This is a genomic window from Klebsiella sp. R390, assembly GCF_051131745.1.
Classification (GTDB): Bacteria; Pseudomonadota; Gammaproteobacteria; order Enterobacterales; family Enterobacteriaceae; genus Klebsiella.
Genome location: NZ_CP180445.1, coordinates 3265595 through 3380067, shown reverse-complemented (window position 1 = coordinate 3380067; position 114473 = coordinate 3265595). Strand labels below are relative to the sequence as shown.

110 protein-coding genes, 2 tRNA genes and 1 other RNA gene (2 of these 113 running past the window's edge) are annotated in these 114473 nt (G+C 55.3%); 57 read left to right on the top strand and 56 right to left on the bottom strand.

The window, feature by feature from the left end:
• A protein-coding gene (gene dhaR / locus ACMYSP_RS15790) for a dihydroxyacetone kinase operon transcriptional regulator DhaR (RefSeq protein ID WP_434583014.1) crosses the window boundary here: on the bottom strand, positions 1 to 420 show its 5' end (the start). It extends 1521 nt beyond the left edge of the window; 420 of the gene's 1941 nt are visible here — the first part of the coding sequence; it begins with the start codon at positions 418 to 420; the stop codon falls past the left edge of the window.
• A gap of 96 nt (positions 421 to 516) precedes the next feature.
• Positions 517 to 1614, bottom strand: a complete 1098-nt coding sequence (locus ACMYSP_RS15785) for a glycerol dehydrogenase (protein ID WP_434583013.1) — start codon at positions 1612 to 1614, stop codon at positions 517 to 519.
• Positions 1615 to 2210: 596 nt separating this feature from the next.
• Between ACMYSP_RS15785 and dhaK the strand changes: the two genes are divergently transcribed.
• The 3 genes from dhaK to dhaM are packed head-to-tail and all read left to right on the top strand — an operon-like array spanning position 2211 to position 5356.
• On the top strand, positions 2211 to 3281 hold the full coding sequence (dhaK, locus tag ACMYSP_RS15780) for a dihydroxyacetone kinase subunit DhaK (RefSeq protein WP_434583012.1): 1071 nt from the start codon (positions 2211 to 2213) through the stop codon (positions 3279 to 3281).
• Between the two features lie 10 nt (positions 3282 to 3291).
• Positions 3292 to 3924: a dihydroxyacetone kinase subunit DhaL gene (gene dhaL, locus ACMYSP_RS15775; RefSeq protein ID WP_434583010.1), complete on the top strand. Its 633-nt coding sequence runs from the start codon at positions 3292 to 3294 to the stop codon at positions 3922 to 3924.
• A gap of 10 nt (positions 3925 to 3934) precedes the next feature.
• The gene (gene dhaM / locus ACMYSP_RS15770) at positions 3935 to 5356 is read left to right on the top strand and encodes a dihydroxyacetone kinase phosphoryl donor subunit DhaM (protein WP_434583009.1); all 1422 of its coding nucleotides are present in this window, start codon (positions 3935 to 3937) and stop codon (positions 5354 to 5356) included.
• A gap of 70 nt (positions 5357 to 5426) precedes the next feature.
• Here dhaM and ACMYSP_RS15765 read toward each other — a convergent pair whose 3' ends face one another.
• Positions 5427 to 6203, bottom strand: a complete 777-nt coding sequence (locus ACMYSP_RS15765) for a siderophore-interacting protein (RefSeq protein ID WP_434583007.1) — start codon at positions 6201 to 6203, stop codon at positions 5427 to 5429.
• Positions 6204 to 6435: 232 nt separating this feature from the next.
• Between ACMYSP_RS15765 and ACMYSP_RS15760 the strand changes: the two genes are divergently transcribed.
• Positions 6436 to 7014, top strand: coding sequence for a PadR family transcriptional regulator (locus ACMYSP_RS15760; RefSeq protein ID WP_434583005.1), 579 nt, complete (start codon positions 6436 to 6438; stop codon positions 7012 to 7014).
• A gap of 246 nt (positions 7015 to 7260) precedes the next feature.
• Positions 7261 to 8640, top strand: coding sequence for a putrescine aminotransferase (gene ygjG, locus ACMYSP_RS15755; RefSeq protein ID WP_434583004.1), 1380 nt, complete (start codon positions 7261 to 7263; stop codon positions 8638 to 8640).
• Positions 8641 to 8722: 82 nt separating this feature from the next.
• On the opposite strand, the gene ACMYSP_RS15750 is transcribed toward ygjG, so the two are convergent.
• A complete protein-coding gene (locus ACMYSP_RS15750; RefSeq protein ID WP_174509524.1) occupies positions 8723 to 9055 on the bottom strand; it encodes a tRNA-binding protein in 333 nt (110 codons plus the stop codon).
• Positions 9056 to 9273: 218 nt separating this feature from the next.
• Between ACMYSP_RS15750 and ebgR the strand changes: the two genes are divergently transcribed.
• From ebgR to ygjK, 7 genes are all read left to right on the top strand, one after another.
• Positions 9274 to 10257 (top strand): transcriptional regulator EbgR, encoded by a 984-nt coding sequence (ebgR, locus tag ACMYSP_RS15745; RefSeq protein ID WP_434583002.1) that lies wholly within the window; start codon positions 9274 to 9276, stop codon positions 10255 to 10257.
• A 238-nt stretch (positions 10258 to 10495) separates the two neighbouring features.
• Positions 10496 to 13588 carry a beta-galactosidase subunit alpha gene (gene ebgA / locus ACMYSP_RS15740; RefSeq protein ID WP_434583000.1) on the top strand — a complete coding sequence of 1031 codons (3093 nt, stop codon included), beginning with the start codon at positions 10496 to 10498 and terminating at the stop codon, positions 13586 to 13588.
• Entirely contained in the window at positions 13585 to 14034 is a 450-nt protein-coding gene (locus tag ACMYSP_RS15735) for a beta-galactosidase subunit beta (protein ID WP_434582999.1), read from the top strand. The genes ebgA and ACMYSP_RS15735 overlap by 4 nt, the downstream gene beginning before the upstream one ends.
• A gap of 94 nt (positions 14035 to 14128) precedes the next feature.
• On the top strand, positions 14129 to 15562 hold the full coding sequence (locus tag ACMYSP_RS15730) for an amino acid permease (protein WP_434582997.1): 1434 nt from the start codon (positions 14129 to 14131) through the stop codon (positions 15560 to 15562).
• Positions 15563 to 15786: 224 nt separating this feature from the next.
• Positions 15787 to 17220, top strand: a complete 1434-nt coding sequence (locus ACMYSP_RS15725; RefSeq protein ID WP_434582996.1) for an amino acid permease — start codon at positions 15787 to 15789, stop codon at positions 17218 to 17220.
• 51 nt (positions 17221 to 17271) lie between these two features.
• Positions 17272 to 18330 (top strand): protein YgjJ, encoded by a 1059-nt coding sequence (gene ygjJ / locus ACMYSP_RS15720; RefSeq protein WP_434582995.1) that lies wholly within the window; start codon positions 17272 to 17274, stop codon positions 18328 to 18330.
• Positions 18331 to 18347: 17 nt separating this feature from the next.
• Positions 18348 to 20699, top strand: coding sequence for an alpha-glucosidase (ygjK, locus tag ACMYSP_RS15715; protein WP_434582994.1), 2352 nt, complete (start codon positions 18348 to 18350; stop codon positions 20697 to 20699).
• A gap of 67 nt (positions 20700 to 20766) precedes the next feature.
• Here the strand turns inward: ygjK and lsrG are convergent, their stop codons facing one another.
• The 6 genes from lsrG to lsrA are packed head-to-tail and all read right to left on the bottom strand — an operon-like array spanning position 20767 to position 26492.
• Complete coding sequence (lsrG, locus tag ACMYSP_RS15710) at positions 20767 to 21063, bottom strand: (4S)-4-hydroxy-5-phosphonooxypentane-2,3-dione isomerase (protein WP_434582992.1); 297 nt, start codon at positions 21061 to 21063, stop codon at positions 20767 to 20769.
• A complete protein-coding gene (gene lsrF / locus ACMYSP_RS15705; protein ID WP_434582991.1) occupies positions 21060 to 21947 on the bottom strand; it encodes a 3-hydroxy-5-phosphonooxypentane-2,4-dione thiolase in 888 nt (295 codons plus the stop codon). Before lsrF ends, lsrG begins: the two co-directional genes overlap by 4 nt.
• Positions 21948 to 21958: 11 nt before the next feature.
• Entirely contained in the window at positions 21959 to 22972 is a 1014-nt protein-coding gene (lsrB, locus tag ACMYSP_RS15700) for an autoinducer 2 ABC transporter substrate-binding protein LsrB (protein WP_434582990.1), read from the bottom strand.
• Positions 22969 to 23973, bottom strand: a complete 1005-nt coding sequence (lsrD, locus tag ACMYSP_RS15695) for an autoinducer 2 ABC transporter permease LsrD (protein WP_434582989.1) — start codon at positions 23971 to 23973, stop codon at positions 22969 to 22971. Before lsrD ends, lsrB begins: the two co-directional genes overlap by 4 nt.
• Positions 23974 to 25008 carry an autoinducer 2 ABC transporter permease LsrC gene (gene lsrC / locus ACMYSP_RS15690; RefSeq protein ID WP_434582988.1) on the bottom strand — a complete coding sequence of 345 codons (1035 nt, stop codon included), beginning with the start codon at positions 25006 to 25008 and terminating at the stop codon, positions 23974 to 23976.
• A complete protein-coding gene (lsrA, locus tag ACMYSP_RS15685; protein ID WP_434582987.1) occupies positions 25005 to 26492 on the bottom strand; it encodes an autoinducer 2 ABC transporter ATP-binding protein LsrA in 1488 nt (495 codons plus the stop codon). Before lsrA ends, lsrC begins: the two co-directional genes overlap by 4 nt.
• A gap of 217 nt (positions 26493 to 26709) precedes the next feature.
• On the opposite strand from lsrA, the gene lsrR reads away from it, so the two are divergent.
• From lsrR to ACMYSP_RS15670, 3 genes are all read left to right on the top strand, one after another.
• Positions 26710 to 27681, top strand: a complete 972-nt coding sequence (gene lsrR / locus ACMYSP_RS15680; protein WP_434582986.1) for a transcriptional regulator LsrR — start codon at positions 26710 to 26712, stop codon at positions 27679 to 27681.
• Between the two features lie 37 nt (positions 27682 to 27718).
• Positions 27719 to 29308 (top strand): autoinducer-2 kinase, encoded by a 1590-nt coding sequence (lsrK, locus tag ACMYSP_RS15675; protein WP_434582984.1) that lies wholly within the window; start codon positions 27719 to 27721, stop codon positions 29306 to 29308.
• Positions 29309 to 29709: 401 nt separating this feature from the next.
• On the top strand, positions 29710 to 31731 hold the full coding sequence (locus tag ACMYSP_RS15670) for an FAD-dependent oxidoreductase (protein WP_434582983.1): 2022 nt from the start codon (positions 29710 to 29712) through the stop codon (positions 31729 to 31731).
• 93 nt (positions 31732 to 31824) lie between these two features.
• Here the strand turns inward: ACMYSP_RS15670 and rlmG are convergent, their stop codons facing one another.
• On the bottom strand, positions 31825 to 32961 hold the full coding sequence (gene rlmG, locus ACMYSP_RS15665; protein WP_123756388.1) for a 23S rRNA (guanine(1835)-N(2))-methyltransferase RlmG: 1137 nt from the start codon (positions 32959 to 32961) through the stop codon (positions 31825 to 31827).
• Between the two features lie 136 nt (positions 32962 to 33097).
• On the opposite strand from rlmG, the gene ACMYSP_RS15660 reads away from it, so the two are divergent.
• The 4 genes from ACMYSP_RS15660 (at position 33098) to sstT (ending at position 37412) form a co-directional block, all read left to right on the top strand.
• Entirely contained in the window at positions 33098 to 33598 is a 501-nt protein-coding gene (locus ACMYSP_RS15660) for a M48 metallopeptidase family protein (protein WP_434582982.1), read from the top strand.
• 73 nt (positions 33599 to 33671) lie between these two features.
• Entirely contained in the window at positions 33672 to 34661 is a 990-nt protein-coding gene (locus ACMYSP_RS15655) for a Gfo/Idh/MocA family protein (RefSeq protein WP_434582981.1), read from the top strand.
• Between the two features lie 280 nt (positions 34662 to 34941).
• Positions 34942 to 35910, top strand: a complete 969-nt coding sequence (locus ACMYSP_RS15650; RefSeq protein ID WP_434582979.1) for a TerC family protein — start codon at positions 34942 to 34944, stop codon at positions 35908 to 35910.
• Positions 35911 to 36164: 254 nt separating this feature from the next.
• Entirely contained in the window at positions 36165 to 37412 is a 1248-nt protein-coding gene (gene sstT, locus ACMYSP_RS15645) for a serine/threonine transporter SstT (protein ID WP_434582977.1), read from the top strand.
• A gap of 18 nt (positions 37413 to 37430) precedes the next feature.
• Here sstT and ACMYSP_RS15640 read toward each other — a convergent pair whose 3' ends face one another.
• From ACMYSP_RS15640 to uxaC, 3 genes are all read right to left on the bottom strand, one after another.
• Positions 37431 to 37985 (bottom strand): YgjV family protein, encoded by a 555-nt coding sequence (locus ACMYSP_RS15640; RefSeq protein ID WP_434582976.1) that lies wholly within the window; start codon positions 37983 to 37985, stop codon positions 37431 to 37433.
• Between the two features lie 93 nt (positions 37986 to 38078).
• Positions 38079 to 39566 (bottom strand): UxaA family hydrolase, encoded by a 1488-nt coding sequence (locus ACMYSP_RS15635; protein WP_434582975.1) that lies wholly within the window; start codon positions 39564 to 39566, stop codon positions 38079 to 38081.
• Positions 39567 to 39584: 18 nt separating this feature from the next.
• Positions 39585 to 40997: a glucuronate isomerase gene (uxaC, locus tag ACMYSP_RS15630; protein ID WP_434582974.1), complete on the bottom strand. Its 1413-nt coding sequence runs from the start codon at positions 40995 to 40997 to the stop codon at positions 39585 to 39587.
• A 483-nt stretch (positions 40998 to 41480) separates the two neighbouring features.
• On the opposite strand from uxaC, the gene ACMYSP_RS15625 reads away from it, so the two are divergent.
• The 11 genes from ACMYSP_RS15625 to ACMYSP_RS15575 all read left to right on the top strand — a co-directional run bounded on the left by ACMYSP_RS15625 (position 41481) and on the right by ACMYSP_RS15575 (position 48838).
• Positions 41481 to 42782 carry an MFS transporter gene (locus ACMYSP_RS15625; RefSeq protein WP_434582972.1) on the top strand — a complete coding sequence of 434 codons (1302 nt, stop codon included), beginning with the start codon at positions 41481 to 41483 and terminating at the stop codon, positions 42780 to 42782.
• Between the two features lie 129 nt (positions 42783 to 42911).
• Complete coding sequence (gene exuR, locus ACMYSP_RS15620; protein ID WP_434582971.1) at positions 42912 to 43688, top strand: transcriptional regulator ExuR; 777 nt, start codon at positions 42912 to 42914, stop codon at positions 43686 to 43688.
• Positions 43689 to 44020: 332 nt separating this feature from the next.
• Positions 44021 to 44683, top strand: coding sequence for a DedA family general envelope maintenance protein YqjA (yqjA, locus tag ACMYSP_RS15615; RefSeq protein ID WP_123756378.1), 663 nt, complete (start codon positions 44021 to 44023; stop codon positions 44681 to 44683).
• A 2-nt stretch (positions 44684 to 44685) separates the two neighbouring features.
• Positions 44686 to 45069 carry an EnvZ/OmpR regulon moderator MzrA gene (mzrA, locus tag ACMYSP_RS15610; RefSeq protein WP_434587111.1) on the top strand — a complete coding sequence of 128 codons (384 nt, stop codon included), beginning with the start codon at positions 44686 to 44688 and terminating at the stop codon, positions 45067 to 45069.
• Between the two features lie 149 nt (positions 45070 to 45218).
• A complete protein-coding gene (locus ACMYSP_RS15605) occupies positions 45219 to 45587 on the top strand; it encodes a DUF1090 domain-containing protein (protein WP_434582969.1) in 369 nt (122 codons plus the stop codon).
• A gap of 45 nt (positions 45588 to 45632) precedes the next feature.
• Positions 45633 to 45938, top strand: coding sequence for a DUF883 family protein (locus ACMYSP_RS15600; protein ID WP_123756376.1), 306 nt, complete (start codon positions 45633 to 45635; stop codon positions 45936 to 45938).
• A 2-nt stretch (positions 45939 to 45940) separates the two neighbouring features.
• Positions 45941 to 46339, top strand: coding sequence for a phage holin family protein (locus ACMYSP_RS15595; RefSeq protein ID WP_434582968.1), 399 nt, complete (start codon positions 45941 to 45943; stop codon positions 46337 to 46339).
• Entirely contained in the window at positions 46336 to 46632 is a 297-nt protein-coding gene (locus tag ACMYSP_RS15590; RefSeq protein WP_434582966.1) for a YqjK-like family protein, read from the top strand. The genes ACMYSP_RS15595 and ACMYSP_RS15590 overlap by 4 nt, the downstream gene beginning before the upstream one ends.
• A 252-nt stretch (positions 46633 to 46884) precedes the next feature.
• Positions 46885 to 47277 (top strand): DoxX family protein, encoded by a 393-nt coding sequence (locus tag ACMYSP_RS15585; protein WP_004867955.1) that lies wholly within the window; start codon positions 46885 to 46887, stop codon positions 47275 to 47277.
• Positions 47278 to 47354: 77 nt separating this feature from the next.
• A complete protein-coding gene (locus tag ACMYSP_RS15580) occupies positions 47355 to 48341 on the top strand; it encodes a glutathione S-transferase family protein (protein ID WP_434582964.1) in 987 nt (328 codons plus the stop codon).
• Between the two features lie 128 nt (positions 48342 to 48469).
• The gene (locus ACMYSP_RS15575) at positions 48470 to 48838 is read left to right on the top strand and encodes a DUF805 domain-containing protein (RefSeq protein ID WP_434582963.1); all 369 of its coding nucleotides are present in this window, start codon (positions 48470 to 48472) and stop codon (positions 48836 to 48838) included.
• A gap of 38 nt (positions 48839 to 48876) precedes the next feature.
• Here the strand turns inward: ACMYSP_RS15575 and ACMYSP_RS15570 are convergent, their stop codons facing one another.
• The gene (locus ACMYSP_RS15570) at positions 48877 to 49773 is read right to left on the bottom strand and encodes a LysR family transcriptional regulator (RefSeq protein WP_434582961.1); all 897 of its coding nucleotides are present in this window, start codon (positions 49771 to 49773) and stop codon (positions 48877 to 48879) included.
• Between the two features lie 104 nt (positions 49774 to 49877).
• Between ACMYSP_RS15570 and ACMYSP_RS15565 the strand changes: the two genes are divergently transcribed.
• Both ACMYSP_RS15565 and ACMYSP_RS15560 read left to right on the top strand, forming a co-directional pair.
• Entirely contained in the window at positions 49878 to 50579 is a 702-nt protein-coding gene (locus tag ACMYSP_RS15565; protein WP_434582960.1) for a pirin family protein, read from the top strand.
• A gap of 18 nt (positions 50580 to 50597) precedes the next feature.
• On the top strand, positions 50598 to 50771 hold the full coding sequence (locus tag ACMYSP_RS15560; RefSeq protein ID WP_434587109.1) for a hypothetical protein: 174 nt from the start codon (positions 50598 to 50600) through the stop codon (positions 50769 to 50771).
• A gap of 44 nt (positions 50772 to 50815) precedes the next feature.
• Here the strand turns inward: ACMYSP_RS15560 and mscS are convergent, their stop codons facing one another.
• The 6 genes from mscS to garP form a co-directional block, all read right to left on the bottom strand.
• The gene (gene mscS, locus ACMYSP_RS15555) at positions 50816 to 51688 is read right to left on the bottom strand and encodes a small-conductance mechanosensitive channel MscS (protein ID WP_434582959.1); all 873 of its coding nucleotides are present in this window, start codon (positions 51686 to 51688) and stop codon (positions 50816 to 50818) included.
• A gap of 918 nt (positions 51689 to 52606) precedes the next feature.
• Positions 52607 to 52985, bottom strand: an RNA gene (rnpB, locus tag ACMYSP_RS15550) — RNase P RNA component class A.
• A 32-nt stretch (positions 52986 to 53017) separates the two neighbouring features.
• Positions 53018 to 54163 carry a glycerate 2-kinase gene (gene garK / locus ACMYSP_RS15545; RefSeq protein WP_434582958.1) on the bottom strand — a complete coding sequence of 382 codons (1146 nt, stop codon included), beginning with the start codon at positions 54161 to 54163 and terminating at the stop codon, positions 53018 to 53020.
• Positions 54164 to 54228: 65 nt separating this feature from the next.
• Positions 54229 to 55119, bottom strand: a complete 891-nt coding sequence (gene garR, locus ACMYSP_RS15540) for a 2-hydroxy-3-oxopropionate reductase (protein WP_434582957.1) — start codon at positions 55117 to 55119, stop codon at positions 54229 to 54231.
• Between the two features lie 28 nt (positions 55120 to 55147).
• Complete coding sequence (gene garL, locus ACMYSP_RS15535) at positions 55148 to 55918, bottom strand: 2-dehydro-3-deoxyglucarate aldolase (RefSeq protein ID WP_434582956.1); 771 nt, start codon at positions 55916 to 55918, stop codon at positions 55148 to 55150.
• A gap of 28 nt (positions 55919 to 55946) precedes the next feature.
• Positions 55947 to 57281, bottom strand: a complete 1335-nt coding sequence (garP, locus tag ACMYSP_RS15530) for a galactarate/glucarate/glycerate transporter GarP (RefSeq protein WP_434582955.1) — start codon at positions 57279 to 57281, stop codon at positions 55947 to 55949.
• A 394-nt stretch (positions 57282 to 57675) separates the two neighbouring features.
• Between garP and garD the strand changes: the two genes are divergently transcribed.
• A complete protein-coding gene (gene garD / locus ACMYSP_RS15525) occupies positions 57676 to 59247 on the top strand; it encodes a galactarate dehydratase (RefSeq protein WP_434582954.1) in 1572 nt (523 codons plus the stop codon).
• A gap of 55 nt (positions 59248 to 59302) precedes the next feature.
• Here garD and ACMYSP_RS15520 read toward each other — a convergent pair whose 3' ends face one another.
• The gene (locus tag ACMYSP_RS15520; RefSeq protein WP_434582953.1) at positions 59303 to 60112 is read right to left on the bottom strand and encodes a DeoR family transcriptional regulator; all 810 of its coding nucleotides are present in this window, start codon (positions 60110 to 60112) and stop codon (positions 59303 to 59305) included.
• Positions 60113 to 60350: 238 nt separating this feature from the next.
• Here ACMYSP_RS15520 and kbaZ point away from each other — a divergent pair, with 238 nt between their 5' ends.
• The 9 genes from kbaZ (at position 60351) to ACMYSP_RS15475 (ending at position 69713) form a co-directional block, all read left to right on the top strand.
• Positions 60351 to 61658, top strand: a complete 1308-nt coding sequence (kbaZ, locus tag ACMYSP_RS15515; protein WP_434582952.1) for a tagatose-bisphosphate aldolase subunit KbaZ — start codon at positions 60351 to 60353, stop codon at positions 61656 to 61658.
• 19 nt (positions 61659 to 61677) lie between these two features.
• Positions 61678 to 62151, top strand: coding sequence for a PTS N-acetylgalactosamine transporter subunit IIB (gene agaV, locus ACMYSP_RS15510; protein ID WP_416872394.1), 474 nt, complete (start codon positions 61678 to 61680; stop codon positions 62149 to 62151).
• Between the two features lie 10 nt (positions 62152 to 62161).
• Positions 62162 to 62941, top strand: coding sequence for a PTS N-acetylgalactosamine transporter subunit IIC (agaW, locus tag ACMYSP_RS15505; RefSeq protein WP_041147363.1), 780 nt, complete (start codon positions 62162 to 62164; stop codon positions 62939 to 62941).
• Positions 62931 to 63809, top strand: coding sequence for a PTS N-acetylgalactosamine transporter subunit IID (agaE, locus tag ACMYSP_RS15500; RefSeq protein WP_434582951.1), 879 nt, complete (start codon positions 62931 to 62933; stop codon positions 63807 to 63809). Before agaW ends, agaE begins: the two co-directional genes overlap by 11 nt.
• Before the next feature lie 17 nt (positions 63810 to 63826).
• Positions 63827 to 64261 carry a PTS galactosamine/N-acetylgalactosamine transporter subunit IIA gene (agaF, locus tag ACMYSP_RS15495; protein ID WP_434582950.1) on the top strand — a complete coding sequence of 145 codons (435 nt, stop codon included), beginning with the start codon at positions 63827 to 63829 and terminating at the stop codon, positions 64259 to 64261.
• Positions 64258 to 65391 (top strand): N-acetylglucosamine-6-phosphate deacetylase, encoded by a 1134-nt coding sequence (gene nagA / locus ACMYSP_RS15490; RefSeq protein WP_434582949.1) that lies wholly within the window; start codon positions 64258 to 64260, stop codon positions 65389 to 65391. Before agaF ends, nagA begins: the two co-directional genes overlap by 4 nt.
• A gap of 299 nt (positions 65392 to 65690) precedes the next feature.
• Entirely contained in the window at positions 65691 to 66845 is a 1155-nt protein-coding gene (locus ACMYSP_RS15485; RefSeq protein WP_434582947.1) for an SIS domain-containing protein, read from the top strand.
• Positions 66846 to 66857: 12 nt separating this feature from the next.
• Positions 66858 to 67730, top strand: coding sequence for a tagatose-bisphosphate aldolase subunit KbaY (gene kbaY / locus ACMYSP_RS15480; protein ID WP_434582946.1), 873 nt, complete (start codon positions 66858 to 66860; stop codon positions 67728 to 67730).
• A gap of 93 nt (positions 67731 to 67823) precedes the next feature.
• Entirely contained in the window at positions 67824 to 69713 is a 1890-nt protein-coding gene (locus tag ACMYSP_RS15475; RefSeq protein WP_434582944.1) for an enterotoxin, read from the top strand.
• 33 nt (positions 69714 to 69746) lie between these two features.
• Here ACMYSP_RS15475 and rsmI read toward each other — a convergent pair whose 3' ends face one another.
• Positions 69747 to 70607 (bottom strand): 16S rRNA (cytidine(1402)-2'-O)-methyltransferase, encoded by an 861-nt coding sequence (rsmI, locus tag ACMYSP_RS15470; RefSeq protein WP_434582943.1) that lies wholly within the window; start codon positions 70605 to 70607, stop codon positions 69747 to 69749.
• A gap of 63 nt (positions 70608 to 70670) precedes the next feature.
• Here rsmI and ACMYSP_RS15465 point away from each other — a divergent pair, with 63 nt between their 5' ends.
• From ACMYSP_RS15465 to dolP, 4 genes are read left to right on the top strand one after another with little or no spacing between them, the layout of a single operon-like run.
• Complete coding sequence (locus ACMYSP_RS15465) at positions 70671 to 72752, top strand: penicillin-binding protein activator (protein ID WP_434582942.1); 2082 nt, start codon at positions 70671 to 70673, stop codon at positions 72750 to 72752.
• Positions 72710 to 73096 (top strand): YraN family protein, encoded by a 387-nt coding sequence (locus tag ACMYSP_RS15460; protein WP_434582941.1) that lies wholly within the window; start codon positions 72710 to 72712, stop codon positions 73094 to 73096. Before ACMYSP_RS15465 ends, ACMYSP_RS15460 begins: the two co-directional genes overlap by 43 nt.
• Before the next feature lie 22 nt (positions 73097 to 73118).
• A complete protein-coding gene (gene diaA / locus ACMYSP_RS15455) occupies positions 73119 to 73709 on the top strand; it encodes a DnaA initiator-associating protein DiaA (RefSeq protein WP_002918211.1) in 591 nt (196 codons plus the stop codon).
• 9 nt (positions 73710 to 73718) lie between these two features.
• Positions 73719 to 74294 carry a division/outer membrane stress-associated lipid-binding lipoprotein gene (dolP, locus tag ACMYSP_RS15450; RefSeq protein ID WP_123756348.1) on the top strand — a complete coding sequence of 192 codons (576 nt, stop codon included), beginning with the start codon at positions 73719 to 73721 and terminating at the stop codon, positions 74292 to 74294.
• Positions 74295 to 74341: 47 nt separating this feature from the next.
• Here dolP and ACMYSP_RS15445 read toward each other — a convergent pair whose 3' ends face one another.
• The 3 genes from ACMYSP_RS15445 to ACMYSP_RS15435 all read right to left on the bottom strand — a co-directional run bounded on the left by ACMYSP_RS15445 (position 74342) and on the right by ACMYSP_RS15435 (position 76597).
• Positions 74342 to 75379: a permease gene (locus ACMYSP_RS15445; protein ID WP_434582938.1), complete on the bottom strand. Its 1038-nt coding sequence runs from the start codon at positions 75377 to 75379 to the stop codon at positions 74342 to 74344.
• A 45-nt stretch (positions 75380 to 75424) separates the two neighbouring features.
• The gene (locus ACMYSP_RS15440) at positions 75425 to 76069 is read right to left on the bottom strand and encodes an NAD(P)H-binding protein (RefSeq protein ID WP_434582937.1); all 645 of its coding nucleotides are present in this window, start codon (positions 76067 to 76069) and stop codon (positions 75425 to 75427) included.
• A 90-nt stretch (positions 76070 to 76159) separates the two neighbouring features.
• Positions 76160 to 76597, bottom strand: coding sequence for a YhbP family protein (locus ACMYSP_RS15435; protein ID WP_434582936.1), 438 nt, complete (start codon positions 76595 to 76597; stop codon positions 76160 to 76162).
• A 55-nt stretch (positions 76598 to 76652) separates the two neighbouring features.
• On the opposite strand from ACMYSP_RS15435, the gene ACMYSP_RS15430 reads away from it, so the two are divergent.
• Positions 76653 to 76937 carry a GIY-YIG nuclease family protein gene (locus ACMYSP_RS15430; RefSeq protein ID WP_434582934.1) on the top strand — a complete coding sequence of 95 codons (285 nt, stop codon included), beginning with the start codon at positions 76653 to 76655 and terminating at the stop codon, positions 76935 to 76937.
• Here ACMYSP_RS15430 and ACMYSP_RS15425 read toward each other — a convergent pair.
• Together ACMYSP_RS15425 and ubiT are read right to left on the bottom strand one after the other, a co-directional pair.
• Complete coding sequence (locus tag ACMYSP_RS15425; protein WP_434582932.1) at positions 76924 to 77427, bottom strand: GNAT family N-acetyltransferase; 504 nt, start codon at positions 77425 to 77427, stop codon at positions 76924 to 76926. The genes ACMYSP_RS15430 and ACMYSP_RS15425 overlap by 14 nt on opposite strands.
• Positions 77421 to 77945: a ubiquinone anaerobic biosynthesis accessory factor UbiT gene (gene ubiT / locus ACMYSP_RS15420; RefSeq protein ID WP_434582930.1), complete on the bottom strand. Its 525-nt coding sequence runs from the start codon at positions 77943 to 77945 to the stop codon at positions 77421 to 77423. Before ubiT ends, ACMYSP_RS15425 begins: the two co-directional genes overlap by 7 nt.
• Before the next feature lie 223 nt (positions 77946 to 78168).
• Between ubiT and ubiU the strand changes: the two genes are divergently transcribed.
• The 3 genes from ubiU to ACMYSP_RS15405 all read left to right on the top strand — a co-directional run bounded on the left by ubiU (position 78169) and on the right by ACMYSP_RS15405 (position 81201).
• Positions 78169 to 79164: a ubiquinone anaerobic biosynthesis protein UbiU gene (gene ubiU / locus ACMYSP_RS15415; RefSeq protein ID WP_434582929.1), complete on the top strand. Its 996-nt coding sequence runs from the start codon at positions 78169 to 78171 to the stop codon at positions 79162 to 79164.
• An 8-nt stretch (positions 79165 to 79172) separates the two neighbouring features.
• Positions 79173 to 80051, top strand: coding sequence for a U32 family peptidase (locus ACMYSP_RS15410; protein WP_434582927.1), 879 nt, complete (start codon positions 79173 to 79175; stop codon positions 80049 to 80051).
• Between the two features lie 142 nt (positions 80052 to 80193).
• Entirely contained in the window at positions 80194 to 81201 is a 1008-nt protein-coding gene (locus ACMYSP_RS15405; protein WP_434582926.1) for a luciferase-like monooxygenase, read from the top strand.
• Between the two features lie 52 nt (positions 81202 to 81253).
• On the opposite strand, the gene mtr is transcribed toward ACMYSP_RS15405, so the two are convergent.
• The 12 genes from mtr to ACMYSP_RS15345 all read right to left on the bottom strand — a co-directional run bounded on the left by mtr (position 81254) and on the right by ACMYSP_RS15345 (position 94963).
• A complete protein-coding gene (gene mtr / locus ACMYSP_RS15400) occupies positions 81254 to 82498 on the bottom strand; it encodes a tryptophan permease (RefSeq protein ID WP_434582924.1) in 1245 nt (414 codons plus the stop codon).
• Positions 82499 to 82640: 142 nt separating this feature from the next.
• Positions 82641 to 84599, bottom strand: a complete 1959-nt coding sequence (locus tag ACMYSP_RS15395; RefSeq protein WP_434582921.1) for a DEAD/DEAH family ATP-dependent RNA helicase — start codon at positions 84597 to 84599, stop codon at positions 82641 to 82643.
• Positions 84592 to 84672, bottom strand: a complete 81-nt coding sequence (yrbN, locus tag ACMYSP_RS15390; protein WP_099001532.1) for a protein YrbN — start codon at positions 84670 to 84672, stop codon at positions 84592 to 84594. The genes ACMYSP_RS15395 and yrbN overlap by 8 nt, the downstream gene beginning before the upstream one ends.
• 103 nt (positions 84673 to 84775) lie before the next feature.
• Positions 84776 to 85660 carry a lipoprotein NlpI gene (gene nlpI, locus ACMYSP_RS15385; protein ID WP_123756336.1) on the bottom strand — a complete coding sequence of 295 codons (885 nt, stop codon included), beginning with the start codon at positions 85658 to 85660 and terminating at the stop codon, positions 84776 to 84778.
• Between the two features lie 108 nt (positions 85661 to 85768).
• Positions 85769 to 87904, bottom strand: a complete 2136-nt coding sequence (pnp, locus tag ACMYSP_RS15380; RefSeq protein ID WP_123756335.1) for a polyribonucleotide nucleotidyltransferase — start codon at positions 87902 to 87904, stop codon at positions 85769 to 85771.
• A gap of 241 nt (positions 87905 to 88145) precedes the next feature.
• A complete protein-coding gene (gene rpsO / locus ACMYSP_RS15375) occupies positions 88146 to 88415 on the bottom strand; it encodes a 30S ribosomal protein S15 (RefSeq protein ID WP_123756334.1) in 270 nt (89 codons plus the stop codon).
• A gap of 147 nt (positions 88416 to 88562) precedes the next feature.
• Positions 88563 to 89507 carry a tRNA pseudouridine(55) synthase TruB gene (gene truB / locus ACMYSP_RS15370; RefSeq protein WP_434582920.1) on the bottom strand — a complete coding sequence of 315 codons (945 nt, stop codon included), beginning with the start codon at positions 89505 to 89507 and terminating at the stop codon, positions 88563 to 88565.
• Positions 89507 to 89908, bottom strand: a complete 402-nt coding sequence (rbfA, locus tag ACMYSP_RS15365) for a 30S ribosome-binding factor RbfA (RefSeq protein WP_004106092.1) — start codon at positions 89906 to 89908, stop codon at positions 89507 to 89509. The genes truB and rbfA overlap by 1 nt, the downstream gene beginning before the upstream one ends.
• Before the next feature lie 95 nt (positions 89909 to 90003).
• A complete protein-coding gene (gene infB, locus ACMYSP_RS15360; protein WP_434582919.1) occupies positions 90004 to 92688 on the bottom strand; it encodes a translation initiation factor IF-2 in 2685 nt (894 codons plus the stop codon).
• Between the two features lie 24 nt (positions 92689 to 92712).
• Positions 92713 to 94200 carry a transcription termination factor NusA gene (nusA, locus tag ACMYSP_RS15355; protein WP_434582918.1) on the bottom strand — a complete coding sequence of 496 codons (1488 nt, stop codon included), beginning with the start codon at positions 94198 to 94200 and terminating at the stop codon, positions 92713 to 92715.
• A gap of 27 nt (positions 94201 to 94227) precedes the next feature.
• Positions 94228 to 94680, bottom strand: coding sequence for a ribosome maturation factor RimP (rimP, locus tag ACMYSP_RS15350; protein ID WP_148060396.1), 453 nt, complete (start codon positions 94678 to 94680; stop codon positions 94228 to 94230).
• Positions 94681 to 94886: 206 nt separating this feature from the next.
• Positions 94887 to 94963 (bottom strand) — tRNA-Met (locus tag ACMYSP_RS15345).
• A gap of 454 nt (positions 94964 to 95417) precedes the next feature.
• Here ACMYSP_RS15345 and argG point away from each other — a divergent pair.
• The 3 genes from argG (at position 95418) to ACMYSP_RS15330 (ending at position 98591) form a co-directional block, all read left to right on the top strand.
• A complete protein-coding gene (argG, locus tag ACMYSP_RS15340) occupies positions 95418 to 96761 on the top strand; it encodes an argininosuccinate synthase (protein WP_123756329.1) in 1344 nt (447 codons plus the stop codon).
• 169 nt (positions 96762 to 96930) lie between these two features.
• Complete coding sequence (locus ACMYSP_RS15335; protein WP_434582917.1) at positions 96931 to 97560, top strand: helix-turn-helix domain-containing protein; 630 nt, start codon at positions 96931 to 96933, stop codon at positions 97558 to 97560.
• A 479-nt stretch (positions 97561 to 98039) separates the two neighbouring features.
• The gene (locus ACMYSP_RS15330; protein WP_123756327.1) at positions 98040 to 98591 is read left to right on the top strand and encodes a YfaZ family outer membrane protein; all 552 of its coding nucleotides are present in this window, start codon (positions 98040 to 98042) and stop codon (positions 98589 to 98591) included.
• 41 nt (positions 98592 to 98632) lie between these two features.
• On the opposite strand, the gene ACMYSP_RS15325 is transcribed toward ACMYSP_RS15330, so the two are convergent.
• The 7 genes from ACMYSP_RS15325 to rlmE form a co-directional block, all read right to left on the bottom strand.
• Complete coding sequence (locus ACMYSP_RS15325; RefSeq protein WP_434582916.1) at positions 98633 to 99034, bottom strand: hypothetical protein; 402 nt, start codon at positions 99032 to 99034, stop codon at positions 98633 to 98635.
• A 147-nt stretch (positions 99035 to 99181) separates the two neighbouring features.
• Positions 99182 to 99268: transfer RNA gene (locus ACMYSP_RS15320), tRNA-Leu, on the bottom strand.
• 9 nt (positions 99269 to 99277) lie between these two features.
• Positions 99278 to 99607 (bottom strand): preprotein translocase subunit SecG, encoded by a 330-nt coding sequence (gene secG, locus ACMYSP_RS15315; protein ID WP_100684841.1) that lies wholly within the window; start codon positions 99605 to 99607, stop codon positions 99278 to 99280.
• Positions 99608 to 99904: 297 nt separating this feature from the next.
• Positions 99905 to 101242, bottom strand: a complete 1338-nt coding sequence (glmM, locus tag ACMYSP_RS15310) for a phosphoglucosamine mutase (protein WP_434582915.1) — start codon at positions 101240 to 101242, stop codon at positions 99905 to 99907.
• A complete protein-coding gene (folP, locus tag ACMYSP_RS15305; protein WP_331851094.1) occupies positions 101235 to 102083 on the bottom strand; it encodes a dihydropteroate synthase in 849 nt (282 codons plus the stop codon). The genes glmM and folP overlap by 8 nt, the downstream gene beginning before the upstream one ends.
• A 101-nt stretch (positions 102084 to 102184) precedes the next feature.
• The gene (ftsH, locus tag ACMYSP_RS15300) at positions 102185 to 104119 is read right to left on the bottom strand and encodes an ATP-dependent zinc metalloprotease FtsH (RefSeq protein ID WP_434582914.1); all 1935 of its coding nucleotides are present in this window, start codon (positions 104117 to 104119) and stop codon (positions 102185 to 102187) included.
• A gap of 99 nt (positions 104120 to 104218) precedes the next feature.
• Positions 104219 to 104848, bottom strand: coding sequence for a 23S rRNA (uridine(2552)-2'-O)-methyltransferase RlmE (gene rlmE / locus ACMYSP_RS15295; protein WP_123756323.1), 630 nt, complete (start codon positions 104846 to 104848; stop codon positions 104219 to 104221).
• A 124-nt stretch (positions 104849 to 104972) separates the two neighbouring features.
• Here rlmE and yhbY point away from each other — a divergent pair, with 124 nt between their 5' ends.
• Positions 104973 to 105266 (top strand): ribosome assembly RNA-binding protein YhbY, encoded by a 294-nt coding sequence (gene yhbY, locus ACMYSP_RS15290; protein WP_004139797.1) that lies wholly within the window; start codon positions 104973 to 104975, stop codon positions 105264 to 105266.
• A gap of 152 nt (positions 105267 to 105418) precedes the next feature.
• Here the strand turns inward: yhbY and greA are convergent, their stop codons facing one another.
• Positions 105419 to 105895 carry a transcription elongation factor GreA gene (gene greA, locus ACMYSP_RS15285; protein ID WP_123756322.1) on the bottom strand — a complete coding sequence of 159 codons (477 nt, stop codon included), beginning with the start codon at positions 105893 to 105895 and terminating at the stop codon, positions 105419 to 105421.
• A 235-nt stretch (positions 105896 to 106130) separates the two neighbouring features.
• Between greA and dacB the strand changes: the two genes are divergently transcribed.
• Positions 106131 to 107564, top strand: a complete 1434-nt coding sequence (gene dacB / locus ACMYSP_RS15280) for a serine-type D-Ala-D-Ala carboxypeptidase (RefSeq protein WP_434582913.1) — start codon at positions 106131 to 106133, stop codon at positions 107562 to 107564.
• A 121-nt stretch (positions 107565 to 107685) separates the two neighbouring features.
• Here the strand turns inward: dacB and cgtA are convergent, their stop codons facing one another.
• From cgtA to rplU, 4 genes are all read right to left on the bottom strand, one after another.
• Entirely contained in the window at positions 107686 to 108864 is a 1179-nt protein-coding gene (cgtA, locus tag ACMYSP_RS15275; RefSeq protein ID WP_123756320.1) for an Obg family GTPase CgtA, read from the bottom strand.
• Between the two features lie 15 nt (positions 108865 to 108879).
• Positions 108880 to 109845: a DMT family transporter gene (locus tag ACMYSP_RS15270; protein WP_434582912.1), complete on the bottom strand. Its 966-nt coding sequence runs from the start codon at positions 109843 to 109845 to the stop codon at positions 108880 to 108882.
• 95 nt (positions 109846 to 109940) lie between these two features.
• Positions 109941 to 110198: a 50S ribosomal protein L27 gene (rpmA, locus tag ACMYSP_RS15265; protein WP_003861831.1), complete on the bottom strand. Its 258-nt coding sequence runs from the start codon at positions 110196 to 110198 to the stop codon at positions 109941 to 109943.
• 19 nt (positions 110199 to 110217) lie between these two features.
• Positions 110218 to 110529, bottom strand: coding sequence for a 50S ribosomal protein L21 (rplU, locus tag ACMYSP_RS15260; protein WP_004106123.1), 312 nt, complete (start codon positions 110527 to 110529; stop codon positions 110218 to 110220).
• Between the two features lie 260 nt (positions 110530 to 110789).
• Between rplU and ispB the strand changes: the two genes are divergently transcribed.
• Positions 110790 to 111761: an octaprenyl diphosphate synthase gene (gene ispB, locus ACMYSP_RS15255; RefSeq protein WP_434582911.1), complete on the top strand. Its 972-nt coding sequence runs from the start codon at positions 110790 to 110792 to the stop codon at positions 111759 to 111761.
• A 197-nt stretch (positions 111762 to 111958) separates the two neighbouring features.
• The gene (gene sfsB / locus ACMYSP_RS15250) at positions 111959 to 112231 is read left to right on the top strand and encodes a DNA-binding transcriptional regulator SfsB (RefSeq protein ID WP_123756317.1); all 273 of its coding nucleotides are present in this window, start codon (positions 111959 to 111961) and stop codon (positions 112229 to 112231) included.
• 63 nt (positions 112232 to 112294) lie between these two features.
• Here the strand turns inward: sfsB and murA are convergent, their stop codons facing one another.
• From murA to mlaC, 4 genes are all read right to left on the bottom strand, one after another.
• The gene (gene murA, locus ACMYSP_RS15245; protein ID WP_174509427.1) at positions 112295 to 113554 is read right to left on the bottom strand and encodes a UDP-N-acetylglucosamine 1-carboxyvinyltransferase; all 1260 of its coding nucleotides are present in this window, start codon (positions 113552 to 113554) and stop codon (positions 112295 to 112297) included.
• A gap of 54 nt (positions 113555 to 113608) precedes the next feature.
• Positions 113609 to 113863, bottom strand: coding sequence for a BolA family iron metabolism protein IbaG (gene ibaG / locus ACMYSP_RS15240; RefSeq protein ID WP_123756315.1), 255 nt, complete (start codon positions 113861 to 113863; stop codon positions 113609 to 113611).
• A 136-nt stretch (positions 113864 to 113999) separates the two neighbouring features.
• Positions 114000 to 114290 carry a lipid asymmetry maintenance protein MlaB gene (gene mlaB, locus ACMYSP_RS15235; protein ID WP_434582910.1) on the bottom strand — a complete coding sequence of 97 codons (291 nt, stop codon included), beginning with the start codon at positions 114288 to 114290 and terminating at the stop codon, positions 114000 to 114002.
• A protein-coding gene (gene mlaC / locus ACMYSP_RS15230) for a phospholipid-binding protein MlaC (protein WP_434582908.1) crosses the window boundary here: on the bottom strand, positions 114290 to 114473 show its 3' end. Its footprint extends 452 nt past the window's final position; 184 of the gene's 636 nt are visible here — the last part of the coding sequence; the start codon falls outside the window, past its right edge; the stop codon is at positions 114290 to 114292. The genes mlaB and mlaC overlap by 1 nt, the downstream gene beginning before the upstream one ends.

Below are 114473 nucleotides of genomic sequence, written 5' to 3'. Positions count from 1 at the left end.
CAGCGCATGTTTAAAATGTTGATCGCCGGAGGTTCTCACCGGCTGCCCCAGCATCGAGGCCAGCGACAGCGCGCAGCTGCCGATAATGCTTTCGGCGCAATAGCTGCCGTCGAGGAACCCTAGCGCCTCCAGCTGCGCCAGCGTCTGAGGTTCACCGCAGCGGCTGAGAATACAGGCGGACTCATCCAGAATAAACAGCGCGCAAGGGCGGCCGTCCATAAATTCCCAGGCATCTTCCAGCGCGGCCTGGCCGATGGTCAGTAGCGCGGTTTTACGCCGACAGATCGACTCAAACGTCAGCCCCTGCGCCTGATGCGGCGCCTGCCAGGTGTCCCGCTGCATAAACCGGCTGCAACGATGCCACGACTGGCCGATTACTGAAGATGCTGTTTGTGAAGAATCCTGAGTCTGCGCCGCCATGTCCCTTTCCACTGTTGACCAATAGACAACCCCTCCGGCAGAGACTGTCGGAGGGGAGAAACGTCCTTCACGTTCAGACGATGCGTCAGCGTAACCTTAACGCGCCAGCCACTGCTGACCGAGCAGGTCAGCCGTCATAATCGCGGCATAGACGTTATCCGGTGCCACGGCAAAAGGCATGTTGTGGATGGTTTCACTTTCCGCACAGGTCGCTTTCGCCACCGCCTGAATTTTCCCTTCAATGCCCTCTTTCACGCCCATCTGCGCCAGCGTCACCGGCAGCCCCACTTTCTGGCAGAAGCCCAGCACCGTCTCAATCTCTTCCATCGGGCTGTTTTGCAGCACCAGTTGAGCCAGGGTACCAAAGGCCACTTTTTCGCCGTGGTACAGATGATGGCACTCTTCCAGAATAGTGAAGCCGTTATGAATGGCATGCGCCGCCGCCAGGCCGCTGCTTTCAAAGCCAATGCCGCTGAGGTAGGTGTTGGCTTCGACAATACGCTCCAGCGCATCCGTCACGACGCCAGCCTGGGCCGCCAGACGCGCTTTTTCGCCTTCAGCCAGCAGCGTATCATAGCACAGGCGGGCCAGGCTCAAGGCTGCCGCCGTGGACTGGCCGCCGGCCATGCTGGTCGCTCTGGCATCAAAACAGGCCTTCGCTTCAAACCAGGTGGAAAGCGCATCGCCCATCCCCGCCACCAGCAGACGCACCGGCGCTTTGGCGATAATCGCCGTGTCCATCACCACCATATCCGGGTTTTTCGGGTAGATCAGATACTCTTCAAACTCACCGGCTTCGGTGTAAATCACCGACAGCGCGCTGGTTGGCGCATCGGTCGAAGCAATGGTCGGGATCACCACCACCGGCAGCTTCTGATAGAAGCCAATGGCTTTGGCAGTATCGAGCGTCTTCCCGCCGCCAATCCCGACCACACCGCGACAGCCGTGCTGTTGCAGAATAGCAATCAGGCGGTTGATTTCCGCATGGCTGCACTCGCCGTTAAAGCGTGCCGCATGGCAGCTGAGCCCGTGGTTATGCAGGCCATTGAGCACCTTCTCCCCCGCCAGCTTCATGACGAAGTCATCGGCAATCACGAAAAAACTATCCGCCAGATTTTTGGCATACTGGCCAAACAGCGTGGATGCATCAGGTCCCTGAAGATATTTGGCCGGAGATTGAATAACGTTTAGCATTCCTTTCACCCTCAAATAAGTGCATGTTTTACATGATGTGCCCTGGCGTCATCCCGTTCAGCCTTCGCTGAAAGGCACAAACGGGAGCATGACCGGAGCGATGCAAACACTGTAGGGCGAGCGACGAACAAAAAAATTTTTGCCGATTTTGTTCTGATCTGAAACGGCGATCGATTTTTAATGTTTCATATTGGAACATGACTCACGAAGAAACGCCGGGATTGCGATCCCGATCGGCCCCTTCAGCCACCAACCGCCATAAAACCAAAGACAAGCGGCGGATGGCGATCCCCTCAGCCGACCAGAAAGCATCGAAAAAGTCGTCCAGGCCGCCATCCACCGCCGTTGAACACGAGGCTAAAAAGTCGCCCTGGCTCGCATTTTTCGCATTTCCTTAGCAGAAACGTTCCATTACGAAACGAAAATTAATAATCATGTTCCGTAATGAAACCCGTTTTCGCGGCATTTTTTTTTCCGTTAACTCAGCCAGAATCATCACATCGCCGGTTGCTCTTCACGCCAGGCGATACCCCTACACGATGACCGCCTCCGTGCGCAGAGAGGCCGCATCGCATCACGTCGACGGAGCATGAATAATGAAAAAACTGATTAACCGTGTCGAAGATGTCCTGAGTGAACAATTACAAGGCCTCGCCAAGGCCCATCCTGAATTAACGCTGCATCAGGACCCGGTCTATGTCACCCGCGCCGATGCGCCGGTGGCCGGAAAAGTCGCGCTGCTCTCCGGCGGCGGGAGCGGACACGAGCCGATGCACTGCGGCTATATCGGCAAAGGGATGCTGTCCGGAGCCTGTCCGGGCGAGATTTTCACCTCACCGACGCCGGACAAAATGTTCGAGTGCGCCATGAATATCGACGGCGGTGAAGGCGTACTGCTGATCATCAAAAACTACACCGGGGATATCCTCAATTTCGAAACCGCGACCGAGTTGCTGCATGAAAGCGGCGTCAAGGTCACCACCGTGGTGATAGATGATGACGTGGCGGTCAAAGACAGCCTCTACACCGCCGGGCGCCGTGGCGTCGCCAACACCGTGCTGATCGAGAAGCTGGTCGGTGCCGCCGCCGAACGCGGCGATTCGCTGGAAGCCTGCGCCGAACTGGGCCGCCGCCTCAACAACCACGGCCACTCCATCGGCATTGCGCTGGGCGCCTGTACCGTGCCGGCCGCCGGGCAGCCGTCGTTTGAGCTCCAGGATAACGAGATGGAGTTCGGGGTCGGCATTCATGGCGAACCGGGCATCGACCGCCGTGCCTTTAGCTCTCTCGATCGCACCGTGGATGAGATGTTCGACACCCTGCTGGAAAACGGGACCTACAGCCGCACCCTGCGTCAATGGGACCACGTTAAAGGCAGCTGGCAGGACGTTCAGCAAAGCAAACAGGCGTTGCAGAAAGGCGACCGCGTCATCGCCCTGGTCAATAACCTCGGCGCGACCCCGCTGTCAGAGCTATATGGCGTATTCAACCGCCTGACAACGCGCTGCGAGGAGCACGGTATCACGATCGCCCGCAGCCTCATCGGCAGCTACTGCACATCGCTGGATATGGTGGGCTTTTCCATCACGCTGCTGAAAGTCGATGACGCGACGCTGGCGTTATGGGACGCCCCCGTACACACCCCCGCACTGAACTGGGGCCACTAAGGAGCACGACATGTCACTGAACAGAACGCAAATCGTTAACTGGCTCTATCGCTGCGGCGATACCTTCACCCGTGAGAAAGATTTTTTGACCGGCCTCGATAAAGAGATTGGCGATGCCGACCATGGTCTGAACATGCATCGTGGCTTCAGCAAAGTCGTGGAGAAGCTGCCGTCCATCGCCGATAAAGACATCGGTTTTATTCTCAAGAATACCGGGATGACGCTGCTCTCCAACGTCGGCGGCGCCAGCGGTCCGCTGTTCGGCACCTTCTTTATTCGCGCAGCCCAGGTGACTCAGGCTCACCAGAGCCTGACCCTCGATGAGCTGTATCAGATGATGCGCGAAGGAGCCGAGGGCGTGGTCAACCGTGGCAAAGCAGAGCCCGGCGACAAAACCATGTGCGATGTCTGGCTGCCGGTGGTCGAATCGCTGCGCCAGTCCGGCGAACAGCACCTGACGGTGCAACAGGCGCTGGACGTCGCGGCACAGCAGGCAGAGGAGGCCGTTCGCTCCACCATCACCATGCAGGCCCGCAAAGGCCGCGCCAGCTATCTCGGTGAGCGCAGCATCGGGCATCAGGATCCGGGGGCAACCTCGGTGATGTTGATGATTCAGGAACTGGCGGCAGCCGCCAAAGCGTAAGGATAAGGCGATGGTAAACCTGGTGATTGTTTCTCATAGCGCCCGGCTGGGCGAAGGCGTCGGGGAACTGGCCCGGCAGATGTTGATTGGCGATGGCTGCAAGCTGGCGATCGCCGCCGGGATTGACGATCCGCAGAACCCGATCGGCACCGATCCGCTGAAGGTGATGGAAGCGATCGAGTCCGTGGCCGATACCGACCACGTGCTGGTGATGATGGATATCGGCAGCGCCCTGCTTAGCGCCGAAACCGCGCTGGATCTCCTCGATCCGGCCATCGCGGCCAAGGTCCGTCTGTGCGCGGCCCCGCTGGTCGAAGGCACGCTGGCGGCCACGGTTAGCGCCGCCACCGGATCGGATATCGATAAAGTGATCGCCGACGCCATGCACGCCCTGGAAGCCAAGCGCGTGCAGCTGGGATTACCATCGTCAGCACCAGAGGTCATTGAGGCAGCGCCCAATGTTGACGATCTGAGTGGACAGTCCGTTTCGGTGGTGATCAAAAATCACAACGGGCTGCACGTTCGCCCGGCATCGCGTCTGGTGGCAGCCTTAGCCGGGTTCCAGGCGGATCTGGTGCTGGAGAAAGGCGGTAAATGCGTGTCGCCGGACAGCATCAACCAGATTGCCCTGCTCCAGGTTCGTTGCAACGATACCTTGCGGCTGCTGGCCCGCGGGCCGGACGCCGAAGCGGCGCTGGCGGCATTTCAGGCGCTGGCGGCAGATAACTTCGGCGAGCAGCCGGACGCCACGCCCGCCCCTTCTGCGCCGACTGTCGTCCGCGTTCAGGGGAGCGCGATGCGCTACCTGCGGCCTCACGCCCGGCCTGAGCGGCAAAACGGCGCAGATATTGCCGATGAGATGCAGCGCCTGAAACAGGCGATCGACCAGACCCTGGCGGATCTCACCGCGCTGACTACCCTGGCGGAAGATCGTTATTCCGCGGATATTGCGGCGATTTTTTCCGGCCATCATACGCTGCTCGACGATCCTGATTTATACGATACCGCCTGTGAAATCATGCGAAATGAGCACTGCGGCGCGGCCTGGGCGTGGTATCAGGTGCTGGTCGATCTTAGCCAGCAATACCGCGATCTGGACGATGCCTATCTGCAGGCACGCTATATCGATATCGACGATCTGCTGCAGCGTACACTGCGCCATCTCGCGGGTCGCAACGAAGAGCCGCTGCGGCTTCAGGGACCGACGCTCCTCATCGCCGACGATATCTTTCCCTCCACAGTCGTACAGATAGATCCCCGACAGGTAAAAGGTATCTGCCTGCAGGAAGGCAGCGAGGTTTCGCATGGGGCAATTATCGCCCGCCAGGCCGGTATCGCCTTTCTGTGCCAGCAAAGTGAGGTACTGACCCGTTTTCATGACGGTGACGCGCTGACACTGGATGTCGCCGGGCAGCGCGTGATGCGCAGCTAAAGATAAGGTAGAAGAGGCCCCGGGCTACGCATCTATGTCGTTACCCGGGGAGCGCTCGCAGGAGCAGCGATTACTTGCTGTGCCAATAGGCCTGGGAGCGCACCAGCTGAGGATCGATCTCATCGTTTTCGAAACGGCCAAGCAATGATTTGACGACCGCGCCCTCGCCGGTGACCCAGATAAAGTAATCCTCTGGCGGCACGTTCACCTGTGCCAGACGCTCCTCCACGACGGAGGGCTGATGACCCACCACCCACTCAATATTAAAGCCCTGCAGGTCCGCCAGATAATCCTGGTAGGAGACATCGCCGATCGTGACCAGCGCCGTCACCTGCGGGCGCACGGGCAGACGGCTGAGGCCCAGCAGACGGCGACGCAATGCCGGCATCCCGGACTCATCACAGACATACAGCTGCCAGGCATAATCTTCCGGCACCACCAGTGAACCGCGCGGCCCGCCAATCACCAGGGTATCGCCCGGTTTGGCCGCCAGCGCCCAGCTGCTGGCAATCCCGCCGTCGTGGATAAAGAAGTCGTATGCCAGCTCATGGCGCTCGGCATCGTACAGCGGCGTATAGTCGCGGGTTGCCGGACGCACGCCCTCACCCCAGTTAATGCCTTCATCAGTGACCTGCGGCGGCGTAAACGCGGCGCCGGCTTCGGGGAAAAACAGTTTGGTATGGTCGTCAAACCCCTGGGAAACAAAGCCATCCAGTGCGTCTCCGCCCAGCACAATGCGCTGAAAAGCCGCGCCGATACGCTCTACGCGCAGGACGGTTAACTGACGGAAACGCAGCTCATTACGAACGCGTTGCGGGTACTGAGTGTTTTTCGTTTTTATCATCATCGATCGCCTTCGTGAAAATAGATATATCTAAACATGACCTAAATGATAATGATTGCCATTAAAAAATAATGCAAGTTATTTTTGATATAGTCGTAATAAAAAGCAAAATAATCCAAAAACACCTTAAAACTCATTTTAAATCATATAATTAAAAAATTATCAGATCTCATTCTTGCTAATCGTTATTTTTTAGATATACATTAGATATATCAAAACTACTGAGGAATAAACGATGCGACATCATCATGAAGAAGGACGCGGGCCACGTGGGCACCGCGGCGAACGTGGGGAACACGGCCACAGAGGCGGTGACCATGGCGAACACGAGCGCAGAGGCGGCGGCGGACGCCGTCAGCGTTTCTTTGGTCACGGCGAACTGCGACTGGTTATCCTCGATATCCTGACTCGCAACGCCAGCCACGGCTACGAGCTGATTAAAGAGATAGAGACCCTGACTCAGGGTAACTATAGCCCTAGCCCAGGCGTGATCTACCCCACCCTCGATCTCCTGCAGGATCAGGGTCTGATCAGCGTTGAAGAGGAAAATGGCCGCAAGAAAATCGCCATTACCGCAGAAGGCAGCCAGCTGCACGCCGAAAATCTCGAGCAACTGGCTCAAATTCAGGAGCGTTTACAGGCGCGGATGGTCGGCTGTGAACTGCGCAAAAACCCGCAGATGAAACGGGCGCTGGAGAACTTTAAAGCCGTACTGGATCTGAAAGTGAATCAGCAAGCCACCAGCGACGCGCAGCTCAAACAGATCGTTGCCGTCATCGACCGCGCGGCCATGGAAATTTCTCAGCTCGATTAAGTCCCTCTTCTGCCCTCAAATTGGGCAACCTGCACCGCCGCGAAGCACGCGGCGGTATAGCAGCCAGCAGGTTATTAGCTCCGTTCAGGAGTAAAACATGCCAAAAATATCGCCGTGAGATTAAATTCCGCACATATGCGCTTTCACGCTGCGTTTATCCCGATTTTCAGCGCCCCCACCGAAGTGGCGTAATCCCTGCAATACTTAATTCAGTATCATGTGATACGCCCGCCCCAGGAGCTCACTTTGAACAGGTTACCTTCCAGCGCATCGGCTCTGGCCTGCAGCGCACACGCACTGAATCTCATCGAGAAGCGAACGCTTGATCATGAGGAGATGAAAGCACTTAACCAGGAGGTCAGGGAATACTTTAAAGAGCATGTGAATCCAGGGTTTTTAGAGTACCGAAAATCGGTCACCGCTGGCGGGGATTACGGAGCCGTAGAGTGGCAGGCGGGAGGGTTAAATACGCTTGTCGACACTCAAGGACAAGAGTTTGTCGATTGTCTGGGTGGTTTTGGGATTTTTAATGTAGGGCACCGTAATCCAGTTGTGATTTCCGCCGTCGAGCATCAGCTCGCTAAACAACCTCTTCATAGTCAGGAACTGCTGGACCCGCTACGGGCCATGCTGGCCAAAACGCTGGCGGCATTAACGCCCGGCAAACTGAAATACAGCTTCTTCAGTAACAGCGGTACGGAATCGGTCGAAGCGGCACTCAAGCTCGCTAAAGCCTACCAATCGCCACGCGGTAAATTTACCTTCGTGGCCACCAGCGGCGCGTTCCATGGAAAATCGCTGGGTGCACTGTCGGCTACCGCCAAATCAACCTTCCGTAAGCCTTTTATGCCGCTGCTGCCGGGCTTCCGTCACGTGCCGTTTGGCGATATCAACGCCATGCGCACGCTGCTCAGCGAGTGCAAGAAAACCGGTGATGACGTCGCGGCGGTGATCCTTGAGCCGATCCAGGGCGAAGGGGGCGTGATCCTGCCACCTCAGGGCTATCTGCCTGCGGTACGTAAGCTGTGTGATGAGTTTGGCGCACTGCTGATCCTCGACGAGGTACAGACCGGCATGGGGCGCACCGGCAAAATGTTTGCCTGTGAGCACGAGAACGTTCAGCCGGACATTCTGTGCCTTGCCAAAGCCCTCGGCGGCGGCGTAATGCCAATCGGCGCGACGGTCGCCACCGAAGAGGTATTCTCGGTACTGTTCGACAATCCGTTCCTGCATACCACCACCTTCGGTGGAAATCCGCTGGCCTGTGCTGCGGCGCTGGCGACGATCAACGTTCTGTTGACGCAAAATCTCCCGGCACAGGCGGAACAGAAAGGCGAACTGCTGCTGGATGGCTTCCGTCAGCTATCCCGCGAGTATCCGGATCTGGTGAATGAAGTGCGTGGTAAAGGGATGCTGATGGCGATTGAGTTCGTGGATAACGAAATCGGCTACAGTTTTTCCAGTGAGATGTTCCGCCAGCGCATTCTGGTGGCGGGGACGCTCAACAATGCCAAAACCATCCGCATTGAACCACCGCTGACGCTGACGATTGAGCAGTGCGAGCAGGTGCTTAAAGCAGCACGTACCGCATTGGCTGCGCTGCGGGTTTCAGTGGAAGAGGCCTGATGCTCTCTGCGCTGTCCTCTCCCCATCGGGGAGAGGCGCTTTTTCTGCGGTTGCGCCGATCACCTCACGAAGAGAACGGAGCTTAAACTACTCGTACGCCAGGCGGCATCAGACGTTCCGGCGTCAGCAGTACGCTTTCGCTGCCATCTTCTGTCTCTGCGCACAGCAGCATGCATTCCGATGTCTCACCCCGCATTTTGGCCTTCGCCAGATTGCACAGCACCACCACCGTTTTTCCCAACAACTCCTGCTCGCTGTAGTAAGGCACCAGGCTCGTTACCGTTTGCAAGATCCGCTCACCAATATCAATCTTCGCGATATACAGTTTATCGGCATTGTCATGCCGCTTAACCTCGACAATCTTTCCGGTACGCATTTCCAGTCTGGCAAAATCATCGTAAGCAACAGTATCCATCATTTACCTCCAGTAAAATTTTAGTAAAATATAGCAAGTTTTATTATTTGTTCAGCATCCTGCTGACAGGAATGTTACTTTCGTCACTCTTTATGGCGGAAAAAAGTCCCCGTTCGCTGCGAATAAAACCCGCAATATTTACTGAAAACAGATGCAGGAACCCAAGCTTGCTTTACAATGGGCGGGCGCAGATGGGGCAACGTCAGATAAGGAATAAGATGGCAACACTCAAAGATATCGCAACCGAAGCGGGTGTCTCACTGGCGACGGTTTCACGGGTATTAAACGACGATCCAACCCTGAATGTGAAAGAAGAGACCAAGCACCGTATCCTGGAAATTGCAGAGAAGCTGGAATATAAAAGCAGCAGCTCTCGTAAGGCACAGGTTCACGCCGTAGGCCATCACCATATTCTGGCGCTCTACAGCTACCAGCAGGATCTGGAGATTAACGATCCTTACTATCTGGCAATCCGCCACGGGATTGAAACCCAGTGCGAAAAGCTGGGGATCGAGCTGACCAACTGCTACCTCAACAACGCACTGCCCGAACTGAAAAAAGCCACCGGCGTACTGATTGTCGGCAAACCTTCTCGCGCCATTCGCGAAGCCGCCACCGCGCTGACCGACAATATCTGCTTTATCGATTTTCATGAGCCAGACAGCAGCTACGATGCGGTGGATATCGATCTTGTGCGCATCGCCAAAGAGGTGATCAACTTCTTTATCGCCCAGGGGGCCTCACGCATTGGCTTTATCGGAGGCCAGGATGAACCCGGCAAAGCCGATATCCGCGAAATGGCATTCGTTGAGTACGGGCAGCTAAAAGGTGTGGTCTCACAGGGTGATATCTGGCGCGGTGGTTTCTCCAGCTCGTCGGGCTATGAGCTGGCGAAAACGATGCTGGCTCAGGAAGACTACCCGACGGCGCTGTTTGTCGCCTCGGACTCTATCGCCATCGGCGTCCTGAGAGCTATTCACGAACGCGGCCTGTCGATACCTGAAGATATCTCTTTAATCAGCGTGAATGATATTCCAACCGCACGCTTCACCTTCCCACCGCTCTCTACCGTGCGCATCCATTCTGAAATGATGGGAAGCCAGGGGGTGAACCTGCTGTACGAAAAAGCCCGCGACGGGCGGGCGTTGCCGCTGAACGTCTTTGTCCCCAGCGTCCTTAAGCTGCGCGGCACCACCCGATAACCCCTCTGCGCACGATACACTTTCCCGGCGGCACCAGGCTTGCCGGGACGACCTTCTCTACGTCCATCCTTGTATCAATACGGTAACATGCCGCTCCCGGTATTTTCTGGTTTGCACACTTACCCTCTGCCAGCGCTCATTTTGTGATCGAGTTAAAGTAAATCATCCCTGCTCATTTTATTTAGTAAAAGTTTTACTAAAATAGCCGTATTACATCAGATCCGTACAGGGAGGCGATATGAATCGCTGGGAAAATCTTCAACTGACTCATGAAAACAGGCTGCCGCCGCGAGCGTATTTCTTCTCTTACGATACGCTGGCTCAGGCGCGCACTTTTGTCCGCGAAACCAGTAGCCGCTTTTTATCGCTTAGCGGGCAATGGAACTTCCGCTTCTTCACGCACCCTCTGCTGGTACCGGAGGCTTTCACCCGCGAATATATCGAGGGCTGGGGCCCGATCACCGTACCGGGAATGTGGCAGATGGAAGGCCACGGGCAGCTTCAGTATACCGATGAAGGTTTTCCCTTCCCGATCGACGTGCCGTACGTACCAACCGACAACCCGACCGGCGCCTATCAGCGCATCTTCACCCTCGGTGACGGCTGGCAGGGTAAGCAGACCCTGATTAAGTTCGACGGTGTCGAAACCTACTTCGAAGTCTACGTCAACGGCCAGTATATTGGCTTCAGTAAAGGCAGCCGTCTGACCGCCGAGTTTGACATCAGCGCGGCAGTGAAAACCGGCGACAACCTGCTGTGCGTGCGGGTGATGCAGTGGGCAGACTCCACCTATATTGAAGACCAGGATATGTGGTGGATGGCGGGGATCTTCCGCGACGTCTACCTGGTGGGTAAAAATCCGCTTCACGTACAGGACTTTACCGTACGCACTGATTTTAATGACGATTATCGCGACGCCACTCTCTCCTGCCAGCTGGTACTGGAAAACCTGAGCGACCAGCCTGCCGATGTCAGCGTGGAATATACCCTGTTCGATGGCGACAATGCACTGTATCAGGGTACCACCGGGCGTCTGACGGTCGGGCAATCACTGGAGAGCGGTTTCGCCATTGATGTGGCTGCCCCGCAGCAGTGGTCGGCGGAGAATCCCTGGCTCTATCATCTGGTGATGACGGTGAAAAACGCCGCCGGTGAAGTGCTTGAAATCATCCCGCAGCGCGTCGGCTTTCGTGACATCAAGGTACGCAATGGCCTGTTCTATATTAACAACCATTACGTGATGCTCCACGGCGTCAACCGTCACGACAACGACCATCTGAAAGGCCGCGCCGTCGGGATGGATCGCGTCGAAAAAGATCTGCTGCTGATGAAGCAGCACAATATCAACTCGGTGCGCACCGCCCACTATCCAAACGATCCGCGCTTTTATGAGCTGTGCGACATTTACGGTCTGTTTGTGATGGCAGAAACCGACGTGGAGTCCCATGGTTTCGCGAACGTCGGCAACCTGAGCCGCATTACCGATGACCCGAGCTGGGAGCACGTGTACGTCGAGCGCATCGTGCGACACGTACACGCGCAGAAAAACCATCCATCAATCATCATCTGGTCTCTGGGGAATGAATCCGGCTACGGCTGTAATATTCGCGCGATGTATCACGCCACCAAAGCGCTGGATGATACCCGCCTGGTGCACTACGAAGAAGACCGCGACGCCGAAGTCGTCGATATCATCTCGACCATGTATACCCGCGTGCCGCTGATGAATGAGTTCGGCGAGCACCCTCACGAGAAGCCGCGCATTATCTGCGAATATGCTCACGCCATGGGCAATGGCCCGGGCGGCCTGACCGAGTACCAGAACGTTTTTTACCAGTACGACAGCATTCAGGGTCACTACGTGTGGGAGTGGTGCGATCACGGCATTCAGGCCACCGATGAGAACGGTGCAGTATGGTACAAATTCGGCGGCGACTATGGCGACTACCCGAACAACTACAACTTCTGCCTTGACGGCCTGATCTTCTCCGACCAGACCCCAGGGCCGGGTTTAAGGGAGTACAAGCAGGTCATTGCGCCGGTCAAGGTGCAGGCGACGGATATCCATCGCGGCGAACTGCGCATTGAGAACAAGCTGTGGTTCTCCACCCTCGACGATTACACCCTGCGCATTGAAGTGCGCGCCGAAGGGGAAACGCTGTCGACCCAGACGATAAAAGTTCGCGATCTACCGCCGAACAGCGGTCGTGATATCACGATCGCGCTGCCCGAACTGGACGCGCGTGAAACATTCGTCAACGTCATCGTCACCAAAGACTCCCGGACCTTGTATAGCGAAGCCAACCACGATATTGCCGTGTATCAGTTCCCGCTAAAGGCTCAGACAGCGGTAAAAACGATACTCGCCAATACCAGTGCAACGCCGCTGCAGATGGCTGACGAACGCCTGAGTTACACCCTCATTGGGCATAATTTCCGCGTCGAATTCTCTAAACTCAGCGGCAAGCTAACCCGTTGGCTGGTTAATGGCTGCGAGCAGGTGACCCGCGAGCCGAAGATTAACTTCTTCAAGCCGATGATTGATAACCATAAACAGGAATATGAAGGGCTGTGGCAGCCGAGCCACCTGCCCATCATGCAGGAGCATCTGCGGGAGTTCAGCGTTGAACAACAGGGTGAGACCGTTATCGTCACCACGCGGACGATTATCGCGCCGCCGGTTTTTGATTTCGGGATGCGCTGTACCTATCGCTGGCAGATCACACCACAGGGCCATATCAACGTTGAGTTGCAGGGCGAGCGCTACGGTGACTACCCGCATATCGTTCCGTGCATCGGCTTTATGATGGGGATTAACGGTCAGTTTGAGCTGGTCAATTATTACGGCCGCGGGCCGGGTGAGAACTACGCCGACAGCCAGCAAAGCAACATCATCGATGTCTGGCGCACCAATGTTGACGACATGTTTGAGAATTACCCGTTCCCACAGAATAACGGCAACCGTCAGCACGTACGTTGGGCATCATTTACCAATCGTCACGGCAGCGGCCTGCTGGTGGTTCCACGTGCGCCGGTGAACGTCAGCGCCTGGCACTACACGGCAGAAAACCTGCACGCAGCCCAGCACTGCAACGAACTCCAGCGCAGCGATGACATTACACTGAACATCGACGCCCGGTTGCTCGGCCTTGGCTCCAACTCCTGGGGCAGCGAAGTACTGGATAGCTGGCGCGTCTGGCTCACCCCCTTCAACTATGGCTTTACGCTGCTGCCGCTGGAAGGCGGATGCAGCTCCTCGCAGGTGCTGGCGAACCATGACTTCGGCGCCGGTTTCTTTTCCCCCGTTTCACACAGCGAGGCTGAAAAATGAGAATTCTTGAGAATTTAGAACAATTTAAGCAGATCTATCACAGCGGACGTAAATGGCAGCGCTGCGTGGAAGCCATCAATAACATCGAAAACATTCGCCCTGGCGTGGCCCATTCGATCGGGGACTCACTCTCCTATCGCGTGGAAAATGACAGCACTACCGATGCCCTATTTGCCGGCCACCGCCGCTACTTCGAGGTGCATTACTACCTGCAGGGACAGCAAAAGATCGAGTTTGCCGCGAAAGCACAGCTGCAAACCGTAGCCTGCTACCGGGATGAGACGGATCGCGAATACCTGAAAGGCCTCGGTAAGACCGTCCAGGTGCATGAAGGACAGATGGTGATTTGTGATAACGATGAGGCCTACCGTTTTATCAGCGAAACACCGGTCAAAAAAGTGGTGCTCAAAGTGACGATTGAAGACGGGTATTTCCTGAATAAATAGTACCGCCTTCAGCAATCCCCAAGGTCAGCGGGACACCCGCTGACCTGACCGTTTCCAGCCCAGAATGCGGGCTAAATGATTTCCCGGAGGACGTATGTCCGAATCAGTTCGCGCCAAAATAGGCAAATTCGCCCTGCTGTCGATGGCCTTCACCGCCGTGTTTAACGTGCGGAACATCGTTAATAACAACATCGAGCTAGGGTTAAGTTCCGCCCCGATATTCCTGTTTGCCACGGTGGTCTATTTCATTCCTTTTGTCTTTATTATTGCCGAATTTGTCTCGGCCAATAAGCATTCCGAATCCGGCATGTATGCCTGGCTGAAACAGCCGTTAGGCTCACGGGCGGCCTATCTCGGCTCGTTCCTGTACTGGTTCGTGAACCTGTTCTTTTTCATCTCGCTACTGCCAAACGTCGTGGCCTATGCCTCATATGCCCTGATGGGGTACGCCATTCCCTTCTCCCCGATGGTTACCTCAATGATCTCCATCGTACTGTTCGCCATGGCGACTCACATCTCAACTAAAGGGGCAACGTGGCTGGGGAAAATTTCCGAGTGCGTGGCCTACGGTGTCTTCGCGCTATTTGCTATCTACGTCGTCGGCGCCTTTACTGCATTGGGCTCTGGCCACGTCCCGGCACAGCCAATTACGCTCTCCGCCATGGAGCCGACCATCAACTGGGCCACGCTGGGCATCATGTGCTGGATTTTCCAGGCCGCAGGCGGCGCAGAAACCGTGGCAGCCTATCTGAACGATACCAAAGGCGGCCAGAAATCCTTTATCAAAGTCATTATCTCCGCTGGCGTATTGATTGGCGGCATGTATGCGCTGGGCTCGCTGCTGGTCAACGTGTTCGTCGCACGTGAAGATTTGACCTACGCCGGTGGAATGGTGGAAATCTTTACCGGACTGGGAGCTTACTTCCATATTCCTGAGCTGCTGATGGGCCGCTTTGTCGGGATTATTTTGTTTATCGCCATCTTCGGCAGCATGATGATGTGGACCGCGGCACCGGTAAAAATCCACTTCTCTGAAATTCCGGCCGGCATCTACGGCGAGAAAACCACCGAACTGAACGCCCATGGCGTACCGGTACGCGCCGCATGGTGGCAGTTCCTGTTCGTCTTCCTGATGCTCATCGTTAATGGCTTTGGCTCCGCCAGCGTTCAGCAGATGATGAATACGGCCATTAACCTGACCGCCGGCACCGCCATGCTGCCGCCGCTGTTTATTATGGTGGCCTACTTTGTCCTGCGCTGGAAACACGATGATACCCCGCGCGACTTCCGCATGGGCTCGCGCAAGGTCGGCATGAGCATCGTCTCCATGCTGATTGTGATCTTTGTGGTCAGCATGGCTGCTTCCGCCTTCCCGGCGGGCGTCGACCTGGTTAACGCCTTCTTTATCAACGTCTTTATGACCGCCGTCTTCTCAGGCCTTGCATGGTGGTGGATCACCCGCTTTGAGAAAAAACAGCAGCAGCGCCAGAAAGCGTCGATTGCGCCGGCGCCGGGTATCACCAAATAACGTATCACGCTCTCCCGTCAGCACTTTTCCTGCTGGCGGGCTTTTTTCTGCCTGTCATTACGTAACGCTCAGCTTTTTCGTGATCGAGTTAAAGCAACCAGGTTTTACTTCTTTTATTTACTAAAATTTTTACTAAAATAAGATTAATTACTTAACTACCTCTATCCTACAAACAACACAACCCCCTTCGGCTTCCTCTGAAGGACAATGTGTGGAGATGTGTTATGTCTGATATCAAACGTAATACCATCGGTAAGTTCGGCCTGCTGTCGCTGACCTTCGCCGCCGTTTACAGTTTTAATAACGTTATCAATAACAATATCGAATTAGGACTGGCATCGGCACCGATGTTTTTCCTCGCCACCTTGTTCTACTTCATCCCGTTTTGCCTGATCATTGCGGAATTCGTGTCGCTGAATAAAACCTCCGAAGCGGGGGTCTATGCCTGGGTCAAAAGCTCGCTGGGAGGCCGCTGGGCGTTTATTACCGCCTATACCTACTGGTTCGTTAACCTGTTCTTTTTTACTTCTCTTCTGCCACGCGTTATCGCCTACGCCTCGTACGCCTTTTTAGGCTACGAGTACATCCTGACTCCAGTAGCCACAACGGTGCTAAGCATGGTGCTGTTCGCCTTTTCCACCTGGGTTTCTACCAACGGCGCGAAAATGCTGGGGCCGATTACTTCCGTTACCTCATCATTAATGCTGCTGCTGACGCTCTCCTATATTTTGCTGGCGGGAACCGCGCTGGTCGGCGGCGTACAGCCGGCGGACCCGATTACCGTCGAAGCGATGATCCCGAACTTTAACTGGGCATTCCTTGGGATAACCACCTGGATCTTTATGGCCGCCGGCGGGGCTGAGTCCGTTGCGGTCTACGTCAATGACGTCAAAGGCGGTTCGAAATCCTTTGTCAAAGTGATCATCCTTGCCGGGATTGTGATTGGCGTACTGTATTCTGTCTCTTCAGTATTGATTAACGTTTTTGTAAGCAGCAAAGAGCTGAAATTTACCGGCGGTTCAGTGCAGGTATTCCACGGGCTGGCAGCGTACTTTGGCCTGCCTGAAATCATGATGAACCGCTTCGTCGGCCTCGTCTCCTTTACCGCCATGTTCGGCTCGCTGCTGATGTGGACCGCGACGCCGGTGAAAATCTTCTTCTCCGAAATTCCCGAAGGCATCTTCGGCAAGAAGACCGTTGAGCTGAACAAAAATGGCGTCCCCGCTCGCGCAGCATGGATTCAGTTCCTGATCGTCATTCCGTTAATGATTATTCCGATGCTGGGTTCCAACACCGTTCAGGAATTAATGAATACCATCATTAATATGACCGCTGCCGCCTCCATGCTGCCACCGCTGTTTATTATGCTGGCGTACCTTAACCTGCGTCGTAAACTGGATCACCTGCCGCGTGATTTCAAAATGGGTTCACGAACGACCGGTATCGTGGTCGTCTCAATGCTGATTGTTATTTTCACTATCGGCTTTATCGCCTCTACCTTCCCGACCGGCGGAAATATCATGACGATTATTTTCTATAACGTCGGCGGAATCGTCATTTTCCTTGGATTTGCATGGTGGAAATACAGCAAATACGTCAAAGAATTAACCCAGAAAGAGCGGGAAACGGAAGCTGCGCCAGCCTCAAATATTTCTTAATACACCTAAAATCATTCTAAAAATATAAACAACAATACCTCTCAAAACGTTATGAAAAATAATAATTCGCTGTACGGGGCACTCGCTGCCCTCGTTTTTTGCTGCCCGGTTATTGCCGCTGAAATAGCTCATCCGGCGGAACATGATGATACAAAAACGCCAGAAATCACCTCTCCGTCATTCCGTTTTTATGGCGAGATGGGCCTCGGCGGATATATAGATTTAGAAGGTGAAAATAAACATAAGTATAGCGACGGGACCTATATTGAAGGTGGTCTGGAAATAAAGTACGGACACTGGTTTGGCTTAATTTACGGCGAAGGCTGGACGGTACAGGCGGACAGCCAGGGCAATGCCTGGGAGCCCGGCCACAGCTGGGGCGGGTTTGAAGGCGGGGTAAACCGGTTTTATGGTGGCTATAAAACCGATGACAGCACCGAAATCATGCTCAGCCTGCGCCAGGACTCTTCGCTGGATGACCTGCAGTGGTGGGCCGATTTTACGCCGGACCTGGGGTACGTTATCCCCAATACCCGCGACATCATGTACGCCCTCAAGGTGCAAAACCTGACTGGAGAATTGCGCTACAGCATCACCGCTACGCCGGCCGGACATCATGACGAGAGCAAAGCCTGGCTGCACTTTGGCAAATATGACCGCTACGACGATAAATATACCTATCCGGCAATGGTCAACGGCTATATCCAGTACGACCTGGCTAAAGCGGTCACCTGGATGAACGGCCTGGAAGTGACCGACGGTACCGGACAGCTGTTTTTAACCGGTATTCTCTCGCCCAACCTCGCCGCCCGCGCCTGGCACCATACCGGACGCGCTAAAGGCCTGAATGTCCCCGGCAGTGAAACCGGGTTTATGGCCAGCGCAATGTATGAAGCATTAAAAGGCTTTTACCTTTCAACCGCATACAGCTACGCCAGACATCGCCCGGATCGTGCCGCCGAAGAGACCACTTCGTTTATGCAATTCGGTATCTGGTACGAATATGGCAGCGGCCGTTTTGCTACCGCCGCCGACAGCCGTTTTTATATGAAAAATGCTTCTGGCGATCCGGCCGATCAGGTCTTCCTGATGCAATATTTTTACTGGTAAGAAGGGATAGAAATACCATGAATATCACCACCCGAATCACGCCGCTGGCCTGTGCGCTGCTACTGAGTTTTTCCGCCCACGCGGTCACCGCCGATGCGTTTAAAAACGTCATCAACCGGACCGGTTCGCCACAGTACATGCATGATTTTGACCACGATGACCACCAGCGTTTTAACCCGTTTTTCGATCTCGGTGCGTGGCACGGGCATCTGCTACCGGACGGCCCGGCAACCATGGGCGGCTTCCCAGGCCCGGCGCTGCTGACCGAAGAGTACATTAACTTTATGGCCACCAGCTTCGATCGCCTGACGGTCTATCAGAACGGTCAAAAAGTGGCCTTCACCCTCCAGGCCTGGAGTCTGCCCGGTGCGCTGGTACAGACGCTAACCGCACCCGGCGTACGCGTAGTCATGACCCTGCGCTTTGCCAGCCCGCACACCTCGCTGCTGGAGACCAAAATCACCAGCAATACGCCGCTCACCCTGGTGTGGGACGGCGCGCTGCTGGAAAAACTGGAAGCCAAAGAGGGAAAACCACTCTCGGATAAGACCATCGACGGCGCATTCCCGGATTATCAGCGCCGCCTGACGGCAACCCACGACGGGCTGACGGTGAGCTTCGGCAAGGTACGCGCCGCTTCTGACCTGATGACCTCCGGTGAGTCGCAGTATCAGATCCATAAGTCCCTGCCGGCCGAAACCAGGATCGACGGTCACCGCTTTACCAGCACGGCCAAAATCAGCGGATCCACGACGATTTACACGACCTATTCACATCTGCTGACGGCGGAGCAGGTGCGAACGGAGAAAGCACAGATCCGCGATATCCTCGCGCGCCCGGCGTTCTACCTGAACGCGTCGCAGCAGCGCTGGGACGGCTATCTGCAAAAAGGGCTGACTAACCCGGATGCCACCGCCGAACAGACCCGGGTGGCGGTTAAAGCTATCGAAACGCTTAACGGTAACTGGCGCGCGCCAGGCGGCGCAGTGCAGCACAATACCGTCACCCCGTCGGTTACCGGCCGCTGGTTTTCCGGCAATCAGACCTGGCCGTGGGATACCTGGAAACAGGCCTATGCCATGGCGCACTTTAACCCCGAGATCGCCAAAGAGAATATTCGCGCGGTCTTCTCCTGGCAGATTCAGGCCAACGACAAGGTACGCCCGCAGGACGTCGGCTTCGTCCCGGATCTCATCGCCTGGAACCTGAGCCCGGAGCGTGGCGGCGATGGCACTAACTGGAATGAGCGCAACACCAAGCCAAGCCTGGCCGCCTGGTCGGTGATGGAGGTCTATCGCGTCACCAAAGATAAAGCGTGGCTACAGGAGATGTATCCGAAGCTGGTGGCCTATCACGACTGGTGGCTACGCAATCGCGATCATAACGGCAATGGCGTGCCAGAGTACGGCGCCACTCGCGATAAAGCCCATAATACCGCCGACGGCGCGATGCTGTTTATGCGCAAAAAAGGCGACAGCGAAGAGACGCTTTCTGGCCTGAAAACCTATGAAGCCGTCACCCGCAAGGGGGACTATGACAGCCTGGAGATCCCGGCGCAGGTCGCCGCGTCCTGGGAGTCAGGGCGCGATGATGCGGCGGTGTTCGGCTTTATCGATAAAGATCAGCTGGATAAGTATGTGGCCAACGGCGGCAAGCGCAGTGACTGGACGGTGAACTTTGCCGAAAACCGCGATAAACAAGGACATCTGCTGGGCTATTCGCTGTTACAGGAGTCGGTTGATCAGGCCAGCTATATGTACAGCGACAACCACTATCTGGCGGAGATGGCGATCCTTCTCGGTAAACCCGATGAGGCGAAACGCTATCAGGTGCTGGCTCAGAAGCTGGCGGACTATATCAACACCTGCATGTTCGACCCACAGACCTCGTTCTATTACGACATTCGGATCGAAGAAAAGCCGCTGGCCAACGGCTGCGCCGGAAAGCCAATTGTTGAACGTGGCAAAGGCCCGGAAGGCTGGTCGCCGCTGTTTAACGGCGCGGCAACCCAGCAGCACGCCGATGGGGTGATTAGCGTGATGCTCGATGCCAAAGAGTTCAATACCTTCGTGCCGCTGGGGACCGCGGCATTAACCAACCCGGCATTCGGCCCGGATATTTACTGGCGCGGCCGGGTGTGGGTGGATCAGTTCTGGTTCGGCCTCAAAGGAATGGCACGCTACGGCCATCGTGAAGAAGCGCTGAAGCTGGCGGATACCTTCTTCAAGCACGCCAAAGGACTCACCTCCGACGGCCCGATTCAGGAGAACTACAATCCGTTGACCGGTGCCCAGCAAGGCGCGCCCAACTTCTCCTGGAGCGCCGCACATTTATATATGTTATATAACGATTTTTTCAGGAAGCCGTAGTCCATTAATGCCCGGTGGCGCTACCCTTGCCGGGCCTACGGGGTTGGACTCGTAGGCCCGGCAATGCTCATACCTCCGGCAATAAACCCACAAAACTGCGCTTCTGCCGCGGCTGCGACATCATCTCTTCCAGTTTTTCCACGCAGGCCAGATAGTGCGGGGTTTGCTTATGCGCCAGCACCGCCGCGTCGTCTTTATAGGCTTCATAGATAAAAAAGCGGGTCTTCACCTCAGGGTCCTGCAACACGTCGAAGCGCAAGTTGCCCGGCTCCAGCAGCGCCCCTTCGTGGTTGGCGCGAAAGACATCGAGAAACTCATCGACCCGCTCCGGCTTGATATTAATCTCCACCAGCGTCACGTTCATTTTCGCTCTCCCTGTTTCTCTTCCTGCCAGAACTGATACGCCTCACGAGCGCTCATATTCTCATGGACCACTTTTTTCACCGCTTGCAGCATGGCGCGCGGCGCGCTGGACTGGAAGATATTGCGTCCCATATCCACGCCGGATGCCCCCTGGTCAATCGCGCGCCAGCACATCTCAAGGGCTTCCAGCTCCGGCAGCTTTTTCCCGCCGGCGATCACGATCGGCACCGGACAGCTGGCGGTGACTTTTTCAAACCCCTCCTCGACGAAATAGGTTTTCACGAACTGCGCCCCCATCTCGGCGGCAATCCTGCTGGCTAACGAGAAGTAGCGGGCGTCACGGGTCATCTCTTTGCCCACGCCGGTGACTGCCAGCACCGGCATGCCGTAGCGGTTCCCGGCGTCCACCAGCTTAATGATGTTGTTGATCGACTGATGCTCGTACGGGCTGCCGATATAAACCTGAGCCGCCACCGCGCAGACGTTTAAGCGTAGAGCGTCCTCCATCGCCACGGCGACGCACTCATTGGAGAGTTCGCTAAGGATAGAGTTGCCGCCGGATGCCCGCAGCACCACCGGCTTGTTGGTCGCCGCCGGGACCTGGCTGCGCAGCACGCCCCGGGTACACATCAGCACATCGGTTTCATCAAACAACGGGGCAATAGAGATGTCGATCCGCTCCAGCCCGGTGGTCGGTCCCTGGAAGTAGCCGTGATCGAAAGCCAGCATCACCGTCCGGTTGCTGTGCGGATTAAAGATACGCGCCAGTCGGGACTGCATCCCCCACTCCAGCGAGCCACAGCCTTTCAACGTATAAAGCGTGTTCTTCTGCGGCCGGTCAAAACCGAAGTCTTTTCCCTCTTTGATATCGTCTAAATCTGCCATCTCATCCTCCCTCAGAAGTCGTAGTTATTGATGTTCTCTTTGGTGAACACCACGCGCTCCGGCAGCAGCACGATCCCGTTGCCTTTCGCTTCATACTGATAGCCCTGCACGCTGTTTGGCTCGACCTTCAGCGCCCCGAGATCTTTCACTTCCACGCTGTCACCAACGTTAAGATCGCCTTTTTTAAGTAAGCGATCGGCGACGTTCACCGCAATTTTTCCCTGCTGCACCACGTCCCACAGGCCGAAGGCTTTCACCGTGCCGCGCTCAACGTACGGGCGCATCACGTTCGGCGTACTGAAGCCAACGATCGCAACCCCCTGACGTTTGAGGTTTTCTGCCGCCTGCGCGGCGGCCGGCAGCGCGTTGGCGTCCGGGGCAATAATGGCGTCAAGATCCGGGTAGGCTTTTAAGATCCCCTCAGCGGTTTGCAGGGAACGGGTGGCATCGTTATAGCCAAACTGGGTGGTGACGATTTGCCACTCCGGGTGCTCTTTTTCGATTTTGGCTTTGGCCTCTTTCACCCACTGGTTCTGGTCGGTGACCGTGGGGCTGGAATAGAAAAACGCCACTTTAGCGGCCGGTTTACTCACCTGCTTCCCGGCCATCTCCACCAGCAGGCCACCGAGCTGCTGCGGTGTACCCTGGTTGATATAAATACTGCGGCACTCTGGTTTGGTGTCGGAATCCCAGGTCAGCACCTTCACGCCGCGCTGCATCGCCCGCTTCAGCGCCGGGCACAGGCCATCCGGCGATACCGCAGAGACGATAATCGCGTTGTAGCCCTGGTTGACGAAGTTATTGATAAGCTGCACCTGGCCCGAGACGCTGGGCTCAGTGGGGCCGTCGTAGGTGACATCCACGCCGAGCGCTTTGCCCGCCTCTTTCGCGCCGTTGCCGCCGCTGGTAAAGAAGCCGACGCCGACCAGCTTAGGAATAAAGGCGATGCGGTCTGCCGCCTGAGCGGTGATAACGCTCATCGCCAGCGCCAGCGCACTGGCCTGCAGGATACGTTTTGCTTTCATTGTTGTGCTCCGATTGTTCTTCGCGAGAAAAGACGCCGCCAGGCCATTCGCACCCATTCACGGTGCAGGCTCAGCGAACGCCCCATCACCACCACAACCAACAGCGCCCCTGACAGCGCGCTCGACACCTGGTTGGGGATGCCGACCATCTGTAAACCCTGTTGCAGATACCCCACCAGCAGTGCTGCCAGTGCCGTACCCAGGACCGAACCGGACCCACCGTAGATATTTGCCCCGCCGAGTACGGCGGCGGTGAGGGCCGGCATCAGCAGGTCGCGGCCGAGGTCCGAGCGCGCCGAGCCGAAGTAGGAGACCAGAATCAGCGCCGCTATCGCCGACGCGACTCCCACCAGGCCATACAGCACATACGGCATGCCGTTCACCGACAACGCGGCGTAGCGCGCGGCCCGGGGGTTTTGTCCCAGCAAAAAGAGATGGCGGCCAAAGCGCCCGCGGTGGGCCAGCAGCCAGAAGAAAAAGCTCAGCACCGCAAACAGCACCAGCGGTAACGGCAGCGGAAGCCCGGGCAGCGTCAGGTTGGCAAAGGCGGTAAAGCTGTCCGGGAAACCGCCAATCCCTTCATAACCGGTCGCCCCCGCCATCCCCGAAAGCAGCAACGCTGCACCGCCGTAGAGGTACAGCGTGCCGAGGGTGATAACCAGCGGGCTGATGCCGGTGTAGTGGATCAGTGCCGCATTCAGCAAGCCGCACAGCAGACCCACCACGAGGGTCAGCGGGATCGCCAGTGCCATCGGCCAGCCCGCCTGCATCATCACCCCGAGCGCAATCGCACACAGGCCAATGGTGGAACCCAGTGAAATATCGATCCCGCCGCTGATGATCACCAGAGTCAACGGCAGCGCGACGATACCGATACAGATAAAATCGCTGGTGCTGAACAGCAGCATGTTGATGTCCAGCATCCGCGGGTTGATCGCGCCAAACAGCAGGATCTCCAGCACCAGTAACAGCAGCAACGCCCACTCCCAGTTGAGCTTCATCTACGCCACCTCTTTGTTTTTACGGTTGGTGAACGGGGTGACGTGCTTTCCCCCTTTGTTACCGGGCTGAAAGCGGCTGTACTTCAGCGCCCGCTGATGACGCGCCAGCGCCTGACGCAACCGCCCGTCGAGCACCAGTACGCCCAGCAGCACCAGGCCGGCGATAAAATCGTTCCACCACGCCGGCAGCCGAAGCAGCACCAGCACGGTATCGATTTGAGTGAGGAAAAAGGCGCCGAGAAAAGCACCCACCAGCGTGCCGGTTCCGCCCAGCAGCGAGATCCCGCCGAGGACGCAGGCGGCGATGGCTTTCATCTCCAGCCCGCTGCCGGTCTGGTTAGGGACAAAACCGATCTGCGCCGCAAAAACGATCCCGGCGCAGGCCGCCAGCATGCCGTTCAGGGTGAACGCCAGCATGCGTGTGCGATTCACCGCTACGCCGAGCTGACGCGCGGCGGCCAGGTTGTCGCCCACTGCGTAGAAATCGCGGCCAAAGGCGGTGCGCGCCAGCAGCCACGCCCCCACCAGCAGGAGCCCCAGCACCAGCCAGCCCAGTGGCGATACGCCGATAAACAGCGGCTCTGACAGCGACTTCAGGCTATCGGGCAGACCCTCGATCCACTTGCCACCGGTCCACAACAGCATCACCCCGCGATACAATCCCAGAGTCCCCAGCGTGGCGACAATCGCCGGAATACGCAGCCCCACCACCAGCAGGCCGTTAAATGCCCCGGCCAGGGCGCCAACCGCCAGCGCAAAACCGATGGCCAGCATCAGGTCATAGCCGGCATTGAGCGCGGCGCCGACCGCAATCGCGCTCAGGCCGACGGTCGAACCGACAGAAACATCAATATTGCGGGTCAGCATCACCAGCGTAGCCCCCAGCGCCAGCAGGCACAGGATTTGCGAACTGGCAAAGATCATCGCCAGAATTTGCAGGCTGAACCAGGCCGGGTTGAGGGCAATCAGCAGCGCAAACAGCGCCAGGATCGCCAGCAATGCGCTGAGCTCGCGGTTCCTGAGTAACGTTTTCATGACTCTCCTCCAAAGGCCAGGGTCATCATGCGATCGACGGTCACCGCCGGCCTGAGCAGTTCCCCGCTTTGCCGGCCCTGGTGCATCACCAGTACCCGGTCGGCCAGCCCGACAAACTCATCGAGGTCGCTCGATATCATCAGCACCGCCACGTTTTGCGCGGCGACGCTCTTCAACAGTTGGTAAATGTCGGCCCTGGCGGAAACGTCAACGCCACGCGTGGGTTCATCGACGATCAGCAGCAGCGGGTTGGCCTCCAGACAGCGGGCCAGCAGCACCTTTTGCTGATTGCCGCCGGAGAGCGTCCGCACGGTCTGCTCGCTATGATTCAGTTTGATGCCCAGCGCCCGGTGGTAGCGCTCCACCACCGCTGCTTCGCGCTGGCGCTGCTGCCACCACGATGGCTGGTTGAACATCACCGTATTCCAGCGCACCGGCGCATCGAGAAACAGCCCGGACACCTGGCGGTCCTCGGGTAAATAGACCAGTCCGCTGGCCAGACGCTGGCGCGTGCTGTCGCGGCTGATATCGCGGTTCTCCAGCCACACGCGCCCGGCCCGCGGCGCGCGCAGGCCGTACAGCGTTTCGGCAAATTCGGTGCGCCCGGATCCGACCAGCCCGGCCAGGCCGACGATCTCGCCGGCGTGGATCTCCAGGCTGAGATCGATAAACCCTTCGCCGGTCAGATCCTCCACCCGCAGCACCGGAAAATCCTGCGCCTGGGTACGGCGGTTGCCCGGCAGCGCCAGCCACAGCTTCTGCGAATCGCTCAGATCGTGCTGCCGGTCGGCCGGCGTCATCGCGCTAATCAACTGGGCGTCGCTGTGTGCCGCCGTTTCGCCGCTCAGCACCACCGCGCCATCCCGCATGACCGAGATATGGCTGGCAATCTGGCGGATCTCCGGCAACTTATGCGAGATAAAGACGATACCGACGCCGAGATCCTGTAGCGCGCGGATCTGACGAAACAGACGATCCGTCTCGCCCGGGGTCAGTGATGCCGTCGGTTCATCGAGGATCAGGATCTGCGCGTCGCGCATCAGGCCGCGCAGGATCTCCACCATTTGTTGATCCGCCACCTCCAGCGTGCCGGCCGCCGCTTCCAGATTGATCTGGCAGTTCAGCTGCTGCAGCTTCTCCTGCAAACGCCCGCCGTTTTCGGGTCGCCTGGGCAGACGGAAAAGAATGTTCTCGCGCACCGTCAGGTTGGGAAACAGCATCGGCTCCTGAGGTACCAGGTAAATCCCCAGTTGATGAGCCAGCGCCGGATTGAGACGCGAAAATGTGCGTCCGCCGAGCGTCAGTTCACCGTCATCAGGCGTTTCGACGCCGGCGATAATCTTCATTAGCGTTGATTTTCCCGCGCCATTGCCGCCCATCAGCGCATGCACCTGGCCGGAAAAGAGCGTGAAATCAATGCCCTTCAGCACGGCGATGCCGGAGAACTGTTTGCGGATCTGGCGGGCTTCAAGCAATGGCTTCATTGTCACGCCTCATATGAACAAATGATTTTTTAATTTAATAATGTTCAAAAGCGTAGACGGTGAACTATATTTACAACCGTGCAAAGATCACAGTTTGGTGCTTTAGATCCTTGGAAAAAATCGCCGAACCATGAAAGATCGGTTTTGCCAGTCGGCTCACACTTTCCGGCTGCGCAAGAGCGAACATATGATCTAAATTTTTATAAGAGTTCACTTTATGAGCGAAAAACGCATTACGGAAGAGAGCCGCTACGCTGGCCTGGCGTTAGCCGAAGAGGAGCTGGTGGCGCGCGTGGCCTGGTGTTACTACCACGATGGATTGACGCAGAACGATATTGGCGAGCGCCTGGGGCTGCCGCGCTTAAAGATCTCCCGCCTGCTGGAGAAAGGCCGCCAGTCCGGGGTGATCCGCGTGCAGATCAACTCCCGCTACGAGGGGTGCCTGGCGCTGGAAACCGAACTGCAACAGCGTTTTGGCCTGAAGATCGCCCGGGTGCTGCCGGCGCTCAACACCCCACCGATGAATACCCGTCTGGGGATTGGCGCGGCGCAATCGCTGATGGGTGTCCTCGAACCGGGGCAGCTGCTGGCGGTGGGTTTTGGTGAGGCGACCATGAGCTGCCTGCAGCACCTCAGCGGGTTTATCAGCTCACAGCAAGTACGCCTGGTCACGCTCTCCGGCGGTGTCGGCCCGTATATGACCGGCATCGGCCAGCTGGACGCCGCCTGTCGCGTCAGCATTATTCCGGCGCCGCTGCGGGTCTCTTCGGCCGATGTAGCAGAAATTTTACGCCGGGAGTCGAGCGTCCGGGACGTGATCCTCGCGGCGACGGCAGCAGATGCGGCGGTCGTCGGCATTGGCGCCATCGACCAGCATCGTGATGCCACGATCCTGCGCTCTGGCTATATCAGCGAAGGCGAGCAGCTGATGTATGCCCGCAAAGGCGCAGTGGGCGACATTTTGGGGTATTTCCTGCAGGCCGACGGTCAGCGGGTTGAGGGACTGGAAATTCACCGGGAATTACTCGGGGTAACCCTCGACGAGCTGGCGCAGCTGCCGACCATTGTCGGCGTTGCCGGTGGGACGGAAAAAGCGCAGGCGATTTATGCCGCCCTGGTGGGCAAACGCATCAATGGCCTGGTAACGGAAGAGACAACAGCACGCGCGGTGCTCATGCTGGCCTCCTGACGGCCTTGCGCCGCGCAACAATCGCGAGGCGCATGTCATGAGTTACCTGTTAGCGTTAGATGCCGGGACCGGCAGTATTCGGGCGGTGATTTTCGATCTCAGCGGCCGCCAGCTGGCAGTTGGCCAGGCGGAATGGAAGCACCTGAGTATCGAAAATGTGCCCGGCTCGATGGAGTTCGACCTCACCACCAACTGGCAGCTGGCCTGCCAGTGCATTCGCCAGGCGCTGGCAAACGCTCATCTCCAGGGAGCCGATATTCAGTCCGTGGCCTGCTGTTCAATGCGTGAAGGCATCGTGCTGTACGATCGTAACGGCGAGGCCATCTGGGCCTGCGCCAACGTCGATGCCCGCGCCAGCCGCGAAGTCGCGGAGCTCAAAGAGATCCACGATTTTCATTTTGAATCCGAAGTGTATGACGTCTCCGGCCAGACCCTGGCACTGAGCGCCATGCCGCGCCTGCTGTGGCTGGCCCACCATCGTCCAGATATCTACCGCAAGGCGGCGACTATCACCATGATTAGCGACTGGCTGGCGGCAAAACTCTCCGCCGAGCTGGCCGTTGACCCGTCAAACGCCGGTACTACCGGCATGCTCGACCTGTTCAGCCGCGACTGGCGCCCGGCGCTGCTCGACATGGCCGGGCTGCGCGCGGATATGCTCTCGCCGGTTAAAGAGACCGGGACGCTGCTTGGCACGGTGACCCACGCGGCGGCGCAGCAGTGCGGCCTGCGGGCCGGCACGCCGGTGGTGATGGGCGGCGGCGATGTTCAGCTCGGCTGCCTGGGTCTTGGGGTAGTGCGCGCCGGGCAAAGCGCCGTGCTGGGCGGGACCTTCTGGCAACAGGTGGTCAACCTGCCGGAAGTGCGGACCGACCCGGACATGAACATCCGCGTGAATCCGCACGTCATTCCCGGCATGGTGCAGGCGGAGTCCATCAGCTTCTTTACCGGCCTGACCATGCGCTGGTTCCGCGATGCGTTTTGCGCCGAAGAGAAGCTGGTTGCCGAGCGCCTCGGGGTGGATGCCTATTCCCTGCTTGAGGAGATGGCCAGCCGCGTACCGGCAGGCTCGCACGGCGTGATGCCGATTTTCTCCGATGCGATGCATTTCAAGCAGTGGTATCACGCCGCGCCGTCGTTTATTAACCTCTCCATCGACCCGGAGAAATGCAACAAGGCCACGCTGTTCCGCGCGCTGGAGGAGAACGCGGCGATTGTCTCCGCCTGCAACCTGGCGCAAATCTCGCGCTTCTCCGGCGTGACATTTGACAGTCTGGTGTTTGCCGGCGGCGGCTCAAAAGGGGCGCTGTGGAGCCAGATCCTCAGCGACGTCACCGGCCTGCCGGTGCGGGTGCCGGTGGTGCGCGAAGCCACCGCGCTGGGCTGCGCCATTGCCGCCGGTACCGGCGCCGGTCTGTACCAGGATATGGCGACCGCCGGGGAAAAACTGGTGAGCTGGCATCGGGTCTTTACACCGAACCCGGCCTACCGCGAGCTGTATCAGGGGATGATGGAGAAATGGCAGTCGGTCTACGCTGACCAGCTGGGGCTGGTGGACAGCGGCCTGACCACCTCGATGTGGCAGGCGCCGGGGCTGGTTCCCCCCGCCCGGGCGCGGATGCCGTAGCCTGTCCTACCCCGACGACATCGACCACATCATCACTGGCGGCGCTGGCTGACTTCCGCGCCGCCATTCAGCAGGTCAGCAGGATCTTTGAATCCCATCACAATCACCGCACTCTCTTTTTCCCTTTTTCCGCGCGACGGCTAAATTAGTAACTCATCCGACCACATAACAATAATGTTACATACCCGAAATAATTCAAGCTGCATTGAAGGCGGCAAGGCCGTAATTTCCCAGGAACTTACATAAGTAAGTGACTGGGGTGACAAATCTGTCTGGAACAGATTTGAACGCTGCGAGCAGCGGCCCTGATAAGGGTGAGGCTCATGGATGAGCCGAATAACGAGCACAGCCAACACATATGCAGCTTGAAGTATGACGGATATAAGAGACTGGAAACCATTATGAGCCACTACCCGTCGTTATTCGCCCCGCTCGACCTGGGTTTCACCCAGCTGAAAAACCGCGTGCTGATGGGTTCCATGCACACCGGGTTGGAAGAACATGCCGACGGCGCAGAGCGGCTGGCGGCCTTTTACGCCGAACGCGCCCGCCACGGCGTGGCGCTGATTGTCACCGGCGGCGTGGCCCCTGCTGCTTCCGGGGTTACGATGGCAGGCGGCGCGGTGCTCGACGATGCCCACCATCTGGCGCACCACCGGCAGATTACCGAAGCGGTACACCGCGAAGGCGGCAAAATCGCCCTGCAGATTCTGCATACCGGGCGCTATAGCTATCAGCCGCAGCTGGTGGCCCCATCGGCGCTACAGGCACCGATTAACCGCTTTACCCCGCACGCGCTGAGCCATCAGGAGATCCTCAAGCTGATCGACGATTTCGCCCGCTGCGCGAAGCTGGCCCGGGAGGCTGGTTACGACGGCGTTGAAGTGATGGGTTCAGAGGGCTATCTGATTAACGAATTCCTCGCCACCCGCACCAACCAGCGTAGCGATGAGTGGGGCGGCGATTATGCCCGGCGCATGCGCTTTGCCGTGGAAGTGGTGCGCGCGGTCCGCGAACGGGCCGGCCACGATTTTATTATTATCTACCGTCTGTCGATGCTCGATCTGGTGACCGACGGCAGCACGCTGGAAGAAGTCACCACGCTGGCGCAGGCCATCGAAGCGGCGGGCGCCACGATTATCAATACCGGTATCGGCTGGCACGAGGCGCGCATTCCCACCATCGCGACTCCGGTTCCGCGCGGCGCCTTCAGTTGGGTGACCCGCAAGCTCAAAGGCGCCGTGTCGATCCCGCTGGTGACCACCAACCGTATCAACGATCCTGACGTTGCGGACGCGATCCTCGCCCGTGGCGATGCCGACATGGTGTCGATGGCCCGCCCCTTCCTCGCCGATGGCGAGTTCCTGAGCAAAGCGCAAAACGGACGGGCAGATGAGATCAACACCTGCATCGGCTGCAATCAGGCCTGCCTGGATCGGATCTTCGTCGGCAAAGTCACCTCCTGCCTGGTGAACCCGCGCGCCTGCCATGAGACCCTGATGCCGGTGACAGCAGCTCCGACACCAAAACGCCTGGCGGTGGTCGGCGCAGGCCCGGCCGGGCTAGCGTTTGCCGTGAATGCTGCCGCGCGCGGCCATTCTGTAACCCTGTTTGACGCGCAGCAGGAGATCGGCGGCCAGTTTAATATTGCCAAACAGATCCCGGGCAAAGAGGAGTTTTACGAAACGCTGCGCTACTACCGCCGGATGCTGGATCGGCACGACGTTAACGTACGCATCGGCGAACGGGTGACGGCGGATCGCCTGACGGCGTTTGATGAAGTGATCCTCGCCACCGGGATCGCCCCACGGATGCCGGAGATCGACGGTATCACCCACCCGAAAGTGCTGAGCTATCTCGATGTCCTGCGCGACAAAGCGCCGGTGGGCGATAACGTGGCGATTATTGGCTGCGGCGGAATTGGTTTTGATACTGCGATGTTCCTGAGCCAACCCGACATCGCCACCAGCCAGAATATCGCCGAATTCTGCAAAGAATGGGGTATCGATACCAGCCTGCAGACCGCCGGCGGCCTGCGCCCGGAAGGGCCACAGCTGGAGAAAAGTCCGCGCAAAATTGTGATGCTCCAGCGCAAGGCCAGCAAGCCTGGCGACGGTTTAGGTAAAACCACCGGCTGGATCCACCGGGCGACCTTGCTGGCCCGCGGCGTTAAGATGATCCCGGCCGTGAGCTACCAGAAGATCGACGATGAGGGGCTGCATGTGACGATCGGCGGAGAGCCGCAGGTGTTGCGCGTCGATCAGGTGGTTATCTGTGCCGGGCAGGAGCCGTGCCGCGAGCTGGCGGATCCGCTGCGTGCGGCAGGGAAAGTGGTGCATCTGATTGGCGGGTGTGATGTGGCGATGGAGCTGGATGCCCGCCGCGCCATCGCCCAGGGGACGAAGCTGGCGCTGGAGATTTAACGGGAGTTCCCGGGGGCGCTGCGCTTGCCCGGGCTACATGCACGGCTACATGCACGGGCTACTGAGAGGAGTAGCCCGGCTGACGGTCGGCGATTAGCGCAGCTTGCGCATTTTCACCGCTTTCAGCACCACGAATTTATTGTTGGTGGCGACGGTGGTGCAGTTGCCGAAAATCTTCTTCAGCTTGTGGAAATAGTCGAGGTGACGGTTCGCCACAATATACAGCTCACCGTTGATCTTCAGGCAGCGGCGTGCGTGGTGGAACATCTCCCACGCGATATTGTCCGTCAGCGCATGTTTCTGGTGGAACGGCGGGTTGCACAGCACGGCGTTAAAGCGGAACGGCTCGACGCCTGACAGGGCGTTGTTGATCATAAACTCGCAGCGATCCAGCGCGTCCGGCATGTTGGTTTCGACATTCAGGCGGCTGGAGGCAACGGCCATCGGTGACTCATCAACAAACACCACGCTGGCCTGCGGGTTTTGCTCCAGCAGCGTCAACCCAACCACCCCGTTGCCGCAGCCCAGATCGACGATTTCGCCTTCAAGGTCTGACGGAAGGTGTTCGATAAAGAAGCGTGCACCGATATCCAGCCCGGTACGTGAAAACACATTCGCGTGGTTGTGGATAGTCCAGTCGGTCCCTTCCAGCTTCCAGCTTAAAGTCTGCGGCGCATCGGCAAGGGCCGGCGCGCTGAAGGTACAGTTGATCAGGCGGGCCTTTTTCCAGGCCAGCGTCGTGGTGGTCGGTCCCAGCACTTTTTCAAACAATTCCAGCGTGGAAGTATGAATATCGCGGGCCTTCGCCCCTGCGATGATGCGGGTTTCCGGCGTCACGACCAAACGCAATGCACGCAGCTGCTGCTCCAGCAGGGCCATGGTTTTCGGCACTTTAATCAGCACGATTCCCGGCGCCTGCGGGTACTCTGCCGTGCTGTCGAGGAACTTGACGCTGGATTCTTCAATCGCGTTATGGCGTAAATTCTCACGGGTGGCGAGTTCGGTTAAATAGGAGTCGCCGATGCTGAACGGGGTATGCTCCGCCAGAGCGCAGCTCAATGCGCCAAAGGTATCATTCAGAATCAGGACCGGGCCGTTAATCTCCGTGTCATCTAACTGCTGCAGCAGATATTCATCCGCCGCTTCCCACGCCTGGAGTGGGTTGACGTCGTCCGTTTCCGGAAAACGTTTCAATGTCAGTGAACGGAAACCGTTGTCTAAGTGGCTCATCGGCCCTCCTGAGTGGTAAAATTTCGGTGTTATCCCTGAAAGGGTGCGTGAGTATACCCTTTTTGCACACAAAATCATTCAGGATGCGCCGAAGCCACCTGAAAGAGGATGTGACGTTCTTCCGTCTGGAGCATTGATGAGCCAACTGACATACCTGCAGGGCTACCCGGAGCATTTGCTTTCTCAGGTCCGCACGCTAATCGCCGAGCAACGTCTGGGCGCGGTGTTGCATAAACGCTATCCCGAAGGCCACGACGTCAATAACGATAAGGCATTGTATCAGTACACCCAGGATCTGAAGTCCCGCTATCTGCGCGGCGCGGCGCCGATCAATAAGGTCATGTACGACAACAAAATCCACGTGCTGAATAACGCGCTCGGCCTGCATACCGCCATTTCGCGGGTTCAGGGCGGCAAACTGAAGGCCAAAGCTGAAATCCGGGTGGCGACGGTATTCCGCGATGCGCCGGAGGCCTTTCTGCGTATGATTGTGGTCCATGAACTGGCGCATCTCAAAGAGAAAGATCACAACAAAGCCTTCTATCAGCTGTGCTGTTATATGGAGCCTCAGTACCACCAGCTGGAGTTCGATACCCGCCTGTGGCTAACGCATCTTTCGTTAAATCGTTCTGCGTAATGGCGCACTGGTTTTGTCATGCTGGCATGGTAGAGTGGCAAAAGGTCCCCTTTAACGGAGTTCGTCAACGTTTATGATACGTTTCGCTGTTGTTGGTACAAACTGGATAACCAAACAGTTTGTCGATGCCGCCCATGAAACTGGCAAGTATAAACTCACCGCAATTTACTCTCGCAGCCTTGAACAAGCCCAGGCCTTTGCGCGCGATTATCCCGTCGACCATCTGTTCACGTCGCTGGAGGATCTGGCGCAGAGCGATGCCGTCGACGCCGTGTATATTGCCAGCCCGAACTCCCTGCACTTCCCGCAAACGCAGCTGTTCCTGAGCCATAAAAAGCATGTGATTTGTGAAAAGCCGCTGGCCTCCAACATTAAGGAAGTTGAAGCCGCCATCCGCTGCGCCCAGGAAAACCAGGTGGTGCTGTTCGAAGCCTTCAAAACCGCCAGCCTGCCGAATTTTCTGCTGCTGCAGCAGTCGCTCAGCAAAGTGGGCAAACTGCATAAAGCCTTTATCAATTACTGCCAGTACTCCTCACGCTATCAGCGCTATCTCGATGGCGAGAACCCGAACACCTTCAACCCGGCGTTCTCCAACGGTTCAATCATGGATATCGGCTTTTACTGCCTGGCCTCGGCCGTCGCGCTGTGGGGTGAACCGCGTGCCGTGCACGCCAGCGCCAGCCTGCTGGACAGCGGCGTTGATGCCCAGGGTACCGTGGTACTGAACTATGCAGATTTTAACGTCACGCTGCACCACTCAAAAGTGAGCGATTCTACGCTGCCAAGCGAAATCCAGGGCGAAGCCGGTGCGCTGGTCATCGAGAAAATCTCGGAGTGCCAGAAGGTCGCGTTCATCCCCCGCGGCGGCAAAGCGCAGGATCTGACGCAACCCCAGCACATCAATACTATGCTGTATGAGGCGGACGTTTTCGCGAATCTGGTCGAGGCCAATCAGGTGAATCACCCGGGCCTGGAAGTCAGCCGGATTACGGCCAAACTGCTCAGTGAAATTCGCCGTCAGACCGGAGTGGTATTCCCGGCGGATAATCCACAGGTGGCGTAAAAGAGTGTAAAGAGGCCGTCATCGACCATTGACGCCTCTTATGACTTGTAATATTTTGTTACGTGCAAAGGGGAGTAACTTCCTTGCCGGTGGATCGTCATTACGATGCGTGCAAAACCGCATCCGGTCGCCGGGCAATAACCAAAGCGTTCGCCTTCAGTGCGCGGTGTTTTGGTTGTTGTAAGTGAGACCTTGCCGGAAGGCGAGGTCTATGCATAAACACGCAACGGCTGCCGTCTTCCGACGTCAGCCGTTTTGTTTTTATGTAAGGAATCGAGTAATGAATACTGTCGGCACACCGTTATTGTGGGGTGGATTCGCCGTGGTCGTTGTGATCATGCTGGCCATCGATCTGTTTCTTCAGGGTCGGCGTGGTGCGCATGGCATGACCATCAAGCAGGCTGCAGGCTGGTCGATGCTTTGGGTTACCCTCTCTCTTCTCTTTAACGCCGCCTTCTGGTGGTACCTGGCGCAAACCCAGGGCCGCGCGGTTGCCGATCCTCAGGCGCTGGCTTTCCTTACCGGCTATCTCATTGAGAAAGCGCTGGCCGTTGATAACGTCTTCGTCTGGCTGATGCTGTTCAGCTACTTCGCGGTCCCACCTGCGCTACAGCGTCGGGTACTGGTTTACGGTGTTCTTGGGGCTATCGTGCTGCGTACGGTGATGATCTTCGCTGGAAGCTGGCTTATTTCCCAGTTCGAGTGGCTGCTCTATATCTTCGGTGCGTTCCTGCTGTTTACCGGCGTGAAAATGGCGCTGGCGAAGGAAGATGATTCCGGCATCGGTGACAAACCGCTGGTACGCTGGATCCGCAGCCACCTGCGCATGACCGATAAAATTGAGAATGAGCGCTTCTTCACGCGGCAGAACGGTGTCCTGTTTGCCACCCCGCTGCTGCTGGTGCTGATCCTGGTGGAGTTAAGCGACGTGATTTTCGCGGTCGATAGCATCCCGGCGATTTTCGCCGTGACCACCGACCCGTTCATCGTGCTGACATCAAACCTGTTCGCGATCCTTGGCCTGCGCGCCATGTACTTCCTGCTGGCGGGCGTGGCGGAGCGCTTCTCGATGCTGAAATATGGCCTGTCGGTGATCCTGGTGTTTATCGGTATCAAGATGCTCATCGTCGATTTCTACCACATCCCGATTGGCGTTTCGCTCGGCGTGGTGGGTGGCATTCTGACCCTGACCCTGTTGATTAACGCCTGGGTCAATATGCAAAACGACAAGAAAAAACTACATCAATAAGCCGCAAGCGGCCGGGTGAAGAGGGTTTTCGCCCGGCCAGCAACAGGCACCACGCATTATCCCTCGTCATGTCACACATTCGTTAATATATAGTTAAAAAATAAGATCTGAACGAAATAAGCAGCATTTTACGCTTCCTACCCGCCGCGCTTTCCGTATACTCGACCAGGCAAACATTTATTTACATCCGGACATAAGCGTAACAAAGAGTACGTACATGAGACGGACAGCGACATCACCACAAGGAATGCATTATGACGACACAAACTCCTTCATCAGGCCTGCTACGGCGTCTTGCTCAGGGCAGCCTGGTTAAACAAATTTTAGTGGGGCTGATTCTTGGCGTGCTGTTAGCGCTGGTATCAAAACCGGCGGCCATTGCCGTTGGCCTGCTCGGCACGCTGTTTGTCGGCGCGCTGAAAGCCGTCGCGCCGGTACTCGTATTGATGCTGGTGATGGCATCAATCGCTAACCACCAGCAGGGGCAGAAAACCAGTATCCGTCCGATTCTGTTCCTTTACCTGCTGGGAACCTTCAGCGCCGCTTTAACCGCCGTGCTGTTCAGCTTTGCCTTCCCTTCCACGCTGCATCTGACCGCCGCCGCCGGCGATATCACCCCGCCATCGGGGATTGTCGAAGTCCTGCGCGGGCTGCTGATGAGCATGGTATCGAACCCTGTTGATGCATTGCTGAACGCCAACTACATCGGGATCCTGGTCTGGGCCGTTGGCCTGGGCTTTGCGCTGCGTCATGGCAATGAGACGACCAAAAACCTGATCAATGATGTGTCCCATGCGGTGACCTTTATTGTGAAAATGGTGATTCGTTTCGCACCGCTGGGGATTTTCGGCCTCGTCTCATCCACCCTGGCGACCACCGGTTTCGCCACGCTGTGGGGTTATGCGCAACTGCTGGTTGTGCTGGTGGGCTGTATGCTGCTGGTGGCGCTGGTGATTAACCCGCTGCTGGTGTTCTGGAAGATCCGTCGCAACCCGTATCCGCTGGTGCTGACCTGCCTGCGCGAAAGTGGCGTGTACGCCTTCTTTACCCGCAGTTCCGCCGCGAACATTCCGGTGAATATGGCGTTGAGCGAAAAACTGAACCTCGATCGCGATACTTATTCCGTCTCCATTCCGCTGGGTGCCACCATCAACATGGCCGGGGCCGCAATTACCATTACGGTGCTGACGCTAGCCGCCGTGCATACCATGGGTATTCCGGTGGATCTACCGACCGCCCTGCTGCTGAGCGTCGTGGCATCGCTGTGCGCCTGTGGCGCTTCCGGCGTCGCCGGTGGCTCTCTGCTGCTGATCCCGCTAGCCTGTAACATGTTCGGCATCCCAAACGATGTTGCCATGCAGGTCGTTGCCGTTGGCTTCATCATCGGCGTACTGCAGGACTCCTGCGAAACGGCACTGAACTCCTCTACCGACGTGCTGTTCACCGCCGCAGCCTGTATGGCTGAAGACGAGCAGCTGGCGAAAAACGCGCTGCGCGATTAATCCTGCCTACCCTCTCCGCTAGCGTGCGGAGGGGGTCTCTTGCATCTCCACGGCTTCCTGTTTAAACGGATCGATCCCCCGCTTTATCATGCGCCGGAAGCGGATAATATTCAGACCGTTGACGATCAAAAAGCTGCCTTCAATCAGCGTTCCGCCAATCGACCCCAGCCACAGGTTATGCGTCACCCAGCAGGCGGTAGAGCACCACATTACGCAGCGAATGGTCAGCCCTTTGCAGCGGAACAGGGCCCAGGTGCTGGCAACGGTGCCCACGACCGGCAGCAGTTCCATCGGATGCTGTAGTTTCCCCAGCCCCAACACCAGAGTCAGAACAATAAAAATCGTCATCACCCACAGGCTACGGGTACGCAATGATATCAAGGTGCGTACGGCATTCAGCCCGGCGCTCATGCCCGCCGGTATCGCCCCCATCAGAATAAAGTGCAGGCCGATGATCCCGCTGTACAGCGCCAGCTGACGTTTAAAACGCCCCTCGTCGCGGTGAACAAAGGTGGTGATACCGATAAAAAAGGCGATGACACCGACGCCCTGGGCAACCCAATACGCAGTCATGAAAGATCCTTTTCAGCAAAAATAAAAAAACGGCGTTCCTGCGAAGGAGCGCCGTTTTCACGTTAACGACAAGGACCGGGATCCCTCTCGTACCTACAAGGTGACGCCGCTCTTGAAGATCGCCAGCTCGCGGAAGTCATTGCGTTCATTGCAGGTCGGTTTGCCATTCACGAACTCAACCAGCGTATCGACAAACTCTTCCAGCAGCTGCGGCATGGCTTTGCCATGAATCAGCTGCCCGGCATCGAAGTCGATCCAGTGTTTCTTCTTCGCCGCCAGTTCGCTGTTGGTGGCAATTTTTACCGTCGGGACAAAACCGCCGTACGGGGTACCGCGACCGGTGCTGAACAGCACCATATGGCAGCCTGCGCCGGCCAGCGCGCTGGTGGCGACCGCATCGTTACCCGGCGCGCTCAGCAAGTTGAGGCCATGCACCTTCAGACGTTCACCGTAGCGCAGGACGTCTACCACCTGGCTGGAACCCGCTTTCTGAGTGCAGCCTAATGATTTATCTTCCAGCGTGGTGATGCCCCCGGCTTTGTTGCCAGGCGATGGGTTCTCGTAGATCGGCTGGTTATGCGCGATGAAGTACTGTTTAAAGTCGTTGACCATGGTGACCAGCTTGCCGAAGGTCTCTTCGTCACGGCAGTGGCTCATCAGGAGCTGTTCGGCACCAAACATTTCCGGCACTTCGGTCAGCACGGTGGTTCCGCCGTTGGCGATCAGATAATCCGAGAAACGCCCCAGCATCGGGTTCGCGGTGATCCCGGACAGACCGTCAGATCCGCCGCACTCCAGGCCAAACTTCAGCTCGCTCAGTTTACCTTGCTCACGCTTATCGTGGCGCATCACTTCATACAGCTGATGCAGATGCTCAAGCCCGGCCTCCACTTCGTCGTCCTGCTTTTGGCAGACCATAAAGTGGACGCGCTCAGGGTCGAAATCACCCAGGGTTTCACGGAAGGCATCCACCTGGTTGTTCTCACAGCCCAGGCCAATCACCAGCACCGCCCCGGCGTTCGGGTGACGCACCATGTTTTGCAGCATGGTGCGGGTGTTCACGTGGTCATCCCCCAGCTGCGAGCAGCCATAGGTGTGACTGAAGAGGAACACGCCATCGGTACCTTCCGCATCCTGGGTCTCTTTCAGGAAGCGGTTCTGGATCTGACGGGCAATACCGTTCACGCAGCCGACGGTCGGCAGGATCCACAGTTCATTGCGCACCCCAACGTCACCATTAGCACGACGATAAAGCTGGACATCGCGGTCTTCCGGCTGTGCCGACGGCTCGATCAGTTCCGGCTGATAGCTATACTCGTCAAGGTCGCTCAGGTTGGTCCGCGTGTTATGGGCATGAATATGCTCACCTGGCGCGATATCTGCCAGTGCATGACCAATGGGCAGACCATACTTAATGACGTTATCTCCCTTCGCAATCGCGCGTAATGCAAACTTATGACCGCGTACAACGTCCTGGCCGAGGGTGACCGTATCACCCTCGATGGTGACCTGAGTCCCCGCAGCCATGTCAGCTAACGCGACAGCAACGTTATCCTGCGAATGGATTTTAATGTATTGCATATCAACCGGCCTCTGGTCTTAGTTCAGTTCAATAGCGAAGTAATCACGCGCATTGTTGAAGCAGATATTTTTCACCATCTCACCCAACAGCTGGATATCCGCTGGCGCTTCGCCGGCTTCAACCCAGCGGCCAATCATCTGGCACAGAATGCGACGGAAATATTCATGACGGGTGTAGGACAGGAAGCTGCGGCTGTCGGTCAACATCCCGACGAAACGGCTCAACAGGCCTAGCTGTGCCAGCTGAGTCATCTGGCGCTCCATCCCGTCTTTCTGATCGTTGAACCACCAGCCGGAACCAAACTGCATCTTGCCCGGCATCCCTTCGCCCTGGAAGTTGCCGATCATAGTGCCCAGCACTTCGTTATCGCGCGGGTTCAGGCAGTAAAGAATGGTTTTCGGCAGCAGGTTCTCTTCATTCTGCTTACTCAGCAGCTTCGACAGCTCTTCCGCCATCGGGCGATCGTTGATGGAGTCAAAGCCCACATCCGGCCCCAGCAGTTTGAACTGACGCTGGTTATTGTTACGCAATGCGCCGATATGGTACTGCTGCACCCAGCCGCGACGGGCATATTCGGCCCCGAGGAAGACCAGCACCGCCGTTTTAAACTGCGCCACTTCCTGTTCGCTCAGCGCCGCGCCGGAGAGGCGACGGGCCAGAATGCTGTCCAGTTCCGCTTCGCTGGCTTCAGCAAACAGCACCACGTCGAGCGCGTGGTCAGACACTTTACAACCGTGGGCGGCGAAGTGATCCAGACGTTTCGTCAGCGCGGACTGCAGATCGGCAAAGCGGCGAATGTCGGTATCAGAGACTTCACCCAGCTTCGCCATGTAGTCGTTAAACGTCGCCTGTTCGATGTTGAAGGCTTTGTCCGGACGCCAGCTTGGCAGCACTTTAGTTTTGAAGGTGGTCACTTTGGCCACCGCCGCGTGATGTTCCAGCGAATCAATCGGATCGTCGGTGGTGCCAACCATTTTGACGTTCATCTGGGTCATGATCCCGCGGGCAGAGAAGCTGTCCTGCGCCAGCAGGTCGTTGCACTGATCCCAGATAGCACCCGCAGTTTGCGACGATAGCAGCTTACCGGTAATACCAAACGGACGGCGCAGTTCCAGGTGTGTCCAGTGATACAGCGGGTTGCCGATGGTATGCGGTACGGTGGCGGCCCAGGCGTCAAACTTCTCGCGATCTGAGGCATCACCGGTACACAGGCGTTCAGCCACGCCGTTGGTACGCATCGCGCGCCACTTGTAGTGGTCGCCTTTCAACCAGATGTCATACAGGTTTTTAAAACGGTAATCGTCGGCAATCTGCTGCGGCGGAAGGTGGCAATGATAGTCGAAAATCGGCTGATCTTTGGCGTAATCATGGTACAGACGACGAGCAAACTCGGTATCAAGCAGAAAATCTTCGGTCATAAACGCTGTCATTTTCATTTCCTCTTCGCTCCCCTTGAGGAGCCGTTCAGATGATTGACTATAATGCTGACAAAGTTATCACACCAATTTCTACAGGCCGAAATCTTTTTCGTGAGTTAGATCAATAAACGCTGACAAAAAAAGTACTCTCTCCGGAGTAAACATCGCTGCAGGCCGCGCCAGCACTGGCTTCTCTCGCAGAGAATAATACCCCCATAAACTTTCCCACTTTTGTGACAGCACTCAACTTTTAAAGTTGTATGACAAGTTATCGTTCTGCCGTCGCAACATATAAACCGTTGGAATGAATTCGCGATGATTAATTGCATCGCATTGACCGGTATGGATACCGAATTAAGCAAAACAACTGATGGCAAGGTTCGGGCCATATGGGTTAATCCCCCTGAGCCCTCCGTTTCTCCTTCTCAACCCCGGTGACAGGGTTTGAAGATGGCCGCACTCGCTGCGGAGATAAAACAAACGATGAGGTTTTACATGCGTAAAATTAAAGGGTTACGTTGGTACATGATTGCACTGGTGACCATGGGCACCGTGCTGGGCTACCTGACGCGTAACACTGTGGCTGCGGCTGCGCCAACTCTGATGGAAGAGTTACACATCTCCACCCAACAGTATTCCTATATCATCGCAGCTTACTCAGCTGCTTATACCGTCATGCAGCCTGTTGCAGGCTACGTTCTTGATGTCCTGGGAACGAAAATCGGTTACGCCTTCTTCGCCATTGCCTGGGCCATTTTCTGCGGCTCCACGGCGCTGGCGGGCAGCTGGGGTGGATTAGCGTTGGCACGCGGCGCCGTCGGTGCGGCAGAAGCCGCGATGATCCCGGCAGGCCTGAAGGCCAGCTCTGAGTGGTTCCCGGCAAAAGAACGCTCTATTGCCGTAGGCTACTTCAACGTCGGCTCCTCTATCGGCGCAATGATTGCTCCGCCGCTGGTGGTCTGGGCTATCGTGATGCACAGCTGGCAGATGGCGTTTATCATTTCCGGTGTCCTGAGCTTTATCTGGGCGATGGCATGGCTGGTATTCTACAAACACCCGCGCGACCAGAAAAAATTAACCACCGAAGAACGTGACTACATTATTGGTGGCCAGGAATCTCAGCATCAGACCAATAACGGCAAGAAAATGTCTCCGTGGCAGATTCTGCGCAACCGCCAGTTCTGGGGCATCGCCCTGCCGCGTTTCCTGGCTGAACCAGCCTGGGGTACCTTTAACGCCTGGATCCCGCTGTTCATGTTTAAAGTCTACGGCTTTAACCTGAAAGAAATCGCGATGTTTGCCTGGATGCCGATGCTGTTTGCTGACCTGGGCTGCATCATCGGGGGTTACCTGCCGCCGCTGTTCCAGCGCTGGTTTGGCGTGAACCTGATTGTCTCCCGTAAAATGGTGGTCACCATGGGCGCCCTGCTGATGATTGGCCCAGGGATGATCGGCCTGTTCACCAGCCCGTATGTGGCTATCGCCCTGCTGTGCGTCGGTGGCTTCGCTCACCAGGCCCTGTCCGGTGCGCTGATTACGCTCTCTTCCGACGTGTTTGGTCGTAACGAAGTGGCAACCGCTAACGGTCTGACCGGTATGGCGGCATGGATGGCAAGTACCATGTTTGCTCTGGTAGTGGGTGCACTGGCCGATACCATTGGTTTCAGCCCGCTGTTTGCCGTGCTGGCGGTCTTCGACCTGCTGGGCGCCGTGGTCATCTGGACCGTGCTGAAGAACAAACCCGCCGATGATGACTCGCCATCACTCAAAACGAGTAAACCGGCGACGCAGAGCTAGTTGTCATACTGATTGAGTTGTTTACCAGGCCGCCTTATTACAGGCGGCTTTTTCATGTCTTACAGTGGTGAGACGAGCGTAAAAGTGGTATAACAAATCCAATATTGTCGCCATCTTCCGGGAGTGAATATGGAAATCACAGAACCGCGTCGTTTGTATCAGCAGCTTGCCGCTGAGCTCAAGGCGCGTATTGAGCAAGGCGTCTACCTTGTGGGTGATAAGCTGCCCGCAGAACGGTTTATCGCCGACGAGAAAAGCGTCAGCCGCACCGTGGTTCGCGAAGCCATTATCATGCTGGAAGTGGAAGGCTATGTTGAAGTCCGTAAAGGCTCAGGTATCCACGTTATCTCCAACCACCCGAAATACCAGCAGGCCATTGATGAGAACCTCGAGTTCGCCAGCTATGGTCCGTTTGAGCTGCTGCAGGCGCGTCAGTTGATTGAAAGTAATATCGCTGAGTTCGCCGCCACCCAGGTGACCAAGCAGGACATTATGAAACTGATGGAGATCCAGGAAAAATCGCGCAAAGAGAAGTCTTACCGTGATTCTGAGTGGGACCTGCTGTTTCATGTTCAGGTTGCGCTGGCGACGCAGAATACCGCGCTCGCCGCTATCGTCGAAAAAATGTGGACCCAGCGCGTGCATAACCCGTACTGGAAAAAGCTGCATGACCATATCGATTTGCGCACCGTGGATAACTGGTGTGACGATCATGACGAAATTCTCAAGGCTTTGATTCGCAAAGATCCGCACGCGGCAAAACTGGCGATGTGGCAGCATCTGGAAAACACCAAGCAGATGCTGTTCAACGAAACCAGCGATGATTTTGAATTCAACGCCGATCGTTACCTGTTTGCCGATAATCCTGTCGTTCACCTCGATACCGCGGCCAACGGCGTAAAATAAGCAATTATCCGCCTGTCAGGCGGGCCATCTGCGCCTGCCTGTTCCCTCTTTTGGGTAAGCAAACATCTATAGTGTCAGCCTGTGTAAAGACACTCGCCACCCGCCATTGCAATCAGCAAAATCAATGCGCAACAAACTGCAATTTTTCTGACGAAAAGTCGGTGCCTTTGTTACAATTAGATGCATTTTGTCGCTCTGAGAGCTAGCTTTTGCTGGCTTCACTTTTGAACAAGGAACCGTTCAGAACGCATGAGCAGCGGCCATAATCTAATAAGAATCTATGTCGCTATCGCGTTCAGACATATCGTTAACCGATGTACCAGGAATCGTGAATGGAACTATTAACCCAATTGTTGAATGCTCTGTGGAGCCAGGATTACGAAACCCTCGCCAATCCCTCCATGATTGGCATGCTGTATTTTGTCTTATTTATGATTTTGTTCCTTGAGAACGGCCTGCTACCCGCCGCGTTCTTACCCGGCGACAGCCTGCTGGTGCTGGTCGGTGTGCTGATTGCCAAAGGGGCAATGGGTTTTCCGGAAACATTACTGCTCCTGACCACCGCCGCCAGCCTGGGCTGTTGGCTCAGCTATATCCAGGGCCGCTGGCTCGGCAACACGCGAATCGTACAAAACTGGCTGTCACATTTGCCGTCGCACTACCACCAGCGGGCGCATCACCTGTTCCATAAACACGGGCTCTCTGCGCTGTTGATTGGCCGCTTTATTGCGTTCGTACGTACATTGCTGCCCACCATCGCCGGGCTGTCCGGCCTGAATAATGCCCGTTTTCAGTTCTTTAACTGGATGAGTGGCCTGCTGTGGGTACTGATTCTCACCACGCTGGGCTATCTGCTGGGTAAAACGCCGGTCTTCCTGAAGTATGAGGATCAACTGATGTCCTGCCTGATGCTGCTGCCGGTGGTGCTGCTGGTATTTGGCCTGGTCGGTTCGTTAGTTGTCCTGTGGAAGAAAAAACACAGTAGTCGGGGATGAAGATGGTCAAAAAAAGCCTCTCTCTGCGCCAGATTGGCTGGATGCTGGGCGGCTCCGTGTTTCTGTGCGCCCTGTTCTGGCTCTGGCTTGCCGTCCAGCAGCAGGAGTCCACCCTGGCGATCCACCCTGTCACCCAGGGTATTGGCATGCCGGACGGTTTTTCCGTCTGGCATCATCTCGACGCCAACGGTATCCGCTTTAAAAGCATTACCCCGCAAAAAGACGGTCTGTTGATTAAGTTTGACTCCAGCGAGCAGAGCATCGCGGCAAAAGAAGTACTGGGCCGCGCCCTGCCGCACGGTTATATTATTGCTTTGCTTGAGGATGAAAATACGCCAACAGCATGGCTCTCTCGCCTGCGTGACGTCCCTCATCGGTTCGGATAATTACCAAAATTCTGAATATTTTCACGCAGTTTGGTGAAATCTCGTTTTACTTACTATGCTTAAGATTGCGGGAGCCGCCGGGCTGACGTTTATCGACTGGATCGGGCATATCTCCCGGATATGCCCTTACACAATGGAAGGTAGCATTCATGAAATACCACGTCGTTCTGCTGCTGGTGATGGGCTCGCTTAGCGCCAGCGCCTTTGCCAACTCCCCGTGTCAGGAAAAAGAACAGGATATCCAGCGTGAGATCACCTACGCTGAAAAACACCACAATCAGAGCCGCATTGACGGCCTGAACAAAGCGCTGCGTGAAGTCAGAGCGCACTGCAATGACGGCCAGCTCAAGGCCGATCATCAGCAAAAAATCGCCAAACAGCGGGAAGAAGTGGCCGAGCGCCAGCGCGACCTGCAGGAAGCCCGGCAGAAAGGCGATAAGGATAAAATCAGCAAACGTCAGAGCAAGCTTGATGAAGCGCAACAAGAGCTGAAAACGCTGGAGTCGCGTGATTATTAATCCGTAATGTTTTACGTATATGGAACCACTCTACAGGAGAGAAAGATGCCTAAAGACAACGTTGCAGACGATCTGCGTGCCGAACTGAAAACGCTGGCGGATACCCTGGAAGAAGTGCTGAACTCCTCAGCGGATAAGTCAAAAGAAGAAGTGGGCAAACTGCGCAGTAAAGCGGAAAGCGCGCTGAAAGAGAGCCGCGTTCGCCTGGGTGAAACCAGCGATGCCATTGTCAGACAAACCCGAGAAACCGCTGCTCGCGCCGACGACTATGTCCGCGAAAATCCGTGGACCGGTGTCGGGATTGGCGCAGCCGTCGGGCTGGTGCTGGGTGTCCTGCTGACGCGTCGTTAATTATGGCGGATACTCAACACACGCAAGGCCCGGGTAAGAGCGTTTTCGGTATTGGTCAGCGGATAATTAGCCTGCTGGTCGAAATGCTGGAAACGCGCCTGCGCCTGGTGGTCGTGGAGCTGGAAGAAGAGAAAGCTAATCTCTTCCAGCTGTTTCTGATGCTGGGATTGACGCTGCTGTTTGCCGCCTTTGGCCTGATGAGCCTGCTGGTGCTGATTATCTGGGCCATCGATCCGCAATACCGACTGAACGTCATGATTGCCACCACCGCCGTACTGTTGCTCAGCTCGTTAATAGGCGGGATCTGGACGTTACGCAAAGCTCGTCGTTCAACGCTCCTGCGCATGACGCGCAAAGAGTTGGCGGAAGACCGGGCTCTGCTGGAGGACGATCGCGCATGAGCAATAAGCAGGAACGTGAACGGCAAAAAGCGCTGCTGCTACGCCAGATCCAACAACAACGGCTGGATTTAATCGCCAGCCGTCGTGACTGGCTTGAGGCCACCGCACCGCTCGATCGCGGCTGGCAGACGTTCCAGCATCTTCGCTCATGGGCGATGGTCGGCAGCGGTATCATGGCGGTGTGGTCAGTGCGCCATCCGCGGTTTTTGCTGCGCTGGACCAAACGCGGCGTCGGCCTCTGGAGCACCTGGCGTATGGTCAAACGCCTGCTGCGCCAGCCATCCGCTCACTAATCCCCTTTCTGACACGCCTCAAGATTCCTGACATTCTTCCTCTGTGCCAGCGGGCCGCCGCTGCGTGCAGATACGCTCATTTCTCCCCCCTGGCACTTGCTCAGATTCTTTGAAAAAGATCTACAGTTTTCCTTGCTAACAATTACTCCAGAGCCTCGCTAATATTCACTCCATCGACAGCAAGCCCGCGTAACTATGCAGGATTGCACTAAAAAACAAAATCGCCGCCCTTTGGGTTTACTGGAGTAAGAAATGAAAAAATTAGAAGATGTTGGTGTACTGGTAGCGCGTATTCTGATGCCAATCCTGTTCATCACCGCAGGGTGGGGAAAAATTACCGGTTATGCAGGCACACAACAGTATATGGAAGCCATGGGCGTACCGGGGGCACTGCTGCCGTTAACCATTCTTCTGGAGTTCGGCGGCGGTCTGGCTATCCTGTTCGGTTTCCTGACCCGTACTACCGCGCTGTTCACCGCAGGCTTTACGCTGCTGACCGCGTTCCTGTTCCACAGCAACTTTGCTGAAGGCGTGAACTCGCTGATGTTCATGAAAAACCTGACAATTGCAGGCGGCTTCCTGCTGCTGGCTATCACCGGTCCAGGCGCATTCAGCATCGACCGCGTGCTGAATAAAAAGTGGTAAGCGCACTATACTGAGTAACGAACAAAGCGAGGAGACATCTCCTCGCTTTTGCTATCTGAAGTCTGAAGGAGGAGAGAATGGGACAATTAATCGATGGTGTCTGGCAGGATACCTGGTATGACACCGCATCCACCGGCGGACGTTTCAAGCGCTCGGTGTCGGCATTTCGCAACTGGCTGACCGCCGATGGCGCGCCAGGCCTCTCCGGCAGCGGCGGCTTTGCCGCAGAAAAAGACCGCTATCATCTGTACGTTTCCCTTGCCTGTCCGTGGGCGCACCGCACGCTGATCATGCGTAAGCTCAAAGGGCTGGACCCGTTTATTTCCGTCTCGGTGGTTCACCCCTTGATGCTGGAAAACGGCTGGACCTTTGCTCATGATTTCCCCGACGCGACCGGCGATTCACTGTATCAACACGACTTTCTCTATCAGCTCTATCTGCACGCCGATCCGCACTATACCGGGCGAGTCACGGTGCCGGTGTTGTGGGATAAAAAGCAGAACACCATCGTCAGCAACGAATCGGCGGATATCATCCGTATGTTCAATAGCGCTTTTGACGCTCTTGGGGCAACAGCCGGCGATTACTACCCGCCAGCCCTGCGCGAAACTATCGATGAACTGAACGGTTGGATCTACGACAACGTCAATAATGGGGTCTACAAAGCCGGATTTGCCACCAGCCAGCAGGCGTACGATGAGGCAGTAACGGCGGTATTTGCGTCACTCGATCGCCTGGAAAAGATCCTTGGCGAGCACCGCTACCTGACCGGCAACCAGCTCACGGAAGCCGATATTCGTCTGTGGACCACCCTCGTGCGTTTCGACCCGGTCTATGTGACCCACTTTAAGTGCGATAAACACCGCATCAGCGATTACCCCAATCTGTATGGTTTCCTGCGCGATATCTACCAGATGCCGGGCATCGCAGAGACGGTGAATTTTGCCCATATCCGCAACCACTACTATCGCAGCCATAAAACGATCAACCCCACCGGAATTATCTCCGTCGGCCCGCAGCAAGATCTCAGCGAACCGCATGGTCGGGATCGTCTCTTCGGCTAAGCATTCAGGCGCCCGCTGCGGCGCCTGATATTTCATCTTGTGAATATATTTACCCGCCTTCCATTCACGGCTATTCTTATTTCGATCGCTTAAAAAACAAGTGATTGACCGATAATCGAGGCGTAGAAATGGACTGGTATTTAAAAGTACTGAAAAACTATATTGGATTTGGTGGCCGCGCTCGGCGCAAAGAGTACTGGATGTTTATTCTGGTCAACATCATTCTGACCGTTGTGCTGGGTATCATCGACAAGATGTTAGGCTGGCAACGCGCGGGTGGGGAAGGCATCCTGACGACGATTTATGGCGTGCTGGTCTTTCTGCCGTGGTGGGCGGTGCAGTTTCGCCGTTTGCACGATACCGATCGCTCAGCGTGGTGGCTCTTGCTGATGCTGATTCCGGTCATTGGCTGGCTGGTGATCCTGGTGTTCAACAGCCAAAACGGCACGCCGGGAGCTAACCGTTTCGGGCCGGAACCCAAAACCTCATCCTTATAATGACTGCGCTCCTTCTGCGGCAGGAGCGCACCGTCAATTTACTTCCTGGCAAACAGCTTCGGGATCTCTCGCAGACACCATGATTTCGCTTCGCCCATGCTATCGCGGCGCCACGCCATGATAATGTCGATCTCATTGGTATATTCCGGGCTGACCACCCGTAAGCGCCCTTCGGCAATGTCTTGCTCAACCAGCGGATAGGGCATCGTCGCCACGCCTAAACCGGCCAACAGCGCCTGCCGCTTATCTTCAATGGTACTGACCGTCAGACGCGGCTGCTTATCGAGTAATTGCACCGTCAGAACCGGTCGTTCACGGGCGGTATCCGCCACTGCGACGCCACGATACTTAACCCGCGTGACTTCAGAAAGCGGCTCCGGCTCCTGATGGATCGGGTGATCCGGCGCGGCAACGTAGACGTTCATCACCGAATAGAGCTTGCGGGAGTTAATCTCCGATGAGGAACGAAAATGCATATCCGGCGCCACGACGATATCCGCCCGCCCCTGCTCCAGGCGCTCCCATGCCCCGGCCAGCACTTCGGTAATGACCGACAGCTGGGTATTGGATTTGGTCGCCAGCTTTTCAATCAGCGGGAAGAAATCCTGCGTCGAGACCAGCGCTTCAGTCACGATGGTCAGATGCGTTTCCCAGCCGCGAGAGAGGGCTTCGGCATCGGTAGTGAGCTTATCCGCCGCTTCCAGCAGAACGCGCCCGCGCTCCAGCAACATGCGGCCAACGTTAGTAAATTTTGTCCGATGACCTGAGCGGTCAAACAGCACCACATCCAGTTCCTCTTCCAGCTTTTGCATCGTGTAGCTAAGGGCGGAGGGCACCCGACCGAGCTCGTCAGCCGCAGCAGCGAAGCTCCCGCGTCTGTCGATAGCGTCCATTACACGTAACGCTTCCAGCGTTAATGCTCTCTCTTTAGCCATAGCACTCTCATTCAGGAAATTTGAACATACCAGGCAGAATATCTGGCTAACAATACAGCGTCCATACCTTTACCATTGATTTAGTGTAAAGAGAGGTCAAGAAAATGATTACTACCCGAACAGCCAAACAATGTGGACAAGCAGACTTCGGCTGGCTGCAGGCCCGCTACACCTTTTCCTTTGGACACTACTTTGACCCTAAACTGTTAGGATACGCCTCCCTGCGCGTGCTCAACCAGGAAGTTCTGGCCCCCGGCGCGTCGTTTCAGCCGCGGACCTACCCGAAAGTCGATATTCTGAACCTGATTCTGGAAGGGGAAGCGGAATATCGCGACAGTGACGGCAACCATGTGCAGGCAAAGGCCGGTGAAGCGCTGCTGATATCGACTCAGCCAGGAATCAGTTACAGCGAGCATAACCTGAGTAAAGAAGGGTCGCTGACCCGGATGCAGCTCTGGCTGGATGCGTGCCCGCAGCGGGAAAACCCGCTGATACAAAAGCTGACCATCGCCGATGCCCCATACCAGCTGCTCGCGTCCCCGGATGGCGCGCAGAATAGTTTGCAGCTACGTCAGCAGGTCTGGATCCATCAGCTCGATCTCGCTGCCGGCGAACATATTAATGTACAACTGCACGGGCCACGAGCCTATCTGCAATCGATTCATGGCACGGTACATGCCGTTGCCCGTGAAGAAGAGAAGCAGGCGCTGACCTGCGGCGACGGCGCATTTATTCGTGACGAAGCTAACATTACCCTTGTTGCCGATACGCCTTTGCGCGCTTTACTGATAGATTTACCGGTGTAATTACAGGAGTGATGGAGTCTGTCAGTGAGTAAGCATAAGAAGAAAGCAGCAAAAGCCGTACCGTCGTCTCAACCTCTGCAGCAAGACGCACCGAAGGTCGCCAGTTTTGGCTATGACGAGATGCTCAGTGAACTGGAAGCTATCGTTGCAGAAGCCGCCACGCGGCTTCAGGATGAAGAAAACGCCGCCTGATACACTAGTTTCGGCCCCAGAAGGGGCCGATTGTGTCGCCAGGTCTAGCCGTGAGGCTGGATCAGGGGACTTCCCGCCGGGCTCATCAAACGCACGTCCATGCGTGGCCCAGGCAACAGGATCTGGTGCTCATCTAACGAGTCTTTAATATTTTCCAGCAAATCGAAATAGGTATCCCAGTATTCACTGTTTTTCACCCACACCCGCACGGTGAAATTCAGCGTTGACGGTCCAAGCTCAATAAGTCGTACCGTGGTGCCGCGGGATTTATCAATTCGCTGCTCATTATCAATAATATCCTGAATAACCGCTTTCACTTCACTGATACGGCTTTGGTAGGCGACACCGAGTACCAGATCAATACGCCGCCACGGATGACGTGAATAGTTGACGATACTGTCGGCAATAATTTTCCCGTTGGGAATAACCACTTCTTTGTTATCTACCGTCAACAAGGTTGTCGAGAAAACATGTACCGTTTGTACCACCCCAGACACGGCGCCTACTTCAACAAAATTACCGGCACGGAAAGGACGCAACGTCACCAGCAGCACGCCGGCGGCAAAGTTTGAGAGTGAGCCCTGCAGCGCCAGGCCAATCGCTAAGCCTGCGGCACCAATGACGGCAATGATGGATGAGGTTTCAATCCCGACCCGTCCCAGAGCGGCAACGATCGCAAATGCTATGGTGATATAACGCACAATAGCCGCAAAGAAATGCACTACCGTGGCGTCGACATTTCGTCGCAGCAGAATTTTTTCAATGGCCCTGGATAATAGTTTTGATATTATCTTCCCGACAAACAGCAGTATTATTGCCGCAACAATATTCCAGCCAAACTGAAAAATAGTATCGCCATGGCCTTTCAGCCATTCAATAGCAAATTTCACTTGTGGAAATAAAACAAAATTTTTCATATCATCCACGCTCCTGCCGGGCATCAAAGAATAAAAATACTATCCATTAACCTGTAATACGGCAGAATTCATCCCAGAAATCATTGCGCACAACGGATAGAACAGACCAACACTTATTTTGACAGTATCGCTGAGAGTGCAGTTAAACACAGCCCAAAAAACGTTTAAAATTATACATTGGCTGACATAAGTAAATATTCTGGAAATATAAAAAAAGCAGCAAGGTGGACTTTCTTTGAATGGTGTAGCTGGCAGTTAAGCCGCTTTCTTTTGGGTATCGCGTCGTGGACAGTCATTCATCTTTCCCGCTGTTCACAAAGCAAAAACCCCGCCGAGGCGGGGTTTTCTTTGAATGGTGAAGCTGACCGTTAAGCCGCTTTCTTTTGGATATCGCGTCGTGGACAGTCATTCATCTTTCCCGCTGTTCACAAAGCAAAAACCCCGCCGAGGCGGGGTTTTCTTTGAATGGTGAAGCTGACCGTTAAGCCGCTTTCTTTTGGGTATCGCGTCGTGGACAGTCATTCATCTTTCCCGCTGTTCACAAAGCAAAAACCCCGCCGAGGCGGGGTTTTCTTTGAATGGTGAAGCTGACCGTTAAGCCGCTTTCTTTTGGGTATCGCGTCGTGGACAGTCATTCATCTTTCCCGCTGTTCACAAAGCAAAAACCCCGCCGAGGCGGGGTTTTCTTTGAATGGTGATGCTGACCGTTAAGCCGCTTTCTTGTGGGTATCGCGTCGTGGACAGTCATTCATCTTTCCCGCTGTTCAGAAAGCAAAAACCCCGCCGAGGCGGGGTTTTCTTTGAATGGTGAAGCTGACCGTTAAGCCGCTTTCTTTTGGGTATCGCGTCGTGGACAGTCATTCATCTTTCCCGCTGTTCACAAAGCAAAAACCCCGCCGAGGCGGGGTTTTCTTTGAATGGTGAAGCTGACCGTTAAGCCGGGTTCTGTCGTGGACAGTCATTCATCTAGGCCAGCAATCGCTCACTGGCTCAAGCAGCCTACCCGGGTTCAGTACGGGCCGTACCTTATGAACCCCTATTTGGCCTTGCTCCGGGTGGAGTTTACCGTGCCGCGAACTGTTACCAGACGCGCGGTGCGCTCTTACCGCACCCTTTCACCCTTACCTGATCCCACTTGCGTGGGCCATCGGCGGTTTGCTCTCTGTTGCACTAGTCGTGGGCTTGCGCCCCCCAGGCGTTACCTGGCACCCTGCCCTATGGAGCCCGGACTTTCCTCCCCTCCGCCTGTCTCCTCCGAAGAGGACGACGACGAAGCGGCGACTGTCTGGTCAGCTTCGGCGCGCAGTATAGAGGGTTTGCACCCGGTTGTCATCCCTCCGTCGCCATCCCTACCTGCAATGTCGCCGCAATATTCCGCGACGCATGGTAAATATTGTCCGACGCACCGCGAAATGCCTCTTCCAGCGTCGTAATACCGGTCAGCACGCTGAACACCGCATCAATACCATGCTGGTGAACGATGCCCACATCGCTGGTCAGGCTGCCAGCTATACCAATCACTGGCTTATGATATTTCTTCGCGACGCTCGCCACGCCAACCGGCACCTTTCCGTTAATACTCTGACTATCCAGCCGGCCTTCACCAGTCACCACCAGCGAACAATCGAGGATATGCTCTTCGAGATTCAACGCCTGGGTCACTATCTCGATCCCACTGCGTAACTCGGCATGCAGGAACGCCATCAACGCCGCGCCCATCCCACCGGCCGCCCCGGCACCCGCCACCTGCTTCACATCCACCTGCAGGTCGGCCTGAATGATCTGCGCGTAATGCGCCAGATTATCGTCCAGTTCGCGGATCATCGCTTCGGTCGCCCCTTTCTGTGGCCCAAATATCCGCGACGCACCGCTGTCGCCAATCAAGGGGTTAGTCACGTCGCAGGCCACGCGGATCGCGCAATCTCGCAGACGGGTATCAAGGCCGGAGACGTCGATCGAATTGAGATAGCACAGGCTGCCGCCGCCGTGGCCAATTTCGGCACCTTCGGCATCGCAAAGACGCGCGCCCAGCGCCTGTACCATTCCCGCGCCACCGTCATTGGTCGCGCTGCCGCCAATGCCAATAATGATATTTTTCGCCCCGTGATCCAGCGCCTGCAAAATCAGCTCGCCGGTACCTCGCGACGTCGTCAATAATGGATTGCGCTGTGCCGGTGGCACCAACGCCAGGCCACTGGCCGCCGCCATTTCAATAAACGCCGTGTTACCGTCGCCGGAAAGCCCCCAGCAGGCATCAACAGGAACCCCTAATGGCCCCGTCACACAGGCGCTCATCTCGGTTCCCTGGGTCGCGGCGATCATCGCTTCAACGGTACCCTCGCCGCCGTCGGCAAGAGGAACTTTCACGTACTGCGCATCGGGGAAAATTTCCCGAAAACCTTTTTCAATAGCCTGTGCAACCTCAGTCGCCGAGAGGCTTTCTTTATAAGAGTCTGGGGCGATTACGATTTTCATAGTTATGTAGCCTGACAGTGCCGCGCAAGGCAAGAATTACAGGGCGCGCGCCCGCGCCCTTCTTGTTAGCGAGTGACTTCCACTTTCGCCAGTTTTTCGTAGTAGCACGCGAGTGCGCTATGGTCGGCAGTACCCAGACCGTCGGCACGTAGCGCCTGCATCATCTCCATTACCGCCGCCGTCAGCGGCAGCTGTGCGCCCACGCCATGGGAGGTATCCAGCGCATTCGCCAGATCTTTAATATGCAGATCGATACGGAAGCCCGGTTTGAAGTTGCGATCCATCACCATCGGGGCTTTGGCTTCCAGCACGGTACTGCCGGCCAGGCCGCCGCGAATGGCCTGATACACCAGATCCGGGTTAACGCCGGCTTTCGTCGCCAGGGTCAGAGCTTCAGACATCGCGGCAATGTTCAGCGCCACAATCACCTGGTTGGCCAGTTTGGTCACGTTGCCTGCGCCGATATCGCCGGTATGCACCACGGAACCCGCCATCGCTTTCAGCAGGTCGTAATACTTGTCAAAAATCGCTTTATCACCACCCACCATCACTGACAAGGTGCCGTCAATGGCCTTCGGTTCACCGCCGCTGACCGGCGCGTCCAGCATATCCACGCCTTTGGCTTTCAGGGCGTCGCTGATTTCGCGGCTTGCCAACGGAGCGATTGAGCTCATGTCGATCAGCACCGTACCCGGCTTCGCGCCTTCGATAATACCGCCTTCACCCAGCGCCACTTCTTTGACGTGCGGTGAGTTCGGCAGCATGGTGATAATCACGTCACACTGTTCAGCAATCGCCTTCGCCGAGGTGGCGGTTTCCGCGCCAGCGGCAATCACATCAGCAATCGCTTCCATATTGCGGTCGGTAACCACCAACGAGTAACCCGCCTTCAGGAGGTTTTTACTCATTGGTTTACCCATAATGCCCAGGCCAATAAAACCAACTTTCATTGTCATAACGTTTTCTCTCTCGTATCGATGGTGATTATTTTTTAAAGGAATCAGCTAATTTCTGCGTCGCCGAGCGGAATACGCCGAGGTCACTGCCAACGGCCACAAATGTCGCGCCCCACTCCAGATAACGGCGTGCATCTGCTTCTACTGGAGCCAGAATGCCGCTGGGCTTACCGTGCTTTTTCGCGCTGGCAAAGATGTGCTGGATCGCTTTCTGCACCTCCGGATGCGACGCGTTGCCCAGATGACCTAAGGCAGCAGCCAGATCGCTTGGACCGACAAAAATGCCGTCGACGCCTTCGGTGGCGGCAATCGCATCCACGTTATCCACCCCTTGCTGGCTCTCGATTTGTACCAGGATGGTGATGTTTTTGTTCGATTGCGCGAAGTAATCCGGCACGGTGCCAAACATATTGGCGCGGTGCGACACGGACACGCCGCGGATGCCTTCCGGCGGATAGCGTGTGGAAGCCACCGCATTGACCGCCTCTTCTTTGCTCTCAACGAACGGGATCAGGAAGTTATAAAAGCCGATATCCAGCAGGCGTTTAATATTGACCGGCTCGTTGGTCGGTACGCGCACCACTGGCGCGCTGGTGCTGCCTTTCAGCGCCATCAGCTGAGGGATAAAGGTTGAGATATCGTTCGGCGCATGTTCGCCGTCCAGCACCAACCAGTCGAATCCGGCCAGGCCTAAAACTTCGGTGCTAATCGGGCTGGTCAGCGCTGACCAGCAGCCAATCTGAATCTGATGTGCTGCCAGAGCAGCCTTAAATTTGTTCGGGAAGATATCGTTGTTCATCGCTTATACCTTGTCACTTAACCGTTAATTATTTCTGCAGTTCCATACGCTTGATGTCGCCGACAATAAACAGATAGCAAACCATCGCCATCAGAGCAGAGCAGCCGACGAAGACCAGCGCAGCGTTGAATGAGTGCAGCTCGCTCACCAGGTACCCGATAACCAGCGGGGTCACGATGGAGGCAACGTTGCCGAAGACGTTGAAGACCCCACCGCACAGACCGACGATCTCTTTCGGCGCGGTATCTGAAATCACCGGCCAGCCGAGTGCGCCAAACCCTTTACCAAAGAACGCCAGCGCCATCAGCGTCACAACCAGTGCCGTGTTATCGGTGTAGTTACACAGAATAATGGTTGAGGCCAGCAGCATGCCGAGAACAATCGGCAATTTACGCGCCACGGTGAGAGAAAAACCGCGTTTAATCAAAGCGTCAGAGAACACGCCACCCAGTACGCCACCGGCAAAACCACACAGCGCCGGGATTGAGGCCACCAGGCCCACTTTCAGAATCGACATCCCTTTTTCCTGCACCAGGTAAATCGGGAACCAGGTGAGGAAGAACCAGGTGATGGTGTTGATAAAATATTGGCCGAAGAACACGCCCAGCATCATGCGGTTGGTCAACAGCTGCTTGATGTAGTGAAGTTTAGGGCCGCTGGCCGCCGCGCTGCCCGGCTTTTTATGGTCCATATCGACCACTGCGCCGTTATCGGAGATGAACTTCAGCTCTTCTTTACTCATGCGCGGGTGGTCGGTCGGGTTGTGAATCAGCTTGACCCACAGACCAGTCAGTACGAAGCCGATGGCACCCATCACGGTGAAGACATGCTCCCAGCCCCAGGCAAAGGTCAGCCAGCCCAGCAGCGGTGAGAACAGCGCGAGAGAAAAATACTGCGCGGAGTTAAAGATAGCCGAAGCGGTACCGCGCTCTTTGGTCGGGAACCAGGCCGCTACGATACGGGCGTTTGCCGGGAAGGAAGGTGCTTCCGAGAAGCCCAGCATAAAACGCATGATAAACATGGAGATACCTGCCCAGGCCAGCGGGAACATATCCACAAAGCCCTGCAGGAAGGTGAACAGTGACCAGAAGAACAAACTGTAGGTGTAGACTTTCTTCGAGCCAAATTTATCCAGCAGCCAGCCGCCGGGGATCTGCATCAGCAGGTAGGCCCAACCGAAAGCGGAGAAAATATAGCCCATTGATACGGCGCTGAGCTGCAGCTCTTTCGCCACTTCCGTGCCGGCAATAGATAATGTTGCACGGTCGGCATAGTTAACAGCGGTAACAATAAATATAATAAGTAGAATTAAATATCGGGTTGGTATACCTTTTCTTTGTTCTATCGTTGCATCCAGACTCATTTAATATTCCTCAGGTACAGCACACCTACCATTATTTATTTTTGGTGTGATTTTTAATAATTCAGAAATCGATATTAACCATCGTCGATTTACTCATCCGGTGCATTGCAAGCATGATTCAGTATAATCAGCCGGCGTTCATTGAACACTGTGCATATAACCCATAAACAACGAAAAAAACCACTTATTACTGTGCAAATGCAATAACAAATGGGCGCTGATGCACAGTTCCGGCGTTTTCCCTTGCTGTCAGGCTGGCTCTCACCACAATGAGTGATTTAGATCACATTTTAAATCATGAACACCTGACATTCTTTATTTCACAAATCACAGTGACACCCTTTGAATAACCGATTTATTTAATTATTCGCACCTTGCTGGAGAATACTGGACAATGGCTGACATTGAAATTAGACAAGAATCGCCGACGGCGTTTTATATAAAAGTACACGATACCGATAATGTGGCGATTATTGTTAACGATCGAGGTTTAACGGCCGGAACGCGTTTCCCTGATGGGCTGACGTTGATCGAGCATATCCCGCAAGGCCACAAAGTGGCGCTGGTCGATATTCCTGCCCACGGCGAAATTATCCGCTACGGCGAGGTGATCGGTTACGCCGTACGCGATATCGCACGCGGCAGCTGGATTGACGAATCCATGGTTGAGCTCCCGAGCGCGCCACCATTAAACACGCTACCACTGGCAACAAAAGTGCCGGAGCCCCTTCCGCCGCTTACCGGCTACACCTTCGAGGGGTACCGCAATGCGGATGGCAGCGTCGGCACCAAGAACCTGCTGGGGATCACCACCAGCGTTCACTGCGTGGCAGGGGTTGTAGATTATGTCGTGAAAATTATTGAACGTGATCTACTGCCAAAATATCCGAATGTTGATGGTGTGGTTGGCCTTAACCATCTGTATGGCTGCGGCGTGGCGATCAATGCCCCCGCCGCGGTGATCCCTATCCGCACTATCCATAATATTTCGCTGAACCCGAACTTTGGTGGCGAAGTCATGGTTGTGGGCCTCGGCTGTGAAAAACTTCAGCCAGAACGCCTGTTGCAGGGAACCGAAGATGTTCAGCCGATTGCCGTCGACAGCGCCAGCATCGTGCGTTTACAGGATGAACATCACGTCGGTTTTGAATCGATGGTGGAAGATATCCTGCAGGTCGCCGAGCGTCATCTGGCGAAACTGAACGCCCGCCAGCGCGAGACCTGCCCGGCCTCTGAACTGGTGGTCGGCATGCAGTGTGGCGGCAGCGATGCCTTCTCCGGCGTGACCGCCAACCCGGCCGTGGGCTATGCCTCCGATCTGTTGGTTCGCTGCGGCGCAACCGTCATGTTCTCTGAGGTTACCGAAGTTCGCGATGCCATTCATCTGCTGACGCCGCGGGCGATCAACGAAGAGGTTGGTAAGCGTCTGCTCGAAGAGATGGCCTGGTACGATAACTACCTCGACCAGGGAAAAACCGACCGCAGCGCCAACCCTTCACCGGGCAATAAAAAAGGCGGTCTGGCAAACGTGGTGGAAAAAGCGCTGGGCTCTATCGCCAAATCGGGCAAAAGCGCGATTGCGGAAGTGCTGTCTCCGGGCCAGCGCCCGACGAAACGCGGCCTGATCTTCGCCGCCACCCCGGCCAGCGATTTTGTCTGCGGCACCCAGCAGGTGGCCTCGGGAATTACCGTGCAGGTGTTTACCACCGGGCGCGGCACGCCATACGGTCTGGTGGCGGTGCCGGTCATCAAGATGGCAACGCGCACCGAGCTGGCAAACCGCTGGTATGACTTAATGGACATCAACGCCGGGACCATCGCCACCGGCGAAGAGACCATCGAAGATGTCGGCCTGAAGCTGTTTGAGTTTATTCTTGATGTGGCGAGCGGTCGCAAGAAGACCTTCTCTGACCGCTGGGGCCTGCATAATCAGCTGGCAGTGTTTAACCCGGCGCCGGTGACCTGATTTACTACCGGCGGCGCAGCCTTAAGCCCCTCTCCGGCAAGGAGAGGGGCCATGTTTACCCCTTAACCAGTCGCACATCAATGCCGCTCTTGCGCAACCCTTCAAGGCTTTCGGTTGGGATCCCTTCATCAACGATAATCATATCAATCCGCTGAGTATCGATAATCTTATGCAGGCTCGAACGATTAAATTTCGTTGAGTCGGTCACGACAACGATCCGCTCCGCCACCTCGCTCATCCGGCGATTCAGTCGCGCTTCATCTTCATTATGGGTACTGACGCCGCGATCGAGATCGATGGCATCGACGCCAAGAAAAAGCATGTCAAAGTGGTAATTCTGCAAAGATTGCTCCGCCTGGTCGCCATAGAACGACTGAGACTGGCGGCGCAGATGGCCCCCGGTCATCAACAGCTCCACCCCTTCGGCATCCAGCAGTGCATTCGCCACGTTCATCCCGTTAGTCATGACGATCAAATCGCTATGCTGACGCAGCATGCGGGCAATTTCATACGTTGTGGTGCCGGAGTCGAGAATAATCCGGTGCCCCGGTTGAATCAGTTCTACTGCAGCCTGTGCGATGCTGCGCTTCACTGCGGTATTGAGCGCACTTTTATCTTCCACTGATGGCTCAGCAGCGGGCGTCGTCCCGTCACAGATCAGCGCACCGCCATAGGCACGAACGGCGATACCCTGTTTTTCAAGAAAGGCCAGATCGTTACGGATCGTCACCGTCGAGACGCCATATAGCAGGGCAAGATCGTTTACCTGCACGCTTCCCTGCTGCCGCAGTCGCTGGATAATTTGCTCGCGTCTCTCACTGGTGCCGCCGATGCGCTTATCTACAGAAGAGTCGGTACTGCTCATAGTAATTCCTTTAGCTAAATCTTTCGTTTCATTTCGTTTTGCCTATTAACACCTTTCTTTTAGCGGAATGCAAGCCCTGAAACGCGCGACAGCAGGACAATTCACGGCGCTAAAGACTTTCATTATGTTTCTTTTGTGAAACAGATCGGAAAACTATTATCTTTCGTTTTATTTTTACAGCACCATGACGCAGTATTAGATGAAACAAAACGAAAGATTAATATCATTACCATCCGAAATGGAGAGGAAAGTGAAACATCTTACAGAAATGGTGGCACAGCATAAACGAGGGAGTACAACCGGAATTTATGCCGTCTGTTCCGCACATCCACTGGTGCTTGAAGCGGCTATTCGTTACGCCCGGGCCCAGCAGGCTCCGCTGCTGATCGAAGCCACCTCCAATCAGGTAGATCAGTTCGGCGGCTATACCGGCATGACACCCACTGATTTTCGCGGCTTCGTCTGCCAGCTGGCCAGTTCGCTCGATTTTCCCCAGTCGCAGCTGATCCTCGGCGGCGATCATCTCGGCCCTAACCGCTGGCAAAACCAGCCTGCCGCTCAGGCGATGGCCAATGCCGACGATCTGATTAAAAGCTACGTCGCTGCCGGATTTAAGAAGATCCATCTCGATTGCAGCATGTCCTGTGCGGACGATCCGCTGCCGTTAACCGATGAGATCGTCGCAGATCGCGCCGCCCGACTGGCGAAGATAGCCGAAGAGACCTGCCGTGAGCACTTTGGCGAATCCGACCTGGTCTACGTAATTGGTACTGAAGTACCCGTCCCAGGCGGCGCTCACGAAACGCTTACCGAACTACAGGTCACCACTCCTGATGCTGCCCGCGCGACGCTCGAAGCGCATCGCTATGCCTTTACTCAACGCGGATTGACCACTATCTGGCCGCGCATTATCGGGCTGGTAGTTCAGCCCGGCGTCGAATTCGATCATATCAACGTTATCGACTATCAGCCGCAGAAAGCCGTAGCGCTGAGCGCAATGGTAGAAGCTTATGACACGCTGATATTTGAAGCTCATTCCACGGACTATCAGACACCGCAGGCGCTTCGTCAGCTGGTGAAAGATCATTTTGCCATTCTGAAGGTCGGCCCGGCGCTCACCTTCGCCCTGCGCGAAGCACTGTTCTCGCTGGCGGCGATAGAGGAAGAACTACTTCCTGCGAAAGCGTGCTCCGGCCTGCGTCACGTGCTGGAAAACGTGATGCTCGATCGCCCGGAATATTGGCAAAACCACTATCACGGCGACGGCAATGCACGACGCCTGGCGCGCGGATACAGCTACTCCGACCGTGTTCGTTACTACTGGCCGGACAGCCAGCTCGATGAGGCTTTTGCACGTCTGGTGCGCAATCTTGCCGACTGGCCGATTCCGCTGCCGCTTATCAGTCAGTATATGCCGCTGCAGTACATCAAAGTTCGCGAGGGCGATCTCAAGGCAGCACCGCGAGAGCTCATCATCGACCACATTCAGGACATACTGCAGCAGTACCACGCTGCCTGTGAGGGCGTTACGTCCCATAACGCATAACAACAAAGAGGAAAACGCGATGCCAAACATTGTCTTAAGTCGTATTGATGAACGTTTAGTCCACGGTCAGGTGGGGGTCCAGTGGGTCGGGTTTGCAGGAGCTAACCTGGTGCTGGTGGCCAACGATGAGGTTGCTGAAGATTCAGTACAGCAGAATCTGATGGAAATGGTGCTGGCGGAAGGGATCGCCGTGCGCTTCTGGTCGCTGCAAAAAGTCATCGACAATATCCACCGCGCCGCCGATCGGCAAAAAATCCTGCTGGTCTGCAAGTCCCCCTCCGACTTTATGACGCTGGTCGCAGGCGGGGTACCGGTAACACGTATCAACGTCGGAAACATGCATTACGCCGAGGGTAAGCAACAAATTGCCAAAACGGTCTCTGTCGATGCCAGCGATATTGCCGCCTTCAACGGGCTGAAGGACGCTGGGGTGGCCTGCTTCGTACAGGGCGTTCCGACAGAACCCGCTTTGGATCTCTTTAAACTGCTCTGAGGGATTCATAATGGAAATCAGTCTGTTACAGGCTTTTGCATTAGGTATTCTGGCCTTTATTGCAGGCCTGGATATGTTCAACGGGTTAACCCATATGCACCGTCCGGTGGTCCTCGGCCCGTTGGTCGGCCTGATTCTGGGCGATCTGCATACCGGTATTTTAACCGGCGGCACGCTGGAGCTGGTCTGGATGGGGCTGGCCCCGCTGGCGGGCGCCCAGCCGCCAAACGTGATTATCGGCACTATCGTCGGTACCACTTTTGCCATTACCACCGGAGTGAAGCCTGATGTTGCCGTCGGCGTCGCCGTCCCCTTCGCCGTCGCGGTACAGATGGGAATCACCTTCCTGTTCTCGGTGATGTCCGGCGTGATGTCCCGCTGCGACCGGATGGCAGCAAACGCCGATACCCGAGGCATTGAACGGGTGAACTATCTGGCCCTGCTGGCGTTAGGAACCTTCTATTTTCTCTGTGCCTTTCTGCCTATCTTTTTCGGGGCGGAACATGCGAAAACCGCCATTGATGTGCTACCGGAGCGCCTGATTGACGGCCTCGGCGTGGCAGGCGGCATCATGCCAGCTATCGGCTTCGCCGTGCTGCTGAAAATCATGATGAAAAACGTCTATATCCCCTACTTTATCATCGGCTTTGTGGCCGCGGCCTGGCTGAAGTTACCGGTGCTGGCGATTGCAGCCGCGGCGCTGGCTATGGCGCTCATTGACCTGCTGCGCAAATCTCCAGAACCGGCTGCACCGGCGGCACAGAAAGAGGAATTCGAAGATGGCATCTAATCAAACGACTCTGCCCGGCGTCTCTACCGCCGAAGAGACGCTGCTTTCCGGCGTGAATGAAAACGTCTACGAAGACCAGACCCTAGGCGCGGAGCTGACGAAAAAAGATATTAACCGCATCGCCTGGCGATCCATGCTGCTGCAGGCCTCGTTCAACTACGAGCGTATGCAGGCGTCCGGCTGGTTGTATGGCCTGCTGCCGGGCCTGAAAAAGATCCACACCAACAAGCGCGATCTGGCGCGGGCCATGAAAGGGCATATGGGGTTCTTCAACACCCACCCGTTCCTGGTGACCTTTGTCATCGGCATCATCCTCGCCATGGAGCGCTCCAAGCAGGACGTCAACAGCATCCAGAGCACTAAAATCGCCGTCGGCGCCCCGCTCGGCGGGATTGGCGATGCCATGTTCTGGCTGACGCTGCTGCCGATTTGTGGCGGCATTGGCGCCAGCCTCGCGCTGCAAGGTTCTATCCTCGGTGCGGTGGTATTTATTGTGTTGTTCAACGTGGTGCATCTCGGATTGCGCTTTGGCCTTGCGCACTATGCTTATCGGATGGGCGTGGCGGCGATACCGTTAATCAAAGCCAATACCAAAAAGGTCGGGCACGCGGCGTCCATCGTCGGAATGACGGTGATTGGCGCGCTGGTGGCAACCTATGTTCGCCTCAGCACCACGCTGGAGATCACCGCTGGTGATGCGGTGGTAAAACTGCAAACGGACGTTATCGATAAACTGATGCCGGCGTTTCTGCCGCTGGTTTATACCCTGACCATGTTCTGGCTGGTGCGCCGCGGCTGGAGCCCGCTGCGACTCATCGCGCTCACCGTGGTACTGGGTGTCGTGGGTAAATTCTGCCACTTCCTGTAAATACAAAGAGGTATGCGATGTTAGGTATTATTTTGACGGGGCATGGAGGCTTTGCCAGCGGTATGGCAATGGCGATGACACAGATACTGGGCGAGCAGTCACAGTTTATCGCTATCGATTTTCCGGAAACCTCAACCACCGCACTACTCACCTCACAGCTTGAGCAGGCCGTGAACCAGTTGGATGCTGAAGATGATGTCGTTTTTCTGACGGACCTGCTGGGTGGTACACCGTTTCGCGTCGCCTCAACGCTGGCAATGCAAAAACCAGGCAGTGAAGTGATCACCGGCACCAACCTGCAGCTGCTGCTGGAGATGGTGCTGGAACGTGAGGACTTGAACAGCGAGGCGTTTCGTCTGCAGGCGCTGGAGTGCGGGCACCGCGGGTTAACCAGCCTGGTCGACGAACTCGCGCGCTGTCGCGAAGAGAAGCCGGTAGAGGAAGGGATATGACGCACTTTCTGCGCGCCAGGCGCCTGCTGACCGAGCAGGGCTGGCTTGCCGATCATCAGTTGCGTATAGAAGCAGGCGTCATTACCGCGGTTGAGCCGGTTCCCGCTGGCGTGAGCGCTCGCGATGCCGATCTGCTTTGCCCCGCTTACATCGATATTCATGTCCACGGCGGCGCGGGTATTGATGTGATGGACGACGCGCCGGATGCGCTCGACAAGCTGGCAATTTATAAAGCGCGCGAGGGGGTCGGTGCCTGGCTGCCGACCACCGTTACCGCACCGCTGCCGGCTATCCACGACGCGCTGGAGCGCATCGCCCGGCGCGTGATTTCCGGTGGTCCCGGTGCGCTGGTGCTGGGCAGCTATCTGGAAGGGCCCTATTTCACCCCGCAAAATAAAGGCGCCCATCCCCCGGAGCTTTTCCGCGAGCTGGATATCGCCGAGCTGGACACCTTGGTGACACGCTCACGACAAACCCTGCGAGTGGTGGCGCTGGCCCCGGAAAAGCCCGGCGCATTGCAGGCCATTCGCCATCTTAAACAACAGGGTCTTCGCGTTATGCTAGGGCATAGTGCGGCCACCTATGAACAGACCCGCGCCGCATTCGCTGCCGGTGCTGATGGGCTGGTGCACTGTTACAACGGGATGAGCGGGCTACATCACCGGGAGCCGGGTATGGTCGGTGCCGGACTCACCACATCCCAGGCGTGGCTGGAGCTTATTGCTGACGGGCATCATGTCCACCCTGCAGCCATGCGTCTGTGTTGCTGCTGCGCCGGGCAACGCACTGTTCTGATCACCGATGCGATGCAGGCAGCCGGTATGCCCGATGGCCACTATTCGCTGTGTGGCGAAACGGTAGAGATGCGCGGCGGCATCGTACGAACGGTCTCCGGTGGCCTGGCAGGCAGTACGCTCTCGCTTGATGCGGCCGTTCGCAACATGGTCGAGCTGGCGGGAGCTGCACCGGAAAATGCCATCCATATGGCTTCTCTGCATCCCGCCCGCCTGCTGGGTATCGACGATAGATTGGGATCGTTACGAACGGGGAAATACGCGAATGTCATTGCGCTAAACGACAGATTGCACGTTCAGCAGATCTGGATTCAGGGCCAGGCTCTCCCCCTTTAGCCCTTTCATTATGTGTTATGTTGGCCTTCGCCTTCACGTGAAAGGCCTTTCTTTTCCTTTCATTCATAGCATGACCCGTCAGCAGTAATTCAATTAAATATCTGTTTATCATGCACATAGACACATTCATTGTGTTTTGCTCACATATTTCGTTTTATTTCTCATCGCATTGATTGAACTTTCGATTTCTTTCCTATAGATTTTATCTAACTACTTACATGAATAAGTGAAACGAAACGAAAGATAGCGACAATTTTGCCAGCGTCTGATGTGGAATTCACACGACTAAGGACTGAGTTATGCCTGAAACCTATACCGCTACCTCCGCCGCGACCGGCACCTGGACAGAAACCGAAATCCGTCAACAGCCCGCCAGTTGGATCCGCTCGCTGGCCAATATCGACAATCGCCGTTCAGCGATCGACGACTTCCTCACGCCCTTGCTGCAAAAAGACGACTTGCGGATTGTTCTGACGGGGGCAGGAACCTCCGCCTTTATCGGTGAGATCATTTCGCCCTGGCTATCGCGCCACACCGGAAAAAACATCAGCGCGGTGCCAACGACCGACCTGGTCACCAATCCGATGGATTATCTGAACGCCGCTCACCCGCTGCTGCTGGTCTCCTTCGCCCGCTCTGGCAATAGCCCGGAGAGCGTCGCCGCGGTAGAACTGGCCAATCAGTTCGTCCCGCACTGTTATCACCTGTCGATTACCTGTAATGAAGCCGGCAGCCTGTATCAAAACGCGGTAAACAGCGACAACGCCTTTGCGCTACTGATGCCGGCAGAAACGCACGACCGCGGCTTCGCGATGACCAGCAGTATTACCACCATGATGGCAAGCTGCCTTGCGGTATTCGCGCCCGATGCGATCAACAGCAGGTCATTCCGCGACGTGGCGGATCGTTGTCAAACGATCCTTTCGTCGCTCGGCGAGTTTAGCGACGGCGTATTTGGCAATGAGCCATGGAAACGGATCGTCTATCTCGGCAGCGGCGGATTACAGGGCGCAGCGCGCGAATCGGCCCTCAAGGTCCTCGAGCTAACCGCCGGTAAGCTGGCGGCATTTTATGACTCTCCAACCGGCTTTCGTCACGGGCCGAAATCACTGGTGGATAACGAAACGCTGGTGGTGGTATTTGTCTCCAGCCATCCATACACACGCCAGTACGATCTCGACCTGCTGGCTGAACTGCGTCGCGACAAACAGGCAATGCGCGTGGTAGCGATTGCCGACGAAGCCGCTGACCCTGTCGCAGCAGGCCCACACATCCTGCTGCCGCCTTCCCGCACTTTTATCGACGTCGAGCAGGCTTTCTGCTTCCTGATGTATGCCCAGGCGTTCGCACTCGCGCAATCCATCAGCGTGGGCAATACCCCGGATACGCCTTCCGCCAGCGGTACCGTTAACCGCGTGGTGCAAGGCGTCGTCATTCACCCCTGGAATGCTTGAGAGGAGCGCATCATGAGCATTATTTCTACGAAATATCTTCTGCTGGATGCCCAGGCAAAAGGCTATGCGGTACCTGCATTTAACATTCATAACGCCGAGACGATCCAGGCGATCCTCGAAGTCTGCAGCGAAATGCGATCGCCGGTGATCCTTGCCGGCACGCCGGGTACCTTTAAGCATATCGCGCTGGAAGAGCTCTACGCGCTGTGTAGCGCTTACTCCACCAGCTATGAGATGCCGCTGGCGCTGCATCTCGATCACCATGAAACGCTGGATGATATCCGCCGCAAGGTTAACGCCGGCGTGCGCAGCGCGATGATTGACGGTAGCCACTTCCCGTTTGCCGAGAATGTAAAGCTGGTGAAATCGGTCGTGGATTTTTGTCACGCGCGCGATTGCAGCGTAGAGGCAGAACTCGGTCGCCTGGGCGGGGTGGAAGATGATATGAGCGTGGATGCAGAAAGTGCATTTTTGACCGACCCGCAGGAGGCGGGGCGATTTGTCGAGCTGACCGGCGTCGATAGTCTGGCGGTCGCTATCGGCACCGCGCACGGACTGTATACCAAAACGCCAAAAATTGATTTTCACCGTCTGGGGGAAATTCGTGAAGTCGTTGACGTGCCCCTGGTCCTGCACGGCGCGAGCGATGTCCCTGACGACTATGTTCGCCGCACCATCGAGCTGGGGGTCTGCAAAGTCAACGTCGCCACCGAGCTGAAAATCGCGTTTGCCGCAGCGGTTAAAAAATGGTTCGCCGACAACCCGCAGGGCAACGATCCTCGTTATTACATGCGCGTCGGCATGGACGCCATGAAAGAGGTGGTCAGAAGCAAAATCACCGTCTGCGGTTCGGCAAACCGCCTGCTGCTGCCTACTGAAGCCTGATACCCGTTGTCCGCATCCGTTCCACAGCGTTATTCGCGACAGGATAACGCTGGCTACCTCTGATAAAACAAAAAAATAAAGGACCTGTGCCCCATGAACAAAGCGCTCAATGTTTCATTGCTCACTCTCTTTATCTCTCATAGTGCCCTGGCGGCAAATTACGCACTGAATAACGACAATATGGCTTTCTCATTCGATGATGCCAACTCTGCGGTGGTCGTTAAAGATACCCATTCCAGCCATCAGCTCTCGCCTCAGGAGCCGTTCTTTCTGACCCTGCCGGATGAGACCGTTATCCATACCGCTGACTTCAAAATCAAACAGGTTGAAAAAAAAGAGAACGCGCTGGTGGTGGAATACACCCATCCTGATTTCAACGTCACCATGACGCTGAACCTGCTGAAGGGTAAGTATGCCAGTATCGATTACACTATTGCCGCGGTCGGCAAAGCGCAGAACGTCGCGAAAATCACCTTCTTCCCTACCAAAAAGCAGTCGCAGGCGCCCTACGTAGATGGCGCAATTAATAGCTCGCCGATTATTGCCGATACCTTTTTCATGCTGCCGGATAAACCTATCGTCAATACCTACGCCTATGAAGGCACCACGAACCTTAACGTCGAGCTAAAAACCCCTATCCAGCCGGAAACACCGGTCAGCTACACCACCTGGTTTGGTACCGTAGCGGAAACCAACCAGCTCCGCCGCAGCGTAAACCTGTTTATTGATGCCGTACGTCCACGTCCATACAAGCCTTATCTGCACTACAACAGTTGGATGGATATCGGCTTCTTTACCACCTACAGCGAGCAGGACGTGCTAGGACGGATGGATGAATGGAATAAAGCGTTTATTACCGGTCGCGGCGTACCGCTGGATGCTTTCCTGCTGGATGACGGCTGGGACGATCGTACCGGACGATGGCTATTTGGTCCGGCGTTCAGTGGTGGTTTCGGCAAGGTTAAAGAGAAGGCTGACAGCATGCACAGCTCTGTCGGTTTGTGGCTCTCACCGTGGGGCGGCTACAATAAGCCGCGCGATATTCGCGTTTCACATGCCAAAGAGTATGGTTTTGAAACAGTTGACGGCAAACTGGCACTCTCCGGGCCGAACTACTTCAAAAACTTCAATGAACAAATCGCCGGTCTGATTAAGAACGAGCACATCACGTCCTTCAAACTGGACGGGATGGGTAACGCCAACTCGCATATTAAAGGTAGCCCATTCGCTTCCGACTTTGATGCCTCTATCGCCCTCTTGCACAACATGCGCAGCGCCAATCCGAATCTGTTTATCAACCTGACGACCGGTACCGATGCCAGCCCATCATGGCTGTTTTATGCTGATTCTATCTGGCGCCAGGGAGATGATATCAATCTGTATGGTCCCGGGACGGCAGTGCAACAGTGGATGACCTACCGCGATGCAGAAACCTACCGATCAATCGTGAGAAAAGGCCCGTTATTCCCGCTAAATTCCCTGATGTATCATGGAATTGTGAGTGCGGAGAATGCCTATTACGGGCTGGAAAAAGTGCAAACGGACAGCGATTTTGCCGATCAGGTATGGAGCTATTTCGCCACGGGTACCCAGCTACAGGAGCTTTACATCACACCATCGATGTTAAACAACGCCAAATGGGACGTGCTGGCACAAGCCGCAAAATGGTCGCGTGAAAACGCGCATGTGCTGGTAGACACCCACTGGGTCGGCGGCGATCCGACTGCGCTTGAGGTCTACGGCTGGGCTTCCTGGAACAAAGACAAGGCCATATTGGGCCTGCGTAACCCTTCTGATAAGCCGCAAAACTACTATCTGAATCTGACGAAGGACTTTGAAATCCCTCGTGGAGAAGCGACGCATTTCACGATGAAAGCCGTCTATGGCAGCAACGCAACGCTTCCGGAGAATTACCAGGATGCCGTCGTGGTGACGCTACAGCCACTGCAAACGCTGGTCTTTGAAGCAACACCGGTGAAATAAAAGCGAACCGGCCCGGTTTACCGGGCCGCTCTTTTACCCCTGCTGCTCCAGGGCATACTTATACAGCGCGTTTTTCTTCACGCCGTGAATTTCGGCGGCCAACGCAGCGGCTTTCTTCAGCGGCAGTTCCGCCTGCAGCAACGCCAGGGTACGCAGCGCATCTGCGGGAAGCGCTTCTTCCTGCACTTTAAACCCTTCGACGATCAGCACCATTTCGCCTTTACGACGGTTCTCATCCTCTTTCACCCACGCCAGCAGCTCCCCAATGGGTGCGCCGTGGATCGATTCCCAGGTTTTGGTCAGCTCGCGCGCCAGTACCACATAGCGGGATTCGCCCAGTACCGTACAGATATCTTCCAGGCTTTCCAGCAGGCGGTGCGTTGATTCATAAAAGATAATGGTGCGCGGTTCTTCTTCCAGCGCCTTCAACGTATCGCGACGGCCTTTTGATTTGGCGGGCAGGAAGCCTTCGTAGCAAAAACGATCGGAGGGCAAGCCAGCTGCGCTCAACGCCGCGATTGCCGCACACGGCCCCGGTAGGGGAACTACGCGAATATTTGCTTCGCGGCAGGTGCGTACAAGGTGATAGCCCGGATCGTTGATCAGCGGCGTCCCGGCGTCCGAAACCAACGCAATGTTCTGTCCGTCTTTCAATTTCGCCAGAAGTGTTTCAGCTTTTTGCTGCTCATTATGGTCGTGCAGCGCAAATAAACGGGCGTTAATCGCAAAATGCTGGAGCAACAAACCGGTATGACGGGTGTCTTCTGCCGCAATTAAATCAACAGCTTGCAACACCTCCAGAGCACGTTGCGTGATATCAGACAGATTTCCTATCGGAGTGGGCACAATATAGAGCTGTCCCTGAGAATTATCTGCTGATTCGTGTTGTTTCATTGTCTCGTCCGTATTGCCGAATTAATATTGAGCATTGAGCCAAAAAAATATCACTGGATACATATGGTACCGTCAACATTTCTTCGTTCTAAACCCGCGCGTTGTCTGCCCGTACTGCTGGCCGCTCTGATCTTTGCTGGCTGCGGCACCCATACCCCGGATCAAAGCACGGCGTTTTTACAGGGTACAGCACAGGCAGATTCCAGTTATTACCTGCAACAAATGCAGCAAAGCTCGAATGATAGCAAGACCAACTGGCAATTACTCGCCATTCATGCGCTGCTGCAGGAAGGTAAAAAACAGCAGGCCGTTGACCTGTTCAACCAGCTACCATCAAATCTCAACGCCGCACAGGCCCGGGAGCAGTCCCTGCTGGCCGTGGAAGTAAAACTGGCGATGAACGATTTCCAGGGCGCCCAGGCGCTGCTGGATAAGCTTGATCCGGCCAGCCTGGAGCAACATCAGCAGTCGCGTTACTGGCAGGCGCAAATCGATGCCAGCCAGGGCCGCCCGTCTATTTCTCTGCTACGAGCGCTCATTGCCCAGCAGCCGCTGCTGACTCAGCCGAAACAGCAGCAGCAGAATATCGATGCCACCTGGAAAGCGCTCACCACCATGACCCAGGATCAGGCCAACGCGCTGGTGATCAACGCGGATGAAAACGTCCTGCAAGGGTGGCTGGATCTACAGCGTATGTGGTTTGATAACCGCAACGATCCCACCATGCTCAAAGCCGGTGTGAAAGACTGGCAGACCCGCTATCCGCAGAACCCAGGCGCCAAAATGCTGCCGACGGCGCTGGTGAATATGCAAAATTATCAGCCGGCCTCGGTCAATAAGATTGCCCTGCTGCTGCCCTTAAACGGCCAGGCCGCCGTATTTGGCCGTACCATTCAGCAAGGATTTGAAGCCGCCAAAAATGGCGCGCCTGTCGTCGCCGGCAGCGCCGTTCCTGCGCAGGTCGCCCAGGCGGCAAATGTCGCAACCAACGACGTCGTTAGCCCTTCCCAGGCCGAAGTAACCGACCTGACCACCACCGGTACCACCCAGGCGCCGGTGCAGGCCCCGGCCGCCGACCAGGCCCCGCCGACGACAACGCCAGCTCCGGCTACCACCAGCGATACCACCGCCACCTCAACCGAACAACCCGCGGTCACTACGCCTGCGGTTCAGGGCGTGGCGGCGACCCCGGCCAACCCGGCGGCAGAACTGAAAATTTATGACACCAGCTCTCAACCGATGAGCCAGCTGTTAGCGCAGGTGCAGCAGGACGGCGCGACCATCGTCGTCGGGCCGCTGCTCAAAGATAACGTCGAGGATGTTATCAAGAGCAATACCTCGCTGAACGTGCTGGCGCTGAACCAGCCGGAGAAAGTCGAAAACCGCGCGAATATCTGCTACTTCGCGCTGTCGCCGGAAGATGAAGCCCGCGATGCGGCGCGTCATATCCACGATCAAGGTAAACAAACGCCGCTGCTGCTGGCGCCGCGCGGCGCCCTCGGCGATCGTGTGGTAAGCGCTTTCGCTAACGAATGGCTAAAACTGGGTGGCGGAACCGTCCTACAGCAGCGTTTCGGCTCCACCGCCGAGCTGAAATCCAGCGTGAACAGCGGTATCTCATTGACCGGTACGCCGGTGTCAACGCTGCCGTCAGCGCAGGACAGCACCCTCGGTAGCGCGGAAGATGTGCCAGTCAGCAGCTCAGGCGGCGTTGATGCGACCTGGATCCTCGCCACACCAGAGCAGATTGGCTACATCAAACCGATGATTGCTCTGCGCAACGGCAGCCAAAGCGGCACCACCCTGTACGCCAGCTCCCGCAGCGCTCAGGGCACCGCAGGCCCCGATTTCCGTCTGGAGATGGAAGGTTTGCAGTATAGTGAGATCCCGATGCTGGCCGGCAGCAACCCGGCACTGATGCAGCAGGCGCTCTCTGCCGTACGTAACGATTATTCGCTGGCTCGCCTGTATGCGATGGGGGCGGATGCCTGGTCGCTGGCTAACCATTTCTCCCAGATGCGCCAGACCCCGGGCTTCGAGCTGAACGGCAATACCGGCGATCTGACGGCCACGCCTGACTGTGTGATCACCAGGAAATTGTCATGGCTCAAGTACCAGCACGGACAGGTCGTCTCAGCCAACTAACCAAGCAGACCGGCGACGCCTGGGAAAACCAGGCGCGTCGGTGGCTGGAAGATCAAGGACTTCGGTTTGTCGCCGCCAACGCCCGTGAGCGAGGCGGCGAAATTGACCTCATCATGCGCGATGGTGTGACCACCGTGTTTGTGGAAGTGCGCTATCGTCGCAATGCCCGCTACGGTGATGCTGCCGCCAGCGTCACGCAAAGAAAACAACAAAAGCTCCTGCAGGCCGCCCGTCTGTGGCTCTCCCGGCATAATGGGAGCTTTGACACTGTGGATTGCCGTTTCGATGTGGTAGCCTTCACCGGAAACGACATCCAATGGCTGAAAAACGCCTTTGGCGAATAGCGTAAATGAATTAAGGGATCCCGTGCTCGATAGAATTAAAGCCTGCTTCACTGAAAGCATTCAAACCCAAATTGCAGCAGCGGAAGCACTCCCGGATGCCATCTCCCGTGCGGCCATGACGCTTGTGCAGTCGCTGCTTAATGGCAACAAAATCCTCTGTTGTGGCAATGGCACCTCTGCCGCCAACGCACAGCATTTTGCTGCCAGCATGATTAATCGTTTTGAAACAGAGCGCCCTGGTTTACCCGCCATTGCACTAAATACCGATAATGTGGTCTTAACCGCAATTGCCAACGATCGCCTGCATGACGAGATTTATGCCAAGCAGGTGCGCGCGTTGGGTCACGCAGGCGATGTCCTGCTGGCGATCTCCACGCGCGGCAATAGCCGGGACATTGTGAAAGCCGTTGAAGCGGCGGTGACCCGCGACATGACTATTGTCGCGCTGACCGGCTACGACGGTGGTGAGCTGGCAGGTCTGTTGGGCCAGCAGGATGTCGAGATCCGCATTCCTTCTCATCGCAGCGCGCGAATTCAGGAGATGCATATGCTCACCGTCAACTGCCTGTGCGATTTGATTGATAACACGCTTTTTCCACACCAGGACGATTAAGGAGAACACATGAAGGCTCTCTCGCCCCTCGCCATCATTCTGTCTGCACTACTGCTACAAGGATGCGTTGCCGCAGCGGTAGTCGGAACCGCAGCTGTCGGCACCAAAGCCGCCACGGACCCGCGTACGGTCGGAACCCAGGTTGATGACAGCACGTTGGAACTGCGCGTCAACAGCGCGCTATCGAAAGACGAACAGATTAAGAAACAGGCGCGGATTAACGTCACGGCCTACCAGGGTAAAGTCCTGCTGACCGGTCAGTCACCGACATCAGACCTTTCCGCACGCGCGAAACAAATTGCGATGGGTGTCGAAGGGACCACGGAAGTGTTTAACGAAGTCCGCCAGGGTCAGCCGATTGGCTTAGGCACCGCCTCTTCCGATACGTGGGTTACCACCAAAGTGCGTTCCCAACTGCTGGGGACCGATCAAGTGAAATCGTCGAACGTCAAAGTGACAACCGAGAATGGCGAAGTGTTCCTGATGGGGCTGGTCACCGATCGCGAAGGTCGTGCAGCGGCGGATATCGCCAGCCGGGTCAGCGGCGTGTCTCGCGTGACAACCGCCTTTACCTACATCAAGTAAGTCTCAGGCCCCCGGGGCGGCGCTACGCACCGCTCCCGGGAAGGCCATCAGATTAAAGCGACTCCCCCAACTACCGCACCGCACAATGCCACCAGCCCACCGGTCAACCACAGCGCCTTCGCCGGAAATGCCTTATGCAGCATAATCAACGACGGCACGCTGACCGCAGGCAGGGTAATCAGCAGCGCCAGCGCTGGTGCAACCCCCATTCCCGCCAGCATCATGGTCTGCACGATAGGGATCTCTGCCGCCGTCGGGATAACAAACAGACAGCCGGCAATTGCCATCGCGATAACCCAGAACAGCGTGTTACCAACCACGCCATCGGCATGTGGGAACAGCCAGACACGTGCGGCACCCAGCACCAGCACCGCCAGGATATAGACCGGGATCGTGCTCCAGAACAGCGTCCACAGCGCGCTCAGCCAGCGGGAGAAAAAGTGGCCTGGTTCGCTCTCGTCGATAACGGGCACGGTTGAAGGCTCTGTTGCCGCCTCTTTCACCCATTTTTGAACCAGCGTCGCCACAATCAGCACCGTCGCCAGCCCCGCCACAAGCCGAATCAGCGCAAACTGCCAGCCCAGCACAAATCCCATGAACACCAGCGTCGCCGGGTTCAGCAGTGGGTTGCCCATCCAGAACGCCAGCGCACCGCCCATCGACACCCGTTGCTTACGCATCCCCGCCGCCACCGGCGCGGCGCAGCAGGTACACATCATGCCGGGAAGCGCGAACAGCGCGCCGGAGAGCGTCCCGAGAAACCGCGTTTGCCCCAGCGTGCGTAGCAGCCAGTTGCGCGGGATCAGCACCTGAATCAACGAGCCTAGCAGGACGCCAAGCACCGCCGCTTTCCAGACCGCCAAAAAGTAGACCAGCGCATAGTCCCATGCCGCTTTCAGCGGGTTGGCGTCAGCCTGAGCGAGGATAGATTTGCCGATGCTGTGGGTTTCTGCAGCCGTAAACGCTTTGCCGTAGTACGGCTGCCATTTAACGATCCACAGACCCACGATCGCGACGAGGAAAAAGAGTGCGGGTTTCCACCATTGAAACGGTGTTGCCGCCTGAGATGAAGACTGACCAGCCATAGCATTCCCCAGGAAAAATGTGGTGATAACGTGAAGCGCAGAATACTACGCTTCGCTGGCCGCAATTTCACGCAGTTTTGCCGAGGGCAGAATCGTAACACCCTGCTGCGCGGGCGCAAGCGCTTCGCTCAGCATCACCTGGGCCACATCCCTGGCGCGGATTGATTTCCAGTTCCCCGGCAACAGGCTGAACAACGGCGCCAGCAGCGCTTCGTTGGCCCGGGTTTTTTCGCGTTCCCCAAGCAGCATCGAGGGGCGCAGGATTGTCAGTTGCTGCCACGGCTGCGCGCGCAACGCCGCTTCCATCTCACCTTTTACCCGGTTGTAGAAAAACATCGAATGCGCATCGGCACCCATCGCGCTGACCACCAGCATATGCTTCGCGCCGAGGCGCAGGCCCGTCAACGCGGTATCCACCACCAGCGTGTAGTCCGCCTGAACAAATGCGGCTTTGCTGCCCGCATCCCGCCGCGTGGTACCCAGACAGCAGAACACGATATCAATCGGATCGACCACCTGCGCCAGCGCATCGCTCAGCTGCGGGTCGTGAGGATTGAACACCCCTGCGGCATCCGCCAGCGGGCGGCGGGTTGCTGCGGCGATCGCCGTGATGCCCGGCGTCTGCATCAGCATTCGAAGTAAGTGCCCACCAACTAACCCGGTCGCCCCGGTAATCAAGACCCGACTCATCCTACCTCCAGAAAAAATCACTCTACCGCGGCGGCAACCGCACTCTCCACAGTATGCAGTCAGTATGAGATTCTGCACGCCTGCCGGGTTTTACGCGCCTTCGGCATCGCGTAGCCAGTGCAGTTTGGTGCCAAAGCCCAGGGTATTATCGGTAAATTTAAGTTCATCAGGACGGATTTCCCAGACTGGCGCTGGCAGCATCCTGGCCACCGGAAAACGGCTGACATAGCGCTTGCGCATCGCCGCTTCCTCGTCGCCAGAAAGGCGGCGGATTTCACCTTTAAACTGGACGCCACGGATCAGAGCGACGGTTTTCGGCTGGCCATTCACGGTACCGGCAACCTGCGCGCGAGGGCCGCTCATCCGCCCGTGTCGGGTGTTGTCATCGCTGAGGAGATAAAAGGCGACGCGTTGCGGGTCATACACATAAAACGCGTTGGCGCACCACAATTCGCCCTCGCTGGCAACACACCAGGTAATAACGTGCTGTTTGCTCAGCCAGCGGCCGATCGCAGCAAGCGTATCCATCTTTACTCTCCAGTATGCTATGGTGCATCCACCTTAACATACCGATCTTGCTACCGTGCTCTGGTTTCTTTATTTGATACGTACCGCCGATAATCGCCTCTATACCGGGATTACGACCGATGTCTCACGTCGTTTTTGCCAGCATCAGGAGGGTAAGGGGGCGAAAGCGTTACGGGGAAAAGGTGTGCTGCAGCTGGCGTTTAGCCAGGAAGTTGGTGAACACTCACTTGCACTACGGCTCGAGTACCGCATCAAGCAGCTAACGAAGCGCCAGAAAGAGCGCCTCGTTGCCGGTGATGGTTCTTTCGAGACCTTGCTGGAGAGCCTCAGAAGCGGTTGAAGTGGTCGCTGTACTCCACCAGGCCATGCACGCCTTCCAGCGCGTCTTCGGCCAGAGGACGAACCTGAAAAGCCTCGGCGGTATCTGGCCAGCGGCAGCGCAGATCGAAACGGGCTGCCGACTCAAAGCCCAGGCGGCCGTAGAAGGCCGGGTCACCTAAAGTGACGACAGCGGCATAGCTAAATTCATTCAGGGAATCCAGCCCTTCGTAAACCAGCTGGCTGCCGATACCCTGCCCGCGGTAGTTTTCGTCCACCGCCAGCGGGGCCAGACCAACCCATTGCAGCTCTTCGCCTTCGACAGAGACCGGGCTGAAGGCAACATAGCCGATAATCTGCCCTTCGTCGTCGGTCGCGACCACGCCGAGCGTGATCAGGCCGTCTTCACGTAAATCGTGCACCAGCTGTGCTTCAGCCTCATTGCCAAACGTACGACGCAATAAGGCGTCGATTCCCGGTGCATCAATCCCAATTTCAACTCGAATCAGCATGCCTCACCTACCGATGTCTGTTCAGGTTTCTGCGGGCTGCTTAGCCCGGCTTCAACAAAGTCCGCCATTTGCAGCAGCATCACGCGTAGCGCTTTCGGCATCTGCTCCAGCTCGATGGCATCCATCAGGTTTTTTACATACAGCCCCAGCTCGGTATCGCCTTCAATCACCAGCCGACGCTGGAAAAACAGCGTATCCGGATCCTGTTTACGCGCGGCAATCATCAGCAGATCGCTGGCATCGGCGCTGAAGCTCACGTCGGCCTGCGCCATTGAGCTAACGACCAGCCGTCCTTCGCTCACCGAGGTATACCACAGCAGACCGATATCACGCACATTAATACTTAACCAACGGCCTTCGAGAAAATCCAGCTCGCCATCTTCCAGTGCCTGACGGAACTGCCAGCTTAACACCTGCTCCAGCACCTGGCGCTTGAGGGCAAAAGGCGCCAGCTTAACCGGCACGCTCAGTAAAGACGGGCCAAAGTGGACCAGCCGGGAACGCAATTTATCCAACACAAGCCTTACTCCATGAAAGCAATAGTTTCACTATTGTGCCATATCAAATAAACGACATAGCGGCGTAAATCAACAAAATCGCGTCGACAGGTTCCTATTATTGAATCCGTCAATACGCTTTTAACTGCCTCAAATCAAGAATTGTCACCAGAAGGTTAACTAAAATCCCTGCTCATTAACCCTAATTAGCGTCCCTCCGGGCCGCATTTTTCCAGGAAAAATTATGGAGCTGCTCTGCCCAGCCGGTAATCTTCCGGCACTTAAGGCGGCCATCGAAAACGGCGCCGATGCCGTCTATATAGGGCTGAAAGATGACACCAACGCCCGCCACTTTGCCGGTCTGAATTTCACCGAAAAGAAACTGCAGGAAGCCGTCAGCTTTGTTCATCAGCATCGTCGTAAACTGCATATTGCGATCAATACCTTTGCGCACCCTGACGGTTACATCCGTTGGCAACGTGCGGTAGACATGGCAGCACAGTTGGGTGCCGATGCCTTAATTCTGGCCGACATCGCCATGCTGGAGTACGCCGCCGAGCGCTATCCGCACATTGAGCGCCACGTTTCGGTGCAGGCCTCAGCCACTAATGAAGAGGCGGTGCGTTTCTATCACCGTAATTTCGACGTCGCCCGGGTGGTATTGCCACGGGTGCTCTCGATTCATCAGGTGAAGCAACTGGCGCGCACCACGCCGGTTCCGCTGGAGGTTTTCGCCTTCGGTAGCCTGTGTATCATGGCGGAAGGCCGTTGCTATCTCTCCTCTTATCTGACTGGCGAATCGCCAAATACCGTCGGCGCCTGTTCACCTGCGCGCTTTGTTCGCTGGCAACAAACGCCTCAGGGGCTGGAGTCACGCCTGAACGAAGTTCTGATTGACCGTTATCAGGATGGCGAAAACGCCGGCTATCCGACACTGTGCAAAGGCCGCTATCTGGTGGATGGCGAGCGCTATCATGCGCTCGAAGAGCCAACCAGCCTGAATACGCTGGAGCTGCTGCCGGAACTGATGGCGGCGAATATTGCGTCGGTGAAAATTGAAGGCCGTCAGCGCAGCCCCGCCTACGTCACCCAGGTCGCGAAAGTCTGGCGCCAGGCGATCGATCGCTGCAAAGCCGATCCCCAGCACTTTGTCCCGCAGTCCGCGTGGATGGAGACGCTCGGCGCAATGTCTGAAGGGACGCAAACCACTCTTGGCGCCTACCACCGTAAATGGCAGTGAGAAACGTGATGAAATATTCGTTAGGGCCGGTGCTTTACTACTGGTCAAAAGAGACGCTGGACGATTTTTACCAGCAGGCAGCCAACTCCAGCGCCGATACCATCTATCTGGGCGAAGCGGTATGCAGTAAACGTCGTGCCACCAAAGTGGGTGACTGGCTGGAGATGGCAAAAGCCCTCGCCGGCAGCGGCAAGCAGGTGGTGCTCTCCACTCTCGCGCTTGTACAGGCCTCCTCGGAGCTAGGCGAGCTGAAACGCTATGTCGATAACGGCGAATTTCTGATCGAAGCCAGCGACCTCGGCGTGGTGAATATGTGTGCCGAGCGTCGACTGCCGTTTGTCGCCGGTCATGCGCTCAACTGCTATAACGCCGTCACCCTGCGTTTACTACAGAAACAGGGGATGGTGCGCTGGTGCATGCCGGTTGAGCTTTCCCGCGACTGGCTGGTGAACCTGCTCGCGCAGTGTGAAGAGCTGGGGATCCGCGATCGGTTTGAAGTGGAAGTGCTGAGCTACGGCCATCTGCCGCTGGCCTACTCTGCCCGCTGTTTTACCGCACGCTCCGAAGACCGCCCGAAAGACGAATGCGAAACCTGCTGCATTAAGTATCCGAACGGGCGCAGCGTGCTGTCACAGGAGAATCAGCAGGTCTTCGTCCTGAACGGTATCCAGACCATGAGCGGCTATGTGTACAACCTGGGTAACGAGCTGGCATCGATGCAGGGGCTGGTTGATATGGTACGCCTGTCGCCGCTTGGCAATGAGACCTTTGCTATGCTGGATGCCTTCCGCGCCAATGAAAACGGCACTTCACCACTGCCGCTGACCGCCAACAGCGATTGTAACGGTTACTGGAAGCGGCTGGCCGGGCTGGAGCTGCAATCCTGAAAAAAGCTCACTTTGTTAACAACACGTCTCGTTTTTTCATGCAGTATTAACGCTGCAGCTTTTCTGGCTGGCGCCTGCTGAATGCGCCAGGCTGGAAGAAGACCTTCAATCTGATGACGATGCTGTAACAAAGTGAGCCTTTATGACTGACAAATCTATTCCGTTCTCGGTGCTCGATCTGGCGCCGATCCCACAAGGATCTTCTGCACAAGAAGCCTTTTCCCACTCTTTGGATCTCGCACAGCTGGCTGAAAAACGCGGCTATCAACGCTACTGGCTGGCGGAGCACCACAATATGGTCGGGATCGCCAGCGCAGCAACGTCGGTGCTTATCGGCTATCTTGCCGCCAACACCACTACGCTGCACCTGGGCTCCGGTGGCGTCATGCTGCCCAACCACGCGCCGCTGGTGATTGCCGAGCAGTTTGGTACCCTGAATACGCTCTATCCCGGACGAATTGACCTCGGCCTTGGCCGCGCGCCGGGCAGTGACCAGCCGACAATGCGCGCGTTGCGCCGCCATATGAGCGGAGATGTCGACAATTTCCCGCGCGACGTTGCCGAACTGGTGGACTGGTTTGATGCCCGCGATCCTAATCCGCACGTGCGCCCGGTGCCCGGCTACGGGGAAAAGATCCCGGTGTGGCTGCTCGGTTCAAGCCTGTACAGCGCCCAGCTGGCGGCGCAGCTTGGGCTGCCTTTTGCCTTCGCCTCACACTTCGCGCCGGACATGCTGTTGCAGGCCCTGCATCTCTACCGGACGCAATTCAAACCGTCAGCGCGGTTAGCACAGCCGTATGCCATGGTGTGCATTAATATCATTGCTGCCGACAGCAACCGTGATGCGGAATTCCTGTTTACCTCGATGCAGCAGGCGTTTGTGAAACTGCGCCGCGGCGAAACCGGCCAGCTACCGCCGCCGGTGGAGAATATGCACCAGCTGTGGTCCGCGTCTGAGCAGTACGGCGTGCAGCAGGCGCTGAGCATGTCGCTGGTCGGGGATAAAACGAAGATTCGCCATGGGCTGGAATCTATACTGCGTGATACCCAGGCCGATGAGCTAATGGTGAACGGCCAGATCTTCGATCATCAGGCACGGCTGCATTCGTTTGAGTTAGCGATGCAGGTGAAAGAGGAATTGCTGGGTTAACGTCGGTTTGCGCTTCCCGGCTGGCAGTCATACCACCCGGGAAGCGTTGAAATTATTGATAAACTGGCAGGACGTTAAAGCTCGATAAGAAATGGACCACCACGTTTCCGGCACCAAACAGCAGAATTAGCACAATCATCGGCATTCCACCCCAGACGCGAAACTGTGGGCTACCGAAGCGCTTGCGTGAAGCGCGGGCCAGTAGCGCCGGCACAATCGCCGCCCAGATGGTCGCCGCTAACCCGGCATAGCCGATGGCATATAGAAAACCATCGGGCTGAAGCAGGCCGCCAATCACCGGTGGAACAAAGGTCAGCAGCGCCGTTTTAAAACGCCCCAGCGCAGAATCATCAAAACCAAACAGATCGGCCAGATAGTCAAACAGGCCCAGAGTCACTCCAAGGAACGAGCTGGCAACCGCGAAGTTTGAAAACACGACCAGCAGCAGGTCCAGACTACGGCTGTTGAGTACGCCGCTCAGCGCCTGCACCAACACGTCAATGTTACCGCCCTTCTGAGCAATACCGACAAACTCCGGACGTGGAATATTGCCCATTGTCACCAGCAACCAGATGACATACAGCCCCAGCGCCAGCAGCGTGCCGTACACCAGGCAACGGACGATGGTGCGCGGATCCTTGCCGTAATACTTCATCAGGCTAGGCACATTACCGTGGTAGCCAAAAGAAGCCAGGCAAAACGGCAGCGTCATCAGCAGATACGGCGTGTAGGAGGCATTTTTTTCGGCAACATTAAACAACGTCGTCGGTTCAACATGTCCCAGCAGGCTTCCAAAGGTCAGGAAAAAGGTGATGACTTTTGCGCCCAGTACAATCGCCGTCATCCGGCTCACCGCTTTGGTACTCAACCAGACGATAAAGGCGACCAGCACTGCAAACCCAAAGCCTGCCGCCCGTGCCGGCACGTTTAGCGAAAGCTCGGAGAACGTATGGTGCAGGATCGAACCGCTGGCCGAAATGTAGGCGTAGGTCAGGATATAAAGGACGAAGGCAATGGAAAGCCCATTAATCAGGTTCCAGCCTTTGCCGAGCAGGTCTTTGGTGATGGTGTCAAAACTGGAACCAATGCGGTAGTTCAGGTTTGCTTCCAGAATCATCAGCCCGGAGTGCAGCATACAAAACCAGGTAAAGACCAGAGCTGCCAGCGACCAGAAGAACCACGCACCGGACATGACCACCGGCAGCGAAAACATGCCCGCGCCAATAATGGTCCCGCCGATAATCACCACGCCGCCAAACAGGGACGGTCGGGTTGCCGTAGTGGTAAGTGTCGCCATTTAACGCAATCTCCAGTCAATCATGCTTTTGGTTATTAACGCGAAGCACTGTACCAGTACACGAGTACAAAAGGAATAAAAAAAGCCCCAATCATTACGATCGGGGCTGTATCATTTACTTTACGCTAGCGGAGTGCGCTAATTACGCATCGCCACCGAAACGACGACGACCAGCGGAATCTTCACGGCGCGGTGCAGCTGCATCATCACGACGCGGTGCACGACCTTCACGACGTTCGCCGCTGAAACGACGACCATCACCACGGCCACCTTCGCGACGCTCACCGCTGAAATTACGGCCGCCTTCACGACGTTCGCCACCGAATGCACGACCGCCTTCGCGACGTTCACCACCGCCACGACGCTCGCCGCCACGGTCCGGACGCGGCTGAGCATCGCCCAGCAGCTGCATGTTCATCGGCTTGTTCAGGATGCGGGTACGAGTAAAGTGCTGCAGAACTTCGCCCGGCATGCCTTTCGGCAGTTCGATAGTGGAGTGGGTACCAAACAGCTTGATGTTACCGATGTAACGGCTGCTGATGTCGCCTTCGTTAGCGATAGCGCCAACGATGTGACGAACTTCAACGCCATCATCACGGCCCACTTCAATGCGATACAGTTCCATATCACCCACGTCACGACGCTCGCGCTTAGGACGATCTTCACCACCACGTTCCGGACGGTCGCCACGCGGGCCACGGTCATTACGATCGTTACGACGCTCGAAACGATCGTCGCGATCGCGGAACTCACGCTTAGGACGCATCGGTGCATCCGGCGGCAGAATCAGCGGACGCTCACCCTGAGCCATTTTCAGCAGTGCTGCGGCCAGAGTTTCGATATCCAGTTCTTCACCTTCAGCGGATGGCTTGATGTTCGCCAGCAGCGCACGGTACTGATCCAGATCGCTGCTTTCCAGCTGCTGCTGAATTTTCGCGGCGAATTTTTCCAGACGGCGTTTGCCCAGCAGCTCTGCGTTCGGCAGTTCTACTTCTGGAATCGTCAGCTTCATGGTGCGTTCGATGTTACGCAGCAGGCGGCGTTCACGGTTCTCAACGAACAGCAGCGCACGACCAGCACGACCCGCACGACCGGTACGGCCGATACGGTGAACGTAAGATTCTGAGTCCATCGGGATGTCGTAGTTAACAACCAGGCTGATACGCTCAACGTCGAGGCCACGAGCCGCAACGTCGGTTGCAATCAGGATGTCCAGACGACCATCTTTCAGACGCTCCAGAGTCTGCTCACGCAGGGACTGGTTCATGTCGCCGTTCAGCGCGGCGCTGTTATAACCGCTACGCTCCAGCGCTTCTGCCACTTCCAGGGTCGCATTTTTGGTACGAACGAAGATAATCGCCGCATCAAAATCTTCCGCTTCCAGGAAACGCACCAGCGCTTCGTTTTTACGCATGCCGTAAGCAGTCCAGTAACTCTGGCTGATGTCCGGGCGAGTCGTTACGCTGGACTGGATGCGCACTTCCTGCGGCTCTTTCATAAAGCGGCGGGTAATACGACGGATCGCTTCCGGCATAGTGGCAGAGAACAGAGCGGTCTGATGACCTTCTGGGATCTGAGCCATAATAGTTTCTACGTCTTCGATGAAGCCCATGCGCAGCATTTCGTCAGCTTCATCCAGCACCAGACCGCTCAGTTTAGAGAGATCCAGCGTACCGCGTTTCAGGTGGTCCAGCAGACGACCCGGGGTACCGACGACGATCTGTGGTCCCTGGCGCAGAGCACGCAGCTGCACGTCATAACGCTGGCCGCCGTAAAGGGCTACCACGTTTACGCCGCGCATATGTTTAGAGAATTCCGTCATCGCTTCAGCAACCTGTACCGCCAGTTCGCGGGTCGGCGCCAGCACCAGAATTTGCGGTGCTTTGAGCTCAGGATCAAGATTGTTCAGCAGCGGTAAAGAGAACGCTGCAGTTTTACCGCTACCGGTCTGGGCCATACCCAGAACGTCGCGGCCGCCCAGCAGATGCGGAATGCACTCAGCCTGGATCGGAGATGGTTTTTCGTAACCCAGATCGTTAAGGGCTTCAAGGATAGGAGCCTTCAGGCCCAGATCTGCAAAAGTGGTTTCGAATTCAGCCATGTAGTACGTGTGCCTCAAAATTAATGGCGGCCAGTCTACATAACTCAACGTGAAAATTTAGAGTAATTTTCATTGAAAAGTGTGAACCGGCTCAAAGTAGGTGTATTAACGAACAACAACGCCCTCACCCGCTAAGGTGATGGCAAACAAAAAATGGGCTGATGTGTGTTCGTCAGCTATTGCTGGTCCGATTCTGCCAGGTCATCTTGCTCCTGGCCCAAGAGCGATAATTCCAACAATGCGTATCGGTGCTCAACGTAGTTGTGGACGTTGTTTGCGACCGCCAGTTTGAACAGTGCCGTAGCGCTGTCCCTGTCCCCCAGACTTAGGTAGTACTTACCTAAATAGAAGTTGGTTTCACTGAGATGCTCAGCGAGCGAGGTGTTATCCGTTGCGTCTGCCTTCAAACGATCCATCAGCGTTTTTTCGCTAATATCGTTAAGGTAGAACTCGACAATGTTCCATCCCCATTGTTCTTTATCCGATTTGTCGAAGCGCTGTTTCAGTGCTTCAAGTGCCTGCTTCTCGTCGAGTTTGCGCTCGGCGAGATAAAGCCACAGACTACGGAAAGGATCATTGGGATCGTCTTGATAAAACGCCAGCAGATCATCTTGCGCTAACTTAGCACGACCGCCGTAATACAGAGCGATGCCGCGATTTAAGTGCGCGTAGTTGTAAGTTGGATCAAGCTCAAGTACAGAATCAAACGCTTCATAGGCAGCATCAAAATTGCCTGCCTGCGTTAAATAAATGCCTAAGTAATTGAATACTTCAGGCATATCTGGTCGGATTGCCAGCGCTTGTGAAAAATCATTTCGCGCTAATGCCCTCAGACCGAGACTATCATACAACACTCCGCGCTCATATAAAAGCTGTGCGCGTTCGTCATCGGTTAAAGCCCGACTGGCAAGAATTTGTTCCATGCGCGCCAGAATCACTTCTTGCTGCAAAGTCGGTTGCAATGGCACCGCGAGGACTGCGTCCTTACGCCAGGCAGAGTTGCTGCATCCTGCCAGCGTGAGAGCTGTCGCCACGAAACACCAGCGCAAAAAAGGCTTCATTTCCCACTCCCGAAGACAACGATTGGATGAACGTCCAGTTCCCCGACTGCAAACAAGGCGTCCTGCCCGTAATAAGCCCTCCGCCAGAGCGGAGGGCAAACGGCAATCTTACTCGCCCTGCTCAGCAGCCGGAGCTTCCGGTGCAGCGGCAGGCTGAGTTTGTTCAGCTGCTTCTTTAATGCTCAGACGAACGCGGCCCTGGCGGTCAACTTCCAGTACCTTAACCGGTACTTCCTGACCCATCTGCAGGTAATCGGTCACTTTCTCAACGCGCTTGTCGGCGATCTGAGAGATATGAACCAGACCTTCTTTACCGCCGCCAATGGCAACGAATGCGCCAAAGTCTACGATACGGGTCACTTTACCATTGTAGACGCGGCCCACTTCGATCTCAGCAGTAATCTCTTCGATACGACGGATAGCGTGCTGTGCTTTGTCACCATCAGTTGCTGCGATTTTCACGGTACCGTCATCTTCGATTTCGATGGTGGTGCCGGTTTCTTCGGTCAGCGCACGGATGACGGAACCGCCTTTACCGATAACGTCTTTGATCTTGTCCGGGCTGATCTTGATGGTATGGATACGCGGTGCGAATTCAGAGATATCGCCGCGCGGCGCGTTAATCGCCTGCTCCATAACGCCCAGGATGTGCAGACGTGCACCTTTAGCCTGGTTCAGCGCAACCTGCATGATCTCTTTGGTGATACCTTCAATTTTGATATCCATCTGCAGTGCAGAGATACCGTCGCGGGAACCCGCTACTTTGAAGTCCATATCACCCAGGTGGTCTTCGTCACCCAGAATGTCAGACAGAACAACGTAGTTGTCGCCTTCTTTCACCAGGCCCATTGCGATACCAGCAACGGCGGCTTTCACCGGCACGCCAGCATCCATCAGCGCCAGAGAAGCACCACACACGGAAGCCATAGAAGAAGAACCGTTAGATTCGGTGATTTCAGAAACCACACGTACGGTGTACGGGAATTCTTCAGTGGTCGGCATAACGGCCAGCACGCCGCGCTTAGCCAGACGACCGTGACCGATTTCACGACGCTTCGGTGAACCTACCATGCCGGTCTCACCAACGGAGTACGGAGGGAAGTTGTAGTGGAACAGGAAGGAGTCAGTACGCTCGCCCATCAGTTCATCAATGTTCTGTGCATCACGTGCAGTACCCAGGGTCGCGGTAACCAGCGCCTGCGTTTCGCCACGGGTGAACAGTGCAGAACCGTGAGTACGCGGCAGAACGCCAGTACGAACGTCCAGACCACGGATCATATCTTTTTCACGACCATCGATACGCGGTTCGCCTGCCAGTACGCGGCTACGAACGGCATTTTTCTCGATAGCGTGCAGGATTTCACCCAGTTCGTTAGCGTCCAGGGTTTCGTCTTCTGCAACCAGCGTAGCGATGACTTCAGCTTTGATCGCGTCAATCTGCGCGTAACGCTCTTGCTTGTCGGTGATACGGTAAGCGTCGCTCAGACGAGCTTCAGCCAGTGCGGCAACGCGTGCGTTCAGCGCTTCGTTGACGGCTTCAGGCTGCCAGTCCCAACGCGGTTTGCCCGCTTCTTTCACCAGGTCGTTGATGGTCTGAATAACAATCTGCTGCTGCTCATGGCCAAAGACCACGGCGCCCAGCATCTGGTCTTCGCTCAGCAGTTCTGCTTCGGATTCCACCATCAGTACGGCGGCTTCGGTACCGGCAACAACCAGGTCGAGTTTACTTTCTTTCAGCTCATCCTGAGTCGGGTTCAGTACGTACTGGTCGTTGATGTAGCCAACACGTGCGGAACCGATAGGACCGTTGAATGGGATACCAGACAGGGACAGAGCCGCGGAAGCACCAATCATGGCGACGATATCCGGGTTAACCTGTGGGTTAACGGAAACAACGGTAGCAATAACCTGAACTTCGTTGACGAAGCCTTCCGGGAACAGCGGACGAACCGGGCGGTCAATCAGACGCGCGATCAGGGTTTCGCCTTCGCTCGGACGGCCTTCACGACGGAAGAAGCCACCCGGGATTTTACCGGCTGCGTAGGTACGTTCCTGGTAGTTAACGGTCAGCGGGAAGAAGTCCTGACCTGGTTTAGCTTTTTTCTGACCAACAACGGTAACGAATACCGCAGTGTCATCCATGCTCACCATGACAGCGGCACTGGCCTGACGAGCCATCATGCCGGTTTCCAGGGTGACGGTATGTTGGCCGTACTGGAATTTACGAACGATCGGATTTAGCAAGATTCTATCCTTTATATCAATTGGTGACGCTATATCCACGACATAGCATCGTTGACCCGATCTTTTGCATCCTCGCGACTAATGACAACCTTTACCCGTCTCTACAGGTCAAGCCTCTCATTAGCCGCGCGAACCTCTGCACAAAGATCATTAATAGCAACAATACATGAGTTTTTAGTGAATTGCTGCCGCCCGGTCGAAAAAAGGGGCCCTGAGGCCCCTTCTTCTGAAACTCGCAGAATTAGCGACGCAGACCCAGACGCTCGATCAGCGCAGAGTAACGTGCAACATCTTTACGTTTCAGGTAGTCGAGCAGTTTACGACGCTGGGAAACCATGCGCAGCAGACCACGACGGCTGTGGTGATCTTTTTTATGCTCGGAGAAGTGACCCTGCAGATGGTTAATCTGTGCAGTCAGCAGTGCAACCTGAACTTCGGTAGAACCGCTGTCGTTTTCGCCACGACCAAACTCAGAAACGATTTTTGCTTTAGCTTCAACGCTTAGAGACATTTTAAAACTCCAAATTGAAAAGAAAGAAAGGGTGCCGATCTCTAATTCAGCGACCCCCGATGTAACGCCCGAAAATGTTAAAACACTTTTGCGGACGTTAAGCGGCGATATTCTACTCGCAGCCGGCTTTTATCGCAAGAACAGCCCTCAAGCTGGGTATTCAACAACCAGGCGACGTGGCGCCACGCGGCCTTCATCGTCAATCTCACCCATCCCGAGAAACGTCCCGGCTTCACCTTCGGTGACCCGAACCAGCCCCTGGAACGGCACGCCTGATGTGCGAACCGGGTTACCGTTCTTAAAGTAAACGGCCGATGTTTCTGGAATATTAACCACCGGATAATCCGATGCCGGACTGTCCATCGGCATTAGCAGCGGGTCAAGAAGGTCTGCGGCAGGGATATCCTGCGCGGCGGCCTGTTCAACCAGCGCCTGAAGCTGTTCCAGCGTCACCATCCGCTCAACCGGATATTTGCTGACGGCCAGGCGACGCAGGAAAATCACGTGCGCGCCGCAGCCCAGCTTCTCGCCTAAATCGTCGATAATCGTACGAATATAGGTGCCTTTTGAGCAGTGAATTTCCAGCTCCAGCTCGTCACCTTCATGACGAATAAACAGCAGTTCGTAGACGGTAATCGGGCGGGCTTCGCGCGGCACGTCAATGCCCTGACGGGCATATTCGTACAGCTTTTTCCCCTGGTACTTCAGCGCCGAGTACATCGACGGCACCTGCTGGGTTTCACCACGGAAACTGTCCAGCGCTGCCGCCAGCTGTTCATCGTTAAAGGTGAGCGGGCGTTCTTCTACCACCTGACCATCGGCGTCGGAGGTATCGGTGCGCTGCCCGAGTTTGGCAATCACGCGATAGCGCTTATCGGAATCCAGCAGGTACTGAGAGAACTTGGTGGCTTCGCCAAGGCAAACCGGCAGCATGCCGGTTGCCAGCGGATCCAGCGCACCGGTGTGCCCTGCCCGGTTCGCGTTATAAATACGTTTTACTTTTTGCAGTACATCGTTGCTGGAGGCGCCCTGAGGCTTGTCCAGCAGCAGTACGCCGTGCACATCACGACCGCGACGACGAGGACGACTCATTAGTCCTCCTTGCTGTCGTCCGGGTTCACACGACGTTCATCGTCATGTTTCACCACGCTGGTCACCAGGTTGGACATGCGCATCCCTTCGACCAGTGAGTTGTCGTAGAAGAAGGTCAGTTCCGGCACGATGCGCAGACGCATCGCTTTACCCAGCAGAGAACGGATAAAGCCAGATGCTTCCTGTAACGCTTTGATACCCGCTTTAACCGCGGCTTCGTCTTTGTCGTTCAGAAAGGTCACAAACACTTTGGCATAAGCCAGATCGCGGGACATTTCGACGCCAGAGACTGTCGTCATCATACCCAGACGCGGGTCTTTAATTTCACGCTGCAGGATGATAGCAATTTCTTTTTGCATCTCCTGAGCCACACGCTGCGGGCGACCGAATTCTTTCGCCATAATAGATTCTCCAGATAAAGACAAAAAAGGGGCCTTAGCCCCTTTTTAGAATGCGTGCCGGGTGGCGCTGTGCTAACCCGGCCTACCATCAGCAATTAAGCGATAGTACGTTGGATTTCAATGATTTCGAATACTTCGATCATATCGCCAACGCGAACGTCGTTGTAGTTCTTAACACCGATACCACATTCCATGCCGTTACGGACTTCGTTAACGTCATCTTTGAAGCGGCGCAGGGATTCCAGCTCGCCTTCATAGATAACCACGTTGTCACGCAGAACGCGGATTGGGTTATGACGCTTGATGATACCTTCGGTAACCATACAGCCCGCGATGGCGCCAAATTTCGGCGATTTGAACACATCACGCACTTCAGCCAGACCAATGATCTGCTGTTTCAGTTCCGGAGACAGCATGCCGCTCATTGCTGCTTTCACTTCGTCGATCAGGTTATAGATGACGGAGTAGTAACGCAGATCCAGGCTTTCTGCTTCGATAACTTTACGTGCAGAGGCATCAGCACGTACGTTGAAGCCCACCAGGATGGCGTTGGATGCCGCAGCCAGAGTCGCGTCGGTTTCGGTAATACCACCGACACCAGAACCAATGATCTTCACTTTCACTTCGTCGGTAGACAGTTTCAGTAAAGAGTCAGAGATCGCTTCCACAGAACCCTGAACGTCCGCTTTCAGTACTACGTTCACTTCGTGAACTTCGCCTTCAGTCATGTTAGCAAACATGTTCTCAAGCTTAGACTTCTGCTGACGTGCCAGTTTGACTTCGCGGAATTTGCCCTGACGATACAGCGCAACTTCACGCGCTTTTTTCTCGTCACGAACAACGGTCACTTCGTCACCGGCAGCCGGAACACCGGACAGACCGAGGATTTCCACCGGAATGGACGGACCGGCTTCCAGAACTTCCTGACCCAGTTCGTTACGCATTGCACGAACGCGACCATATTCGAAGCCACACAGAACGATATCGCCTTTGTTCAGGGTACCTTCACGTACCAGAACGGTAGCAACCGGACCACGACCTTTATCCAGGAAGGATTCGATAACCGCACCGCTTGCCATACCATTACGCACGGCCTTCAGCTCCAGAACTTCAGCCTGCAGCAGGATGGCGTTCAGCAGATCGTCGATACCGGTACCGGCTTTCGCAGATACAGGGATGAACTGAGATTCGCCGCCCCACTCTTCCGGCATAACGCCATACTGAGACAGTTCGTTTTTAACACGATCCATGTCAGCTTCTGGTTTGTCGATTTTGTTCACTGCAACAACGACCGGAACCTGCGCTGCTTTCGCGTGCTGGATAGCTTCGATAGTTTGCGGCATCACGCCATCATCGGCAGCAACAACCAGAACAACGATATCCGTTGCCTGAGCACCACGAGCACGCATGGAGGTAAACGCGGCGTGACCCGGGGTATCCAGGAAGGTGATCATCCCGTTTTCAGTTTCAACGTGATATGCACCAATGTGCTGGGTAATACCGCCCGCTTCACCGGATGCCACTTTCGTTGAACGAATGTAGTCCAGCAGAGAGGTTTTACCGTGGTCAACGTGACCCATAATGGTCACAACCGGTGCACGGGCTTCTGCCGCAGCGCCAGTATCACGGTCGCTCATTACCGCTTCTTCCAGCTCGTTTTCACGACGCAGGATAACTTTGTGGCCCATCTCTTCGGCAACCAGCTGTGCGGTTTCCTGGTCGATGACCTGGTTGATGGTCGCCATTGCGCCCAGCTTCATCATTGCTTTGATGACCTGAGAACCTTTGACGGCCATTTTGTTGGCCAGGTCACCCACGGTGATGGTTTCACCAATGATAACGTCACGGTTTACAGCCTGCGCAGGCTTCTGGAAGCCCTGTTGCAGAGAAGAACCTTTACGCTTACCACCTTTACCGCCACGAACGGCTGCACGAGCCTCTTCACGGTCGGCTTTGGATTCTGCGTGCTTGTTACCTTTCTTCTGAGGACGTGCGGCTTTGGCGTTACGGCCACGGCCACGACCGCCTTCAACTTCGCGATCGTTGTCGTCTTCAGCCTGACGAGCATGCTGGGACGTGGTCACGTGGTAATCGCTGGTGTCTTCAGTCGGCTCAGCATTCACACCATTTTTCTCATTTTCTTCGGCCATGCGGCGGGCATCTTCCGCAACACGACGCGCTTCTTCTTCAAGCTTACGACGCGCTTCTTCTTCCGATTTACGCTTCAGCTCTGCTGCTTCGTTTTCACGGCGGATCTTTTCAGCCTGGGCGGTTTTGGTCATATCGTCGGTTTGTTGATTGCTCACTTTGTCTTTTTCCGCGGCTTCACGTTTCGCTTTCTCAGCGACTTCACGTTTAGCTTGTTCTGCGGCCTCACGTTCAGCTTTTAATTGCGCCTCTCGCTTGGCAGTTTCTTCTGCCTCACGATGGGCTTGCTCTTCCGCTTCACGCTGCGCCTGCTCTTCCGCGGCAAGGCGTTCTGCCTCTTGCGGATCGCGTTTCACAAAGGTGCGTTTCTTGCGGACTTCGATTTGTACCGATTTACTCTTTCCACCGGTACCTGGAATATTCAACGTGCTGCGCGTTTTGCGCTGCAGCGTTAACTTGTCGGGCGCCGAGCCGTGTTCACGGTTCAGGTGCGACAACAAGGTCTGCTTCTCTTGCGCTGTCACAGAATCATCAGCCGATTTGCGAATCCCTGCATCAGCAAATTGCTGTATCAGGCGATCCACAGAGGTCTGAATCTCTGAGGCCAGCGCTTTAATGGTCACATCTGTCATGCTGTTCCTTCCTGCTACAGTTTATTACGCTTCGTCGCCGAACCAACAAATATTACGGGCGGCCATGATGAGCTCTCCGGCTTTTTCGTCGGTCAACCCTTCGATATCAGCCAGATCATCAATGCCCTGCTCGGCGAGATCTTCCAGCGTACAAACGCCACGGGCAGCCAGTTTGAAAGCCATCAAACGTTCTAAACCTTCGAGATTCAGTAAATCTTCAGCAGGTTTAGTATCTCCCAGGCTTTCTTCCTGAGCCAGCGCCAACGTGGTCAGCGCGTTTTTCGCACGCTCACGAAGTGCTTCAACGGTGTCTTCATCGAGGCCGTCGATTTCCAGCAGTTCTTTTACCGGCACATAGGCCAGTTCTTCCAGCGTAGCGAAGCCTTCTTCAACCAACATCGTGGCGAAATCTTCATCAATATCAAGATATTTAGTGAAGGTATCGATCGCCGCGTGGGCTTCAGCCTGATGCTTCGCCTGCAGGTCATCAACGGTCATGACGTTGAGTTCCCAGCCGCTCAGCTGCGAGGCCAGACGGACGTTCTGACCGTTACGGCCAATCGCCTGCGCCAGGTTGCCTGCTTCAACCGCGATATCCATGGTGTGTTTATCTTCATCAACCACGATGGACGCGACATCAGCCGGAGCCATTGCGTTAATCACGAACTGCGCCGGGTTATCATCCCACAGGACGATATCGATACGCTCACCGCCCAGCTCGGTAGAAACCGCCTGAACGCGCGCACCACGCATACCAACGCAAGCGCCAACCGGGTCGATACGCTTATCGTTAGTTTTTACTGCAATCTTCGCACGGGAGCCAGGATCGCGAGCGGCGGCTTTAATTTCGAGAACTTCTTCACCGATTTCTGGTACTTCAATACGGAAAAGTTCGACCAGCATTTCTGGTTTGGAACGGGTGACGAACAGCTGAGCACCACGAGCTTCCGGACGAACAGCGTACAGCACGCCGCGAATACGGTCACCAGGACGGAAGTTTTCACGCGGCAGCATATCTTCACGCAGGATCACGGCTTCAGCATTGCTGCCCAAATCCAGAGTGATGTTATCGCGGTTTACCTTCTTCACCACGCCGGTGATGATTTCACCTTCGTGCTCACGGAACTGATCGACAACCATGGCGCGCTCAGCTTCACGGACTTTCTGCACGATAACCTGTTTCGCGGTCTGCGTGGTGATACGGTCGAAGGTAACGGATTCAATCTGGTCTTCAACGTAATCGCCAGGATTCATGCTTTCGTCTTCGTAGCGCGCCGCTTCCAGCGTGATTTCGCGCGTCGGCTGGGTCACTTCTTCAACGACCAACCAGCGACGGAAAGTGTCAAAATCACCGCTACGACGATCGATGCTCACACGCACATCGATCTCTTGTTCGTATTTTTTCTTGGTCGCCGTTGCCAGTGCACTTTCCAGTGCTTCGAAAATCTTTTCGCGCGGCAGCGCTTTTTCGTTGGAAACGGCTTCAACAACAGCCAAAATTTCTTTGTTCATCGGGGCCTTTCACCTCAATCCAGACTGTTAAAAGTGGGGAACCAGGTTCGCCTTCTGGATGTTACTCAGCGCGAACACTTCATCTTTGCCTTCAACGGTTACCGTGATCATTTCACCGTCTACCGCTTTGATAATGCCCTGCCATTTGCGACGGTTCTGTACCGCCATACGCAGTACCAGCGAGACTTCCTCACCGGAAAAACGCGCGTAGTGTTCGGCGGTAAACATCGGGCGATCAAGGCCAGGTGAAGACACTTCCAGGTTGTAAGCTACGGTGATTGGATCTTCGACATCCATGACAGCGCTGACCTGGTGGCTCACATCAGCACAATCATCAACATTGATGCCATCATCACTATCAATATAGATGCGCAGTGTAGACGTGCGACCGCGAACGAATTCGATGCCGACCAGCTCAAAGCCAAGCGCTTCAACTGGCGCAGTGAGCATCTCTGTTAATTTTTGCTCTAATGTGGACAAACCCACCCCCAAGACATAAAAAAAGGGCGTATCGCCCAGTTATTCTGAAGTCAGATAACAAAAAACCCCGATAAATCGGGGTTTTAGATAACTGAACCCTGCGATCGCAACTGCGATCTGGAACACCTTCCAGGAGAATTCTTTCAAATTCGGCTACGAAGGACCAGGTCCTCACAGTATATTTGAAAAAGTACTCAATGGGAAAGTGGTTGCGGGGGCCGGATTTGAACCGACGACCTTCGGGTTATGAGCCCGACGAGCTACCAGGCTGCTCCACCCCGCGCCTGAAACGTGGCATATTTTACTCTTAATGAGTAAAAGACGCAAATACTGCTGGGATTTGGTACCGAGGACGGGACATAAAATCGTGGTAAAGTTTATTGATAAACCCTATATTTTGTCAACATGTATTTCATCATGTCCTGTTCCCGTTTGTGCTGTCATTTCGCTCTTTTTTAGCAAAAAAGCAATGAATCACTTCCTGTCATCCGCAAAAGATGATTAAATGAAAACTCACAATTAATGCATAAACATGCAATAAAAACTGTTCCACTTGATACTATTGTTACCGCCTCTTTGGCCACGGAAAGCGCGCAGTCACCAGAGCAGCGTCAATGTTCGTCACGATTATGTGCGGAGTCCGGAAAAACAACGGCAGGCAGTTATAGTCAAATGGGACAGGTTTTACGACTTGATAAACCGAACTCACAACAGTCTATCTAGCAGGGTTTTATTTTATGACGACGATTCTTAAGCATCTCCCGGTTGGTCAACGCATTGGTATCGCTTTCTCTGGTGGACTGGATACCAGCGCCGCACTGCTGTGGATGCGCAAAAAAGGCGCTGTGCCTTATGCCTATACCGCGAACCTGGGTCAGCCGGACGAAGAGGACTACGATGCCATTCCTCGTCGTGCCAAAGAGTACGGTGCCGAAGGCGCTCGTCTGATCGACTGCCGTAAGCAGCTGGTCGCAGAAGGTATCGCTGCTATCCAGTGTGGCGCGTTCCACAATACCACCGGTGGCCTGACCTACTTTAACACCACCCCATTGGGTCGTGCGGTAACTGGCACCATGTTGGTTGCTGCAATGAAAGAAGACGGCGTGAACATCTGGGGTGACGGCAGTACTTATAAAGGCAACGATATCGAACGTTTCTATCGTTATGGCCTGCTCACCAACGCCGAACTGAAAATCTACAAACCGTGGCTGGATAGCGACTTTATCGATGAACTGGGCGGCCGTCAGGAGATGTCCGAGTTTATGATTGCCTGCGGCTTTGACTACAAAATGTCGGTAGAAAAAGCCTACTCCACCGACTCCAACATGCTGGGCGCCACCCACGAAGCGAAAGATCTGGAGTTCCTGAACTCCAGCGTCAAAATCGTTAACCCGATTATGGGCGTCAAATTCTGGGATGAGAGCGTAAAAATTCCAGCTGAAGAAGTGACCATCCGTTTTGAGCAGGGTCATCCTGTAGCATTGAACGGTAAAACCTTCAGTGATGATGTTGAGCTGATGCTTGAAGCGAACCGCATCGGTGGCCGTCATGGTCTGGGTATGAGTGACCAGATCGAAAACCGCATCATCGAAGCAAAAAGCCGTGGCATCTACGAAGCCCCGGGGATGGCGCTGCTGCATATCGCCTACGAGCGTCTGCTGACCGGCATCCATAACGAAGATACCATCGAGCAGTATCACGCTCACGGTCGTCAGTTAGGCCGCCTGCTGTATCAGGGCCGTTGGTTTGACTCACAGGCGCTGATGCTGCGTGACGCCCTGCAACGTTGGGTGGCGAGCGCCATCACCGGCGAAGTCACGCTGGAACTGCGTCGCGGTAACGACTACTCGATCCTCAACACCGTCTCCGACAACCTGACCTACAAGGCAGAGCGTTTAACGATGGAAAAAGGTGACTCGATGTTCTCCGCAGAAGACCGTATTGGCCAGTTGACAATGCGTAATCTGGATATCACCGACACCCGTGACAAGCTGTTTGGTTACGCGCAATCGGGTCTGCTGACCGCCTCCTCGGCGACCGGCCTTCCTCAGGTTGAAAACCTGGAAAACAGAGACAAATAAGCTCTTTTTCCCTGTGCACTAAGCCGACGCTAATCCGTCGGCTTTTTACTGTGCTGCGTTACCACCGATGTGCAAATAACCACCCGCAAATTTTTACCTGTCGCAATTTCTTATAATTGTTGTCTATAATCAGCCGAATACATTTATCCTTGACCCCGTGAGGATCTCAATGAATATTAATCCCCCGGTCAGGCCAAACCAGGCAATCAACCGTCTTCTGGAAATCCTAGAACCGTACGCGACACCCATGAACGTTGTCGCCAGAAAACGGCTGACCCCAAGCTATAAAGGCAAGACGCAGCTCTATCTTTTAAAAAAAGGTGAGCTATCGGTCATCCGTTCTTCCGACAAATTATTGATTGTGACGGTCTATGAACCGCATCTGTTTGGCGTAGCGGAAATATTGCAGCCCAGCCATAGCCATGCCCTGCGCGCCGAAGTCGCTTCCGATGTATTACGTATCGATAGCGATCACGCCATCAAACTGTTCCGCGAACATAATCTGTGGGAAGAGGTCACCCGCCTGCTGGCTTACCACACGTCTTACCTGGTTTATCGCGACGATCTGGTCTTACAACAACGCACCTATTCGGTTATCCGCAATCATCTAATGGAGATGCTGCTGTTACCGGAAGAGACACGCTTACGCGTCTCCATTCTTGAATATATTCAGGATCGTACCCACCTTTCACGCAGCAGTATTCTCAATGTCCTGTCGGCGTTAAAAAAGGGAGGCTACATTGAGTTCGCCCGTGGCGGTTATCTGCAAAATGTAACTTCACTTCCTGAGAAATTCTAATCAGCCATCACGCTATTTATCGCTTATCTATCGTCGCCGAGCCATGAATCGGCAAGCGAATTTAAATTTAAACAAACAAACGATAACGACAAGCGATAAATGCTTTTATTCTGGGCCTCTGTGTTTATCACACTGAAAAGTGTACTGAAAGCTGAAAAACAGGCTCAGAAATGGCGATGGCATTCCCTGCTCCGGTCACCAGACGTGCTGCGGTACGCCGGTGGACGCAGAGACGTGCGCTTTCAGCTATCCCTGAAGACGCATAACGGATCAAACCAGTCTGATTCTTGATATCACCTGTGCCGTTGTCAGAGCATGCCTGCGACGCTAACGGCCATCTGCACAGCATAAGTTCGATCTCCCTGCCGTGCTGGTGATAATGGAAAGTGCTTCAGCTAATAACGATTAAACCCAAAAAACCGTTAATCATTTGCCCGAACGCTCGTATCGGGTATTTTTTTACCTGAAGGAATTCAACAATGAGCATGATCACTCCGAAATCAGTTCTGTTAGTTGCAGCTCTCAGCGCAAGCAGCGCTGCCTGCGCATCCGTTAATTTGCACGGCGAAGCGGGAGAGGAGTTCACTAACCTCTCAGCCAGTTTCGGCGCGGAAGATCCGGGCATGACGTTCAACGGCAACTGGGCGCACAGCGATAACGATGGTGATGTTGCCGGGTTAGGTATGGGCTATAACTTTAACCTCGGTCCGTTTCTTTTGACCCTTGGGGGGAAAGCGCTGTACCTGAATCCGAAGGATGGCGATGAAGGCTATGCGGTCGCAATGGGTGGTGGTGCACAGCTGCCATTGGGCGATTTCTTTACCCTGTTTGGTGAGACCTATTATTCCCCGGATTCCATGTCCAGCGGCGTCGACGACTATGTCGAAGCTAACGCCGGGGTACGGGTGAACGTCATTAAATCGCTGAGTATTGAAGCAGGATATCGCTACATCGATATGGCGGGGAAAAATAGCCATCGTGACAACACGCTCGCCGATGGGGCTTATGCAGGCTTCAACTTCCGTTTCTGATGGCACGCAAAAGGGATTGCCTTTGGCAATCCCTCATTCACTTAAGCAACCGCGGGTACGGTTTTCAGTAGCCGGTTGATCACCTGCAGGCCAGCAATGTTGTTCTCTTTACGATAAACTTCATTCATTGCAGACATCTGTTCCAGTTTCGTCAGCGCGCTATAGACATGAAACGCATCACTGTCTTTATCGAAAATGTCTTTCTTCGAGACATCCTGCAAGTAGTTATCTTTGAGCGACTGGCTCAGGCTACCAATCAGCGCAGTATTATCCTGAAAACAGCTAACGACCGCCTGGCCACTTTGTCCTGAAGGTTGTGCATCACTGTGTAATACCGGCACCGTTAAGGTATTAATGGTATCGACGGTATCCGCCGATGGCGTGGCACTGCACCCGGACAAACACAGGACGCCTGCGATAATAAACGACCTGAATTTTTTCATCTGCGTCACTTCACCTCTTCTGAATAGATGGGCGCGACTTTAGCGATTACGCAGGGTTCAAGACCAGTGAAGAGTTATTTATAAATAAACAAACACAAATTGCAGGCGAAAAAAAAGACGCTTTTCAGCGTCTTTTCTTTGGAATATTGGTACCGAGGATGGGACTCGAACCCACAAGCCCGTTAGGGCACTACCACCTCAAGGTAGCGTGTCTACCAATTCCACCACCTCGGTACAGAAATCTTAGTGCGGGATATCGCTGCTCGGCTGCGCCGGTGCTGCGGGTTGAGTTTGCTCGGTTTTCGGCGCGCTCAGGTTATCCCACTCACTTCCTTTATTGGTCTTGTTGCTATTGATATTACCCAGCACCAGACTGATGATGAAGAACAACGCTGCCAGGATACCAGTCATGCGGGTCATGAAGTTACCAGAACCGCTGGATCCAAACAACGTGCCGGAAGCGCCTGCTCCGAAGGAGGCTCCCATATCAGCGCCTTTACCTTGCTGCAGCATGATCAGGCCAACAAGACCAATCGCCACAATAAGGAAAACAACTAAAAGAGCTTCTTGCATAATCAACCTGTTCCTTGCGGATTCGCCGCATACCAATTGCTTCAACCAATAAAGCGGGACGCATTAACGTTTCCCACTGAAGCGGGTGTGAATACTAACCAAAGCGAATGACCTTCGCAAGGGCAATTTCGGTGCATTGTATCAACTGCGGAAAAAAACAGCAAAATGCGCTTTTGGGTCGAAGAAAAAGGCGGCAAATGCCGCCTTTTTAAACACATAGAACCACATCAGCCGACATGATTATCACCCTGCTCCGGGTCACCCTGTTAAACAGGCCGGCGAAGCACGTTGGCTTAATCAGGCATTTTTCACTGCATCTGCGATCCGGTGCGCAAAATCATGCACCTGCTCTTCGTGTTCACCTTCAACCATCACGCGAATTAACGGCTCGGTACCCGATTTACGCAGCAGCACGCGACCGCGGTTGCCTAATGCCGCTTCCACTTCCGCCATGACCGCCTTCACATTTTCGTGCTCCAGCGGGTTACCACTGCCTTCGGTGAAGCACACGTTAACCAGAATTTGCGGGAACATTTTCATGCCGCTGCACAGGTCATGCAGGCTCATATGGTTACGCACCATTGCCGCTACCACCTGCAGGCTGGCAACGATACCATCACCGGTCGTGGTTTTGTCCAACAGGATAACGTGGCCGGAGTTTTCGGCCCCGATACGCCAGCCTTTCTCCTGCAGCTTCTCAAGGACATAGCGGTCGCCCACTTTTGCCCGAACAAACGGGATCCCCAGTTGCTTGAGCGCCAGTTCCAGCCCCATATTGCTCATCAGCGTCCCCACCGCACCGCCGCGCAGCTGACCCTGACGCAATCCTTCACGGGCGATGATATACAGAATCTGGTCGCCGTCGACCTTGTTACCTTCATGGTCGACCATAATGACGCGGTCGCCATCGCCATCGTAGGCAATACCAAGATCGGCTTTTTCCGCCAATACGCGCGCCTGCAGGGCACGCACATCGGTCGCCCCGACCTCTTCATTGATATTGAGACCGTTGGGTTCGCAGCCCATCGCAATCACCTGAGCACCCAGTTCACGGAACACATTCGGCGCAATGTGATAGGTCGCCCCGTGCGCGCAATCAACCACGACTTTCAGAGCATTCAGGCTCAGTTCGTTCGGGAAGGTACCTTTACAGAACTCAATGTAGCGGCCAGCCGCATCGACAATACGGCTGGCTTTGCCTAACTCGGCAGAATCGACGCAGGTCAGCTCTTTTTCCATTTCGGCTTCAATGGCTTCTTCGACATTGTCCGGCAGCTTGGTGCCTTCAATGGAGAAGAACTTGATACCGTTGTCATAGAACGGGTTATGAGAAGCCGAAATCACAATCCCGGCTTCTGCGCGGAAGGCTCGCGTCAGGTAAGCCACCGCTGGCGTTGGCATTGGGCCGGTGAAAGAGGCCGACAACCCTGCGGCAGCCAGTCCCGCTTCCAGCGCCGACTCCAGCATATAGCCAGAGATACGAGTATCTTTACCGATGATAATTTTCCGTGAACCGTGACGTGCCAATACCTTCCCCGCTGCCCAGCCCAGTTTGAGTACGAACTCCGGAGTAATAGGCGCATCGCCTACGCGGCCACGGATACCATCGGTGCCAAAATATTTGCGGTTACTCATAACGTTTATTTTCCTTTGTGCTCAGAGTGGCTTCCACCACGCGTAGCGCTTCTACCGTTTCTTTGACGTCATGGACGCGAATGATCTGCGCGCCCTGCATCGCTGCAATTACTGCACAAGCCAGGCTGCCGCTGAGGCGTTCCGTCGGTCCGACGTTGAGCAATTGGCCCACCATCGACTTACGTGACATACCGACCAACAGGGGGAGGCCAAAATGGTGGAACTCGCCAAGTCGAGCAAGCAGCTCATAATTATGGGAAAGATTTTTACCGAAACCGAATCCTGGGTCGAGCAACAATTTCTCTTTTGCGATGCCAGCCTGCTCGCAACGCACGATATGTTCGGTGAAGAAGCGGACAACATCAGCAAAGACATCGTCATACTTCGGCGCTTCCTGCATGGTTTTCGGCTGGCCCTGCATATGCATCAGACATACCGGCAGCCCGGTTTGTGCGGCGGCTTCCAGGGCACCAGGCTCGGTCAGCGAGCGGATGTCGTTAATAATATGCGCCCCTGCCCGCGCAGACTCACGGATCACTTCAGGTTTCGATGTATCCACAGAGATCCAGACTTCAAAACGCTGGGCAATGGCCTCCACCACAGGGATAACGCGCGCTAACTCTTCCTCGACGCTGACATCTAACGCACCAGGGCGCGTCGATTCACCACCGATATCAATGATAGTCGCTCCCGCGTTAATCATCAGGTTGGCATGTTTCACCGCTTCTACCAGTGAATTATGTGTGCCGCCGTCCGAGAAGGAGTCGGGAGTCACGTTAAGGATCCCCATCACATGCGGATGGGAGAGGTCGAGGATTGAGCCCTGGGCTGCGAGTTTCATCACGAAATCCCTGAATCAGGAAGGGTTAATAAAAAGAAAAACCCCGGAGCGGCAGGCGCCCCGGGGTTTCGATATCTACAACAACATCAACAGCAGCTGACTTATTTGTCGCCCAGTTGCTCTGACATGGTGCCGCCCGGGTTCGGCGTACGCGGTTCATCGACCGGACGCGGCGCACTTGGCGTACCATTGTTGCCAGAATTATTGCTGCCGTTCGGATCTTCCCAGCCAGCTGGCGGGCGAACGTCACGACGAGCCATCAGGTCATCAATCTGCGGTGCATCGATAGTCTCATATTTCATGAGCGCATCTTTCATCGAATGCAGGATGTCCATGTTGTCGTTCAGAATCTGACGAGCACGATTGTAGTTACGTTCAACCAGTGATTTCACTTCCTGGTCGATGATACGTGCAGTCTCATCGGACATATGCTTCGCTTTCGCGACGCTACGGCCCAGGAAGACTTCGCCCTCTTCTTCCGCATACAGCAGCGGACCGAGTTTGTCAGAGAAGCCCCACTGCGTCACCATGTTACGTGCCAGATTAGTCGCGACTTTAATGTCGTTAGACGCACCGGTAGAAACATGTTCCACGCCGTAGATAATCTCTTCCGCCAGACGACCACCGTACAGAGTTGAAATCTGACTTTCCAGTTTCTGGCGGCTGGCGCTGATAGCATCGCCTTCCGGCAGGAAGAAAGTCACACCCAACGCACGACCGCGTGGAATAATCGTCACTTTATGGACCGGATCGTGCTCAGGCACCAGACGGCCGATAATCGCGTGGCCCGCTTCGTGGTAAGCGGTAGATTCTTTCTGCGCTTCTGTCATCACCATGGAGCGACGTTCCGCACCCATCATGATTTTGTCTTTCGCTTTTTCGAACTCAACCATCGACACGACGCGTTTGTTGCCACGGGCAGCAAACAGTGCCGCTTCGTTGACCAGGTTTGCCAGGTCAGCACCGGAGAAGCCTGGAGTACCGCGCGCAATGATAGCCGCATCGATATCTGGCGACAGCGGGACGCGACGCATGTGAACTTTCAAAATCTGTTCACGGCCGCGAACATCCGGCAGCCCAACCACAACCTGACGGTCGAAACGACCAGGACGCAGCAGCGCAGGGTCAAGAACGTCAGGACGGTTAGTTGCAGCGATAACAATAATGCCTTCGTTGCCTTCAAAACCATCCATCTCAACCAGCATCTGGTTAAGTGTCTGTTCACGTTCATCATGACCACCGCCCAGACCCGCGCCACGCTGGCGGCCTACGGCGTCGATTTCATCGATGAAGATAATGCACGGCGCTGCTTTCTTCGCTTGTTCAAACATGTCACGCACACGAGATGCGCCCACACCAACGAACATTTCTACGAAGTCAGAACCTGAAATTGTGAAGAACGGGACTTTCGCTTCACCGGCGATAGCCTTCGCCAGCAGCGTTTTACCGGTACCCGGAGGACCGACCATCAGGACGCCTTTCGGGATTTTACCGCCCAGCTTCTGGAAGCGGCTCGGTTCACGCAGGTATTCAACCAGCTCACCGACTTCCTCTTTTGCTTCATCGCAACCGGCGACATCAGCAAAAGTGGTTTTAATCTGGTCTTCCGTCAGCATACGGGCTTTGCTTTTGCCGAAGGACATCGCGCCCTTTCCGCCGCCGCCCTGCATTTGCCGCATAAAGAAGATCCAGACACCGATCAGCAACAGCATCGGGAACCAGGAAATAAAGATGGAAGCCAGCAGGCTCGGCTCTTCCGGCGGTTCGCCAACCACTTTAACGTTTTTCGTCAACAGGTTGTCGAGCAGCTTCGGATCGTTAACCGGAATGTAAGTCGTGTAACGGTTACTATCTTTCTTGGTAACGTTGATCTCACGTCCGTTGATACGCGCTTCGCGAACCTGATCCTGGTTGACCTCCTGCAGGAAGGTTGAATAATCCACCTTACGGCCATTAGACTCGCTGGGCCCAAAGCTCTGGAATACTGACATCAGCACAACGGCAATGACCAGCCAGAGTATTAGGTTTTTCGCCATGTCACTCAAGGGATTAACCTCTTATTACAACTGTGTTAAAAACAGCGTCAGGATACTCTATATCCAGCGTCTTTCAAACTTTCGTTTGAAATCTACCGGTTATGGTTTACGCCCGGTCGCTACAATGTACACTTCACGCGAACGGGCGCGAGAAGAGTCCGGCTTACGAACTTTGACCTTCGTAAACAGGGAGCGAATTTCTCTAAGATACTCATCGAAGCCTTCGCCCTGGAACACCTTCACTACAAAACTACCACCTGGCGCTAATACATCACGAGCCATTCCAAGCGCCAGCTCTACCAAATACATGGCCCGGGGAATATCCACCGCCGGTGTTCCACACATATTTGGCGCCATATCGGACATGACAACCTGTACTTTACTGTCACCTACACGATCCAGTAATGCTTTCAGGACTAATTCATCACGAAAATCGCCCTGAAGGAAGTCCACACCAACGATTGGATCCATCGGTAAAAGATCGCAAGCGATGATGCGGCCGCTGTTTCCGATTTGGGTAACCGCATATTGCGACCAGCCACCGGGGGCAGCGCCGAGGTCAACAATCGTCATCCCCGGTTTAAAAATTTTGTCACCTTGCTGTATTTCATCAAGTTTAAACCAGGCGCGGGAACGTAACCCCTTTTTCTGCGCCTGGAGGACATATTTATCGCTAAAGTGTTCCTGAAGCCAGCGACTTGAGCTGGCAGAACGCTTTTTACCTGTCATTTAACATTCCCATTTCGGGTTCATCATACTTTGCGACGTAAAAATCGACACGGTAGTTTGGCGATATATGGGAGATGGCGGTAGAATGAACCGTTTTCAATCCCAACGTAAGCAAAAAAATACGATGAATCTGAGTACTAAACAAAAACAGCACCTGAAAGGTCTGGCACATCCGCTCAAGCCGGTAGTTATGCTTGGCAATAATGGTTTGACCGAAGGGGTACTGGCCGAGATCGAACAAGCGTTAGAGCACCATGAGCTCATCAAGGTGAAAATCGCATCGGAAGACCGCGAAACGAAAACCTTGATCGTGGAAGCTATCGTGCGCGAAACCGGCGCCTGTAACGTACAGGTCATCGGTAAAACGCTGGTCCTGTATCGCCCAACTAAAGAGCGTAAAATCTCGCTGCCACGCTAAGAATATCCTGAAACTCTACACAACTTTGTGTAAAACGAGGGATTTCTACGGGTAGACGAGCAAAATGCCATGCTCCGGACGTTGATAAAAGGCCGCTATGCGGCCTTTTTCCTTTCTTTACAATCCATCAACATGGTAGCGGGAAATACGGGTTAAAGGTACTCGACCTTAATAATTTCGTATTCTACTTCGCCACCAGGCGTGCGGATTGTTACCACATCATCCTGCTCTTTACCGATCAGACCACGCGCAATCGGTGAATTCACAGAGATCAGATTTTGCTTAAAGTCAGCCTCATCATCACCCACGATGCGGTAGGTCTGCTCTTCATCTGTATCGAGATTCAGAACATTGACCGTCGCGCCAAAAATCACTCGGCCGTTGTTCGGCATTTTAGTGATATCAATCACCTGCGCATTAGACAGTTTGGCTTCAATATCCTTGATACGACCTTCGCAGAAACCTTGCTGTTCGCGGGCTGCATGATATTCAGCGTTCTCTTTCAGATCGCCATGCTCACGCGCATCGGCAATCGCAGCAATGATTTCAGGGCGACGAACAGATTTCAGAAAATCCAGTTCTTCGCGCAGTTTTTCGGCACCACGTAAGGTCATCGGAATAGCTTGCATTTGTTATACCTCTTTATCATTCCTTCATGGAACGGATGCTTCCGTTCCGCAACCGGCCAGGCCATAGGCAGGACAGGAGCAAAAAGAAAACCAACCCGGAAAACATTCCCCAGGTCAGCAGCAATTTTCAATTTGATAAGTATTTTACCCTGAAGTTCACTATGGGTCATCGTTTACTTTACAGGGTATTGCACCGTAGTATGACGGCTCGGTTTCAGGTTGTTAGCGCGAGATTATGCGATTTTCCAGATTTATCATCGGATTGACTGCCGGTATAGCGTTTAGCGCTCAGGCGGCGAATATTGACGACTACATCACCCAGCTTCCCGCGGGTGCGAACCTCGCCTTCATGGCGCAAAAGGTTGGCTCCCCTACGCCGGAGATAGATTTTCACAGTCAGCAGATGGCACTGCCTGCCAGTACCCAGAAGGTGATCACCGCGCTGGCCGCCCTGCTCCAGCTCGGGCCGGATTTCCGTTTTACGACCACCCTCGAAACCAAGGGCAGCCTTGATAGCGGCGTGCTGAAAGGCGATCTCATCGCCCGTTTCGGCGGCGACCCGACTCTCAGACGCCAGGATATTCGCAATATGGTGGCGACGCTGAAAAAAGCCGGCGTCCAGCGGATCGAAGGTAACGTCCTGATTGATACCTCGGTTTTCGCCAGCCATGACAAAGCACCTGGCTGGCCGTGGAACGACATGACCCAGTGTTTCAGCGCGCCTCCGGCTGCCGCCATCGTCGACCGTAACTGTTTTTCTATCTCGCTTTACAGCGCACAGAAGCCTGGCGATCTGGCCTTTATCCGCGTCGCCTCTTACTACCCGGTGACCATGTTCAGCCAGGTGAGAACCCTGGCCCGCGGCTCGTCTGAAGCTCAGTACTGTGAACTTGACGTGGTGACAGGCGATCTGAACCGCTACACCTTAACCGGCTGCCTGCCGCAACGCAGTGAGCCGTTACCACTGGCGTTCGCCATTCAGGACGGAGCCAGTTATGCTGGCGTAATTCTGAAGTCTGAGCTGGCACAAGCAGGGATCACCTACAGCGGCACGCTGTTGCGTCAGACGCTGGCTAACGAGCCGGGAACGGTTCTGGCCACCACACAATCTGCTCCGCTGCACGATCTCCTACGGATCATGCTGAAAAAGTCCGACAACATGATTGCCGATACCGTTTTTCGCACCATCGGTCATGCTCGTCTTGGTGTACCGGGAACCTGGCGTGCCGGTTCTGATGCGGTGCGTCAAATCCTACGTCAGCAGGCCGGTATCGACTTGGGCAATACCATTATTGCCGATGGTTCAGGCCTGTCGCGTCATAACCTGATTGCACCAGCCACCATGATGCAGGTGCTGCAATATATTGCCCAGCATGATAATGAGCTTAACTTTATCTCCATGCTGCCGCTGGCCGGTCACGATGGCTCGCTCCAGTATCGTGCAGGGCTGAATCAGGCGGGCGTTGATGGCAAGGTATCGGCAAAAACGGGTTCATTGCAGGGAGTCTATAACCTCGCCGGCTTTATTACCGCCGCCAGCGGGCAGAAAATAGCCTTTGTGCAGTATTTATCAGGGTATGCCGTACCGCCGGCCGATCAGCGTAACCGACGGATCCCACTGGTGCGCTTCGAAAGCCGGTTATACAAAGATTTGTACCAGAATAACTAAAACAAAAGGGCCGCATTGAATGCGGCCCTTTTTGTACGTCCTGAATAGCGGCAAAAAGCCTTATACAGGCCTTATCGCGCTCACCCCGACCGCAAGTATGGCCGGGATGTCGTTCAGCAGATTAACGCTTGTAGATGAACTCAACGCCTTCTTCGTCGTCTTCGTCCCAGTCGTCATCCCAGTCTTCGTCATCTTCGACTTCAACTTCGGCTTCTTCAAGCTGCTGACGGTGGTAGTCATCCCACATGAACTCGACTTTTTCTGCCACTTTTTCTTCCGGCGCATGCACGATAGGGTTTTCGATGATAAAGGTCATCACGTCCCAGCACAGGTCTTTTACGCCCTGTTGGCTTGCAGCAGAAATCAGATAGAACTTGTCTTCCCAGCCCAACGCCTCGGCAATTGCTTTTGCCTTCGCTTCAGCTTCGGCTTTATCCATCAGGTCAATCTTGTTGAAGACTAACCAGCGCGGTTTCTCAGCCAGCTTCTCGCTGTATTTCTCCAGCTCACCGATGATAATACGCGCGTTTTCAACCGGATCGGATCCGTCGATAGGCTCGATATCGATGAGGTGCAGCAGTACGCGACAACGCTCAAGGTGCTTCAGGAAGCGAATACCCAGACCTGCGCCTTCCGCAGCCCCTTCGATAAGCCCCGGGATATCCGCAACAACGAAGCTCTTCTCGTTATCCATACGGACAACGCCAAGGCTCGGTACCAACGTGGTAAACGGATAGTCAGCCACCTTCGGCTTCGCGGCAGAAACGGCACGAATGAATGTGGATTTACCGGCATTCGGCATGCCCAGCATCCCGACGTCTGCCAGCAGCATCAGCTCCAGCTGCAGGTCGCGCTTGTCACCCGGCGTACCCATTGTTTTTTGACGCGGGGTACGGTTAACGGACGATTTAAAACGAGTGTTGCCCAGACCGTGCCAGCCACCCTTAGCGACCATCAGACGTTGACCATGTTTGGTCATATCGCCCATGACTTCGCCGGTCCCCTGATCGATAACACGGGTCCCTACAGGCACTTTCACCGAGACATCTTTACCACGTTTACCGGTACAGTCGCGGCTCTGACCATTCTGTCCACGCTCGGCGCGGAAAGATTTTTCAAAGCGATAGTCGATCAGGGTGTTCAGGTTTTCGTCCGCTTCCAGCCAGACATCACCACCATCACCACCGTCGCCGCCATCCGGGCCGCCTCGCGGAATATATTTTTCACGGCGGAAGCTAACGCAACCGTTGCCGCCATCACCTGCTACGACCAGGATCGTTGCTTCATCAACAAACTTCATTTTACTCTCCGAAAATCATTCGCCTGAGCGGGGCAGCGGTACAACCGCTTCACGCTTACGTAAGCCACCCCAAAGACGGTGGCCTATGGCGGAGTACATCGCGCCCGCAACCACGACAAACGCACCGAGATAACCTAACAGGTTTAACATCGGTCTGGCGAAAACATCGGGCCAGGCCATTGATAATAAATCTGAAAAAAGCAGCGTAAACAAAGGCGTTAAGGTAATTAACGCGCTGACCTGCGCTGCCTGCCAGCGCGCCATGGCTTCCGCCAGCGCACCGTAGCCTACCAGGGTATTTAACCCGCAGAAAAACAGGCACGCTAGCTGCCAGTCGCTTAACGCCAGAACCTGCGAAAGCGTTGCCAGGGGCAACAGTGCTATCGTACATAAAGTGTACAGCAAAAAGAGGATCTGCTGTGACGCCAGGCGGCGTAATAACACCTTTTGTGCGACGCCATAGCTGACCCAGACTGCGGCCGCTCCGACGCCGAAAATTACCCCCCACGTGTAATCCGTCAGGCGGGTAAAAATTTCAATCAGGCTGGTGTTAAAAAACATCACCAGCCCGCAAATCAGCATTAGCGCCCCCACGACCTGGGTGCCGCGCATCTTCTCCTTCAGGATGAATACGCTGGCCACCATCATGCCGACCGGAGACAGCTGGCCGATCACCTGAGAAGCCGTAGGGCTAAGATATTGCAGGGAAGAGCTAAACAGGATGAAGTTACCGAACAGGCCGCCCGTCGCAATGGCCAGTAGTACCAACCAGCGCGGTTTGCGAAAGAGGCGCAGCGGCGGCAGTTTTCCCCTGATCGCCAGGATAGTGCCAAGGCCGATACTCGCCATCAAAAAGCGATAGAACACCACGGTTGGTGGCTCCATCACTTCAAGAACCTGCTTCATTGCAATTGGCAATGCACCCCAGCACATTGCGGTGGTGAGTGCCAAAAGAATGCCAATGCCGGCCTGCTGCTTCATACCCGTTTTCCCTGCAGAAAAATATCCGGGGTTCTAATGTAAAAAGCCCCGCAACACGTTGCGGGGCTTTAATCCGTTACCGGACCACGAAAAACTTACTCAGCAACGATGCTGATGTATTTACGGTTGTTCGGGCCTTTAACTTCAAATTTCACTTTACCGTCTGCTTTAGCAAACAGAGTGTGGTCACGACCGCAACCTACGTTGGTGCCTGCGTGGAACTTGGTGCCACGCTGACGAACGATGATGCTACCCGCCAGAACGGATTCGCCACCGAAACGCTTAACGCCGAGACGTTTAGCTTCTGAATCGCGACCGTTACGAGTTGAGCCGCCAGCCTTTTTATGTGCCATTTAAATCTCTCCTCAGGTCTTAGGCGCTGATGCCAGTAATTTTCACATCAGTGAACCACTGACGATGGCCCTGCTGTTTACGGTAGTGTTTACGACGACGAAACTTAACGATTTTAACTTTCTCGCCACGACCGTGAGCAACAACTTCAGCTTTGATTACGCCGCCCTCAACGAAAGGAACGCCGATCTTGATTTCTTCACCGTTTGCGATCATCAGAACTTCAGCGAACTCAACAGCTTCGCCAGTTGCGATGTCCAGCTTTTCCAGGCGAATGGTCTGACCTTCGCTTACTCGGTGTTGTTTACCACCACTTTGGAAAACCGCGTACATATAAAACTCCGCTTCCGTGCACCTCTTCGTGTGATTCAGAGTGCACTATAAATATTCACAATAGGGCGCGAATATTACGCAAAACGCGAGCCTTTGACAAGAGCGATTAGCGATCAACGCAGAAAAAAAACACAACTTTCACGCTAACGTTTATCTATGGCAATTTTTCAGTACAATCATAGCTTCTTTTAATTCTATCTTAATCCTTCTGTGAACCCACCTGGATTCGCGGTAACAGGACATGTGGCCCGGCTTTTGCGATGAATTTAGAAAAAATCAATGAGTTAACCGCGCAAGATATGGCGGGTGTCAATGCGGCAATCCTTGAGCAACTTGACTCAGATGTTCAGCTTATCAATCAGTTAGGCTATTACATCATTAGCGGAGGCGGAAAACGTATTCGACCGATGATCGCGGTCCTTGCTGCGCGGGCCGTCGGCTACCAGGGCGACGCGCACATCACCATTGCCGCACTGATCGAATTTATCCATACCGCAACCCTGCTGCATGATGATGTGGTTGACGAGTCAGACATGCGTCGTGGCAAGGCGACAGCAAACGCCGCTTTTGGCAACGCTGCCAGCGTGTTGGTGGGTGATTTTATCTATACGCGTTCTTTCCAGATGATGACCAGTCTCGGCTCGCTGAAGGTACTGGAAGTCATGTCGAAAGCCGTTAACGTGATTGCTGAAGGCGAAGTGCTGCAGCTGATGAACGTCAACGACCCGGATATCACGGAAGAAAATTACATGCGGGTGATTTACAGCAAAACCGCCCGCCTGTTTGAAGCTGCCGCCCAGTGTTCCGGTATTCTCGCAGGCTGTACCGCAGAGCAGGAACAGGCGCTGCAGGACTACGGTCGTTATCTTGGTACGGCGTTCCAGCTGATCGACGATTTGCTCGATTACAGCGCCGATGGCGAGCGTCTCGGCAAAAACGTCGGCGATGACCTGAATGAAGGTAAACCCACGTTGCCGCTGCTCCACGCCATGCGTCACGGCACGCCTGAGCAGTCTGCAATGATACGTGGAGCGATTGAGCAAGGTAACGGTCGCCACCTGCTGGATGCCGTGCTGGAAACCATGGCGGCCTGCGGTTCACTGGACTGGACCCGCCAGCGCGCGGAAGAAGAAGCGGATAAGGCTATTGCCGTCCTGCAGGTTCTCCCCGATTCGCCGTGGCGCGAAGCGCTCATCGGCCTGGCGCATATTGCCGTGCAACGCGATAGCTAATCCCTTTGGTATGACTCCCGCGCAGCGCGCGGGAAGTTCCATAAAACTCCAGAAAACATCTCACACCTTGCTATCCCTGGCGCATTCCGAATATTCAAACACTTTACTAGAACTTGTTAGAACTTAAATAATCCTGAGCGTATAGTTATTACGTCGCCCATCCGCGGCGTACTGGCCCCTTACCACCGGGAGAATTTATGGATAAGTTCATCGACTGGCATCAAGCAGACATCATTGCGGGATTACGCAAAAAAGGGACGTCGCTCGCAGCAGAATCGCGGCGCAACGGCTTAAGTTCTTCAACACTGGCAAATGCGCTGACCCGGCCGTGGCCGAAAGGCGAGCTGATAATTGCGACGGCGCTGGATACTACGCCCTGGGCGATCTGGCCCTCGCGCTACCATGATCCTGTCACCCATCAGTTTATCGACAGAACACAGATGATACGCCAGAAGAAAGAGAGCAAGTGAAGTGAGACGTGAATGTAAAAACAGCCCCCGGACGGACGTCAGAGGGCTGTTTTTATGGCAGGTTTATTCGCCTTTGATGCGCTCGATATTTGCGCCCAGCGCCTGCAGTTTGTCTTCAATACGCTCGTAACCACGGTCAATGTGGTAAATACGATCGACAATCGTGGTTCCTTCCGCGATGCAGCCCGCCAGAACCAGGCTGGCAGAAGCACGCAGATCGGTCGCCATCACCTGTGCACCTGAAAGCTGTGCCACGCCATGGCAGATCGCCGTATTACTTTCGATTTCAGCATGCGCGCCCATACGGATAAGTTCCGGGATATGCATGAAGCGGTTTTCGAAAATGGTCTCGGTAATCACACCGGTCCCTTCCGCAACCAGGTTCAGCAGCGTGAACTGCGCCTGCATGTCAGTCGGGAATCCTGGGTGTGGCGCGGTACGCACGTTGACGGCTTTCGGACGTTTGCCGTGCATATCCAGGCTAATCCAGTCTTCACCGGTTTCGATGTCCGCACCCGCGTCACGCAGCTTGGCCAGTACGGCATCCAGCGTATCAGGCTGTGCGTTACGGCACACAATTTTACCGCCGGAGATCGCCGCAGCCACCAGGAAAGTACCTGTTTCGATACGGTCCGGCAGCACGCGGTAAACACCGCCACCCAGACGCGCGACGCCTTCGATGGTGATGCGGTCAGTCCCCTGACCTGTAATCTTCGCACCCAGCGCGTTGAGGAAGTTCGCCGTATCGACGATTTCCGGCTCACGGGCGGCGTTTTCGATAACGGTGGTGCCTTCTGCCAGGGTCGCTGCGCTCATGATGGTCACGGTTGCGCCTACGCTGACCTTGTCCATCACGATATGTGCGCCTTTAAGACGCCCGTTGACCGACGCTTTCACATAGCCTTCTTCCAGCTTGATTTCAGCGCCCAGTTGCTCCAGGCCGACAATATGCAGGTCGACCGGACGCGCACCGATAGCACAGCCACCCGGCAGTGAAACCTGACCCTGGCCAAAGCGAGCCACCAGCGGCCCCAACGCCCAAATGGAAGCACGCATCGTTTTAACCAGGTCGTACGGTGCACAGAAGACGTCAACCGGACCGGCATCGATCCAGACCGAGCCATTGCGCTTCACATTGGCACCGAGCTGGCTCAGCAGCTTCATCGTGGTATCGATGTCTTTCAGTTTGGGGACGTTCTGGATCTCAATCGGCTCTTCTGCCAACAGTGCCGCAAAAAGGATCGGCAGGGCTGCGTTTTTCGCACCGGAGATAGTGACCTCACCCTGAAGGCGAGTCGGCCCCTGAACACGGAATTTATCCATTGATTCTGTTCTCTGTTAAAAATTTACCTATGCTGCAGGGAGCGTCCCGGCAGCTTAAAAGCCGTTTAGTTTGCGGTCTCGTGCCCATTCTTGCGGGGTAAACGCTTTGATCGACAGCGCATGAATACGGTTGTCGGCAATATATTCCATTAACGGGGCATAGATTGCCTGCTGTTTTTTTACCCGGCTCATGCCGTCAAACATCTCACCCACAGCAGTAACCTGGAAGTGGCTGCCATCGCCAGAGACGTGGACTTCCTGAAGGGAGAGTGCGTTCATCAGCACGGTCTGAATTTCATGATTTTCCATGGGTTCACATTTTATCTGGTGGTGAAAATAGCCCAACATCTTAGAGGAAAGTGACGCAGTCTTAAACAAGCAAAAAGTCCCTTCTAAAATTTAGAGGGGACTTTCAGGATAACCTTAGCAATAACGCACTGAAAAACTATGGGATCATATCGGCAGGAAGATTGTAGAGGCTGACTAACGTTTGCAGATTTTCGCTTTTGCCCGTCAGTGTCGCTTCCCTGCCCTGATGGCGAATTAACGCCACGAAATGCATCAGCAGCGCCAGCCCGGCGGTATCGACCCGGGTAACCGCATTAAGATCGATGACCGATACGCCATCCGTCGCCTGCGCACGGGCATCCCAGAGCGGGACCAGCAGATCCTGGTCCAGCTCCCCATGCAGCGCCAGTCGCTCGCCATCGCGAGTCCAGCTCAGCTGCCCGGTCATTATTTTTTCTGTTCCAGAGTGATCGGCTGCGCAGAGATCGATTTCAACTGCGCGGTCAGGCCATCAACACCTTTGGTACGCAGCAGATCGCTCCACTCGTTCTGCTTGGTGGTGATCATACTCACCCCTTCGGCAATCATGTCATAAGCCTGCCAGTTGCCGGTCTGGGTGTTCTTACGCCAC

Excerpts from the sequence above, each read along its gene's own strand:
- ACMYSP_RS15785 (WP_434583013.1), bottom strand. The coding sequence starts at position 1,614 with ATGCTAAACGTTATTCAATCTCCGGCCAAATATCTTCAGGGACCTGAT.
- dhaK (WP_434583012.1), top strand. The coding sequence starts at position 2,211 with ATGAAAAAACTGATTAACCGTGTCGAAGATGTCCTGAGTGAACAATTA.
- dhaL (WP_434583010.1), top strand. The coding sequence starts at position 3,292 with ATGTCACTGAACAGAACGCAAATCGTTAACTGGCTCTATCGCTGCGGC.
- dhaM (WP_434583009.1), top strand. The coding sequence starts at position 3,935 with ATGGTAAACCTGGTGATTGTTTCTCATAGCGCCCGGCTGGGCGAAGGC.
- ACMYSP_RS15765 (WP_434583007.1), bottom strand. The coding sequence starts at position 6,203 with ATGATGATAAAAACGAAAAACACTCAGTACCCGCAACGCGTTCGTAAT.
- ACMYSP_RS15760 (WP_434583005.1), top strand. The coding sequence starts at position 6,436 with ATGCGACATCATCATGAAGAAGGACGCGGGCCACGTGGGCACCGCGGC.
- ACMYSP_RS15750 (WP_174509524.1), bottom strand. The coding sequence starts at position 9,055 with ATGGATACTGTTGCTTACGATGATTTTGCCAGACTGGAAATGCGTACC.
- ebgR (WP_434583002.1), top strand. The coding sequence starts at position 9,274 with ATGGCAACACTCAAAGATATCGCAACCGAAGCGGGTGTCTCACTGGCG.
- ebgA (WP_434583000.1), top strand. The coding sequence starts at position 10,496 with ATGAATCGCTGGGAAAATCTTCAACTGACTCATGAAAACAGGCTGCCG.
- ACMYSP_RS15735 (WP_434582999.1), top strand. The coding sequence starts at position 13,585 with ATGAGAATTCTTGAGAATTTAGAACAATTTAAGCAGATCTATCACAGC.
- ACMYSP_RS15730 (WP_434582997.1), top strand. The coding sequence starts at position 14,129 with ATGTCCGAATCAGTTCGCGCCAAAATAGGCAAATTCGCCCTGCTGTCG.
- ACMYSP_RS15725 (WP_434582996.1), top strand. The coding sequence starts at position 15,787 with ATGTCTGATATCAAACGTAATACCATCGGTAAGTTCGGCCTGCTGTCG.
- ygjJ (WP_434582995.1), top strand. The coding sequence starts at position 17,272 with ATGAAAAATAATAATTCGCTGTACGGGGCACTCGCTGCCCTCGTTTTT.
- ygjK (WP_434582994.1), top strand. The coding sequence starts at position 18,348 with ATGAATATCACCACCCGAATCACGCCGCTGGCCTGTGCGCTGCTACTG.
- lsrG (WP_434582992.1), bottom strand. The coding sequence starts at position 21,063 with ATGAACGTGACGCTGGTGGAGATTAATATCAAGCCGGAGCGGGTCGAT.
- lsrF (WP_434582991.1), bottom strand. The coding sequence starts at position 21,947 with ATGGCAGATTTAGACGATATCAAAGAGGGAAAAGACTTCGGTTTTGAC.
- lsrB (WP_434582990.1), bottom strand. The coding sequence starts at position 22,972 with ATGAAAGCAAAACGTATCCTGCAGGCCAGTGCGCTGGCGCTGGCGATG.
- lsrD (WP_434582989.1), bottom strand. The coding sequence starts at position 23,973 with ATGAAGCTCAACTGGGAGTGGGCGTTGCTGCTGTTACTGGTGCTGGAG.
- lsrC (WP_434582988.1), bottom strand. The coding sequence starts at position 25,008 with ATGAAAACGTTACTCAGGAACCGCGAGCTCAGCGCATTGCTGGCGATC.
- lsrA (WP_434582987.1), bottom strand. The coding sequence starts at position 26,492 with ATGAAGCCATTGCTTGAAGCCCGCCAGATCCGCAAACAGTTCTCCGGC.
- lsrR (WP_434582986.1), top strand. The coding sequence starts at position 26,710 with ATGAGCGAAAAACGCATTACGGAAGAGAGCCGCTACGCTGGCCTGGCG.
- lsrK (WP_434582984.1), top strand. The coding sequence starts at position 27,719 with ATGAGTTACCTGTTAGCGTTAGATGCCGGGACCGGCAGTATTCGGGCG.
- ACMYSP_RS15670 (WP_434582983.1), top strand. The coding sequence starts at position 29,710 with ATGAGCCACTACCCGTCGTTATTCGCCCCGCTCGACCTGGGTTTCACC.
- rlmG (WP_123756388.1), bottom strand. The coding sequence starts at position 32,961 with ATGAGCCACTTAGACAACGGTTTCCGTTCACTGACATTGAAACGTTTT.
- ACMYSP_RS15660 (WP_434582982.1), top strand. The coding sequence starts at position 33,098 with ATGAGCCAACTGACATACCTGCAGGGCTACCCGGAGCATTTGCTTTCT.
- ACMYSP_RS15655 (WP_434582981.1), top strand. The coding sequence starts at position 33,672 with ATGATACGTTTCGCTGTTGTTGGTACAAACTGGATAACCAAACAGTTT.
- ACMYSP_RS15650 (WP_434582979.1), top strand. The coding sequence starts at position 34,942 with ATGAATACTGTCGGCACACCGTTATTGTGGGGTGGATTCGCCGTGGTC.
- sstT (WP_434582977.1), top strand. The coding sequence starts at position 36,165 with ATGACGACACAAACTCCTTCATCAGGCCTGCTACGGCGTCTTGCTCAG.
- ACMYSP_RS15640 (WP_434582976.1), bottom strand. The coding sequence starts at position 37,985 with ATGACTGCGTATTGGGTTGCCCAGGGCGTCGGTGTCATCGCCTTTTTT.
- ACMYSP_RS15635 (WP_434582975.1), bottom strand. The coding sequence starts at position 39,566 with ATGCAATACATTAAAATCCATTCGCAGGATAACGTTGCTGTCGCGTTA.
- uxaC (WP_434582974.1), bottom strand. The coding sequence starts at position 40,997 with ATGACAGCGTTTATGACCGAAGATTTTCTGCTTGATACCGAGTTTGCT.
- ACMYSP_RS15625 (WP_434582972.1), top strand. The coding sequence starts at position 41,481 with ATGCGTAAAATTAAAGGGTTACGTTGGTACATGATTGCACTGGTGACC.
- exuR (WP_434582971.1), top strand. The coding sequence starts at position 42,912 with ATGGAAATCACAGAACCGCGTCGTTTGTATCAGCAGCTTGCCGCTGAG.
- yqjA (WP_123756378.1), top strand. The coding sequence starts at position 44,021 with ATGGAACTATTAACCCAATTGTTGAATGCTCTGTGGAGCCAGGATTAC.
- mzrA (WP_434587111.1), top strand. The coding sequence starts at position 44,686 with ATGGTCAAAAAAAGCCTCTCTCTGCGCCAGATTGGCTGGATGCTGGGC.
- ACMYSP_RS15605 (WP_434582969.1), top strand. The coding sequence starts at position 45,219 with ATGAAATACCACGTCGTTCTGCTGCTGGTGATGGGCTCGCTTAGCGCC.
- ACMYSP_RS15600 (WP_123756376.1), top strand. The coding sequence starts at position 45,633 with ATGCCTAAAGACAACGTTGCAGACGATCTGCGTGCCGAACTGAAAACG.
- ACMYSP_RS15595 (WP_434582968.1), top strand. The coding sequence starts at position 45,941 with ATGGCGGATACTCAACACACGCAAGGCCCGGGTAAGAGCGTTTTCGGT.
- ACMYSP_RS15590 (WP_434582966.1), top strand. The coding sequence starts at position 46,336 with ATGAGCAATAAGCAGGAACGTGAACGGCAAAAAGCGCTGCTGCTACGC.
- ACMYSP_RS15585 (WP_004867955.1), top strand. The coding sequence starts at position 46,885 with ATGAAAAAATTAGAAGATGTTGGTGTACTGGTAGCGCGTATTCTGATG.
- ACMYSP_RS15580 (WP_434582964.1), top strand. The coding sequence starts at position 47,355 with ATGGGACAATTAATCGATGGTGTCTGGCAGGATACCTGGTATGACACC.
- ACMYSP_RS15575 (WP_434582963.1), top strand. The coding sequence starts at position 48,470 with ATGGACTGGTATTTAAAAGTACTGAAAAACTATATTGGATTTGGTGGC.
- ACMYSP_RS15570 (WP_434582961.1), bottom strand. The coding sequence starts at position 49,773 with ATGGCTAAAGAGAGAGCATTAACGCTGGAAGCGTTACGTGTAATGGAC.
- ACMYSP_RS15565 (WP_434582960.1), top strand. The coding sequence starts at position 49,878 with ATGATTACTACCCGAACAGCCAAACAATGTGGACAAGCAGACTTCGGC.
- mscS (WP_434582959.1), bottom strand. The coding sequence starts at position 51,688 with ATGAAAAATTTTGTTTTATTTCCACAAGTGAAATTTGCTATTGAATGG.
- garK (WP_434582958.1), bottom strand. The coding sequence starts at position 54,163 with ATGAAAATCGTAATCGCCCCAGACTCTTATAAAGAAAGCCTCTCGGCG.
- garR (WP_434582957.1), bottom strand. The coding sequence starts at position 55,119 with ATGACAATGAAAGTTGGTTTTATTGGCCTGGGCATTATGGGTAAACCA.
- garL (WP_434582956.1), bottom strand. The coding sequence starts at position 55,918 with ATGAACAACGATATCTTCCCGAACAAATTTAAGGCTGCTCTGGCAGCA.
- garP (WP_434582955.1), bottom strand. The coding sequence starts at position 57,281 with ATGAGTCTGGATGCAACGATAGAACAAAGAAAAGGTATACCAACCCGA.
- garD (WP_434582954.1), top strand. The coding sequence starts at position 57,676 with ATGGCTGACATTGAAATTAGACAAGAATCGCCGACGGCGTTTTATATA.
- ACMYSP_RS15520 (WP_434582953.1), bottom strand. The coding sequence starts at position 60,112 with ATGAGCAGTACCGACTCTTCTGTAGATAAGCGCATCGGCGGCACCAGT.
- kbaZ (WP_434582952.1), top strand. The coding sequence starts at position 60,351 with ATGGAGAGGAAAGTGAAACATCTTACAGAAATGGTGGCACAGCATAAA.
- agaV (WP_416872394.1), top strand. The coding sequence starts at position 61,678 with ATGCCAAACATTGTCTTAAGTCGTATTGATGAACGTTTAGTCCACGGT.
- agaW (WP_041147363.1), top strand. The coding sequence starts at position 62,162 with ATGGAAATCAGTCTGTTACAGGCTTTTGCATTAGGTATTCTGGCCTTT.
- agaE (WP_434582951.1), top strand. The coding sequence starts at position 62,931 with ATGGCATCTAATCAAACGACTCTGCCCGGCGTCTCTACCGCCGAAGAG.
- agaF (WP_434582950.1), top strand. The coding sequence starts at position 63,827 with ATGTTAGGTATTATTTTGACGGGGCATGGAGGCTTTGCCAGCGGTATG.
- nagA (WP_434582949.1), top strand. The coding sequence starts at position 64,258 with ATGACGCACTTTCTGCGCGCCAGGCGCCTGCTGACCGAGCAGGGCTGG.
- ACMYSP_RS15485 (WP_434582947.1), top strand. The coding sequence starts at position 65,691 with ATGCCTGAAACCTATACCGCTACCTCCGCCGCGACCGGCACCTGGACA.
- kbaY (WP_434582946.1), top strand. The coding sequence starts at position 66,858 with ATGAGCATTATTTCTACGAAATATCTTCTGCTGGATGCCCAGGCAAAA.
- ACMYSP_RS15475 (WP_434582944.1), top strand. The coding sequence starts at position 67,824 with ATGAACAAAGCGCTCAATGTTTCATTGCTCACTCTCTTTATCTCTCAT.
- rsmI (WP_434582943.1), bottom strand. The coding sequence starts at position 70,607 with ATGAAACAACACGAATCAGCAGATAATTCTCAGGGACAGCTCTATATT.
- ACMYSP_RS15465 (WP_434582942.1), top strand. The coding sequence starts at position 70,671 with ATGGTACCGTCAACATTTCTTCGTTCTAAACCCGCGCGTTGTCTGCCC.
- ACMYSP_RS15460 (WP_434582941.1), top strand. The coding sequence starts at position 72,710 with ATGGCTCAAGTACCAGCACGGACAGGTCGTCTCAGCCAACTAACCAAG.
- dolP (WP_123756348.1), top strand. The coding sequence starts at position 73,719 with ATGAAGGCTCTCTCGCCCCTCGCCATCATTCTGTCTGCACTACTGCTA.
- ACMYSP_RS15445 (WP_434582938.1), bottom strand. The coding sequence starts at position 75,379 with ATGGCTGGTCAGTCTTCATCTCAGGCGGCAACACCGTTTCAATGGTGG.
- ACMYSP_RS15440 (WP_434582937.1), bottom strand. The coding sequence starts at position 76,069 with ATGAGTCGGGTCTTGATTACCGGGGCGACCGGGTTAGTTGGTGGGCAC.
- ACMYSP_RS15435 (WP_434582936.1), bottom strand. The coding sequence starts at position 76,597 with ATGGATACGCTTGCTGCGATCGGCCGCTGGCTGAGCAAACAGCACGTT.
- ACMYSP_RS15425 (WP_434582932.1), bottom strand. The coding sequence starts at position 77,427 with ATGCTGATTCGAGTTGAAATTGGGATTGATGCACCGGGAATCGACGCC.
- ubiU (WP_434582929.1), top strand. The coding sequence starts at position 78,169 with ATGGAGCTGCTCTGCCCAGCCGGTAATCTTCCGGCACTTAAGGCGGCC.
- ACMYSP_RS15410 (WP_434582927.1), top strand. The coding sequence starts at position 79,173 with ATGAAATATTCGTTAGGGCCGGTGCTTTACTACTGGTCAAAAGAGACG.
- ACMYSP_RS15405 (WP_434582926.1), top strand. The coding sequence starts at position 80,194 with ATGACTGACAAATCTATTCCGTTCTCGGTGCTCGATCTGGCGCCGATC.
- mtr (WP_434582924.1), bottom strand. The coding sequence starts at position 82,498 with ATGGCGACACTTACCACTACGGCAACCCGACCGTCCCTGTTTGGCGGC.
- ACMYSP_RS15395 (WP_434582921.1), bottom strand. The coding sequence starts at position 84,599 with ATGGCTGAATTCGAAACCACTTTTGCAGATCTGGGCCTGAAGGCTCCT.
- yrbN (WP_099001532.1), bottom strand. The coding sequence starts at position 84,672 with ATGAAAATTACTCTAAATTTTCACGTTGAGTTATGTAGACTGGCCGCC.
- nlpI (WP_123756336.1), bottom strand. The coding sequence starts at position 85,660 with ATGAAGCCTTTTTTGCGCTGGTGTTTCGTGGCGACAGCTCTCACGCTG.
- rpsO (WP_123756334.1), bottom strand. The coding sequence starts at position 88,415 with ATGTCTCTAAGCGTTGAAGCTAAAGCAAAAATCGTTTCTGAGTTTGGT.
- truB (WP_434582920.1), bottom strand. The coding sequence starts at position 89,507 with ATGAGTCGTCCTCGTCGTCGCGGTCGTGATGTGCACGGCGTACTGCTG.
- rbfA (WP_004106092.1), bottom strand. The coding sequence starts at position 89,908 with ATGGCGAAAGAATTCGGTCGCCCGCAGCGTGTGGCTCAGGAGATGCAA.
- infB (WP_434582919.1), bottom strand. The coding sequence starts at position 92,688 with ATGACAGATGTGACCATTAAAGCGCTGGCCTCAGAGATTCAGACCTCT.
- nusA (WP_434582918.1), bottom strand. The coding sequence starts at position 94,200 with ATGAACAAAGAAATTTTGGCTGTTGTTGAAGCCGTTTCCAACGAAAAA.
- argG (WP_123756329.1), top strand. The coding sequence starts at position 95,418 with ATGACGACGATTCTTAAGCATCTCCCGGTTGGTCAACGCATTGGTATC.
- ACMYSP_RS15335 (WP_434582917.1), top strand. The coding sequence starts at position 96,931 with ATGAATATTAATCCCCCGGTCAGGCCAAACCAGGCAATCAACCGTCTT.
- ACMYSP_RS15330 (WP_123756327.1), top strand. The coding sequence starts at position 98,040 with ATGAGCATGATCACTCCGAAATCAGTTCTGTTAGTTGCAGCTCTCAGC.
- ACMYSP_RS15325 (WP_434582916.1), bottom strand. The coding sequence starts at position 99,034 with ATGAAAAAATTCAGGTCGTTTATTATCGCAGGCGTCCTGTGTTTGTCC.
- secG (WP_100684841.1), bottom strand. The coding sequence starts at position 99,607 with ATGCAAGAAGCTCTTTTAGTTGTTTTCCTTATTGTGGCGATTGGTCTT.
- glmM (WP_434582915.1), bottom strand. The coding sequence starts at position 101,242 with ATGAGTAACCGCAAATATTTTGGCACCGATGGTATCCGTGGCCGCGTA.
- folP (WP_331851094.1), bottom strand. The coding sequence starts at position 102,083 with ATGAAACTCGCAGCCCAGGGCTCAATCCTCGACCTCTCCCATCCGCAT.
- ftsH (WP_434582914.1), bottom strand. The coding sequence starts at position 104,119 with ATGGCGAAAAACCTAATACTCTGGCTGGTCATTGCCGTTGTGCTGATG.
- rlmE (WP_123756323.1), bottom strand. The coding sequence starts at position 104,848 with ATGACAGGTAAAAAGCGTTCTGCCAGCTCAAGTCGCTGGCTTCAGGAA.
- yhbY (WP_004139797.1), top strand. The coding sequence starts at position 104,973 with ATGAATCTGAGTACTAAACAAAAACAGCACCTGAAAGGTCTGGCACAT.
- greA (WP_123756322.1), bottom strand. The coding sequence starts at position 105,895 with ATGCAAGCTATTCCGATGACCTTACGTGGTGCCGAAAAACTGCGCGAA.
- dacB (WP_434582913.1), top strand. The coding sequence starts at position 106,131 with ATGCGATTTTCCAGATTTATCATCGGATTGACTGCCGGTATAGCGTTT.
- cgtA (WP_123756320.1), bottom strand. The coding sequence starts at position 108,864 with ATGAAGTTTGTTGATGAAGCAACGATCCTGGTCGTAGCAGGTGATGGC.
- ACMYSP_RS15270 (WP_434582912.1), bottom strand. The coding sequence starts at position 109,845 with ATGAAGCAGCAGGCCGGCATTGGCATTCTTTTGGCACTCACCACCGCA.
- rpmA (WP_003861831.1), bottom strand. The coding sequence starts at position 110,198 with ATGGCACATAAAAAGGCTGGCGGCTCAACTCGTAACGGTCGCGATTCA.
- rplU (WP_004106123.1), bottom strand. The coding sequence starts at position 110,529 with ATGTACGCGGTTTTCCAAAGTGGTGGTAAACAACACCGAGTAAGCGAA.
- ispB (WP_434582911.1), top strand. The coding sequence starts at position 110,790 with ATGAATTTAGAAAAAATCAATGAGTTAACCGCGCAAGATATGGCGGGT.
- sfsB (WP_123756317.1), top strand. The coding sequence starts at position 111,959 with ATGGATAAGTTCATCGACTGGCATCAAGCAGACATCATTGCGGGATTA.
- murA (WP_174509427.1), bottom strand. The coding sequence starts at position 113,554 with ATGGATAAATTCCGTGTTCAGGGGCCGACTCGCCTTCAGGGTGAGGTC.
- ibaG (WP_123756315.1), bottom strand. The coding sequence starts at position 113,863 with ATGGAAAATCATGAAATTCAGACCGTGCTGATGAACGCACTCTCCCTT.
- mlaB (WP_434582910.1), bottom strand. The coding sequence starts at position 114,290 with ATGACCGGGCAGCTGAGCTGGACTCGCGATGGCGAGCGACTGGCGCTG.